The following is a 115343-nucleotide window of genomic DNA, read 5'->3' on the forward strand; positions in this document are numbered from 1 at the left end:
TGGTCAGACCCGGCCACCTGGTTGGAGGGGCGGGTACCAACAGCCGCCGATGCGGTCACGATTACGCATACCGTAACCGTCTCGGCCAATTACACCGGCAACGCCCTACGCCTGATTATTAACCCACCCGGCAAGGTGATCTACATTGCCAATGGCAAGATCAGGTTGGGAGAATAAGGGGAGCCAGGGAATTGGGGAAACGGTGTGGGTTCCAGCGTCCCGCACTCCCCCAATTCCCTATTTGTCTGACTTTATGGCCTTTCGCTGCTGTTCGTAGATCGTTATCCAGCCTTCGGGGGTCAACTTGGCAGCGAGTTCGGCCAGGAGCGTGTACGGAATCTGGTCTGGCTTTTTGAAGCGGATACACCCTTTGCCCATATCGAGTCTGGTTTTGCTGTGTTTCGGATATTCTCCGACAAACCAGTCGAGCAGGGCTTGGTCGAGGAACAGGCCAACGTGATGCAAGACCACGTAATTCTTCTGCGAACCCACATTGATGAACGGTAGCGGTAGTTTCGGGTTAGTGTGGTAACCGGCCGGGTAAAGCGCGTGGGGAACCACGTACCCGATCATTCCGTAGCTCATTTCCTCGGAAAAGCCAGCGGGTAAGTGCTGCCGAAGAACGTCGCAAAGCTGGTTGATAGCTGCCTTCCTGTCGTCGGGTAGCGAGTCGATGTAGTCGTTCACGGTTTTGCTAGTTGATTGCATCGTGATTAGGGTTTCTGAGGTTTATCGACACAAGCATACGAACCGAAGAGCGTAACCTTTTTCCGTTGTACAGACTCCTCAATAAAAATAGGACTTCCGCCACCCACCCGCGCTACGAGTACGTTATTTCAGCACAATCCAGCGGTTAACGGAGTTGGCAGGGCCTTGTAGCCAGATTTTGTAAAACGACGAAGGGCGCTTTTCCAGCGAAAACACGGCCTGCTCCTGCCCTAATGGTACCTTGCCGAGCAATTGGTAGCGATCTGTACCGCCGGTTTCAAACGCATTGGTTGTCGATACCCAGACTTTAACGCGGCCCGTTTGTGAAAACGATTTCCAGCTAAGATGCAGGTTCTTGCCCTGTAGCTTTGCCTGAGGTTGGGCTAGTGAAACGGGGCCGGTGAGCGGCACTCCATCGATTTCGCGCTCCACCTCGGCGGGGATTCGGAGTAACATGTGCCGGGCAATGGTTGGCATCAGGTCCACAATACCCGGCAGATGTTGTTTCCCGTAGGCGTTCAGATCGGGCTTGTTAGCTACGATCCAGGTCTGTCGTTCGCGATCCGACTGCCCACCGTGGTTGTGTCCTGTTTTGGCGTCGCGGCCGTGGTCGGTTGTAATCACCAGCAGCCAATCTTCAGCAAACTGCTGTTGCCGTTGTTGCAGGGCCCGGCTCAATCGGCCAACCTGAGCGTCCATCTTTTCAACAGCGGCATACATCTGCGGGCTATCGCCGTAGCGGTGTCCCATATCGTCGGTGTATTCCAGATATACCCATGAGAGATCCGGGGCCTGTTTGCTCAGGCAAGCCACGGCTTCGTCGACCACCCGGTCGTCAATCCGGCTCATGTACGCTTTCTCCCTATCGTGTGGGAAAGCAACGGTATCCAGCTCATAGCCATCAGCGTGGAAATCGACGCGCACGTTTCCGGTTTGGGGCAGGCCCTCGCCAACGAGCTTGGTGCGGTTGTCGAGCCAGCTCGAAAAAACGGCTGTTTTTCGGTCGGGATACTGGCTTTTCAGCAGTCGGAAGAGGGTTGGATACTGGTAGTTGGGGTCTTTGATGTCGTTGTCCCAAACGTTGTGTTTGTTTACCCAGGTACCAGTCAGGAGGCTATTGTACCCAACCGCCGAGATCGTGGGCGTTTGCGAGTACGTTCCTTTCTGGCCACCCACATACGCTTGTTTGTAAAACCCGACCCGGCTTAGGCTATCCAGATGCGGGGTGTTTGCCTTTTCCAGTACATCGGCCGGGATTCCATCCACAATAACAAACACCGTTTTGGGCGTGCGTGTCTGTGCCACCGCAGGCGCCAGAAAAACGAGGGTCAGCAGCAAGAAAAAGCTCGTACGTTTCACAATGAATACAGGTAGATTTCTAGACAAAAGTAGCCGTAAACGCACGCTGTAGATACCACCCCTACAGCCAGGCATCGAGCGCGCGCAGGCTCTCTACGTTGTGCACCGGTGCAAACCCGTCGAGCAGCGGCAAGGCAGCCTGCATACCCGCTACGTTGGGTTGGAAAGAAGGATTACCCGCCAGCGGATTGAGCCAGACAATTTTCCGGGCTTTCTGCTTGATCCGGGTCAGGCTCTCGGTAAGCACATCGACATCGCCCGTGTCCCAGCCATCGCTCAGGATAATTACGAGTGTATGCCGATCCACCAGATTCAGGTACTCATCGGCAAACTGCTGCAACGAAGCCCCGATCCGGGTGCCGCCCCCCCAGCCCGAAACCGAATCGGAGAGCTCGCTCAGGGCTTCGGCGAAGGGCCGGTTGCGTAAAGCTGGGGTAATCCGGTGGAGGCTCGTGCTGAATACAAACGTTTCAATACGCCGGTACACGGTCTGAAATGCGTATAAAAACTGAATCAGAAACGTACTGTAGAGGTCCATCGACTGACTCACGTCGGCCAGTATTACCACATTGAGGTGGTTTTTACGGGGTCGTCGGTAGGCTACTTCGAGTAACTCGCCCCCGCGCCGGAGATTTTTACGCAACGTTTGGGGCAAGTCGAACTGCCGGGCTGCTGATGTTTTGCGGTATCGTCGGTTGGCCCGTCGGGCCATTGTGAGCGACAGTTCCCGAATGCGCTGCATCACCTCGGCCAAATCGTCGGCAGCAATGACCGAAAAATCTTTCTGGCTTAGGTTTTCCTGCACCGAATAGGTGGTCAGTTCGGTTTCTTCAGAAGGTTTATTGCCGTACAGCCACGACTTTAGCTGGTTGAAATCAGGGCCGGGCTTTGGCTTCTGCCGTTGTTTCTTGGGGTCGTCTTTGATTTTCGAGTCAACGGCCTTTTCGAGTTCTTTCCAGTATTGCCGAAACAACCGGTCAAACGGCTCCAGATCCTGCACGCGCCGGCAAAGCACGGTACGCAAGGCCAGCCAGAAAGCGTCGCGGTCGGCCAGGTCAACCTGCCCCAGCGCCTGTAGGGCTGTGCTCTCTTCGTCGGGGCCAATGGCCATTCCGTTCTCCCGCAGAAACCGGCAAAACGCAACGATATTATGCGAAAGGGTGGTTCGGCGCGTAATCATGGCGGGCTCAGAGGGTATCCCATTTCGAAATAACGCCCGCTTTTTCGTACAGCTCGCTCAACGACAACTGCACGTGCCGAACGTCTTTCCAATCTTTCAGAATCACACCGAGGGTTTGCTCCACCAGGTCTTTGTCGAGGTGATCGAGGTGCAGGGCCGCCAGGGCCGTTGCCCAATCGAGGGTTTCGGCAATACCGGGCGTTTTTTCGAGCCGAAGCTGACGAAGAGCCTGCATAAACGAGCTGATCTGTTTGGCCAGTCGGCTGTCGATCTGCGGCACCTTTTCGAGTACAATAGCCAGCTCTTTGTCGTAATCGGGGTAGTCGATCCAAAGGTACAGGCACCGTCGGCGGAGGGCTTCTGAAAGCTCACGAACGCGGTTGCCCGTGACCACCACATACGGAATATGGGTGGCTTGAATGGTGCCAATTTCAGGAATGGTAATCTGCCAGTCGGATAGTACTTCGAGCAGGAAGCTTTCAAACTCCTCGTCGGCCCGGTCTACCTCATCGATAAGCAAAACCGGCGGGCGGTGATGCGTAATAGCCTGCAATAAAGGGCGTTTGAGTAGAAACTTGTCGGAGAAAAGCGTTTCTTCCTGTGCCTGTATGGCCTCGACCGAGGGGATTTCGGTCGTTTGGCCGCCCGTTACTTCCAGCACTTTCAGGTGCAGTAACTGCCGCTGGTAATTCCACTCGTACAGGGCGTGATTAGCGTCGAGCCCTTCGTAGCACTGCAACCGGATCAGGTCAGTATTCAGGGCGCGGGCCATCACCTTGGCAATCTCGGTTTTACCAACACCAGCCGGCCCTTCAATGAGTAACGGTTTTCTCAGTTGCATGGCCAGAAACACCGACATCACCACCTGTGGATCGGTTTGGTAGCCCTGAGCCTGTAAGAGTGTCTGAATGGATTCGCGGGTATGTTGAGGCATAAAAGCACACAGATTAAGTTGGTATGTTGGGGTATGGAGAGAACCGTTTGGGGTCCGTGCAATTTACCCCATAGGAATTTTCGGTCGGCCATCACGCTCCAAAAAACGAATCAGCGGCTCCAGAAACGGCGAAATCCCCTTGTAGTCGAGCATGGCGGGCGGGGTAGTGTTCAGGACATTCAACAGCCGCCGGGCGGCATCGGGTCGTTCAGACAGTTCATCAGCAAGCCGGTTCTGATAGGTATGAATGCCAAACAGAATACTCCCCGAACGCGGTAGCCGGGTAAGCGTTTGTCGCTCAATACGAATAAACAGCTGGTCACCAACCGTTTCGGGCGTCAACGCGGGTAACAGTTGCTGTAACTGACCATTCAGATCGGGCATCCGCCGACTACTCATATCAAGCTGATTACTCGCTTTGATACTCCAGTTAAGCCGCCAAACCGTGCGACCAGCCGGCAGCCGCTGCATCAACTGCCCGGCCGCCTGCATCATGGGCGTCACAATCGGGTTGATAGGCGCGTGAATTTCCCAGAAAGGCAACCCCAGTTTTTCGTCGAGGCACCAGCCATTGCCAAAGCACAACTGACCCGCCACAAGCCGGACATCTTGGCCCGAAAGCAGCAATAGGTCTTCCTGTACCTGTTGGCCTATCCAATCAATCGGGAACGTTGGTAGCGACCCCTCCTCATGGGACCTGATGGCCGTGGCTTCGCCTAAAATCCGATTACTCCATAACCACTGCCCAGCCTGCTGGCTGAACGAGAATGAATCGGGGTAGTACCGCGCCATCTGTTGCATGATCAGCTCGGCGGCTTCCCACTGCGCCAATTCGGAGCCGGGCAAGGCTTGCGCATAGTAACCGGGAACCGCAACCAGCAACTGCCGTTTCAGGGCAATTTCGGCTCGATACTGGGTATCTACTTCCAGCAGCGGCTCGGTCGGGCCGAGTGGAGCCGTCCCCATTTTATCATTGAACCGGTCGCCAAAAGGGAAGTAAGGAAGCATACAGATAAAACGAAGAACACGGATAAAACCGACCATGCCGGCTTTATCCGTGTTCTTCAACAAGCATTAAGCAACGGCGTTGAGGGCGCGCTTTAGAAATACATTGGCCAAATGCCGCCGGTATTCCTCCGACGCGTAATGGTCCGACATCACCGATACACCCGATGCCACCGAGGTAGCCGATTGGCCGCTGTTCAGTTGTTCTTCAACGGCGGTATCACGGAACGGCGTGTCAGAAACGCCCGAAAACGCAACCCGCACCTTTCCGTCGGCTGATTTCACAACGGCACACCCCACAATTGCGTAGCGCGAGGCCGGTTGCGAAAACTTCTGGTAGGTCATCCGGGCACCGTTCTCAACCGGCACCCGCACCTCGGTAATCAGTTCGTCGGCAGCCAGAGCCGTCTCGAACATACTCGTGAAAAAGTCGGTGGCTTTGATCGAGCGACTCCCCGATGGACCTTCTACCACAATGGTGGCATCAGCGGCCAAAACCATAGCGGGCCAGTCGGCCGAGGGGTCGGCGTGGGCAAGCGACCCGCCAATGGTACCCCGGTTGCGCACGGCCGGGTCGCCAATATGGCCGGCACCTTCGGCAAACATGGGTACATGCTGCTGCACCAGCCCCGACGATGCAATGTCGCCGTGGGTACTGCCTGCCCCAATGACCAGTTCGTTTCCGTCAAGCCGAATACCTTTCAGTTCGGCAATACGGCCCACATCGACAAGCGCATCGGGCGCATTCAAACGCAATTTCATCGACGGAATCAGACTGTGGCCACCCGACAGGGCTTTACCACCTTCGGCCAGCAGGGCAACGGCCTCGGAAATGCTACCGGCTCTTTTATATTGAAAAGGGTATGTTATCATATTGAAAGAGTTTACAGTTTTCGGTTCACAGTTTTCAGTTCGGCTGCTCTGCCAGGCTTTCCAGCAGGCAAACTGTAAACTGAAAACTGTAAACCGAAAACTTCTTTTTAGTTCATAGCTCGCCAAACGCGTTCAGGGGTGAGGGGCATCAGGATATCCTTCACCTGATGGCCTCCGCTCCAGAGGGCGTCGATAACAGCATTGACTACGGCGGGCGTCGACCCGATGGCCCCGGCCTCACCGGCCCCTTTCACACCCAGCGGGTTGTGTGGGCACGGCGTTGTTTGGTTAGCCGTTTCGAACATAGGCAGGTCATCGGCACGGGGCATACAGTAATCCATGTACGAGCCGTTGGTCAGCTGCGCGTTCTCGTCGTAAATGGTGCCTTCGAGCAGCGCCTGCCCGATTCCCTGTGCCAAACCGCCGTGAATTTGCCCCTCTACAATCATGGGGTTGATAATGTTCCCCACATCGTCTACGGCAATCATGCGCTTCAGCGTCACCTTACCGGTTTCCTTGTCTACCTCCACTACAGCGATGTGGCACCCAAACGGATAGGTGAAGTTGGCCGGGTCGTAGAAGCTCGAGAAGTCGAGACCCGGTTCAAGGCCTGCAGGATACACGTGCGGCACATAGGCCGTCAGGGCCACGTCGCCAAAACCAATCGACTTATCGGTGCCTTTCACGGTCCATTTCCCGTTGCCGTATTCGAGGTCGCCCTCAGCGCACTCGAGTTTGTGAGCCGCAATTTTAGCCCCTTTCTCCAGTACTTTGTCGATACTCTTCATGATGGCCGACCCCCCAACTGCCAGCGAACGCGAGCCGTAGGTACCCATACCAAAGGCAACGGTATCGGAGTCACCGTGTACCAGTTCAACATCTTCCATCGGGATGCCCAGTTTGTCGGCAACCACCTGCACAAACGTGGTCTCGTGGCCCTGTCCGTGCGAGTGTGAACCCGTAAACACGCTTACCTTACCCGTGGGCTGTACGCGTACCTGTGCCGACTCGTACAAGCCAGCGCGAGCACCCAGTGCTCCCACTACTGCCGATGGTGCAATACCGCAGGCTTCGATGTAGGTAGAGATACCCACACCCAACAGTTTGTTCGACTGGGCGGCTTCTTTCTGGGCTTGCCGGAAATCGTCGTAGCCGAGCATTTCAAGGCCTTTTTCCAGCACCGGATGGTAGTTACCCGAGTCGTATTGCAGGGCCACCTGCGTCTGATAGCCGGGTTGCGTTACGCCATCGAACGGCGGAATAAAGTTCTGGAACCGGAGCTGAGCGGGGTCTTTACCCATTTCGAGGGCCGCCAAATCAATAAGCCGTTCGAGCAGGTAGGTAGCCTCCGGCCGACCGGCTCCCCGGTACGCATCAACCGCTACGGTGTGGGTAAACACACACGTCATGTCGATGTTGATTTTTGGCGTGGTGTACACACCCTGCAACAGCGTACCGTGCAGGTAGGTAGGCACGGCCGGGGCAAACGTGGACAGATAAGCGCCCATGTTGGCAATGGTCTTTATCCGCAGACCCGTAATGTTCCCATCGGCATCAAAGCCCATTTCGGCTTTGGTCACGTGGTCGCGGCCGTGGGCGTCCATCAGGAAAGCCTCCGAGCGGTCGGATGTCCATTTTACGGGTTGCCCCAGTTGCTTCGACGCCCAGGTTACCAGAGCCTCTTCGGTATAGTGATAGATTTTTGAGCCAAAACCACCTCCTACGTCGGGGCCAACCACGCGCACCTTATGTTCGGGAATACCGAGCACAAACGCGCACATCAGCAACCGGATCAGGTGCGGGTTCTGGGTTGACGTATACAGCGTGTACTTGTCCGATACCGTATCGTAATGCCCAATGTAGGCGCGCGGCTCCATAGCGTTGGGCACCACCCGCTGATTGACAAACTCCAGCGTAGTAACGTGGGCGGCACTTTCAATGGCGGCATCCACCTCTTCAACCGGGTTACCGAATGTCCAGTCGAAGGCCTTATTGTCCGGGTATTGATCGTGCACTTTGGGCGCACCGGGCTTCAGGGCATCGGCCGGGCTGGCAATGGCGGGGAGTTCCTCCCACTCCACCATTACGGCTTCGGCGGCATCGGTCGCAATGCTTTTTGTCTCGGCAATGATTACCGCAACCGGGTCGCCAACGTGCTTGGCGGTGTCGCCCGTAGCAATGAGCATCGGGTGCTTCGGTTCACGCATGGTTTCGCCGTTGCGGAAGTTCACCTGCCAGCCGCAGGGCACCCCGTTCAGCTCCTTCACGTCGTCGCCGGTAAAAACAGCCACTACGCCTTCCATCGCCAGGGCCTCGGTCGTGTCAATGCTCTGTACGCGGGCATGGGCGTAGGGGCTACGCACAAAGTGGGCATGGAGCATGCCCGGCAGATTAATATCGTCGGTATAACGGCCTTTTCCCGTCAGAAAACGCTTGTCCTCAAGTCGCTTGACCGACTGTCCAATGAATTTATTGCTCATGGTTCTGGTGGTTCATAGTTTACGGTTCATAGTTTTAAGTTAGTTGACGAACAGGCAAAACTGACGCATCAGCCAACCAAAAACTCTTAACCAAAAACCATAAACTCATTTTAGTGGGTTTCAACGACTTCACCAGTCGTTACATCATTGGTAAACAGGTGCTCATCGGCCACTACGGGCTCTTCCTGCTGATTTGGCTCAGGCTTGGTTGAGTGCGTAGCTGCCCACTGAATAGCCTTCACAATGTTGTGGTAGCCCGTACAACGACAGATGTTCCCTTCAAGGGCTTCGCGAATCTCGGCCTCCGAGGGGTTGGGGTTGTGCTTGAGCAGGTCGGCAGCCGTCATAATCATCCCCGGTGTGCAAAAACCGCACTGTAGCCCGTGGCATTCTTTGAAGCCCTCCTGAAGCGGGTGGAGTTGTGAGGTAGTTGGGCTATCCTGAATAGCCATACCTTCGATGGTCGTTACCGCGCAGCCATCGGCCTGAGCAGCCAGGAGGGTACACGATTTTACCGCTACACCATCGACATGAACCGTACAGGCTCCGCACGATGATGTATCGCAACCGACGTGGGTACCCGTCAGGTGCAGTTGGTCGCGGAGGTAGTGAACCAGCAAGGTACGGTCTTCAACCTCCGACTTACGGGTTTTCCCATTAACTGTGACTTGAATTTGCATAGGAAAAAGGGGTTATAGTTTGTGTGTCAAGTGCGTAAGGGCGGGGCATGCCCATTGGCAGGGCGGTTTCCCGGCGTTACCGTTGACTATGGATTCTCGTTGATGGCTTGTTCGAGGTTATCAAAAAACTGCCTGGTGAGGGTATTGGCGACCCCCGAAATAACCCGCTGCCCCGTGCGGGCCAACAACCCCGACAGCCGGGCGTTACCGTCGAATGACACCTCGGTTTGGGAATCGGTGATGGGCTTAAGCGAGATAGCCACGCTGGCGTCGGCATTACCAATTTTGCTGTTTTGCTTGACGTGCAGGGTGTAGCCCTCGTTCTCGCGGATGTCGGCCAATGATAAATCGCCGGAGAAAGAACCGCTCACGGGTCCTATTTTCACTTCGGCAATCGCCTTAAATTCGTTGTCGCCGGTTTTTTCGAGCCGCGAAACCGCCGGCACCACCTGCGCGAGGGTATCGGCATCCATCAACATGCCCCAGATTTTCGATACGGGCGCATTCAAAACATGTGAACCAGTTAGCTGCATAATATTGGATAACGGGTAGGAGCGACCTATTGCGTCGCCTATTAAAAGTATAATTATCTTACTATTTAATGCAATTTTCTGGAATGCTTTTTCTTAGAAGCGGAACTTGATAGAATCGTTCATAAATGTGAGAGAAAAAGCCAGCCCGACCGGCTATAGAGCGCGTGTAGCCCGGTAAGTCCGCTTATCGGCGAAGCTGCCCAACCACCTGTTTTACGTGCTCAACCGCCGTTTGAATATCGGCCTCGGTTGAGTGTCGCCCCAGGCTAAAGCGCACCGAACTGTAGGCCAATTCGTCGGGTAGGCCGAGGGCCTTGAGCACATGCGAGGGCTCGGTGGAGGCCGCATTGCAGGCTGATCCGTTGGAAACCGCAATTTCGTTGAGGCTCATCAGCAGCAACTCCCCATCAACGTCGGCAAAGCGGATGTTTGTGGTATTAGGCAGCCGTTGCGTGCGCGAGCCGTTGACGGCGCTACCGGGTACAGCCACCAGAATGTCGGTTTCGAGCCGGTCGCGCAGGGCCGAGAGCCGCGCGGCTTCGTCGTCCATACACGACTGGGCTAGCTGGGCAGCCCGCCCGAGGGCCACAATTCCCGGTACGTTGAGCGTTCCCGACCGGCGGCCCCGCTCATGCCGACCGCCATCCTGCTGGGCAATCAGGGCGGTTTTGTTACGCACCACCAGCGCCCCGATGCCTTTGGGAGCGTACAGCTTATGCCCCGACAAACTGAGCAAATCAATGGGGAGGTGGGCGAGGTCAATGGGTAGTTTACCCACAGCCTGCGTGGCATCGGTGTGGAAAAGTATGCCCCGCTCGCGGGTTAGGCGGGCAATGTCGGCAATGGGCTGGACAACGCCAATCTCGTTGTTAGCCAGCATTACCGAAACCAGCAGGGTGTTGGGTTGCAGGGCCTCGGCTACTTGTTCGGCTGTAATCAGGCCGTCAGTATTGGGGGTGAGGTAGGTGACTTCAGCACCCAGTTTTTCAAGATGGGCGCAGGTATCGAGCACGGCTTTGTGCTCGGTTTCTACGGTGATGAGGTGGTTGCCCCGGTGCCGATTGGCTTCAAACGCTCCTTTCAGAGCCAGATTAATCGACTCGGTGGCTCCGCTTGTGAAGGCAATTTCGTTGGCGGCTGCCCCCAGCAACCGGGCCAGTTGTTTGCGGGCTACATCAACGGCCTCCTCGGCTTTGAGGCCGAACACATGCGTGCGCGAGGCCGCATTACCAAAATGAACGTTGAAATACGGCAACATGGCGTTCAGCACCCGCTCGTCGACAGGGGTGGTAGCGTTGTAGTCCATGTAAACCGGGTAACGCATGATTAGTCTCGCTCGTGAATGGGGGCCTGCCGGAGCCGCAAGAATGAACCACTCCGGCCGGAGAGTACCGCCCTGATTTCGGCCACAATGGAGAGGGCAATTTCTTCGGGTGAGGTAGCCCCAATATCGAGCCCGATAGGCGCATGCATCCGGTCGGTTTCGGCAATGGGCGTACCTTCTTCGGCCAGCTCCGACAGCATTCGTTCGGTACGCACCCGGGGGCCCAGTACACCTACAAACGGCGCATCGGTAGCGAGTGCGCGGGGCAGGTTGGCTTTGTCAGTTTTGAAATCGTGCGCCATGAGCACAAAGGCCGTTTGGCCGTCTACCGAAATCGTGTCAAAATCGGCGGGAGCCACCAGCGCATTGGCAGCTCCAAACAGAGCCTGCGTCACCTTTTGCGGGTTGGCCACTACGGTCGACTGCCAGCCGAGTTCGTTCAGAATCCGGACAAGCGGGTACACGTCGTACTGTTGTCCAAGCAACACCACATGCGGAATGGGGGGCATCACCTCCACAAACAACTCAACCACCCGCCCATCGGCAAAAAGCACTTCAACCGGGGCCGATTTACCTTTCTGGATATACCGCTCAATCTTTTCGGTGGCACTGGCAATCGCAGTCTCGTCGGCCAGTTGGGCAAGGCTATCGGGGCCGTTGTACCGAAACATATCGCCCGTGCTCAGGCCATCTACCTCGTCGGAAGCCTGCGTAACCGTCAGCAACACGTGGGTTTGCCGGTTGGCAGTCAGGCAGCTTCGAAGCAGTTCAACTACTTTGGGCGCGTCGGCATCAATCGGCGAAATGAGCACATCGATAACCCCGTTGCACCCCAATCCAACGCCAATTTGATAGGCATCGTCCTGTGTGGTATCGTAGGTAATCAGGGTTGGTTTGGCCTGTGAAATAGCCAGCCGGGCCCGCTTGAGGGCGTCGCCTTCGAGGCACCCCCCGCTGATACCACCCACCCAGGTGCCGTTGTCCATAATGAGCATACGGGCGCCGGTTCGGCGGTACGACGACCCCTCGACCCGGACTACGGTGGCTAAAGCGGCTTTGGTTTCGGGGCTTTTGGCGTCGTAAGCGTTGATGATGGCTTTGATCTCTTTCATGGGTATGACAAGGCTACGGCCGTTGGTGTTGGCATGATGAACAGCCGCAAAAGAAATACATTTTTCGGGGTTTTTGTTTCCTCCTTCTAAGCCAAACCGGGTGATTTTTGTCAGGAAGCCGGCTGATTACCGGAATAAAATAGCCCCCGACTCTCCGTAGTACCGGTGAATCAGGGGCTTCGGAAAAGACCCGACACAACTAAAAGCCGTTGCAAATCAGCGCACCCGGTTAAACACAAACAGGTCGCTAAAGGCCCAGTTAGCATCTTTTTTCTGGCCCCGCCGGATCACCAGCTGATCGGGCGTGCGTTTTTCGTAGATAATCCGGATAGAGCCATCTTCCTTTTCAAAGAGGGCTTCTTTGGCCGAGGCTTCCAAAAACCGGTACCGGTCCGACTTATCTTTCTCTTCCCAGCCAATAAGTCCCTCTTTAAAGTGCTTCACCATAGCCACAGGGCCGGCCGCCGTTTGCTCAAACGCAAACAGTTCGTACAGGCTGATTTTGTCGTCTTTCATCATGCGGATAAAGCCGATGATATTGTTAGCCTCGGGGGCCGACCAAACGGCTTCGATAGGACCGCCGTTGTGGGTTCCGCGCCAGTGCCCTTCGAGGAAACTAACCGCTGCCAGCGTAGCGGGTTTGGCCGATTGGGCCACGGATAAAAACGGTAAAAGCAACAAAAGGGGCAGGAGCCGAAGTGTTTTCATAGTACGCTTAGGAATCGGTTTTGTATAGGTAGAAACCTCGGCCGGTCTATCTTTACTCATCAAACAAGTCACTTACGCAAACATGAACCGTTTTATCCCCATCGTATTGTGCCTGATTGCCCTGGCATTCACGGCCCCCACCAAAAAGACCCGCCTGTTTAACGGCAAAGACCTGACGGGCTGGAAAGTGTATGGCACCGAAAAGTGGTATGTGGCAGACGGTAACCTCATTTGCGAAAGCGGCCCCGACAAAGGCTACGGGTATCTGGCCACCGAGAAAGCCTACAAAAACTTTGACCTTTCGCTCCAATTCAAGCAGGAGGCCAACGGCAATAGCGGGGTATTTTTCCGGTCGAGCATTGAGGGCACCAAAATCAGCGGATGGCAGGTTGAGGTAGCCCCCAAAGACCACGATACGGGCGGTATTTACGAATCGTACGGTCGCGGGTGGCTGCAGCAGATTCCGGCCGAAAAAGAAAACATCCTTAAGCCTGAGCAATGGAACGACCTCCGCATCCGGGTCGTAGGCGACCATGTGCAGACGTTCCTGAACGGTCAGCTGATGGTGGATATGCACGACGAGAAAATCGGGGCGGCCAACGGCTCTATTGCCCTTCAGATTCACGACGGCGGTGGCATTAAAGTTCGTTGGCGGAAACTGGTTGTGCAGGAACTGTAAACCGGCACGGCTAACCCGCATAGATTAACTAATTTGGGGCGCACAAACCTGACTTTCAGATGGCGCCCCTTTTTCGTGTCTTTTTGTTTCTCCTGTTCATCGCGAGCCATGCCCCAACACAGGCCCAGTGGACCAAACGGCCCCGCGAATACGGCATCCGGTTTGGGGTTATCCCGACGGGGCCACTCAACGCCATTACCGATGTGCCGGGGGTTCGGGTGGGTCAGGTAACGCTCCTGCACGGCCCGAATGTCCGAACAGGCGTAACGGCCGTATTGCCGCACCCGGGCAATCTGTTTCGCCAGAAAAGCCCGGCGGCTATTTACATCGGCAACGGATTCGGCAAACTGACCGGCTACAGTCAGGTCGAAGAGCTGGGCACGCTCGAAACCCCGATTGTGCTGACCAATACGCTCAGCGTACCCACCGCTACCGACGCCCTCATCGACTACACACTCACGCAGCCCGGCAATGAAGAGGTCCGCTCGGTTAACCCCGTGGTGGGCGAAACCAACGACGGTTACCTCAACGACATTCGGGGGCGGCACGTTACCAAAGCGCATGTGTTGCAGGCACTCTGGGAGGCCAACACCGGGCCGGTTCAGGAGGGCAACGTGGGCGCTGGTACGGGTACCGTTTGTTTTGGGTTCAAAGGTGGAATCGGTACGGCTTCGCGAAAGTTGCCCGGCAGTTTGGGCGGCTACACCGTGGGCGTACTGGTGCAAACCAATTTCGGCGGGGTGTTACAAATTGGCGGGATGCCGATCGGTGTCGAGCTGGGCAAGTTCAGCTTTAAAGAAAAGCTGGATGGCTCGTGCATGATGGTGGTACTGACCGATGCTCCGCTCGACGCCCGCAACCTGAAACGATTGGCCAAGCGGGCTTTTATGGGTCTGGCCCAAACGGGCGGAATAGCCTCGAACGGCAGTGGCGATTACGTGATTGCTGTCTCAACGGCCTACCAGATTCCGCACGACTCCGCCGAAGCGTTCGATCAGGTCAAGGTTTTGCGTAACGATTCGGTCTCGCCCCTGTTTATGGCCGCCATCGAAGCCACCGAAGAGGCCATCATCAACTCCCTGTTTGCGGCCCGCACCCTCACCGGCGACGGTGGTCACACGGCCGAGCAGCTCCCCGTGGAGAAAGTGGTGGAAATAATCAGGAAGGCCGGGCAACTGAAATAAGGGCAAAACACCAAAGCCGGGCTTGTGAGCCCGGCTTTGGTCTGTATCAGAACAGTTTTTCGTTCGGGGGTTTGATTCCCTTCATCCGAATGTAAATGGTTGTCTGGCCCCGGTGGTGAGTCTGGTGTTCAAATCCTTTCGTAAAAGCCAACTCGCGCGACATCTCGTTCTTGCCAAATTTGACCGTTTCGGCCATCTGGGCATCCGTTGTGCCTTTCAGGGCGTCGATCACAAAATCGTAGCTGTCCAGAACTGCCTTGCTCAAAGCCGCTTTTGTTTTCAACTCCTCCATTTTCTCCATCTGCTTACCGGCCATCGGGTTGGCTTTACCCGTAGCAATAGAGCCAAACAGATAATTGCCGCTGGCCAGGTGCAGCATCTGCTCGGCAAAGCTCCGAATCTCCGGCGTCGGTTTGAAATTCGTACCATCCTCGGGCATAGCGTCGAGGTATTCTTTCGTGTACTCTTTGGCTCGTTGCCATTCGGTAAGCTGCTGGCTTACACCCGTCATGGGTCGGTAACTACTCAAAACCGTTGTCACGGCGAGCAGCAAAAAGGGAAGTAAAAGGCGTTTCATGCGATAATGAGTCTATTTTCCGTTCAACGTACGAAAAATATCCCAAATCTCTCTGCTATCCCCAGGCCGAGTTCGGGAAGGGTAATGAAGCCCGATACCCACGTCGGTGAAAGCTGCACAAAAACGGGCTGTAATTTGTTCTTTATCAAACGAAACAGCGTTATGAAACAAGCAATCAATATAGTCGCGGTTCTGCTGCTGACGGGGCTTCTGGCAGCCTGTTCGCCCTACCGGGTGATTCGTAATCAGGCCGACAAAGGGGCTACCTGGTCATCGTATCGGACGTTTGCGTTTATCGATACAACCGGTATTGCCCGAGTACCCCGCCCTACCTACGGGGCGGCCCTGGAACAGATAAAACAGGCTGTGCAGGCTCAGCTACAAAGCCGGGGTTACCAACTCAGCACCGACAACCCCGACCTGCTGGTAAACCTTGGGGCCGTGGTGCAGGAGAAAACCCAAACCCGCCAAACTACCATTCGTGAAGCGCCCGTGTATATGGGACAGCGCCGGTACAGTTGGCGTAGCCAGGAGGTGCCAGTGAGTACCTACGAAGAAGGCACCGTGAACCTGCACATTATAGACGCCCAAAGAAACGCCCTTGTGTGGGACGTAGCCGTGTCGAGCGTGCTGACGCGCCGGAGCCTGTCGGCGGAGCAAATTGGGCAGGCAGTAGCTAAAGTCTTTGGAAAATTTCCGGGCAAAGCGGGTTAACAACGTCCCGGCCCACGTATTAAAACAAAACCGGGCGACTCAAAATTGAGTCGCCCGGTTGCTGTAAACGCTATGCATTAGCCAGAATCAGGCTTGTTCAGGTTCGTCGGTAAACATGTACCCAACGCCCTTGAGGGTTCGGATATAGGTCTCGCCAATCTTCTCACGGAGTTTACGGATGTGTACATCGACCGTACGTTCGAGCACGTAAATGTCGGCTCCCCAAATTCGCTGTAGCAGCTCTTCCCGACTAAACACCTTGTTGGGATGCTGGGCCAGAAAAAACAGCAATTCAAATTCTTTCTTGGGTAACACCACTGATTTCTCGCCGAAGTTGGCCGAGTAATTCTGCCGATTGATGGTTAGGCCCGCAATCTCGATCCGGTCGCCGGGGTCGGCTTTCTGAGCCTCGCGCCGAAACAGGGCATTAATCCGGCTCATGAGGGCGCGGGGCTTAATCGGTTTGGTAATGTAGTCGTCGGCTCCAATGTCAAAGGCCGCCACCTCCGAGTACTCTTCCGACCGGGCAGTGAGGTACAGAATGTAGGTTTGCCGAAGTTCGGGAATCGCCCGCATTTGTCGCCCGGTTTCAATACCGTCAAGCTGGGGCATCATGATATCGAGCAATACCAGCTCGGGCATATACGTGCGGGCAACCTCCAGGGCTTTGAGGCCGTCCATGGCGGTGCGCACATCGTAGCCCTCTTTTTCCAGATTGTATTGAAGCAACTCGACCAGATCCGCGTCATCGTCAACAACCAGAACGCGGTGAGCAGAAGTAGATGCTTTGGTAGGATTCATCAGCAAGCCGATTGAACAGATGGTGACCCGAAATTAGGGCGTACTATGCGTATTTTATCACGATTGGGTGAGTCTTAACATAAAGATAACAGGTTTTTGCGCCCTAACTCAACGCTCGAACGGGTAAATATGCTCTGCCAGATGCTAATAATTTCTGGCCTATGTGGCTTATTCGCGGTTAGTATCGCAAGTACATCCTGGTACCGCCATTCGCACGCACATTTATGCAAAATCGCTCTCCTGAAATTCAACTTCCCCCCTACGCACGTCTGACGTGTATCCTGATCTCACTGGTCATTATTGTCTATGGCCTGTCGGTACTTCAGGAAACACTCGTTCCGTTGGTGTTTGCCGTTATGTTTTCGGCTATTCTGTTCCCGCTGTGTCGGCGGCTCGAACAATGGGGTGTGCCCCGGGTAGGTGCTATTCTTATTTGCATTACGCTTGCACTTGCCATTCTGTACGGCCTGTTTTATCTGATCAGCATTCAAATCGGTAATTTTACCCAGGAGGGGCCCCGGCTGCTGAAACGGGCCAATCAGATTCTCGATCAACTTCAGCGATACGCCGATACGCACAACATCGACCGTCGGCGGGTGGTAGCCGAGGTACGTAAATACCTCAACTCGTCGCTCGAAAATGCCGGTACCGTTCTGACCTCTACCCTCTTGGCCACCACCAATACCTTATCGACCATTGCGCTGCTGCCCTTATTCATTTTCTTTTTTCTGCTTTACCGCGATTTTTTCAAGTCGTTTTTCTACAAGATTTTCGGGCATACCCGCAAGACCAAAGTCGATGTAGTATTCAGTCAGATTTACACTGTTGTGAAGGATTATCTGGTCGGGCTGGTGCTGGTTATTATCATCGTCGGGATTCTGAACACGGTGGGTCTGCTCATTCTGGGGGTCGATTACGCTGTGTTTTTCGGCTTCTTTGGCGCCTTTATGATCCTGATTCCCTACGTAGGTATCGCCATCGGGTCGGTACTGCCCGCCCTGTTCACACTGGGTACTCACCCCAACCCGCTCGTAGCGCTTGGCGTGGTGGGCGTGTTTCTGTTTGTGCAGGTGCTCGAAGGCAATTTCATCACGCCCTACATTGTCGGCTCCAAAGTGAGTATCAACCCGCTGGCGGCCATTATTGTCCTCATTTTATGGGGGCAGTTATGGGGTCTACCGGGCCTGATTCTGGCCTTGCCGCTCACGGCCATTTTAAAGGTCCTATTCGATGCCGTCGACGACCTGAAGCCCTACGGGTTTCTGCTGGGTGAGGCCGAAAAGCCCCGCCCGCCCATCAAAAACATTCAGGAGCTTACCGACCAGCTCCCCGAGCGAGTCCGCCGAATTGGTCGTTCGGATGTAAAAAAATAAAAGAGCCGGGGCGGCTCTTTTATTTAACCTGAGTTATGGATAAATTCTCTTTTAAGCAATTGATTTATAAGTAGATGCTGACGCTAAGGGCTTCGACAGGCTGAGCCTGACAGGGTGCCCCCAAGGTTATAGTCAGGCTGAGCCTGTCGAAGCCCCTGGCGTCAGCCATTTTTCATGATTCACATTAGTTAAAACTTCAGCGGGTCCAGATTTTTGAAGTGTCCATTCATACGGATACGCTGCTTGGTACGTTCCATCTCCGACACCACCGGAATCACCTTGGTCAGGTGATCGATCAGGTATTTTTGTCGTTCGGCTTCGGTGGGCAGGGTCAGCAAATCGTACTCCTGCTCAATAGACAACCCCACTTTATGACCGACCCGGTACGAGAGCGCCGGCTCATCGGGCCGTATCTCGTCGGTTTCGATCTGAAGCAAGTCGTACAGACGTTCGAGCAAGCCCAACAACTGCTCCCGATGCACACTGAAGAGGTCGCCCGGCAAGTCGTTGCCCGGCAAGTCGTCGCCCGGCGATCCGTCGCCCGGTCCCACCAGGGTGACGTCACCTCCGGCGTATAGTTTGCCCGGAACCGGATTGGTAAAGTTTAGTAACTGAAATACGCGGAGGCCTTTCGTTTTGATGTCCATCCGGCCGTCTTCGTACCGTTTATGCAGGGTCGTTATATGGACCTCAGTACCGTACCCAGGCAGTTTATTATCGATAAAAACAGGAATACCGAAAGTGGTTTGCCCCTCCAGGCATTCGTTAATTAACTGGCGATAACGAGGCTCGAAAATATGCAGGTTGAGGTCTTCACCCGGAAACACAACCAGATTCAACGGAAACAAGGCAAGTTTTTTCTCCATAGGAAGGTCGTCAAAACTATTTACCGGCTTTTTCCACCGAAATACCCACACTCAACACATCGGGCAGGGGATTTTGGCGCATGTACTGTTTGATGCGGATGGTGTACTGCCCCGGTTTGGGAAACTGATAATTAGGCTTGATAAGCACTTTGTGATCAAAAATATCGCCTAGTCCGTCGCCACGAGGCTCACCCGTTTTGGGGTCCATCAGAATCAGCTCGTCGAGCCGCGACTCAATCACGCGCCCGCTCGAATCGCTCAGATAGCGCGTCAGGTAGAGATTGTAATATGGGTACGACAAGGCATTCCGCAGGTTGTAATACACATTGTACCGCTGGTTGGCATCCTCGATCCGAAACGTAAACGCCGGGGCGTGGTTCACAAACCATTTGCCATCTTCAATGTCTTCGTACTCACTATAAACCGTATTGGTATCACAGGCCGTTAGCCAGACCGAAAGCAGGAGCACAAGCAGGCCCAATCGATGTTTCATTCCCTCTATGAGTTTTCACAAATCTACCATCTGGCACGTCCGCTTGCAAACTATAAGAATAGTTCTAACTTTGCTCTGGCAGCGACGCTGTTGGAACAAATCGGACGACCCCATGGAAAAACTAACGGCAAAAGAAGAAGAAGTAATGCAGGTGCTCTGGAAATTAGAGCGCGCTTACGTCAAAGATATGCTTCCGTACTTCGATAACCCACCGTTGCACTACAACACGGTATCGACCATTATTCGCAATCTGGAAGAGAAAGGCTATGTGGGCCACCGGGCGTACGGCAACACACACGAGTACTACGCCATTATCGAAAAAGAAGACTACCAGAACCGCTTTGTGCTGAAGCGCGTAGTGGCCGATTATTTCGACAATTCGTACAAGAACCTGGTGAGCTACTTTGCGCAGAACGAGAAAATCTCGGCCGATGAGTTACGGGAAATTCTGGCCATGATCGACAAACAGAAATGACATGGCACCGCTCGCCTACCTGCTACAGGCCAATCTGATTCTGCTGATTCTTGTACTGGCCTATGGTGGGCTGGTTGGGCGTACTACCCGATTTCGGCTCAACCGGGTCGTGCTTTGGCTGCTTGTGCTGGCCGCCATAGGCTCACCCGTAACCCGGTGGCCTCAGGTGCAGCCTGAACCTATACGCCGGGCTGTAAGTCGGACGGCCGATGTGCTTCGCGAGCCTCTCAATGCCGTAACCCCCACCCAACCGCCGGTATTTTTCCGATTCCCGGACGGTAAAACGTATCCGGCTTCGTTCAACCCAACACCCCGGCCTAACTGGGGCACTCTGGCCTGGTGGGCGTATGGTCTTTTCACACTCGGGCTGGCTCTTCGGCTAATCCGGCGGTTGATCCGGCTGCGGGTGCTCATCGAAACGGGTACCTGGACCCACTATCCCGACTTTACACTGGTGCAGGCCCCGGTCGACGACCCGTTTTCGTTTGGGCGGTTTGTAGTGCTCGACCAGCATCGGTACAGCGCTTGTCAGCTCGACCAGATACTGCGGCACGAGCGGGCACACATAGATCAGAACCATACGGCCGACGTATTGCTGGCCGAGCTTGTCACGCTGGCCTTTCCGCTCAACCCGGCGGCTTACCGCTACCGGCGGCTGGTACGGCAAAATCTGGAGTATCTGGCCGACGAGACCGTATTGGCCGAAGGTGTGGATGCGCGGGTGTATCAGTACAGTTTATTGCAGGTGAGTCTCGGCACTACAGCAGTGGCCCTACCCAGCCGCTTCAACGAGCCATCGCTGGCCGACCGCATCCGAATGATGCTACGGCCCCGGTCGGGGGCCTGGAGCTGGGCGCGGTACTGGGTGCTCGCGGGCGTATTGGGCGTGGTAGTGCTGGTACTGTCGTTGCGCGAACTGGGCACAACCCCACTGCTGACCCCTCCACGCACCAACTCTCCCGACTGCCCCAACCTGAACTGGGTGAACTTCTCGTTCAACTCAGATAAAGAAGAATGGACCGACAAGCTCATTTTCCGGAATGGCCGTACCCGACCCCAACTACCCAATATGAATGTAATTGGGCTGGTAGGCAATCATCTTACGGTCACGGAAGAGTACCGGTACAATACCGATGTATTCATCGACTGTCAACCTGCTTCGTTAGCCGCCCTGAGCCGAATCGAGAGCGAGTATATTGATGAGCTGTACGTGTATGAGCAAGCGCCTTACTCCGAGCGAAGCGCCGATAAGCCCTGGCGTATTGTGGTACAAACCAGCCCCCGTGCCATATTTCCGAACCCCTCCCGGAATCAGTTTCTCACCTTTTTGCAGGCTGCGGCCATGAGCCCCAATCCGCTGGGCAAACAGGATTCGTTTTCGATGAACGATGTGCTCGAAGCCACCTTTTTTCACCGCAAAAACGTGCTGGTAGAGCGCACCAAAAACGAGCATCTGAAACTCTACGACGATCTGATAGCCAATACCGACGTGCTGATTAACGGCCTGCCCGCGTCGGCCAAAGAAGTGCAGACCATACACGTGCGGGAGGTTGATAAAATTTACACGGCCGAGCGTCATTTTGCGCTTTGGTTCCGGCCCGACAGCCCCGCCAAACGGTTTGTACTGTCTATTGAAACCAGCCCCCGCCGGGCCAAACGCGATAGCAGTTACTATGTATTCAGCCCGTTTTATTCGGGGGATTTTTGAGGCTTTGTAGCGGATTCTCGTCGGGCACCTTAAAAAGCGCGTAGCCGGGCGTCAATTCCGTTACGGGGAGTGTCGCCGAAAATAAAAACCTCTACCTGCCCCTCGTGCTCTTTTTGGGGTTTAAAGGAGGGGGCCTGACGTACTGCTAACACGAGTGAATCGGGCGACAGACCGCGCCAGTAAGCAATTGACTGCTTGAAAATTGTTTTTCCTTCGACCACAATTCGTTGGGTATCTGCCACGGCCATCATCGGGCGTTTGATTTGCCCGGCCAGAACCTGTTTCAAGGAGTCAATTAACCCTTTTCGGTTAGGGTACGTAAATAGGTAGTTGGTTACGCGTCGACCATACAATGCAGATTCGGGCTGTTGCTCACTGTCATAATCGCCTGTCTCGTAGATAAATTCCAATCGCACTGTCACGCCTGAAGGGAGCCGTGTGTAGTAATGACCGGGTGCCTGAAACTGTAATTTTTGCTGGCGGGTGGCTTCACCAATAGTCACTGGAAACGTCCATTCCCGCCCCTCATAGTACAGTTTTTTTGGGGCTGACTTTGTATCAACGCAAGCCATTGAAAGGCTAAGGCCAACCACAAACAGAAGAGGCTTCAGTGAAAAAGGTTGTTGCCTGACCACATTTTTCTGTAAGAAAATAGCTGTAATTAAGTTCATTAACCCGCCAGGACGGGAAGCTCTATTGCCAAACTAATGCATCGCAGGCCCTATGGCCCCTTCTGTACCATGGGAGCAGGAAACTTCTGTTGGCGTTGAATAGCCTTTCGCTTCCAATCCAAACTAAACCAAATTGTAATGGCTGAAACTGTGACAACCAGGAGAATTACAGTAAACCTCATTGACCGTTGGTAAACGTTTTCTTTCTTAGCAAAATAGAAATAGCCAAGTACGCCCAAAACTATTGATGGCAAAAGGACGACAAAATTCTCTTTTGTAATATCCCAGATTTCCTGTACTGCCATTTGTTGAGGTTTAAAGTCCTCGATGTTTAAAATCCTCGCGTCAGTCCATGCGGGCCAGCCCAGAATGAATGAATCTTTTAAAGTGATTCATTACGACTCTACCACATAAAGCTCTATTCATAAGAATCCAAACTGCCATTGCTTACGATACAATACTCCAAAACATCAGTGCGTGCAAACAAGAGAATTTGAGCTTATTGGGAAGTACCGATTTCAAAGAAAAGACGACAAAACCATAGATGCCCGACAGTAATGGAAATTATCCGAATGTGCTGTATTGCCCATATTTCAGGAACCAATTAAACACTGGTACAGATATGTATCTACGTTAATAAAACCAGCCAAAAATTGTTTAGCTGGTTTTATTTTATTTAGCGTTTAATGCTCAGGCCAGAAGTTCTGGACCGATAAGCCATAGGATGATACCTACAGTCGTGTAATGTATGGTCGTGAAGATTAACCAGTAGGCCAAGGCTCTTTTCTTATCTCTTATAAAAAATCTGAAGAGTAAGAGCATAGCTACTGAGGCCAGTATAGATACCAAACCCACAATTAAAAGCCAGTTATTGCTTCCCATCTTTGTAATGTTTCGTTAAAAGGCTAGTTACATTTACTAGAACATGTTTGCATATCAGTATAGAGACCAGCTTTTGCATCCGCCATTTCCTTGACCGTACTAAATGCTCTACTAAGTAGGCAGTTAATATCAACGGCTAAACCAGCAACAACGGCAAGCAATTCGACTGTAGCCGTACCGATTCCCGGAAAGAAATGTGCCCAACTACCAATGACATTTACCGCAGTAAAAGCAGCAGCTCCTTCAAGATGACAAACTACAGCTAAGTCTCTTGCTGTAACGTACCTAATTTCGTTCATTCTGGTATCGTATTTACGTTGCATTATCTCTTTACACTCCTGACACTCGCGCTGTTTTCTCTGCTCAGGCGTTTCACTCGGCTCGTAATAACTTCCACCTCCTCCGCCATCACTGGGGGGCGTATCCTGTTCGATATCCCGCAGATGGGGAGGAATGTTAGGATTATAGCCGTCATCAGCTGGCTTGTCCGGGCGAACCGTCCCCTCTACATCGAGTACCATGCAATCACATTCGGGATTATACACGGTTGGTGTGCTGTAGAGAACAGGAAATAACACAATATCTGGCTCGTCAGCCCATCCATCGGCTGACTCCGAATCCATCGGCTCCGGGTCTACCGGCAAATGCTCCTCAACATAAAACGCCGAACCGTCTAACCTGGGTGCTTCTGGCAAGGCCTTCGCTTTCTTCTTTGCAAGAAGCTTCCACAAGGGGATATTGACAGTGATCCCCAAAAAAGGGCGAGGGGGTGCCCCCCTGCCCCATTACGGTAGTGGCTATCAACCAGCAGGCCAGCCAGTGAGCCAGTAAACCGATTTCGCTTGAATTACACGTCAAATTCAGCAGCTACTACGTATTCAGCCCGTTTTATTCGGGGGACTTTTGAGGTACAGGGGGTTAACTATTGATTCACTCCTCTGTATCTACTCTTGACATTTATTGACCACTTCAAGCGGGTGCATTTCAAACTTGTGTAGCACTGTCCTTTGGGCGGTGGCGGTCCGCCGATGCGGCCGAAGGCCAAAATACGCAGAATTAGTCGGACAGCTACAGCTTACCGGCCGACCCGTCGGACCGCAAAGGCCAGTACTACACGAAAGTGCAATACACCCCTTTAAGCTTTGGCAAAATACCTCTAAAGATCTTTTAATCGATTGGCAGAGGTTTGTTTGTTAGAATACAAAAAACCATACTGTACTGATTATAAAAATACTCAGACAGAGCAAAACAGCAATCGGCTTTCGTACTCCCTTAGATATGAGTTTTTGGTAGCTGCCCGTTAAGATTATTACTTGTGCTATTGCACAAACAGCAAAAATTAGCCAGTCGTAAGATTTCATAACTAGTCTTTGGTTTAGGGACAATCACCACATCCTATTAATCCTGCTGCCAGATCAGCTTCTATTGCTGTTTTGGCCACATAATATGTCCAAGCAGCACCTGATAAGCAGCCAATTTCAACGCTTAAGGCTCCTCCTACCGCTAATATCTCTAATACTTCCACTCCACCAGGAATGAATGTAGTCCACCACCCACCTTCGTTAATTGTAACAAACGTACCAACACTTGCTTTTGTACATCCATATAAGGCACTGGCTAAGAGAACTCCGCGTGCTGTTAAAAGCAATGCATTCGCTTTATCACGCTGTTTTTGCCGACACTCCCGGCACTCGCGCTGTTTTCTCTGCTCAGGCGTTTCACTCGGCTCGTAATAACTTCCACCTCCTCCGCCATCACTGGGGGGCGTATCCTGTTCGATATCCCGCAGATGGGGAGGAATGTTAGGATTATAGCCGTCATCAGCTGGCTTGTCCGGGCGAACCGTCCCCTCTACATCGAGTACCATGCAATCACATTCGGGATTATACACGGTTGGTGTGCTGTAGAGAACAGGAAATAACACAATATCTGGCTCGTCAGCCCATCCATCGGCTGACTCCGAATCCATCGGCTCCGGGTCTACCGGCAAATGCTCCTCAACATAAAACGCCGAACCGTCTAACCTGGGTGCTTCTGGCAAGGCCTTCGCTTTCTTCTTTGCAAGAAGCTTCCACAAGGGGATATTGACAGTGATCCCCAAAAAAGGGCGAGGGGGTGCCCCCCTGCCCCATTACGGTAGTGGCTATCAACCAGCAGCCTGCTACCAGCGCAAAGTACTTATTTTTCATGAGCATGGAAAAATTTAGTTTTATCAAATGCTTTCTTAATCAGAACAAACATAGCTTTCCACGACCTTTTGTCACCGTTTCTTCACTTTACAAATCGTAAGCATTTAACCTACATTTTGTCAGACGTATGCACACCGGAGAAAAAATCAGAAAACTGCGCGAACTCAAAGACATGAAGCAGGACATCATGGCCGACCGGCTCGGTATCTCCCGCCCAGCCTACAGCGATATTGAACGCGGAAAAACCCAGGTGAGCAATGCCCGCCTGAAACAAATAGCCGATATTCTGGAAGTTAAGCCCGAAGACATTCTGAGCTTTGGCGAAAAGGTGGCTAATTTTTTTGAGCAGTGTAACGGAGCTGTCGACATCAATACTGGTCAGCAAATCAACCACTTTGATCAGCGCGAGTTACAATACCAGTTAGAGAAAGCTCAATTGGAAATGGATAAGCTTCGGCTTGAGGCAGAGAAGTACAAAGCCGAGCGGGATAAAGCCGAGTTAGAAGCCCAACTATTACGCAACAGAGCTGCTTAACGCCCTCATCTTCTTCCCCCTGCCACACGACTATCTGGGCAATAGCGGCAAATTGGAGTGACGACCGCTCATGATTAGTGAGAGAAGTGGGGCCTGATTTTGGCAAGACAATGCCTATTTTTTGCCCTCAATCGCTCAAACATTGCTCAAACAAAAAGCGGGGCTACCCGGCTTTACACCGAGCAGCCCCGCTTAGGCGACGTTTCCCGCTTACTTTTTCACGGGTGGTTTCTTCTTCTTTTTCTTTTTGCCGCCTGTCTTAATCGCGTATTTCTTGTCCAGCTGGTCAAGGTCGCTGTTGAGCTCATTGACGGGGATGGCCTCTTTCTCGCCCACGGGCGTCAGCACATCAAACGATTCGGGGATAACCCCTTTCTTGTTCAGCTCAACAATTTCCAGTACGCGCTTGATAGCCAATGGGTGCCAGGTGCTCTCGGAACTGTAGCCAAACCACATGATCTTGCGGAAAATGTCGGTTTTCTGTAGAAAGGCGCGGCCTTTCTGGGTTTCGAGTGGCTTGTCGATAGTCGGGATGTCGCGCAGGGCATCCACGTAGGTATCGAGCTCGTAGTTGAGGCAGCACTTGAGCCGCCCACACTGCCCCGACAACTTGGCCGGGTTGAGCGACAGGTTCTGATACCGGGCGGCCGAGGTCGTGATGTTCTTGAAATCGGTAAGCCAGGTAGAGCAGCACAGTTCACGCCCGCACGAGCCGATTCCGCCCAGCCGTCCGGCTTCCTGCCGCAGGCTGATTTGGCGCATCTCGACCCGAATCTTAAACTCACCCGCCAGGGCCTTGATCAATTCGCGAAAATCGACCCGCTCTTCGGATGAATAGTAGAACGTAGCCTTTGTGTTGTCGGACTGATATTCCACGTCCGACAGCTTCATATTCAGTTTCAACTCGCGGATAATTTCGCGGGCCCGATACATGGTAGGCAGGTCACGATTGATGGCCTGCTCATGCTTTTCGAGGTCACGCTGATTGGCAATTCGCTGAATCACCTTCATATCGTCGTTGACCTTCACGTTTTTGCGCTTCAGCTGAAGCCGCACCAACTCACCCTGCATCGACACAGCGCCCATGTGGTACCCCGAAGGCATTTCGACCACCACATAATCGCCCGTAGTGAGGTCCAACTGATGAACGTTCCGGTAATACTCTTTCCGGCCACCCTTGAACTTCACCTCCACTACATCCGACTTGGCATCCGGTTGAGCCATATCGCTCAGCCAGTCAAACGAGTTTAATTTATTGCATCCACCGGTTGAGCAGCCTCCGCTACCACAGCCCTTCACCGCCGAACCATCGGCAGCAACGGCCGTGCGCGAACCGCATCCACCGGTTGTACATGATTTGCATGACATATTTCTTACGAAGTTTACAGTTTTCAGTCTACAGTTTTCAGTTGGAGTGCTAACAGACTGCTTTGCGCAACCGTAAACTGAAAACCGTAAACCGCAAACTCAGTCTGCGTACCGAATCAGGTCGAGCCCGATGTCCTTGCGGTACTGCTTTCCGTCAAACTGCACCGTTCGAGCCGCTTCCTGCGACCGCCGAACGGCATTTTCGAGCGAGTTAGCCACGGCCGTCATAGCCAGCACCCGCCCACCATTGGTAACCACCCGGCCGTCGGACTCGGCGGTACCGGCATGAAACGCCGTCACTTCCTCCAACTGATCCAGGGCCGTAATTTCTTTTCCTTTCTCGTACGCTTCGGGGTAGCCACCCGATACCAACACGGTAGTAACAGCCGTTTGGGGCGACACCTGCAGGTTGATCTTGTCCAGCTCGCCATCGGCTGCCGCCACGAGCAACTCCACCAGGTCCGTCTGGATTCGCGGCAGCACCACCTCCGTTTCGGGATCACCCATGCGGGCGTTGTACTCAATAACGTACGGTTCGCTCTTCGTATTCATCAACCCGACAAAAATGAAGCCAACGTACCGGATACCGTCCTGCTGCAAACCGGCCATAGTAGGTTTCACCACTTTGTCTTCAACCTTGCGCATAAACGGCTCCGTAGCAAACACCACCGGCGATACGGCACCCATACCACCCGTGTTAGGGCCTGTATCACCCTCGCCAATACGCTTGTAATCTTTGGCTTCGGGCAGAATTTTGTAGTTCACTCCGTCGGTCAGGACAAACACCGACAGCTCAATACCGCGCAAAAACTGCTCGATCACCACTTTGTGGCCAGCCTCACCAAAACGACCCTCGGCCAGCATATCGCGCAGGGTAGCCTGTGCTTCTTCAACCGTTTCGGCGATGATAACGCCTTTGCCAGCCGCCAACCCATCGGCCTTTAGCACAATCGGTAACGTATGCGATTCGAGGTAGGTTAATCCCTCGTTCAGCGTATCAACGGTAAACGTTTGTGAAGCGGCCGTTGGGATGCCGTGCCGCTGCATAAACGCCTTCGAAAAGTCTTTACTCCCTTCGAGCTGGGCTCCCTGCGCATTGGGACCGACAATACGCAGATGCCCCAAATCGGGCTGCTGACGCAGGTAGTCAACCACGCCTTTTACCAGCGGCTCCTCGGGGCCTACCAGCAACAAATCAATCTGGTACTGACGGAGAGCCTCGGTCAATGCCTTAAAATCAGTTACCGAAAAGGGCAAGTTTGTTGCCACACCCGCCGTACCGGCATTTCCGGGGGCAACATAAAGCGAATCGCACAATGGGCTCTGACTCATTTTCCACGCAAACGCATGTTCACGCCCACCCGATCCAAGTATAAGTATGTTCATTGTTGGGAGGAGATAGGAGATAGGAGTGAGGAGGTAGGAGCTATCCGGTTGTTTTATCATCACGGCAGCCCTTCGCACTCCTCACTCCTACCTTCTCATTCCTTTTTTAATTAGCTACTTCCGAAAGGAACTTGATCCGCATCAGGCGCAACTCCTGTTCGGTGAAATCTTCACCGGCAAACTGGCGCATGGCTACGGCAATATTGTCGGTTTCGGCCGACATGAAGTAATCAAAAATCTCGTCCTGCCGCTCTTCGTCGATAATCTGGTCGATGTAGTAGTCGAGGTTCAGGCGCGTACCGGAGTAACAGATATGCTCAATCTCCTCAACCAGGTCTTCCATCGTCAGATCTTTCGACTCCGCAATCTCGTCGAGGTCAACTTTCCGGTCGATTTGCTGGATAATAAAAATCTTGATCTTCGACTTGTTGACCGTCGATTTAACAACAACATCTTTGGCTGTTTCGATCTCCCGATCCTCCACATATTTGGCGATCAGATCAATAAACTGCTTGCCAAATTTTTGCACTTTCCCCATCCCGACACCGTTGATCTGGGCCATCTCATCCCGCGTAACGGGATAGGTGGTGGCCATTTCTTCGAGCGAGGGATCTTGAAAAATAACGTACGGAGGCAGCCCTTTTTCTTTAGCTACTTTCTTGCGCAGAGCTTTCAGCAAACCGAGCAGCTCTTCGTCGTACGCATTACCACCTGCGGTGGGTTGTACGTCTTTATCGTCGTCGGCCTTCCCGTCGGCAATCTGCTGATCATAGTTATGATCGCTGGCGAGGGTGAGTGGATACGGGTCTTCGATGTAGTTCATCCCTTTCTGCGACACGCGCAGCACCCCGTAGTTGTCGACGTCTTTGTCGAGCAAACCGAAAATAGTAATCTGGCGAATCAGTGAGCACCAATACTCCGGCGACTCATTGAACTCACGCCCTTTTCCGTACACCTCGAGCCGGTTGTGCTCATAACTGGTCACGTACTGGTTTTCGGTGGCCGTGAGTACGTGCGAGAGGTGGTTTACATCGAACCGCTGATCGGTTTGGAGTACCGCTTGCAGAGCCAGTACCACTTCTTCCTGCGCCTTGATCCGGGGCGTTGGCTTGCGGCAGTTGTCGCAAAAACCGCAGTCTTTTTCGGTGTACTCCCCGAAATAGCTCAGCAGTTGCCGACGACGGCAGGCACCCAGATTGGCGTACGACACCATTTCGCCCAGGAGGTGCTTGGCATTGTCGCGCTCGGTAACGGGTTTGTCTTTATTAAACTTCTCCAGCTTCACAATATCGTCGTAGCTGTAGAACATCACGCAGTTTCCCTCCAAGCCATCGCGGCCGGCGCGGCCCGTTTCCTGGTAATACCCTTCGAGCGATTTGGGCGCATCGTAGTGAATCACAAACCGAACATCAGGCTTGTCGATACCCATCCCGAAGGCAATGGTCGCGCAAACCACATCGACGTCTTCGTTCAAAAAGGCGTCCTGGTTGTTCATCCGGGTCTGCGGGTCGAGGCCGGCATGGTACGGCAGCGCCTTGATGTCGTTTACGTTGAGCAGTTCGGCAATATCCTCCACCGTTTTACGGCTCAGACAGTACACAATGCCCGACTTGCCTTTGTTGTTTTTGATGTACTTAATCAGCGCCTTTTTGGCATCAACCTTCGGCTTGATCTCGTAGTACAGGTTTTTCCGGTTGAACGACGTTTTGAAGATGTGGGCATCTTCCATTTGCAGGTTCTTCTGGATGTCGAGCTGCACTTTGGGCGTTGCCGTAGCCGTCAGGGCAATAACGGGCAGGCTACCACTGCCGATGTTATCGACAATACCCCGAATTTTGCGGTATTCGGGCCGGAAATCGTGTCCCCATTCCGAAATACAGTGGGCTTCATCGATGGCCACAAACGAGATATTGGCCCGCTTCAGAAAGTCGAGGTTTTCTTCTTTCGTCAGCGATTCGGGCGCAATGTAAAGCAGTTTGAGGGTGCCATTGAGGGTTTCCTTCTTGACCTTGGTCATCTCGGCCTTTGAGAGCGTCGAGTTCAGAAACTGGGCGTTGATGCCAAAGGCATTGAGTTGATCAACCTGATTCTTCATCAGGGCAATCAGGGGCGAAATAACAATGGCCGTACCGTCGCTGACGATAGCTGGCAATTGATAACAGAGTGATTTGCCTGCCCCGGTGGGCATTATAACAAACGTGTTCCGACCGGCCAGAATATTATAAATAATGGCCTCCTGTTCGCCCCGGAACTGACTAAAGCCAAAGATTTCTTTTAATCGTTCCTTAAGGGTTACCTGTACGGACTGGTCAACCTGCATCATGCTTTCGCGACGTACAAAAAGTTACTGGTTCTTTTAACTACGCTACCCTCAGTGCCTCCAAAATATATCACTGGTAATCAACAACATAATGGATAGCAGACAATCGGATAGTTTGAACAGACAGTTGTCTGACTATATCTTTGTTAGGCCGGAAACGGTGTTTACCCAATAGCCTGAGTGGCTTTGACAGGATCCTGATGGACTTAATGTATCGGTTAAGTCTAAATACAAACGCCAATAATCCTATATCAAAGTATCACTTTCTAAAGTTAGCGAATTTATATCCAAATCTGTTTCGACAACAGAATCAGAACTTGAAAGTAGTAAAAAATCCGCAAACGATTGCCCGCGAGGTTTTACGGGCCGAAGCCGACGCCATTCAGCAAGCAAGCACCTTTCTGGATGAGCGTTTTGACCAATGCGTGGAGGCTATATTAGCCAGTCGGGGCCGGGTTGTGGTGACCGGAATCGGCAAAAGTGGCCTGATTGGTCAGAAGATTGTGGCTACGCTGAACTCTACCGGAACCCCGGCTCTGTTTATGCACGCAGCCGACGCTATTCACGGCGATTTGGGCATGGTGCAACCCACCGACGTGGTCGTGGCTATCTCGAAAAGTGGCAATACACCCGAAATTAAAGTGCTGGTGCCGCTTATTCACCGGACTGGAGCCAAACTGATTGCCCTCGTCAGCGAAGCCGATTCGTACCTGGCCCGCCATGCCGATTGTGTGCTGCTGGCCTATGCCGAACGCGAGGCCGACCCCCTCAACCTCGCGCCTACTACCAGCACAACCGTGACCCTCGCTCTTGGCGACGCGCTCGCCATTGCCCTGCTCACTGCCCGCGATTTTACCCGGCAGGATTTTGCCCGCTATCATCCGGGCGGCTCATTGGGCAAAAAGTTGTACCTGAAAGTAAGCGATTTGTACCCCCATAATCAGCGGCCCACGGTGCCGGCCGATGCGCCTATTCACCAAACGATGCTCACTATGTCGGCGGGGCGGTTGGGGGCTACCGCCGTTGTCGACGCAACCGAACAGGTATTGGGGATTATTACGGACGGTGATGTACGTCGGATGGTGAGCCACCACGATGACTACCGGCAACTAACTGCCCGCGACATTATGACCCGTAATCCGGTATGCATCGGCCCCGACGCCTACGCTGTGCAGGCGCTGGAAATTATGCAGGGGCGCAACATCACCCAACTACTGGTACTGGACGAAGGGCGGCTGGCCGGTTTTGTACACTTGCACGATTTACTCCGCGAGGGGTTGGTTTGAAAAGTGGAGTTGCAGTCGCTGGCACAGAACTTAACCCTGAGCCAAACATTCGTTGTTGGGCGTTACCCACTTCGAACATTCGAAGGCTACGTGTGGGGTGGAATGCTTCGTTGAGTACGCAAAGAGATGACATCTTTCTGAACAAGATGTCATCTCTTTGCGTACTCAACACTACTTCCGCTTGAAGAACACGAACCCATTTTCTTCTTTCACCACTTCTAAATTCGGGTTCTGCCGATACCGGTCGGCGTTGGTGATTTTGGCAATCAGGAACGTCGGCTTATCTACCGGCCCATTGAGCAGGAACTCCTCGTCGGCAGTGCGCGGGTTAATGGGCGGCTTTTTCTCGAAATAAAAAAACTGGGCGTAGCTTTTATAGCCAATCGGCTCCACGTACACGTCCTGTCCTTGTTTCGACTGGTAAAACTCGATGACGGTCCCCTGCACAATCTGCTCCACGTTGGGCACTACATTCGACGCGAAGAAAAACAGCATCAGGGCCGTGCTGCCGAAGAGCCCCACGGCTGCGGGGTAGGTATGTCGCCGGAGCTGAAGCACACACCCAACCAGAGCGACCATCCAGCCCCCCCCAATAAGCCACTCCCAGCCGCCCCAACTTACCTGAGCCTGTAAGTTAGCTACGGCAAAGGGGTCTTTGATGTACGGAATCAGGACGTCTTTATGCATACCCACGATGGGGGCCGCTGTCAGGATAATCCCCAACAGAATGCCGAGCACCAGCAAGCCCGCCGATAGTCCACGGGGCCACCGCACCCGGCCCGTTGCGAGCGCATACAGGTGGTAAGCCGCCAGATACGATACCGGAAACCAGGCCATCGACGAGTAATGCACAATCTTGGTCCTGACAATTGAAAACACAATCATGACCACCCAGAACAGGGCCACCATCCACGGCATAAAGGGGGCGTCGGCCCCAGTATTGCGGAGTCGGGTAAGATACCGGATAGCCAGCACCGACATCGGAAATGCCCCCAGCAACACCACCAGAAAATGGTAGTAAAACGGTTGCTCGTGACCCGCGTCGGGCGTGGTGAACAGCACAATCTGATACTTGATAAACTCGACCAGGAACCAGGGGCCGTTTTGCGCCACTTCGAGCCCAAACCAGGCCGTTGTCACGAGTAAGCCAACGGCCAGCATCAGGCCCAGAGCCTTCCAGGACAGCAGCGGTTTGAAGCCGCCCACGGCCCACAGCACGCCCAGCATCAGGCCCGGCAGCAACGCCCCAACCGGCCCTTTGGTCAGCACGGCCAAGCCGAGAAATAAGCCAGCCAGAGCGGTATACCCCACCCCAACCCCTCCCCGATAGGGAGAGGCTTTCACTTGAGCAACTTTTAGCCCCTCTCTATCGGGGAGGGGTGGGGTATTATTCTGTCTTTTCTCAGCACTTGCCTTATACAAAAACCACACCCCAACGAAGATGAAAAAGTTGAAAGTAGGATCGATAATGGCTGTTTTGAAATAAAAATGCGGGGTGATAGAACCCAGATAGCCCAGTGCCCACAGCAAGCCAAACCGGGCATCATGCAACCGCCGACCTACACCATACAGTACCAGCAACGTAAGTACGCCCATCACCGCATTCGGAAACCGGGCCGCGTACTCGTCTACCCCGAAAACGTGCATGGCCAGGGCCTGCAACCAGAAAAACAAAGGTGGTTTTTGCCAGAACGGCTGAAAATTGATCTGTACTCGCGCATAGTTGCCCGATACCAGCATTTCCCGCGCCGACTCTGCAAAGTTGATTTCGTCCCAATCGAACAAGTGTACCCGCCCCAGAAACGGAAAAAAGAAAAAAGCCCCGAGGGCTATAAGCAGTATCGGGTAATAACGGGGGTTGATGCGCGGCATAACAATCGGTTAATGATTAGCCAGATCCATGTCGATGCCGATAGAACGCATCAGCTGACTGGCGTTGAAACTCTGGCAAATGCCGTCGCGCAATTGGTAGTCGAACAGCAGTTTGCCGTCGCGAATATCGGACTGGAAATGGTAGTTCCGTACAAAATGGAGCGGAGTTCCGTCAGGATGAGTAAGCTGCCCCAGTTCGAGGTCGTGTGTTGATACAAAGCCCGACGCCGATGTTTGGTGCAACTGCCGGATAAGAGCTTCGGCTCCCCGATGCCGGTCGGCGGAGTTGGTGCCTTTCAGGATTTCGTCCAGAAAATACAGTACCGGTATGCCGTCGGGCTGCCCCGCCAACCGAATCAGCGTTTGCAGCCGTTTGAGTTCGGCGTAAAACGATGAGGTACTTTCTTCAAGCGAATCCTGCGTGCGCATACTGGTAAAGATGCGCACGGGCGAGATCACAAACCGTTCGGCACTGACTACGGCACCAGTCAGGGCAAGCACCCCGTTGGCCCCGAGCGTTCGGAGAAACGTACTCTTGCCCGACATATTGGAACCCGTGATAAGCACGGTTTCGCCGTTACCGTCGAGTGTCAATGAGTTGGCCACGCCTTTGCCGGGCGCCAGCAACGGATGAGCCGCCTGTTGAGCCTGTAGAGTCAGGCGGTTATCTTCGACAATGTCGGGGCGGACGTAGGTCGGGTGCGCGTAGGCAAAGCCAGCCAGACTGTTGAGGGCCTCGAGTTCGGCCAGTGCCTTAAACCAGCCGTCGAGCCGGGGGCCGTACTGCTGCCGCCAGCGTTCGAGCCGGATGAGGTAGTGCACATCCCACAACACGGGCAACCCAACGAAAAGATAGAAATAGGGATTCCGGCGGAAGTTGAAATTTTGCACCAGCGCCGACAGTTGACCTACCCGCACCGAAGCCAGTTGACTCTCGGCGGTCAGGGCATCGCGTACGAGCCGGAGCCTCTCGGCTTTACCCGGCACCTGTTCGGCATGGGCCAGCAACTCCCGGAACGTACCCAGAGCGGCCGTAATGTCGGCGGTTTGTTCGCTTACCTGTTTGGCCCGTTCGCTCACTCGGTTGAGCAATGCCCCCGATACAGCTATGGCACCCAGCACTGCCCAGCCCGACACCCAGCCGCCCAGCCAGGCACCCAGCAGGGCGACCGTCAGCAGCGGCATCAGAAACCGGGCTACGTTCAGATAAGCCGGTAAGGCCGGAGCCTCCGCAACAGCCCAGTGCCGCAACGGGTCCACCGGCCGTGCTACGGCTTCGTTCAGGTAGGCCAGGCCCTCGAACGTCTGCCGCCAGTCGAGCTGAGGCACCAGTTCGTGAGCCGCCTGTTGCCGGAAATGAATGGTTTCGGGGCTGGCGGGCGACAGCAGCCACTCGGCCAGCCGACGCGTACCCTCGTGCGTGTGCGTGCGGTTGAGCAACCGAAACAACGACAGTTTGCCGAACACGTCGAGGTCGCCCACGTACGGATGGGTGGGGCTCCCAAACGATTCGCCGGTTTCGGGCCGCAGAAATCGGCGTTCGAGCCGGGCCAGTTCGTCTTCGTTTACATAGGCCAAATGCCGGTTCAGGTCGCGGGTGCGCCGGATGGCCATATGCCGTTTCAGCATTGCCATAAACCCAAGCAGACCCACACCAGCCACGGCCCAGGCCCCGGTGGTTTGGTCGGCCGAGCGCAGGGCCCACACGGCCACCACAGCCCCCAGAAACCAGACAAGCCGCCAGAGCGCCAGTTGGTTATATTGACGCTGAGCGGCTTGTTCGGCTTGTAAAAACTGTTGTCGACGGGTGTTGAATGCTTCCAAACCAGCAGGCTTTATTTGTTGCATTCCGAGCAAACGCCCTGAATGAGTAGATTAACTTCTTTGCGACTATACCCAGCCGGCAACGCTACCGCAGGTACATGGATATGATCGAGGCAGGTGGTTTGCCCACAGTCTTCGCATTTGAAGTGGACATGGTCGTGGTGATGGTGCCCCTGCGCGCAGGTTTCGCGGCACAAGGCATACTTCGGGTTCCCGCCATCGTCGAGCACCTTATGCAGAATCCCTTTTTCGAGAAACGTGCGCAGGGTGCGGTAGATGGTCACACGGTCGTGCGAGGGGCCAAGGCCTGCTTCGATATCACCGTGCGAAAGCGCATGATCGGCCCCCAGAAACAGGTTGAGTACCTCTTCGCGGCCCTGTGTGTGCCGCAAATCAAAGTCTTTGAGGGTTTGTGCAGCGTTCATTTTTTTAAATGGATAATGGAAGAATGAGTTTAAACTTTGTTTTGTCATCCCGACGACAGGAGGGATCTTTCTAATTAGCTGACTGTAAGATCCCTCCTGTCGTCGGGATGACAAAAACGCCTATTCTACAATCCTGCTCCATCGTTCATTATTCATTATACATTACCCCCGTTTCAAACTGCAATTTAACCAAATTCGCGTAGAGGCCGTCTTCCCGATGAGCCAGTTCATCGTGTGTGCCCTGCTCCGCTACCTGCCCTTCGCGCAGCACATAAATCGTGTCGACCTTGCGAATAGTAGCCAGCCGGTGAGCAATAATCAAAGTTGTCCGGTTTTGCATCAGCTCGTCCAGAGCCTCCTGCACCAGTTTTTCCGACTCGGCATCGAGCGAGCTGGTGGCTTCGTCGAGAATCAGAATAGCCGGGTCTTTCAGAATAGCGCGGGCAATAGCAATTCGTTGCCGTTGACCACCCGACAGTTTAACCCCACGCTCGCCCACCACCGTCTGAAAACCTTCCGGGAACGATTGAATAAACCCGTACGCGTTGGCTTTGCGGGCGGCTTCGTGAATTTCGGCTTCGGTGGCACCGGGCCGACCGTACTGAATATTTTCGGCGATGGTGCCACCAAAAAGCATCACCTCCTGCGGCACCACGGCGATGTTCTGCCGCAGGTGCGTAATATCGAAATCGCTCAACCGGCGACCGTCCACCGTAATCTCTCCACCAGCAATGTGGTAATACCGCATGAGCAACTGCACAATGGTCGATTTACCTGCGCCACTTTGCCCTACCAGGGCAATTTTCCGGCCCGAATCGACCCGCAGTGAGACACCCTTGAGCACCTCCACGTCAGGGCGCGATGGATACGAGAACCGGACATTTTCGAAAACTACATTGCCCTTCACCGGCACCAGCACGGTCGCCTGCTCACTATCTGCATCTACCTCCGACTGCTCTCCGAGAATTTCCAGAATACGTTCTGAGGCTCCGATGGTTTTCTGAAGCTGTGCGTACAAGTCGCCCATGCCCGCTACCGACCCACCGATAAACGTCGTATAAACAATGAACGTTAGCAGATCAGCAAAAGGCATCTCACCGGCCTGAACCAGCGTACCACCGTACCAAACCACGCCAACAATGCCCCCGAACAGGGCAAAAATCACAAACGACACAAATGCCCCCCGGAACCGGGCCGCCCGCAGGGCCGTACCCACCACCCGCGCCAGAGCCGAGCCGTACCGCCCGATTTCGTACCGCTCGTTGGTGAAGGCTTTCACAACGTTGATGGATTGCAGCGTTTCTTCGACCACCACGTTGGCTTCGGCCAGTTGGTCCTGCGCTTTCTTCGACAGCGTTCGGATAAACCGCCCGAACACCATAGCCGCGATAATAATCACCGGAAACGTAGCCAGCATAAACAGGGTCAGTTTCCAGGATACGTACAGGATAATGCCGGTACCGATCAGCAACGTGGCTATTTGCCGGAACAACTCGGCCAGGGTCAGCGTCAGTACATCCTGCAACTGCGACACGTCGGCCGAGATACGGCTGGTGAGTTCGCCCACCCGACGCTGCTCAAAAAACGGAATCGGCAAGGTCACGATTTTGCTGTACGTCGACCGGCGCACATCGGCCATAGCGCGCTCGCTCACCTGCGAGAAAAAGTAGATGCGGAAAAATGAAAAAATAGCCTGTGCAACCAGTACGCCCACAAAAAACAGCGTAACCTGATTAAGCGTAAACTCCGATTTGCCCTGAATCACGCTCGTAATCTGCCCAATGAGCAGACCAAAACTGAGGGTGGTGGTGGTGGAGAGAATCAGAAACAGAAACCCCAGCGCATAGAGCCACCGGTAGGGCTTCACGAACCGGAAAATACTGATTGCCCGCCGAATGCTCTCGCGACTCAGCGGTTTTTTGTCCTCGGGACTGGCTTCTTCGCCAAAATTTCGTCGTCCTTTTGCCATGTATTTGGTCACGGGTTAGGGGCATCGGTGCATATGTTTGCCGTGCCCGGTGGCCCGTGTTAATTTTCGTCTTTTTGCCCTTTGTACCCCGATTCCTGAAAAAGTTTCCGGGCGTCGTCGGTCGCCATCAGGTCGGTAATCGACGGGTTGGTTTGCTTATCGAAGTAGCGACCCACAATGCGCCAGCCCACCCAACGCCCAATAGCACCGGGGCAACGCGGGCCAATCTCGGCCGTAAAGGGCCGATCGTTCATGTAGCGGTTCTTTATGTCGGGACGTGTTTCGTAAATCAGCTGCTTATCAATGAAATGAGCCCACACCATATCCTGCGCGTTGTAGGTTTCGGTGAGCTGCACATCGGAATAGCCAATCACGAGGCTGTCGGCTACGGCGGGCATCATGGTTTTGGTAAACACATAGCCTTTGCCAAAGTAAACCATATCGGCCAGCATGGTTTGGTCGGCCGGGTTATTCTTGTTAAACGCGTCAGAGAGGGTAAATACCACGGTCGGGGCAATGTATTCTTTGGCGTACCGGCGCAAAATGTACTGCGGAAACTCAGGACCACGGGGCCGGTATTTGGCCTTCGGACCCAGAAAATAATCGAGCCCCACAATCACGAGGCTATCGCTCACGACTAGGTCGGGGCCCATGAAGCCCGTCACCATAGTCACTACGCGCGGAGGCTTAAAGTCGGGGTATGCTTTCTTAATATTGGCGAAGGCTTCACCCAATTGGGCTGCCAGCTCGTTTTCTTCCGGAAACTCGTCCTGAACCTGCTTGTACAATAGGTTGAGTTCGGGGTCGTTTACCCGATGGTGCAGGTCGGCAACCAACGAACTATCGGGGCCGTTGTCCGCGCCAAAGTACAATTGTGCAATTGACTTGTTTCGGGTCAGAAACTCCCGAATTTGACCGGGCTCTTTTGCTGCAAACAGGACCTGATCGAGCCGGTCGAGCGGAACCTGTTCCTTTTTGGCACAGGAGTTGAGCAGTAAAACAGCAAGAAGCGCCCCAAGAGCGGCTGGAAAACGCATTTATTTCGAAAAAGAGTGATCTGAACAAGGCGTTCACTAATCCATCGGGCGGTTTACTTGTCGAAGCTATAGCACAAAAAAAACACCACCACTGCGGTTGTCTCTGATTGTTCTGACACCTTCTGAACACACCCGGTACGTGAACTCCCTTTCTTGAAAACAGACAAATTTATGGAAAAAGTTGCAGTCCTGACCCTGATTTTGACGCTGACAGCCGCAGTCGGGGAATCGTGGGGTCAACAGTGGCAAGCGTCAACCGACGAATTCGCGACGGCCCGGGTTACGGAGCGCCGTTTCCGCAAAATTCTTGGCGACGATTACAAGGCGACCGTGACCGACGAAAAACCGCTTCGGAAACGGAAGAAAAAAACAAGCACCGACCGGGCTATCGACCGCGCCTACCAACAATCGCGCGATGACGCCTACCCTGATTACGAGCGCCCGAGTCACCTGATTGAAATGAGCGTGCGGTTTGCCCCACATGCTACCATCAACCGGATCGAGGGTTCGGGTAACTACCTGGGTTTTATGCAAAACGGCACGGCCCTACGCCCTAGTGTGGGGGTATCGCTCGATTATTTCTTTTTTAAAGACCGGTACGCATTTAGCTCGGGGCTTTGGTACACCATTAAGCGGGTGGGCTACCGGATTCCGGGCTCTTATGGCGAAACCCGCTGGAACCCCGGCGCACCGGCCAAGTACGCGGTGTATAACCTTCAGTATGTGCAGATTCCGATGACGGTGAAACTGTTTGCCAACAACCTGCTTCCATCGTCGCGGCTTTATATTCAGACGGGCGGTCTGCTCGACGTCAAACTGGCCGAAAAAGCCCTCGACCCCACGCGCAACGTGTACCATCAGGTAGCCCAGAAAGAAGGCACCCGGCGGCAGTTTGGCTTTGCCGATGTGGCCTGGGTGCTGGGGGGCGGCCTTCAGTATCGGTTGAGCCAGACCAATGCTATCAACATCAGCCTCAGTTATCAGCGGGGGCTGCTCGACGTGGCCCGCCCCCGCGACCTGCACGTGCGCAACCGGGTGGTGGCGCTGGAATTGGGGCTGAAGTTTTAGGCTGCATAAAAAAAGGCAATCGGTACGAAAACCGGTTGCCTTTTTGGTGTGTCCAATGGCGTGGTACAGATCACCGTAGTACGGCGCATAGTCAGCATAATGCACCCGAACCAGACTGAAATGGTGTGGATATAGCAGTCAGATAATCTGTCTGGCAAAACAATCATATCGGAGCCAGACCAGCAACCTGAAAACTACCCGTTCTGATACGGGGAAAATACGTGTCTTGTTTTTGCAAAAAAGATACATAAGCTATTTCAGGTAACGCCTTCAAGTAAGTACCTAACCAAGGGGGTCACTTAAAATATCTTTCCACCAACTCATAGTAGTACCGCACACTGTCGGCTTCGCTACCCACTTTAGCTACGTAACCCGTTGCCTGTACCTGATCGGCCGGCTCGTTTATCCAGTACTTTCGGAACAGGGGAATGTTATCGTAACTCACCACAAAGCTACGATTCTGGCAATCTGGATCTACTCCCAACCACTCATTGGTAGCAGTAGTCGTGGTATCTCTAATAAGTTTCTCGCTTGTATTAGGACCGGGCAATCGACCACTAACTGGGTATATTTTCAAGGTCTGTGGTTGGGCAAAGGTCGTTTGCATTCTGGTTGGATAAACAATTTTGACAAGTCGCCACGTACCCAGAGATTGTACAAAGAAGGAACTTGCTGTTGGTGAAGAACATTTTTTTTCACAACTGCTGTTAACAGTCAACAGGACAACTGCAAACAAGACTAGGAATTTTATCCGTTTCATGATCTGTATCTGATTACAATTTTGCTCTGTCAGCGAATGCCCGAAATCATCTTCACGTTCTGATTGTAATGGATGTCTGCTAACTCTGTTGGTTGCATCGGCCGGTCAAATAGACGGATAAGCGACGCCTGAACAGAGTTTGTACGATCTGTAGTAACCATATACTTGAATTTTGTCGTCGTCCACACTAACGTAAATTCGTTAACTCCTATTCGCTTAGTCGTTCGCAGCAGTTTGCTTAAGGCATCTATCTAATAAACCATCTTGTCTCGCTGGAATTGGGACTGAAGTTTTGAAAAAAGCGTGTCAACTATGACACGCTTCATTATTTGTCGAAGTAATTTCTTTCTACCAACTCATAGTAGTACCGCACACTGTCGGCTTCGCTACCCACTTTAGCTACGTATCCCGTTGCCTGTAGCTGATCGGCTGGCCCATTTATCCAGTATTTTCGGAACAGGGGAATGTTATCGTAACTCACCACAAAGCTACGATTCTGGCAATCTGGATCTACTCCCAACCACTCATTGGTAGCAGTAGTCGTAGTGTCTTTAAAGAGTTTTTCACTAACATTAGGACCGGGCAATCGACCGCTACTTGAATAGATTTTCAAGGTTTGTGGTTGGGCAAAGGTCGTTTGCGTTCTGGTTGGATAAACAATTTTGACAAGTCGCCACGTACCACGAGTGTCTAAATAAAAAGTACTTACTGCTGGTGAAGAACATTTTTTTTCACAACTGCTGTTAACAGTCAACAGGACAACTGCGAATAGGACGAGGAATTTTATACGTTTCATGATCTGTATATGTTTGCCGGAACGGTGAGCGTATTACACGTCTCCCCGAACCCATAAAGCTTCGCAATGCTCATCAGGTCAGCAAGATGCAGATGTGTTGCTGCCGTGTAGTTACAGCTGGGGCTACTTTCGCTGTTCTATCAAATAACGACGCCCAACTCATGAAAACAAATAAATTTATCAATCGGCTACATACGGGCTTCTTTAGGAGCTTTTTGCCCGTTGTTCCTGTTTAGCTTGGTACACAGGCCTCTTACCCATCGCATGACCGAATACCTCAAAGACGCCCTCCGTAAAGCCGCTTCGTTTTGTGCCTATCAGGAACGAACTCAACAGGAAGTCCGCGACCGCCTGAACGACTGGGACATCTACGGCGACGATGCCGAGGAGATTATTGCCGAGCTCATCAGTCAGAATTACCTCAACGAAGGGCGGTTTGCCCGGTCGTTTGCGGGTGGCAAATTCCGGGTAAAGCACTGGGGCAAACGCAAAATTCGGCAACACCTGCAACAGCGGGGCATTACGGGCTACAACCTCGATCAGGCCATGAACGAAATAGCCCCCGACGATTACCGCGCTGCCCTCGCCGATCTGCTGGCCAAAAAACGCCGGACCATCCGCGACGATAACCCGCTCGTGGTGAAGCAAAAACTGGTTCGGTTTGCCCTGAGCAAAGGCTATGAGTCGGATCTGATCTGGCAGGTTCTGGGCGCCGAAGACGAATAGTTTCCCTAAACCGGACCGCCGGTGCAACCCTCATCCCCGTTTGGCCATCTTTCGGGCAGCAACCAACGGTTTGGGCACAAGGGCACGGGCTTAAGCCGGGCTCTTACCGGCAGTCCGGCAGGCGTCACGACGAATTCTTAAATTATCCTAACAGCGTCGAAGGCACTTTTGCAGCACTCTACCTTTGTTGCAGACAATAGGGTACAACCTTCAGCCTTTATGAACGCTTTTCTTTACGTCCTCACCTTTATCACGTTTGGCGCGTTTGCCCAGACGCCATCTACCGGCAAACTAACGGGCACCGTAGCCGACTCCACAACCCACCAACCCATTTCGTATGTGACGATTGCCGTATCCACGTCGGCCGTCTCCACGTCGGCAACGGGTGCGCGTAAAATTTTGCTGGGCGGCACGGCTGATGACAAAGGCGCTTTTGTGCTCGACAACATTCCGGCGGGGGTCTACCAGATTACCCTTTCGTTTGTGGGGTACCGTACCCGAATCATTCCGAATGTGGCTATCGTGCCCGCCAATGGCCCGGTCGACCTGGGTACGGTATTCCTCGCACCCGACACCAAAAGCCTCAATGAAGTGGTGGTAACGGCCCGAAAAGCACTGGTCGAAGACAAGGGCGACAAGCTGGTGTACAATGCCGATGTGGACGCCACCAACACGGGCGGAACCGCCGTGGATGTACTGCGGAAGGTTCCTATGCTCACCGTTGACCTCGAAGGCAACGTAAAAATGCGGGGCAGTAGTAACATACGGGTACTCGTAAACGGGAAGCCATCGAGTATTATGGCCCGTAACCTGGCCGATGCCCTTAAACAGATGCCCGCCAACATGATCAAGTCGGTGGAGGTGATTACGAGTCCCGGTGCCAAATACGATGCCGAAGGGTCGGCGGGGGTAATCAACATCATCACCAAAAAGCAGCTTCAGGGCACCAACGGCACGGTAAACGCTACGGCTGGTAATTTCAACAACTCAATCGGCGGCAACGTGTCGGTTAAACAGGGCAAAATAGGCCTCAGCGCATCGGGCAACCTGTACACGTACCGTAATATTATGGAAATGGGGCAGAGCCGAACCACCCTTGTGGATGGGCGGCCGGTGAGCGAGCTCTCACAACGGAGCACGGCCGACAACACCGGGATGGGCGGTCATAGCGAACTGAGCCTTGATTATGACCCCGATTCCCTTAACCGACTCAATTTCTCGGTGAATGCCTGGGGCGGCAACTTCCCCAACAATAGCCAACTGAGTAGCCGACTGGTATCGACGTCGGGGCAGGTAATTCAGGATTTCCGACGCGACATTGCGTTTCGGAACCCCTACGGCAATGCCGAGTTTAACCTCGGCTGGACCCGCTCGTTTACGAAGCCCGGCAAGGAGTTTTCGGTGCTGTCGCAGTACAGCTACATGCCCGACAATTATTACTACACCATCAATCAGTTCGACCGGGCGTCGGAGCGGCCCACGTTTCTGGAGCAGACTACCAACCTGAGCCGCAACAACGAGTTTACGCTTCAGAGCGACTTTGCAAACCCTTATAAACTGCGCGACTCGGCCAACCTGAAAGTGGAGTTCGGGGCCAAAACCATTCAACGGTTTATCGGCAGCGAATCGACCACCAACCTCTCGCTTACCGGGCTGGAGCAGGATTACGCCTTCGACACGGCGCGGTCCAACGAGTTCAAGTACATTCAACGGGTGTTTGCAGGCTACAGCTCGCTCAAGCTCGACACTAAAAACAAATGGGCGCTATCGGCCGGTCTCCGGCTCGAACACACCCGCATCGGTGGCGACTTTATCACCCAGCAATTCCAGTTCAACAGTCAGTACACCAATCTGGTCCCCAGCTTTACGGTTGCCAAAACGGTTGCCAAAAAGCATACGTTCAAGCTGGCCTACACCCAACGCATTTCGCGCCCGCTTATCTGGTATCTCAACCCGTTCCGCAACGTCAGCGACCCACGGAATATTCAGACCGGTAACCCCTTTCTGCGCCCTGAGCTTACGCACGCCACCGAGGTATCGTACAGCACCTTTGGCGAAAACGGCTTTTCGCTCAACACGTCGGTGTTCTGGCGGCAAACCAACAACGCTATCGAGTGGCTCTCGACCGTCGATGCGGCTGGTGTGGCCGTTACCTCGCCCCAAAACATTGGTCGTAACGCCAGCTACGGGGCCAACCTGAGCCTGAGTAAACAACCTACCAAACGCATCGACCTAAGCCTCAACACCGACCTGACATACGTGCTGCTGTCGAGTGTGGCCCTGGGCCAACGCAATTCGGGCTGGGTGATGGGCATAGGGCCAAACCTGACCTACAAACTGCCCAAAGACGTATCGGTACAGGTGATGGGGCAGTACAACACGGGCTGGATAAGCCTGCAAGGCACCAATACGGCCTGGTACTTCTACGGGCTGTCGGGCAAGAAAGAGTTCTGGGACAAAAAAGCGAGCCTGACACTGAACGTAACCAACCCCTTCAACCGGTCGGTCCTGATCCGGGGCGAGTCGTCGGCTCCGAGTTTTGATGCTTCGAATCAGTTCCGGCTCGTCAACCGGTCGGCCCGCCTGACGTTCAGCTACCGGTTTGGTCAGATGAGTAGCGGGGGCAAGCAAAGCCGAAAAATCAGCAACGACGACGGCAAAGGGGGTGGGCGTTAGACAAACGCTCCTACCACTCAGTAGAAAGAAAACAGAAACTTAACGACCGATTTCTTTTTCATAAAAAGCCCATTACTTTAGGCAATACGAAGCCCCTGTCTAAAAAACGCTACTGTTCCCCCATTACTTCTACACCATTAGCCCAGGCATAACCATGAAATACGCCCTACTTTTCCTCTACATTTTGCTCGGATTGTTGTTGGCAATTGGTATTCAATCTACCTTCTTGTTTATGCAAACGAGATACCCAGTTCTGGTAACGTCTGGGCTGATGCTTGGCGTAGGGTATCTGTTAACCGCCTATAATCCGCTCAAAATAAAGCCAGTAGCGCTGTACCTGCTGGTTTCTGGATGCTTTACACTTATTCATCTATATGGGCTTTACATCAATTTTGATGGGCTGAAATACCTCTCGCCCACGTTGGTTGTATTCTTTGCACTGGCTTTCTTTACCGGTGTTAGCCTCAAAGAAAATCGATCGGCCACTACGTATGTGGCTCTGGCATTCCTGATTCTGAGTACGCTGTACACGGCTTTTTCGATAATGCCCAGATTGCAATTCAACGAACGTATTGCCAGCGGGCAACGTCCGTTCCCGAAGCAGTTTACGTTGGTACAAACAGACGGAAAGCCGTTTAAACTGGCCCCCGACCAAGTTGCCGTGATTAACTTTTGGGATTCCGGGTGTGCATACTGCTTTAAGAAAATCCCCTATGTGATTGAGCTACGAGAGCAGATTTCAAATCCAAGGGTGGTTTTTGTGGAAGTGAACACGGGCAGAGCCGATTCCTTCGAAAGGTTTAAACAGCTTGTTGCCAAGCAGCGTTTTGTACCCGCTATCAATCCCGTTTACGATCAGGGGGCAGCTCTGTCGAACCAGCTGAATATAAAGGGCATTCCCCGACAAATCATTGTAAAGAACAACGTCGTTCTGCACGACCTCACAGGCTTCAACACCGAGGAGGCAGGCATTTACATGGATTATACCCGGCAACTTATCGAAGGCCTCCTATGAGCAGGGCGTCTGAGTAGCCGGTTTTCTCTGGCACTCAGACGCCCTTTTCGTCACCATTAGCTGTCTGTCTGCAGGGGTAACCTTATTGCGACCGGGTTCATTCCCCGGTCGCTTTTTTTTCTGGTAACAAGGCCATCAAGCTTAGCCACTGGCTCAGGACCACACTCGCTAAATCTTGTACGCTCCATCCCGAAACCTATACAGCCGCAACCGGAGCAAAACCGACCTTTGTATTGTTCTTTACCAAGCAGGCCGGGGTCACTCAAAACCCGGCTTGCTCAATCTGTTACACATAAACCAATCTATCAGATGGCACTCGAATTTAAAACCAATATGAAATGTGGCGGCTGCGAAGCACAGGCAACGCCTTACCTGAACGAAGCCTTTGGCGCGGGCAACTGGCAACTGAACACAGCTACGCCCGAAAAACGCTTGACTATAACCGCCCCCGATGCTACCGCCGAGCAGGTAAAGCAGGTGGTTGAGAAAGCCGGTTTCAAAGCCGAAACGCTGTAAACGCCCATAAGCCCAAAGCCTAACCTTGTCGGAATTTTCGGGTTCCTCAAGGTGCTATCTACGTGCGTGAGGTAGTCACTGCTTTGGGCCTGGGCCACCCAGCCCTAATCAAAAACCAACACGAATAATGACTCAGCTAATTGGCACCGAGGTCCGAAAGACGTACCCGGTACTCGAAATGAGTTGCGCGGCCTGCGCCGTCAGCGTGGAGTCGATACTCAAGCATACGCCCGGCGTCAGCAACGCTACGGTCAACTACGCCAACCAATCAGCCTCGGTGCAGTTTAACCCCCGTACCGTGTCGCAGGAAGCCCTCCAGCAGGCCGTTCGGTCGATGGGGTACGATCTCGTCATCGACGACGAAGACCCACTCCAGATTCAACAGGAGGCCCAGCAACGCCAGTATGAGCAGCTCAAAGCCCGCACCATTGGAGCCATTGCGCTCTCGGTGCCGGTGGTTATTCTGGGCATGTTTTTCATGGATTGGGCCTACACACCCTGGATCAGCCTGTTACTGTCGGCACCGGTGGTATTCTGGCTGGGTCGGTCGTATTTTATCAATGCCTGGAAACAGGGGCGGCACGGGCGGGCCAACATGGACACCTTGGTGGCGCTTTCTACCGGTATTGCCTTTTTGTTTAGTGCCTTCAACACAGTTTACCCCCAGTTCTGGCACCATCGGGGGCAAATGCCGCACGTTTACTACGAAGCGGCCGCTGTGGTCGTTGCGTTTATTTCACTCGGTAAACTGCTCGAAGAACGGGCCAAGTCGAACACCTCGTCGGCCATTCGGCAACTGATGAACCGGCAACCCAAAACGGTCCACCGGCTCGAATCCGACGGCACCGAGCGCGAAGTGCCCGTAACCGACGTACAAGTGGGCGACTGGCTGAGTGTACGGCCGGGTGAGCAGATTCCGGTAGATGGACTGGTCGAAACGGGTGAGTCGTACGTAGACGAAAGCATGATTTCGGGCGAACCCGTCCCGGTGGCCAAAACCGCCGGAGCCGCCCTGTTTGCGGGTACCATCAATCAGAAAGGTAGCTTTCGGATGCGGGCCACCAAAGTCGGTAACGACACCATGCTGGCGCACATTGTCCGGATGGTGCAGGAAGCGCAGGGTAGCAAAGCCCCTGTGCAGCAATTGGTCGATAAAATTGCGGGCGTTTTTGTTCCCGTCGTCATGGGTATTGCTCTGCTCACCTTTGCCGTGTGGTTACTTGCCGGCGATGCCCACGCACCGGGCGGCAACGCCTTTGCACAAGCACTCCTTACCTCGGTTACGGTACTGGTTATTGCCTGCCCCTGTGCGCTGGGTCTGGCAACTCCCACGGCCATTATGGTCGGTATTGGCAAGGGCGCCGAACACAACATTCTGATTAAAGACGCCGAAAGCCTCGAACTGGGGCAGCGGGTCGATGCCGTGGTACTCGACAAAACGGGCACCATCACGCAGGGCAAACCTGTGGTGACAGATTTTGTGTGGCTGGGGCATCGCCCCGATGTCGACCACCTCAACGCTGTGCTGGCATCGCTCGAAGCACAGTCAGAACACCCGCTGGCTGAGGCCGTGGTTGAGCATGTAAAAGAGGCCGGTGTGCGACCGGGTGCGGTGGTACTCACGCAATTCGAGAGCCTGACCGGACGGGGCGCGAAAGGCACCGTTGAAGGAGAAACCTACTGGATTGGAAACGACCGGCTCATGCGCGAGCAGGGCCTGAATACGAGCACGGCCGAGGGGCAGGCAGCCCAACTCCGGCAACAGGCCAAAACGGTGGTGTACTTCGCCGACCAAACCCAGTTGCTGGCCCTAATCGCCATTGCTGACCCGATCAAACCCACGTCGGCGGCTGCTATCCGAACATTACAACAACGGGGCATCTCGGTGCATTTGCTCACAGGCGACAACCCCGAAACGGCTGCCGCCGTAGCTCAGGCCGTTGGGATAAACGAGTTTACGGCCGAGGCCATGCCTAACGATAAGGGGCAGTTCATTAAAGCCTTACAGGCACAGGGCAAGGTGGTGGCGATGGTTGGTGATGGTATCAACGACGCACAGGCACTGGCGCAGGCCGACGTTAGTCTGGCGATGGGTAAGGGGTCGGACATTGCGATGGACGTAGCTAAAATGACCTTGCTCACCTCCGATCTCAACAGCGTTCCGAAAGCCTTATTGCTCTCGAAACGCACGGTACAAACCATCCGGCAAAACCTATTCTGGGCCTTTGTGTACAACCTGATCGGGATTCCAATTGCCGCCGGGGTTCTTTACCCAGCTTTCGGGTTTCTGTTAAACCCCATGATGGCCGGGGCTGCTATGGCACTCAGTTCGGTATCGGTAGTCACCAACAGCCTGCGTCTGCGGAGTCTCCGGTTATGAGCTGATGGCGTTTAACACAAGATGACATCTCGTTTGGAGAGATGTCATCTTTGAACGTTTTCAGACTATGCGTTGGCTAGAAATGTCATCTTTCTAAACAAGATAACATCTCAGTTAGAGGGTAATCGTAAACGTGGCTTCAAACACCTCGCCAACGCCCACCTGCTGAATAGCTTCTTTCTGCGAAAACGGCACCGGCTCACCCACCGAATCGGCATAACCGAGCCAGGGCTCAATACACACAAACGGCGCACCGGGCTTGGCCCAGATACCCAGATACGGAAAATCGTTGAACCGGACGGTTACGGCCCGGTCGTGGTTTTTGCTCCGAATCCGCACCTCTCGCGAGCGCAGATTTTTAAGCACCAGCGCATCCTTATCAAACAAATGCTTCGTCAGCGGAATTCGATTATCGACCTGCTCAATCGACTCGGTTTGACCGGTAAAATAGCCCTCGGGTGAAAGCAGATGAGTTTCCAACGGCTCGGTATACTCAAATTCGAGCCAGTAATCTGTCAAATCCTCATTCGCCCCAAACGGCACGTTGAACGCCGGGTGTGCCCCCACCGAAAAGAAAACCGGACGGTCGTCGGTGTTGCGAACCCGGTACGTGATCGCCAACGTAGCCCCCTCCAGCGTGTATATAATCTCAAACACAAACCGGTATGGGTACGACGCCCTCGTTTCGTCGGAGTCGGTCAGCACAAACCGGGCCGTTGTATCGGTGTGTTCGGCAAGGGTAAACACCGACTGCCGGGTAAAGCCGTGCCGACCCATCGGGTATGCCTGCCCATCTACCCAAATCTGATTGTTCAGGCACCCACCCACCACCGGAAACAGATTGGGCGCGTGCCAGCCCCACACGGCCGGATCGCCCTGCCAGAGATGCTCGGTGCCCGAGGGCTTATGAAAAACAGACGTAAGCTCAGCCCCCTGAGGCCGGATACTGACAGAGAGAATATCGTTTGATAGCATTTATTGGAGAAAGAAAGAGCGAGGAAACAGAAGCAAGGAAGGCGTACGCGTCGGCCCTACTCACTCCTATCTCCTCGCTCCTGAATGCTTCGATTAAAACTTCCAGCGTACAAACGCTTCCATAGCCTCGTACTCGGCCAGACCTAAGCGGTTGTAAATGGCTGCCGTACCCCGGTTGCGTTCTTCGGCACGTTGCCAGAACTCACGCGAGTCGGTACCCTGATACACCACACCGTCTTTCTGCGACTGATGCTTGAAAATACCCAGGCGCTTCTTCATCACCTGATCGGGCGACATTGGCACGGCCATTTCGATTTCGCTCACATCCCACTCGGCCCAGGCACCCCGGTACAACCATACCCAGCAATCCTTCATGAAGTTTTTGTGCTTCAACCGACGCACGGCCTCCATAATAGCGTCGAGGCAGACCTTGTGCGTACCATGCGGATCGGCGAGGTCGCCGGCGGCATAGATTTGGTGCGGCTTGATTTTCTCGATCAAATCCATCACCACTTTCACGTCATCTTCGCCAAGCGGCTTCTTCTCTACCTTACCGGTTTCGTAGAACGGCATATTCAGGAAGTGCGCATTTTCGACGGGGATACCCACAAACCGACAAGTCGCTTTGGCTTCACCCATCCGAATCAGGCCTTTCACGTGCCGCACTTCCGGCGTATCCATTTCGCTGTCTTTCTTCAAACGCAGCGACGTAGCCGCGTCTTGGAAAATACGTGTAGCTTCGGGGCTATTGATCCCAAATTTCGAGTTGAAGTCGACCACGTAGTCGGCAAAACGCAGGGCCTCATCATCGGCAACGGCAATATTACCCGACGTTTGGTAACCCACGTGTACCTCATGCCCCTGATCGTGCAGACGCTGGAACGTACCACCCATCGAAATAATGTCGTCGTCGGGGTGCGGGCTGAAGATGATACAACGCTTCTGAGCGGGTAAGGCCCGCTCGGGGCGGTTAGTATCATCGGCGTTGGGCTTACCGCCGGGCCAGCCGGTGATGGTATGCTGCAACTGATTGAACACATCGATATTGATGTCGTATGCCTGTCCGTACTGAGCCAGCAGGTCGCTCATCCCGTTATCGTTGTAATCGCGGTCGGTGAGTTTCAGAATCGGCTTGCCCAATGTCAGCGACAGGTGCGTAACCGCCTTCTTAATCATCTTGTTGTCCCATACCACTGTATCGACCAACCAGGGTGATTTCATCCGGGTCAATTCAGAGGAAGCCGCTTCATCGATCACAAACAGCACATTGGGATGCGTTTGCAGATACGAAGCCGGGTTGGTTTCGGTCACGGTACCTTCAACCGCACCACGAATCACCGGCGCTTTGCGCTCACCCCAGGCCAGCAGCACTACGCGCTTAGCAGCCAGAATACTGGCAACCCCCATTGTAATGGCTTTGCGGGGTGTACGGGGCAAACCACCAAAATCACCCGAAGCAGCCGCCCGCGTTGAGTGGTCGAGCATCATCAGGCGGGTATGCGAGTTAATGAGCGAACCCGGTTCGTTGAAACCGATGTGGCCATTACCCCCAATACCGAGCAACTGAAAATCGAGCCCACCCGCTTCAGCAATCATTTCCTCATACCGCTTCACAAACTCAGCTACTTTGTCGTAGCGGATGGTTCCGTCGGGTACGTGGTAGTTTTCGGCCGGAATATCAACGTGGTCGAACAGCTGCTCCCGCATGAATCGCCAATAGCTTTGCAGCGAATCGGGCTCCATGGGGTAGTACTCATCCAGGTTGAACGAAACGACATTGCGGAAGCTGAGTCCCTCTTCGCGGTGCATCCGAACCAATTCGGCGTAGACCGTCTTGGGCGACGATCCGGTGGCTAACCCCAGAATGCAAGGTTTTCCTTCCCCTTGCTTTTGCCGGATCAGATCCGCGATTTCGTGGGCTACTGCCCGCGATGCGGCCTTGGCGTCGGCATAAATGTGGGTGGGAATTTTTTCGTACGTAATGGCCGAATGAACCGGTCCATTATTGACAGACTGATTGTTAGGTGCATCCGCAACGGGCGAATCAGTGATCATGAGGGAATGTAGATTGGTGATTTACGGGGCAAAGTTCCACAAAATGACCAAACTACTGAAATACTATTCACAAAATTTAGGTAAACAAAAAGGTCTGCCCCTGTAATTGGGGCAGACCTCTGTACGTCAAGTTACTTATTTTCAGCCGTTAAACTGGTACAGCGTAGTAATACATCCGTGAGCTTCCCGGATACATCCCGATCAGCATCAGACCTTCGCCTTCTTTCACGTTCGCCATGATCGTTTGCAGGTCTTTCACGGTTTTTACGTTCTTACCGTTCGCCTTCACAATGATGAAACCTTCTTCAATATCGGTTTCTGCCAGTTTACCATCCACAATTTTCTTCACACGCACCCCACCGCTAAGGCCAGCCTGTTGCAGCTCGCGGGCGCTGATGTCTTCGAACTCGGCTCCCAACGTACCAAGCGATGCCGTTGTGGCTTCGGCTTTTTTGACCACATCGCGGCCGCCATTCCGGTTACGGAGCTCTACTTTGAAGTCGCGCTCGGTACCACCCCGGTTTACCGTGACGTTGATCACATCACCCGGACGACGACGACCGATGATTTCGCGCATCTGCGCATCCGAATCAATCGGTTGGCCTTCCATTTTCACGATTACGTCGCCTTTCTGCAAGCCAGCAGTTTTAGCGGCTCCGTTGTCGACAACGCTCTCGATATAAATACCCCGACCCACTTTGGCGTTCAGTTCGGTAGCACGTTTGCTATCCAGCTCAATCGGCAGAATACCGAGATAGCCACGCTGTACGTTGCCGTACTTCAGCAGGTCGGCCGTTACTTTTTTCACCAGCGATACCGGTACGGCAAAGCCATAGCCACTGTAATAACCCGTTGCCGATGCAATGGCCGAGTTGATACCTACCAGTTCACCACGCAGGTTGACGAGTGCCCCACCCGAGTTACCGGGGTTAATGGCAGCGTCGGTCTGAATAAACGACTCAATGGGCGTATCGGCGTTGCGGTCGTTACGATCTACGTTCTGGTTCAGAATACCGATACCACGGCCTTTAGCACTCACAATACCAGCCGTTACTGTCGACTCCAGGTCGAGCGGATAACCAACGGCCAACACCCATTCACCCAATTTCAGGTTGTCCGAATCGCCCAGCGTAATGGCGGGCAGGCTACCACCGGCTTCTACCTTAATCACGGCGAGGTCGGTGAGGGGGTCGGTACCAATTACTTTGGCCTTGAAGCTGCGCTTGTCGGTCATCACTACTTCTACCTGATCGGCATCCTGCACCACGTGGTTATTGGTCACAATGTAGCCGTCTTTCGAGATGATTACGCCCGAACCCGAGGCCTGTCCTTGCTGACGGCGGGGCTGCCGGGGCTGTGCGCCACCAAATTCATCACCGAAGAATTCGCGGAAGATATCCGGAACCTGCTGCTGACGAACCGTGCGCGTAACCGTCGTACGGATGTGTACCACCGTTGGCGTGGCCGATTCGGCGGCATAGGCAAAATCGCCCGGTGCGCTCGTACCGTTGCCCGTGAGGGCGGCTAACCGACCCGTAATGGTCGGGGTCGACGACTCATTGAACACAACATCCCGCTTGTTGAAGCCAAGGAAGCTGTAGGCCGCCAGGGTGATTGCACTCGATAAGATGGCAATCAGCGTCAATACTTTCCAGTTGCTTTTCATTAGTTTTTGAGGGTAATGCATTGTCGGTGATCCGACAGGTTGTCTTCATAGCTTGCCCATGTCTGTGAGTCACGAGCTACTCAGCAAAATAACGGAATCCTGGGGTCAAAAAATTCGTGAACAAGTGGGTACTTAACAATTATTAACAAGCGATTGTTGAGCCAAATTTACCATCGGCCACCCGACCCTTGTCACGTTCTCACCCACTCCACCCGCTGTATGCGTACCCGGTCGCAGGGGGCAAAACCGCGTGGCTTGGCCCCCTGCGACCGGGTAGAGTTACTTTTCGGTTCAGATTAACCGCCAATTTCAATTTGCCGGGGCGGCTTGGGTTTGGCCTCTTCCCGCTTCGGAATCTCGATGGTCAGAATTCCATCGGTGTAAGTAGCGCGAATCTGATCGACATCGACCGAATTGGGCAACATAAACGTCCGTTGGAACGACGAGTAGCTGAACTCCCGACGTGTGTATTTCTCGTTCGGCTTCGCTTCTGTCTTATTCTCCTGATACGCCGAAATCGTCAGGTTCGTATGATTCAGGCTTAGTTTAAAATCCTCTTTTTTGAGGCCGGGTGCGGCCACCTCAATCCGAAAGCCATCGGTATGCTCGGCTACATTTACAGCAGGCACACTTGCTGGCACCTGTGTACTCTGATTGAAAAGATCATTGATCTCGCGGCCAAAGGGGCTATTCATCCGAAACGTTTCGATCAACGAAGGAAATTGGTTAGAGCGGGTTAAAGCGTTCATGGTACGGTTTTGATTAACGGTTGTCGTATTTGTTATCTACCACCTGTTTTTCAAGTTTTGTACCAATCCCATTACACAGCCAAATTGACACTATAAATAGGCCTTTAACGTATGTATTAGGCCATTTTGACAGTACACCGGCCGTATTCCACAAAAAAATGCCATGTGCTCAGGCACATGGCATTTACTATATCCTATAAACAGAGTGAAGGCTACTTAGCGTCGAGAAGCTCAAGCGCTTTTTCGGCGGCCGACTGCTCGGCTTTCTTTTTGGAGTAGCCACTGCCCGTGGCAAATGGTTCTTCGTTAATCACGATCTGTGCGATAAACTCCCGGTAATGGCTGTTGCCCTTCTCGGCAATAATATCGAACCGTACTTCTTTACCTTCGCGTTGCGCCCACTCAATCAGGCGGCTCTTGAAGTTAGCATTGTTCTGCACCAGCGAGTCGATATCGTAGTGCGACAATAGGTTCTTCAAAATAAACCGACGGGTGAACCGGAACCCCTTATCGAGGTAAATGGCACCCACCAAAGCTTCAAGCGCATCGCCGTACATGGAGGTACGGGCGGGCAGGCTTTTGGTACGGGCTCCGTCGTATTCGATAAGCCGGTCGAGGCCGATTTTGCGGGAAATTCCGTTAAGCATCTCCCGATTCACAATCCGCGACCGGATTTCGGTCAGAAAGCCTTCGTCTTTGTACGGGTATTTTTTGAACAAAAACTCAGCAATGACCATACCCAGTACGGCATCGCCAAGGTATTCAAGTCGTTCGTTCGACTCGCGAAAGCCTACAATGACCGTCTCCCGGGAGGCCGACGAGTGCCGCAGTGCCAGCTGGTACAGGCGCAGGTTCGACGGATTCTCTCCAATAATATGGGCGACAGCATTCTTTAACTTTTTCCGCTTATCGGCATCCTGCGAGCGGAAAAGGTTCAGAAACGTGGCAAAGTAGCTACGAGGCAAAGCGAGTTGCACTTAGTCGGAAAGTTTACGGAAAATAACCGATGCGTTATGCCCGCCAAAACCGAATCCATTACTCATGACCGTGGTCAGCTTGCGGGGCTGGGCCTGATTGTAGGTCAGGTTGAACCGTGGGTCAATCTCAGGATCGTCGGTAAAGTGGTTAATCGTTGGAGGCACAATCTGGCGTTCCAAAGCAAACAGACAGGCGATGGACTCCACAGCCCCGGCCGCTCCCAGAAGGTGGCCAATCTGCGACTTAGTCGAACTAATGTTGATGGCAAAGGCATGGTCACCAAAGAGTTGGTGAATGGCCTTCAGCTCCTGCGGGTCGCCTACGGGCGTCGAGGTGCCGTGTGTGTTGATGTAGTCAATTTCTTCGGGCTTGATACCAGCGTCATCGAGCGCATCGTGCATTCCCAGGCGGGCACCCAACCCATCGGGGTGCGGGGCCGTAATGTGAAACGCATCAGACGACATGCCCCCGCCGATCAGTTCGGCGTAGATTTTGGCACCCCGTGCTTTAGCATGCTCGTACTCTTCCAGAATCAGAGCACCAGCGCCTTCGCCCAATACAAACCCATCGCGGTCCTTGTCGTACGGACGAGAGGCCGTCATGGGGTCATCATTACGCTCCGAGAGGGCCCGGTTCGCGTTGAAACCACCAATACCGGCTTTGGTGACGGCGGCTTCAGAGCCCCCGGTCACGCAGATATTCATGCGGCCCAGACGGATGTAGTTGAACGCATCGATCATGGCGTTCAGGCTCGACGCACAGGCCGATACCGTCACGTAATTGGGTCCGCGGAAACCATAGCGCATCGAGATTTGACCCGGTGCACTGTCGGCAATCATGCGAACAATAAAGAACGGATTGATCCGAGGAGTACCGTCGCCTTTGGCGTAGTCGATCACCTCGTCTTCAAACGACTTCAGACCTCCAATACCCGACCCCCAGATAACGCCGACCTTGTTTTTGTCAATTTTTTCCAGGTCCAGCTTCGAGTCCTGCACTGCCTGTTCGGCCACAATCAGTGCATAGTGGGTGAAGGGGTCCATTTTGCGCGCATCCTGACGAGGGATGTACTGAGTAACGTCGAGCCCTTTCAGTTCGCAGGCAAACTGGGTCTTGAACTTGCTCGCATCGAATTTGGTGATTGGGCCGGCACCACTGGCACCAGCGGCCAAGCCATCCCAAAACGTGGGTACATCGTTACCGATGGGGGTGAGGGCACCAAGGCCCGTAACTACTACTCGTCGGAAGGTCATACAGGAAAACTGCAGATGGAATAATAAGAAGAAAACAGGCGCTACGTGTTTGAGTAGTTAAGCTTTCAGAGAGAAAACCTAAAGACTCAAACAGGTAGAAGGCCCTGTGCAGGCTTACTTGCCAGCGTTTTCTTCGAGATAGGTGATCGCCTGACCAACGGTACCGATGTTTTCGGCCTGATCGTCAGGGATAGAAATGTTGAATTCTTTCTCAAATTCCATGATCAATTCAACAGTGTCAAGCGAGTCGGCCCCCAGGTCGTTGGTGAAGCTTGCCTCAGGCGTAACCTCAGACTCTTCGACACCTAATTTCTCAACAATAATGTTCTTAACTTTTTGTGCAATTTCTGACATTTTAGTAGTCAATTGGGGTTGAAAAACGGCACAAAGAAAACCATTTCCCCTATCATTGTCAAACAATTTTTTTGTAGCCTGGGCGTTATTACCTATGCCGTAACAATACACAAAACTTTGATTATCAAAAGATTATATATTAACTATAGAGTTTAATCCTACACCGTCTACTAAAGCTGCTTTCCTACCAAACCGCACTATTAGGAGTTAAAAGTCGCTAATCGGGTGGTTATATGAGGGCTTCGATACCGAACTACTGAGTTCCTAAAATCCGTTGCACCTTTGTATGCCTCAATAGGCTACAGACACGTATGATCCAACTTTCGAAGCTCCGCCATACCGATTCTCCCAACTTTTTTTTGATGGCTGGCCCCTGCGCCATTGAAGGCCGCGACATGGCCCTGCAAATTGCCGAGCGCATTGTTACCATCACCGACAAGCTGCGTATTCCGTACATTTTTAAAGGGTCGTACCGTAAAGCAAACCGGACAAAAGCCAACTCGTTTACGGGCATCGGCGATGAATTGGCTCTGTCAATCCTGAACGAGGTAGGCACTACCTTCAACATCCCGACCGTGACCGACATCCACGAGTCCGACGAGGCCGCTATGGCTGCCGAGGCTGTTGATGTATTACAGATTCCGGCTTTTTTGTGCCGTCAAACCGAGCTTCTTGAAGCTGCCGCCCGTACGGGTAAGGCCGTGAACATCAAGAAAGGCCAGTTTCTGTCGGGCGAGAGCATGCATTTTGCCGCCGAAAAAGTCCACGCCATCAACCCAGAGGCTACCGTTATTCTGACCGACCGGGGTAACTCGTTTGGTTACGGCGATCTGGTGGTCGACTACCGGAATATTCCGGCCATGCAGTCGTTTGGCGTGCCGGTTGTGATGGATTGCACCCACTCGTTACAGCAGCCGAACCAATCATCGGGGGTTACGGGCGGCAAACCGGCCTTGATTGCAACCATCGCCAAAGCCGCTATTGCTGTTGGGGCCGACGGCCTTTTTATCGAAACGCACCCCGACCCTTCCTGTGCTAAATCGGACGGCGCCAACATGCTCCCTCTCGACCAGCTGGAGGGCTTACTGGAACGGCTTGTGCGGGTGCGGGAGGCTATTCTCTAATTATCGACCCCGGACACTCAGCCAGGCAGTATCGTCTTCGCCATTTTCGGTCCCATTCCCCGGCGTTGAATCCGAATCAGCGGGGGTAGCGGCTGTAATCTGTGCTTTGGTTAGCTGTTCACCGGTCGCAGTCAGGCGGGCCACAAACACAAGTGTGGTACTACTCCCAACATTAAGGCTACTGATGGTTCCGGTCACGGTTTGCCCCGTGGCCGACAACCCACTCACGTAGCTGAGGCCCGCAGGAAGCACAGCCGCTACACTAACGGCAGTAGCGGAGGCCCCACCCCGATTCGATACAACGAGGCTATACGACACCAGCTCGTTGAGGGCCGGGGCGCGGGTGTTGGTCACCAGTTGCAGACTCAAATCAGCGCGGTCAGGGTCAGGCGTAGGCTCATTAGGTTGCACAGCCGGTAGCTGAATCTGATTAGGATTTGCCGACTCAAAAACAGCCCCTCCTGCGCCGGGTGTGCGCCACTCTACACTTGCTTCGTCGTCCTGACCGGTGCTGGTACCCGTACCCGGCTGACTGTCGCTGTCAGTCGGGCTGCTTTGTGTAATCTCGGCCGCGTTGCGGTAGGTTCCTTCGGCCAGCACCCGCACCCCAAAACTCAGGGTTGTCGATGCCCCGGCCCCCAGTTGGGCCACACTGCCCACTAGGGCGGTGCCGGTGTTGGTTAGGCCGCCCGTTGTTACCACCGACAAATTTGCCGGTAGCCGGTTTTGCACCTGTACATTGGTGGCCGAATCGGGCCCGCTGTTCTGGAGGATTAATTGCACTGTCAGAGTTTCGCCAACACGTACTACCCGGCTACTCGTTACCATGGCAAGGCTCAAATCAGTACGTGGAGCCGGAGGTGGTGGAGGTGGTGTACCCAGTTGAAACTTATTAGTTGGAACAGCGGGCAGCACTGGGTTTGTTGCTACCAACCGCAACCGAAACCAACCCGTCGTGAGATCAGACGGTAGCTTCGTTCGGACGGGGTTAGTTCCAACTCCGGGTAGTGCTTCGATGGACCGTCCGCTGGAATCGAGTAGTTGAACCTGCCAGCCATTATCCCCCCCAAACGTCCCAATGGTGTAAACCGCCAGGCTAACACTATCGGCAGGGGCAATGATGCCTGCAACGGAGCCGGTTACCGCAAACTGCTGCGGCAGTACGGGCGTGGCAGTTTGAAAAAAAGCGTTGTTCAGGCTGTTGTTCCAGTTTCGGGCAAACCGCGATAAACCCATCGAAGCCGGAATTGAATTGGGATTATTGAAGTATTGCGGATGCGTCGGGGGGCGCAACTCGTTACCGAAGTGCACATCGCTCACACCAGCCCGCCGGTTGATGATCGTATCGTTTAACGGTCCCTGAAACGCCAGCAAATTGGGGGTATCAATCACCTCCTGCTGTTTGGCAACCACTTCGGGGCGAGTCACCTGCCCATCGAACGAAGCCCGCGCAATGACCCAGGGCAGTGGCCGCCCGTTGAAGTCGGCCCGTGATTTCGCAATCAACTCACGCAACCGCGTCGCATACTGCGGAATACTGCCGCTGCTGTTATCGCCGTATTCGGCTTCGCCCTGATGCCACAACACGGCACGCGCGCCCCCCGTTGAACCGTAGTAATGCAGAATATTTTTCAGATTGGTGTAGGGTTGTAGGTTGAGCCAATAGCCCGAACACCAATACCGGTTACAGGCCGGTATACCATTGGCGGTGTTGATCCAGTTCTCAATCGTCGAGGAGTCCCAACCCGCATTGTAGAAAACAACCGGTACATTGTAGCGGCTCACGATATAATCGCCCAACTCGCCCCACCCCCAGGAGCTTTCGCCCATGGGAAACATACGCCGGGCTGCAGTAAGTGCTTTATACCGGGGAAACGGCATTGGATCGCCCGATGAGAACAGCGGTTGATTGGCCGGGTAATAGTGATTGATGGTGTCGATAGTACTGACCCGGTCGGTAGCCGTGCCCAGGTCATTATCCCCATTACCCAGCCCACGCGAGTTCGACTGGCCTGCTGTAATAAACACCTCACCGATTCCAACCGGCCGCACGGACGTTTCGTTAATGACTATGTTGTTACGAATGGCGCGCAGGTTAAGCACGTACCAACCGCCCGTGCCGGTCAGTTGCCCATAAAAAACACCGTTTTGCGGGTTGGTCTGAATAACCTGCCAGGCGGTGCCATTCCCCTGCCCGGCCGCAACGGGCGTCAGCTGCCCTTCAATCCGGTCGGCGGTAAAATCAAGGCGGCCCGATACGTACAATTGCCCTTGATTATCGGCTCCTCGCTGCACCACCAGCCGGGACACCGGATATGATACCTCAAACTGTTGGGCGTACCCAACAACCGGTATGAACCAGATTAGATAAAGTAATAGCTTTTGAAAATACCTGCTCACGTTGTAGACTATGGATCAAACTTCGATACTGTTACTGCTTCGGTAGCTATTCAAAATAGCCGCTACCGGTATCCCTTCAACCACAGCTTCAGCATGTCAGTATCAGATAATACCTCCAATTCAGATTTGGATGCTTTGAGCATCTTTTTTACCTGATTGAGGTAGGTGTTGAAGTTAAAGTCGAGACTGACCGGCGAATGAATAAAGCCAAACGCCGAACCAAGCATTCGCCCTAGCTGCGACTGTAAAGCAAAAAGTTTAGCATCCAGCTCGGCCACCTGCCCCTTCAGAATTTTATTGTAATACCCCAATTGCTCATCAGCCAGGGTTTCCAGATGTTCCTGATCAATCCGGTTAAACTCCATCTGCAACCGGAGCAAACCGAGTAAATCGTTGGCGTCGTAGGCCTGCGTAACCCGCTGCATGATCTCGGTTTTACGGATTTTCTCGACCTCGTCGGGCTCCCGGTCTGGGTGAAATGTTTTTACCAGATCCATGTACAGTGCCCGTACCGACCGGGTAATGTTGCGGGCTTCCTCAGCTCGCTTGGCCTCGCGTACCCGTTGCTTCTCCGATTTTGGGCGGGCGGCCCGTTCTTCATCGGCTTGCTTCCGACGCCATTCTTCGGCTTCTGCCTCGGCTTTCTCCCAACTGTCCTCTTCCTCAATAGGCACACCGTCGGAATGGGCTTCTTCGTCGGCACGCTTATGCTCACGTAAAGCATCCGACTGGTGCTGATGACGTACCCGTTCGTCAAACGTCACGTCACTATACTTATCATGAATAGGTTTGAGGGCGTCGATGCCGTGTTGGCCAATCAGGTCATAGGTGATTTCAGTAATCAGCTGGGCCAGTTTTCGTTGATCCCCACGCGACAAATCCTGTTGCATAGCAGCCCGATCGTACAGCTTAACCAATTTAACCTGTACGTCGGTTAGCTTTTTCAGCAGCGGGCGTAACTCGCCCTCAACCCGTTGCTGAATCCGGTCGGCAGCTTCGCGCAGATTGACTAAGTCTCTCTCCGTTTTCTCAATTTGCCGGGTTAGCTCATTAAACTCTTTCTGGGCCTTACTCAGTGAGGCTTTTTCTTTAACAATACTGACCCGAACGACTTGCTGTTTTGCCATACGCTTTGTGCAACCGGCTCAAAGGTAACAGCTTGGTAAAAAAACACGGCTATGCTTGTTGGCAAGCGGCACTAATCTTATCTACCGATTCCTCCAGATTATGGACTATTCTACTCGACTTTAAACCGCCTTAAACAGTTAGTATAGAAACTGTTCAGGCAAAAGAGAGAATGAAAAAGCGGGTAACTGGTCATCTTTCGACTCCAATTACCCGCCCAACTGAGCTATCTTATGCTTTAATGGCTACTGTTGAATACCCAACAGATTCAGCATAAACGCGTATTCCAGCGCAACCTCTTTTAATGCCTCAAACCGGCCTGATGCTCCACCGTGCCCGGCTTCCATATTGGTATGCAGCAGGAGCTGATTCTGGTCCGTTTTCATGGTACGCAGCTTAGCCACCCACTTGGCAGGCTCCCAGTATTGTACCTGCGAATCGTGCAGACCGGTAGTCACCAGCATATTCGGATACGCCTTTTTCTCGACGTTATCGTAGGGCGAGTACGACTTCATGTAGTCGTAATACTTCTTGGTTTTCGGGTTGCCCCACTCTTCCCACTCACCGGTCGTGAGCGGAATGGTTTCATCGAGCATGGTGGTGACCACATCGACAAACGGCACAGCCGCTACTACGCCCCGGTACAGTTCGGGGGCCTGGTTGACCACCGCACCCATCAGAAGCCCCCCGGCCGAGCCACCCAGCGCAAACAGCTTGGTAGGATTCGTGTATTTCTGTTCAATCAGGAACTTTGAGCAATCGACAAAGTCGTTGAAGGTATTTTTCTTCTTCAACATCTTGCCATCTTCGTACCAGTGGCGCCCCATCTCCTGACCACCCCGAATGTGGGCAATAGCGTAGATAAAACCCCGATCAAGCAGACTCAAGCGGGCTGAACCGAAGCCGGGTTCGGTATTGCTGCCGTACGAGCCATAGGCGTATTGCAACAACGGCGCAGAACCGTCTTTTTTGGTACCCTTTCGGTACACAAGCGAAATAGGCACTTTTACACCATCACGCGCCGTAGCATACACTCGCTCCGACACGTAGTTGTCTTTATTAAAGCCACCTAACACCTCCTGCTGCTTCAGCAGGGTTTTCTCCTTCGTATCCATATTGTAATCGAAGGTAGAACCGGGCGTCGTCAGAGATGCATAGCTGTACCGAAGCACATTGGTATCGAATTCAGGGTTATACGACATACCAGCAACATAGGCTGGCTCCCCAAATTCCAGGTAGTGGTCACTTTTGTTTTTCTGGTTGATTACCCGTAGTCTGGTCAGGCCCTCTTTGCGTTCGCCCAGCACGAGGTGATTAGCGAACACATCCATATTTTGCAAAAACACATCGGCCCGGTGCGGAATCACCTCTTTCCAGGCTGCCCGGTTTGCTTGCTGCCCTTCGGGCACCTCCATTAACCGATAGTTTTGGGCTTTGTAGTTCGTGCGAACATAAAACTTGTTGCCGAAGTGCTGAATATCGTACTCATGCCCGCGCTCACGGGGGTAAAACACCGTAAAGCTCTCTGTCGGCTTAGCGGCTTCCAACAGGCGGTACTCAGTCGTAACGCCGTTATGATCGCTCACCACGGCGATATACTTCTTCGACTTCATCCGGTACAGGCCCATGTAGAACTGGTTGTCTTTTTCTTCATACACCAGTACATCCTGCTTGGGGTCTGTGCCCAGTACGTGCCGATACACCTGATAGCCGAGCAGCGTTTGCACATCCTTTTTGATATAGAACAGCGTTTTATTGTCGGCGGCCCAGGCAAAGTCACCGGCCTCTACATTCGGAATAGCTTCGGGGTAAATCTGCCCTGTTTTCAGGTTCTTAATCCGTAGGGTGTACAACCGGCGGCTCACGGTATCCTCACAGAAAATAGCGAGTTCGTCGTTGTCCGATACCTCATAGCCGCCCAGATTGTAGTACGCGTGCCCTTTGGCCAGCTGATTGCAGTCGAACATAACCTCTTCGGGGGCCGACAGAGCGCCTTTCTTGCGTACGTAAATTGGGTACTCCCCCCCTTCCACAAAGTTGGTCTGGTAATAGTAGTCACCTTCTTTATAAGGCACCGACTGATCCTGTTGCTTGATCCGACCTTTCATTTCCTCAAACAGGCGTCCCCGCAATTCTTTCACGGGTGCCAGGTTCTGCTCGAGGTAAGCATTTTCGGCTTTGAGGTAGTCGATCACTTCGGGGTTTTCCCGTTCGTTGAGATAGTAGTAATTATCGACCCGCGTATCGCCGTGAATCGTTAGTTGTTTGGGCTTCACGGCGGCTTTGGGTGCCGCTAAAGGGGTTGGCGTTTGTGCGTTGGCCATGCCAAATAAAGTTGTCAGACAAAAAATGGACAGGTAGTTTGTTTTCATCGCGAAGTGGGTAAGCCAGAGCAACATCTGCGCGATGCTGCAATAAGGACAAAGGTAGGGGAAAATACAGCGGTTTTAGTGAGCCCTCGACACGGTTCGGGCATAAAACGCAGGCTCCAGACGGCTTTTATCTTCCTCAAATATCCGGGCTAAAATTAGCCTACATCTGACTGGACAGTAATCACGCATTTCAGACCCGACACCCGTTAGCTCTTGTCATAAATCAGAAACGCCCCGATCATTGCTGACCGGGGCGTTTCTGTATAAACTTACCTATTCGACTTAAGCCGTAATCCGCTTTTTGCTGCGGGAAAACTGCTCGCGCGATTCGGTAATGGTTTCGTACTCTTCCTTCGAGCCGACAATCACGCCCTGGTAACGACGGACACCGGTACCGGCTGGGATCAGGTGACCCACGATAACGTTTTCCTTCAGCCCTTCGAGCGTATCGTTCTTACCACGGATCGAAGCTTCGCTCAATACCTTGGTTGTCTCCTGGAACGAAGCGGCCGAGATAAAGCTTTCCGTACCCAACGATGCCTGGGTGATACCCATCAGCGTCGGTTGTGAAACGGCAGGCATGGCATCCCGAACCACCACGATGGGCAGGTCACGGCGCTTCAGGCTTGAGTTCTCATCACGCAAACGACGTGACGAGATAATCTGACCCGGCTTCAGGGTTTCGGAGCCACCGGCATCCATCACCACTTTAGCGTCCATTACCTTATCGTTCTCTTCACGGAACGACCACTTGTCAACCACCTGACCTTCGAGGAAGTTGGTATCGCCTGAGTCGATGATCTCCACTTTCTGCATCATCTGCCGAACAATGGCTTCGATGTGCTTATCGTTGATCTTCACACCTTGCAAGCGGTAAACCTCCTGGATTTCGTTCACCAGGTACTCCTGAACGGCCGTTGGTCCTTTAATCGCCAGAATATCGCTCGGCGTAATGGCACCATCCGACAGCGGAGCACCAGCCCGTACGAAGTCATTATCCTGTACAAGGATAAACTTCGACAGCGGAACGAGGTATTTCTTCTTCGTACCGTCTTTCGATTCGATGAAGATTTCCCGGTTACCACGCTTGATGGTTCCGTAGGTTACAACACCGTCGATTTCCGAAACGACCGCCGGGTTCGACGGGTTACGAGCTTCGAAGAGTTCAGTTACCCGTGGCAGACCACCCGTAATATCGCGGGTTTTACCCACGTTACGCGGAATCTTGGCCAGCGGCTGACCGGCTTTGATCGTTTGTCCGGTTTTTACAACCAGACGCGCGCCAACCGGCAAGTTGTACCCTTTCTCGGTGATGTCTTCCAGCAACGTGCTTACACCACTGACCACGATAGCCGGGTTCTTGGTCTTGTCACGGCTTTCGATGATTACCATCTCCTGGAAGCCAGTCTGCTCGTCAAATTCTTCGCGGTAGGTGATACCCTCCTCGATTGCGTCGAACGAAACGGTACCGGTCAGTTCAGAAAGGATAACGGCGTTGTAAGGATCCCAGGCGCTCAGTTCGTCGCCTTTTTTCACCATATCACCATCCTTCACCCGCAGGAACGCACCGTACGGAACGTTGTTGCTGATGTAGACCTGATTGCGGTCGTCGGGGTTAACAATCCGAACTTCACCCGAACGGCCCATCACGACCGTCTGTGGGTTCCCTTCGCTGTCTTCCGACTCTACCGTACGCATTTCTTCAAACTCGATCAGACCGTCGAATTTAGCCCGAATTGAGGCATCAACGGCGATGTTTGAAGCCGTACCACCCACGTGGAAGGTACGCAGCGTCAGCTGTGTACCCGGCTCACCGATCGACTGCGAGGCAATAACCCCTACAGCTTCACCAATGTCGACCATGCGGCCCGTAGCGAGGTTGCGGCCGTAGCACTTACTACAAACGCCCTTCTTCGATTCGCAAGTCAGTACCGAACGGATTTCAACCGTTTCGATGCTCGTCTCGTCGATGGCTGCGGCAATTTCTTCCGTAATCAGATCACCCGAAGCTACCAGCAACAACGGATTGCCATCGGCATCTTTCTTGAGCGGATCGTATACATCGTGTACCGTAGTCCGGCCCAGAATACGCTCTGACAGCGGCTCTACAATATCTTCGTTATCTTTCAACGCCGACACTTGCAGGCCCCGCAACGTACCACAGTCGTTTTCGCTAATGATTACGTCCTGAGCTACGTCGTGCAGACGGCGAGTCAGGTAACCGGCATCGGCTGTTTTCAAAGCCGTATCGGCCAGACCTTTCCGGGCACCGTGCGTCGAGATGAAGTACTCCAATACGTCGAGACCCTCTTTGAAGTTCGACAGAATCGGGTTTTCAATGATTTCACCGACTGAGCCTTGCAGGTTTTTCTGAGGCTTCGCCATCAGACCCCGCATACCACCCAGCTGACGAATCTGCTCGCGTGAACCACGGGCACCTGAGTGCATCATCATGTAGATCGAGTTGAAACCACCCTGATCAGCTTCCAGCTGCTTCATAAGTGTTTCGGTTACCCGCGAGTTTACCCGCGTCCAGATATCAATCACCTGGTTGTAACGCTCGTTCTCCGTGATCAGACCCATCAGGTAGTTATCCCAAACACCCTGTACGCTCTGCTTAGCCTCTTCAATGAGTCCCTGCTTCGCTTCAGGAATCATCACGTCGCTCAAACCGATTGACAGACCACCCCGGAAGGCCATCTGGAAACCGAGTTCCTTAATATCGTCGAGGAAAGCTGCCGTTTTGGCAACGCCCGAGATTTTGAAGATCAGCGCAATGATTTGCTGGAGTTTTTTCTTCGTCAACAGTTCGTTGATGAAGCCTACCTCTTTTGGTACAAACTGATTGAACAGCAACCGGCCGGCTACCGTCTCAACGATCTTTGTTTCGAGCTCGCCCTGCTCATTCCGTACCTCAACCCGGCACTTAATGTTGGCATGCTTCGATACTTTTCCTTCGTTGATGGCGATGATTACCTCTTCGGCACCGTAGAAGGTCATACCTTCACCAACAATCGGATACTCGGGGGTTGTTTTACGGCCTTTGGTCACGTAGTACAGACCCAACACCATGTCCTGCGACGGTACCGTGATCGGCGCGCCGTTGGCTGGGTTGAGAATGTTGTGTGAAGCCAGCATCAACAATGACGCTTCCAGGATTGCCTCCTGGCCCAGCGGCACGTGAACGGCCATCTGGTCACCGTCAAAGTCGGCGTTGAAGGCCGTTGTCACGAGTGGGTGCAGCTGAATAGCTTTACCCTCGATCAGTTTAGGCTGGAATGCCTGAATACCCAAACGGTGCAGCGTTGGAGCCCGGTTGAGCAATACAGGGTGACCTTTCAGTACGTTTTCCAGAATGTCCCAGATAACCGGATCTTTGCGATCAACGATTTTCTTGGCCGATTTCACCGTTTTCACGATGCCCCGCTCGATCAACTTGCGGATGATAAACGGCTTGAACAACTCGGCGGCCATGTCTTTTGGCAGACCGCACTCGTGCATTTTCAGCTCAGGACCTACCACAATTACCGAACGGCCTGAGTAGTCAACACGCTTACCGAGCAGGTTTTGCCGGAAACGCCCCTGCTTACCTTTCAGCATGTCAGACAGCGACTTCAGCGCGCGGTTACCTTCTGAGCGAACAGCGTTGACCTTACGTGAGTTGTCGAACAATGAGTCGACGGCCTCCTGCAACATCCGCTTTTCGTTCCGAAGAATTACCTCAGGTGCTTTGATCTCGATCAGACGCTTCAAACGGTTGTTCCGAATGATAACCCGACGATACAGGTCATTCAAATCAGACGTAGCGAAACGGCCACCATCCAGAGGGACGAGCGGGCGCAGTTCGGGTGGGATTACGGGCACCATCTTGATCACCATCCACTCAGGGCGGTTCTCAATCCGGCCGTTAGCCTCCCGGAACGCTTCTACTACTTTCAACCGCTTCAGAGCCTCGGCCTTGCGCTGCTGCGACGTATCGGTAGCGGCTGCGTGGCGAAGCTGGTATGACAGTGAGTCAAGCTCGAGCCGTGACAACAGCATCTCCAACGCTTCGGCCCCCATCTTAGCGATGAATTTGTTCGGGTCTTTGTCGTCGAGGTGCTGATTGGTGCTCGGTAGCTTGTCGATAATATCGAGGTATTCGTCTTCAGTCAGGAAGTCGAGTTGGTTAATACCATCTTCGGCTTTCACACCCGGCTGAATAACGATGTACCGCTCGTAATAAATGATCTGATCGAGTTTCTTGGTAGAAAGTCCGAGCAGATAACCGATTTTGTTTGGAAGGCTCCGGAAATACCAGATATGCGCTACAGGCACCACCAGTTCGATGTGGCCCATGCGCTCCCGGCGAACTTTTTTCTCCGTTACCTCAACACCACAACGGTCGCAGATAATGCCTTTGTAGCGAATCCGCTTGTACTTGCCGCAGTGGCACTCCCAATCTTTCACCGGGCCAAAGATGCGCTCGCAGAAAAGACCACCCATTTCCGGCTTGTACGTCCGGTAGTTGATCGTTTCAGGCTGCGTCACCTCGCCGTATGAACTCTCCAGAATCGACTCAGGCGACGCCAGGCTGATCGTCACGCTGGAGAAGTCGCTGTTGAGTTTCTTGTTCTTTTTGAACGACATGAAGTTGGAGATTTAATTAGTGGAGTTTACTGTTTTCAGTCTACAGTTTTCAGTTGGCTGACACAGTTACAAGTTTGTGTCAACCAACTGAAAACCGAGAACAGTAAACTGAAAACTTTACTCAAGTGTAATTTCAAGTGCCAGACCACGTAACTCGTGTACAAGTACGTTGAACGACTCAGGGATATTTGGCTTCGGCAGGTTTTCACCCTTCACAATAGCTTCGTACGCCTTTGCACGGCCAACCACGTCGTCCGACTTCACCGTCAGGATTTCCTGTAGGATGTTCGATGCCCCGAAGGCCTCCAACGCCCACACTTCCATCTCCCCGAAACGCTGACCACCAAACTGTGCCTTACCACCCAGCGGTTGCTGCGTAATGAGCGAGTAGGGTCCAATCGAGCGGGCGTGCATCTTATCATCGACCAAGTGACCGAGCTTAAGCATGTAGATGATCCCTACCGTTACTTTCTGGTCAAAGCGATCGCCGGTCAAACCATTGTACAGATAGGTACGGCCAAATGATGGCAAACCTGCAGCATCAAGCTCGTCAACAACCTGCTGCTCGGTAGCACCGTCGAAAATCGGCGTTGCATACTTGCGGCCCAGTTTCTGACCCGCCCAGCCTAATACGGTTTCGTAAATCTGACCGAGGTTCATCCGGGAAGGTACACCCAATGGGTTCAGTACGATATCCACGGGGGTTCCGTCTTCGAGGAACGGCATATCTTCGTCACGAACGATCCGGGCAACAACCCCTTTGTTACCGTGACGACCGGCCATCTTATCCCCTACTTTCAGCTTACGCTTCTTGGCAATGTACACCTTCGCCAGTTTCACGATACCAGCCGGCAGTTCGTCACCTACTTCGAGGGTAAACCGCTCGCGCTTGAAGCGACCCGTTACCTCGTTTCGGCGCGTGTTGTAGTTTTTCACTACCTGCACTGCCAATTGGTTCGTGTGGTGATCGTCTGTCCAGCCTTCAAGCACCAGATCGCTCAAGAGGTTAACTTCCTCGGGAACCGAGTAGCCACTCTCATCACGATACGGGTTCTTATCAGGGAACAGGTTATCGGTGATATTCTTCCGATTGAACTTAACCCCTTTGCTGACGATTTCGTCGCCAAACTTATGCTTCACACCCGCACTAGTTTTGCCATCAAGCAGATCAACCAGTTTGTCAATCATCCGACTACGCAGCACAGTCAGGTCACGACTAAACTTCTTCATCAGAACCTTAATCTCTTCCTTATGCTTACCGCGGTCTTCCTTCGACGGACGCGAGAATAGTTTTGTATCAATTACAACCCCTTTCAACGACGGTGGTGCTTTCTTCGAGGCATCTTTTACGTCGCCCGCTTTATCACCAAAGATCGCACGGAGCAGTTTTTCTTCCGGTGTCGGATCGCTTTCTCCTTTTGGTGTAATCTTACCAATCAGGATATCGCCTTCTTTTACCTCAGTACCTACCCGCACAATACCGTTCTCATCAAGGTTACGAACGGTTTCTTCGCTCACGTTTGGAATTTCAGAAGTCAGTTCTTCTTCACCCCGCTTCGTATCGCGAACTTCCAGTTCAAACTCTTCGATGTGGATAGACGTGAAGATATCTTCGCGTACTACACGCTCCGAAATCACGATAGCATCCTCAAAGTTGTATCCCTGCCAAGGCATGAACGCAACTTTCATGTTCCGGCCAAGCGCCAGTTCACCTTGTTGGGTTGCATACCCTTCGCAAAGCACATCACCCTTTGTTACTTTCTGTCCTTTCAGTACAGTCGGCTTCAGGTTGATGCAGGTATCCTGGTTCGTCCGGCGGAACTTAATCAGGCTGTAAGTTTTCACCTCATCTTCGAACGTCACCAGACGCGAATCGGCATCCAGTTCGTAACGAACCATGATCTTGGTCGAATCCACAAACTCAACTACACCGTTAGCTTCCGCAATGTAAAGAGCCCGCGAGTCGACAGCGACACGCCCTTCAAGACCAGTACCCACGATTGGGGCCTCGGGCCGGAGCAGCGGAACCGCCTGACGTTGCATGTTAGAGCCCATCAAGGCCCGGTTAGCATCGTCGTGCTCCAAGAACGGAATCATCGACGCAGCCACCGATACAATCTGGTTGGGCGCAATATCCATGAAGGTTACGCTCGTTGGCTCGGCCATTGGGAAGTCACCTTCAAAACGAGCCTTCAACCGATCAACCTGGAAGTTGCCACTGTTGTCGATACCCGCGTTTGCCTGAGCAATGTAGTGCGTATCTTCTTCTTCAGCCGTCAGGTACATTACTGGTTTCTCCATCGACACCTTACCGTTTTCAATAACCCGGTATGGAGTTTCGATAAAGCCCATGCTGTTAATCTTCGCGTATACACACAAAGACGAAATCAGACCAATGTTTGGACCTTCTGGTGTTTCAATCGTACACAAACGACCATAGTGCGTGTAGTGAACGTCACGCACTTCGAAGCCAGCTCGCTCACGCGACAGACCACCAGGCCCCAATGCCGACATACGACGCTTGTGCGTCACCTCGGCCAATGGGTTGGTTTGGTCCATAAACTGCGATAGCTGGTTGGTACCGAAGAATGAGTTGATAACCGACGATAAGGTCCGGGCGTTGATCAGATCAACCGGCTTAAAGTCTTCGTTATCCCGTACGTTCATCCGCTCCTTAATAGTCCGGGCCATACGGGCCAGACCAACACCAAACTGAGCGTACAGCTGCTCCCCAACGGTCCGCACCCGGCGGTTGCTGAGGTGGTCAATATCATCGACTACAGCTTTCGAGTTGATAAGCCCGATGAGGTACTTCACAATAGATACGATGTCTTCCGTAGTCAACACCTTTGTATCAGAAGCTACCTCAAGACCCAGCTTCTTGTTGATCCGGTACCGGCCAACATCACCAAGGTCATACCGCTTATCCGAGAAGAACAGGCTCTGGATAATTTCCCGAGCTGTTTGCTCATCCGGAGCATCGGCATTACGCAACTGCCGGTAGATTTGCTCAACGGCTTCTTTCTCCGAGTTTGAGCTATCCTTCTGCAGTGTGTTGTAAATAATATTGTAGTCAGCCACGTTCATGTCTTCCTTGTGCAGGATGACCGATTTCTGGCCTGAGTCCGTAATCACGTCAATGTCATCAACCGAGATAACCGAGTCACGCTCCAGAAGCACCTCATTCCGGCTGATTGAAACTACTTCACCTGTATCTTCATCAACAAAGTCTTCCGTCCAGGTACGCAGTACCCGAGCAGCCAAACGACGCCCGATCGCCTTCTTCAGGTTGGCAGGAGTAGCCGGGATTTCTTCAGACAAGCCAAAGAGATCAAGAATGTCTTTATCAGATCCAAAACCAATTGCACGCAACAGCGTTGTTACCGGAAATTTCTTCTTCCGGTCGATGTACGCGTACATTACGTTATTCACGTCCGTTGAGAACTCAATCCATGATCCTTTGAACGGGATGATCCGGGCCGAGTACAGCTTAGTCCCGTTCGTGTGCTTGCTCATTGAGAAGAACACACCAGGCGAACGATGGAGTTGTGAAACAATAACTCGTTCCGCTCCGTTAATGACGAACGAGCCCTTTTCGGTCATGTACGGGATATTCCCAAGGAATACCTCCTGCTCGATTGTCTCGAAATCTTCGTTGTCTGGATCGTTATTCGACAACCGCAACTTTGCTTTCAGCGGTACTGAGTACGTCAGACCCCGATCGATACACTCATCAACGGAATACTTCGGAGGATCAACCGAATAGTCGATAAAGTCCAGCACGAAGTTTTCGCGTGAATCCGAAATCGGGAAATTTTCCTGAAACACCTTAAACAGACCTTCCTGCGACCGGTGGTCTGACGGTGTATCAAGTTGGAAAAAATCTTTGAATGATTTAATTTGGATATCGAGGAAGTCAGGATATCCGATTACTGGCTGAATCGTCGCAAAGTTTTTGCGCATGCTGGTGTTGTTTGCGTTTGTAGCCAATGTTAGAGCCATTACATTTGTGTGGCCGATTGCGCTCTGCCCCTGTTTTAAGAAGGAAAAAAAACGGCCCTAAATGCCCTAAGCGTCACCCGCTCGAGGGGGCAATAGTGAGGTAACGTTTAGACCAAAAAATTAGTTTAAACAATATCCTCTATATATAGACAAAAGTCTCCAAACAGGAAAAGACCTGACGGATAGTCAGGCCTCCCCTATTTGGAGTTGTATTGAAAAAGCAGTTGCTTACTTTACTTCTACTTCAGCACCAGCTTCTTCCAATTGCTTCCGGAGAGCCTCAGCTTCATCCTTTGCTACACCTTCTTTAACTGGTTTCGGAGCACCGTCAACGAGTTCTTTCGCTTCTTTCAGGCCCAGACCGGTCAAGTCTTTAACCAGCTTCACAACAGCCAGTTTACCAGCACCTGGGCTCTTCAGGATTACGTCGAAAGACGTTTTCTCGGGCGCAGCCGCAGCAGCTTCGCCACCACCTGCACCGCCAGCTACCATTACGGGAGCAGCAGCTGCTGGTTCGATACCATACTCGTCCTTCAGGATAGCAGCGAGTTCGTTAACTTCTTTTACCGTCAGGTTTACGAGCTGCTCAGCGAACGCTTTCAAATCTGCCATTTCAGTATTGTAATTTGATTGTGATACGATTGTTTGGGAAATTACAGGCACCCGCCCGTAATAGATAAATTAAGCCTCTTCGCGCTCTGACAGCGTTTTGAGGATGCCGGCCAGTTTGCCACCACCGCTTTGAAGGGCAGATACCACATTCTTCGCAGGTGATTGCAAGAGACCAATAATATCGCCGACCAGCTCTTCTTTGCTCTTCAGCGAAATCAACGTATCCAGCTGATCTGCACCGATGAATAAGCTATAGTCGATCGAAGCGCCTTTCAACTTCAGCTTGTCGTTCGTTTTACGGAACTCCTTAATGAGTTGTGCCGGTGCCTTCTGGTTTTGGGCGTGAAACATCACACCTGACTGACCAGCTAATACCGTATCGTTAAACGGCGTATAATCCGTTTCAAGCGTTTCGAGTGCTTTTTTGATAAAAGTGTTTTTTACCACTTTGTACTCGATACCCCGCTCGAAGCATTTCCGACGAAGATCATTGACTTCAGCAACGCTCATGCCACTGGCCTCCGTGATGTAGAAGAAAGGAATGCTCTGAAACTTCTGAGCTAACTCTTCTATAATCGCTCCTTTTTCTTCCCGTGTCATGATTAGATTCCTGCTACAGTGCCTTTGTCAATGGTTACGCCTGGGCTCATCGTGCTCGATATATTGATCGACTTCACGTATGTACCTTTCGCTGATGACGGCTTCAGACGCAACAGCGTAGAGATAATCTCCTGTGCGTTTTCGGCCAACTTCTCGGGGGCAAACGATACCTTACCGATGCTCGTGTGAATAGCACCCTGCTTATCAACTTTGAAGTCGATTTTACCAGCTTTCACCTCCTGAACGGCTTTCCCTACTTCCAGCGTTACGGTACCTGACTTTGGGTTCGGCATGAGACCACGAGGACCTAATACCCGGCCCAAACGGCCCACCTTTGCCATGACGTTCGGCATTGTGATAATCACATCTACGTCCGTCCAGCCTTGCTCAATCTTCTGAATGTAGTCGTCGAGGCCAACATAGTCAGCTCCGGCATCTTTTGCTTCCTGTTCTTTGTCGGGGGTGCAAAGCACCAGCACACGAACCGTTTTGCCCGTACCATGTGGGAGCGTAGCAACGCCACGAACCATCTGGTCGGCTTTACGCGGATCAACGCCCAACCGAACGTCAATATCCACAGAAGCGTCGAACTTCGTGTACGAAATCTCCTTCAGAATACTCGCTGCCTGTTCGAGCGAGTATGCCTTAGAAGCATCGTACTTCGACATCGCTTCCTTTTGTTTCTTGGTTAACTTTGCCATGTCTCGTAAATTGCTTTTGGCAATGATTGCTTACTGGTCCTCCCAGGGTGCTTTACCCTGCACCGTAATTCCCATGCTGCGTGCAGTACCGGCAATCATCTTCATCGCCGACTCAATTTTGAATGCGTTCAGATCGGGCATCTTCGTTTCCGCGATAGTCCGTACCTGATCCCATGTTACTGAGCCAACTTTGTTACGATTCGGTTGTGCCGAGCCACCTTTCAGCTTGGCAGCCTCCATCAACATGATCGGTGCAGGTGGGGTTTTGATTACAAAGTCAAATGACTTGTCTTTGTAATAGGTAATCACCACCGGCAATACCATCCCCATCTTATCCTGCGTCCGGCCGTTAAACTGCTTGCAGAATTCCATGATGTTCAAACCCTTGGAACCCAGCGCCGGACCGATCGGTGGAGAAGGGTTAGCCTGGCCGCCCTTAACCTGCAACTTTACGTAGCCACCTACTTCTTTTGCCATTGTCTTGGTGAATTTATGGCCGCAGTGCAGCCCATCGTGATTGCAAACAACTCAGCCGTACGTCACATTACATTTGAGCAATCTGTCAATCGGTACTCTAAGTTTGGCAACGGACTCCGAGTGGGAAGCACGAGTCCTGAATGCCGAGACTTAACCTTAGTTAAGCCTCTTTATCAACTTGCGCGTAACTCAATTCAACAGGTGTGTTCCGACCGAAGATCTTAACGACTACGTTTAGCTTCTTCCGATCATCAAACACCTCTTCTACGGTACCAATAAAGCCGCTAAATGGTCCGTCGATTACCTTAACCGACTCCCCTTTCAGGTACCCTACCGTAGGTGCGGCTGCTTCCTGTGTTTCTTCCTCAACCCGTCCTAAGATCCGGTTTACCTCTGCCTGACGCAGGGGTACAGGTATCTTTGAGTTTGTACCGGTTTGTGAATTACCCAAAAAGCCTAAAACGCCGGGCATGTTCAGGATCATGTCGAGAGCCCGGTTGTTAGTCAGATCAGCCGAGATCAGGATGTAGCCAGGAAAAAAAGATTTTTCCCGAACACGCTTCTTACCGTTGCGCATTTCATACACCTTTTCCGACGGAATCAGCACCTGAGGAATAACCTCGTCTAACTTTTGCCGGATGATCTCATTGTCCAGATAAGACTTAATTTTCTTTTCCTGTCCAGACACTGCCCGAATAACATACCACTGAATCTCAGCCATGATCGTTGTCATTTATTGCCACCATACAGTCATTAGCGTACCGCTTAAGCCTACACTTGAAGCGGAGGTAACGACTAATGACGAATAACGACGTTCTGTTAGAATGATTGATAGAAGGCGTTAAGGCCGTTCTCAAAGATGAAATCAATCAGACCAACCAATAGCGCAAAAATCAGCGACGCAACAAGTACCAGCGTTGAGCTGGCTTGTAGGTCGCTGAACTTTGGCCAAGTGACGTTGTGCTGAACCTCCTCCCAGGAAGCTTTCAGAAACGATATAAACTTGTCCATCTATGTAGAAGATTGGCACGGGTGGAGAGATTCGAACTCCCATCAACGGTTTTGGAGACCGCTATTCTACCCTTGAACTACACCCGTGTATGTTACCCCGTTGAAACGGAGTGCAAAACTACAAAAACTTAGTAAAAAAACAAGTGCATTCCTGCGAAGAAATGCACTTGTTTTCACTTTTGTATTAGTCGAGGATCTCCGTTACCTGACCAGCACCTACGGTGCGGCCACCTTCGCGGATAGCGAAACGAAGACCTTTCTCCATAGCGATCTTGTTGATCAGCGTTACCTCGATAGTGATGTTGTCACCAGGCATAACCATCTCAACACCAGCTGGCAGTACGATCTCACCCGTTACGTCCGTGGTACGGAAGTAGAACTGGGGCCGATACTTGTTGAAGAATGGCGTGTGACGGCCACCTTCTTCTTTCGACAGAACGTAAACTTCAGCTTTGAACTTCTGGTGTGGGGTTACTGAACCTGGCTTGCAAATAACCATACCACGACGGATATCGGTCTTTTCAATACCACGGAGCAGCAGACCTACGTTGTCACCGGCTTCGCCACGGTCCAGAATCTTCCGGAACATTTCAACACCCGTTACAACTGACTTGAGGCCTTCAGCACCCATACCCAGGATTTCAACTGGCTCACCTGAGTTGATTACACCACGCTCAATACGGCCCGTAGCTACAGTACCACGACCAGTGATTGAGAACACGTCTTCTACCGGCATCAGGAACGGCAGATCCGTCTGACGAGGAGGAAGCGGAATGAATGAATCAACGGCATCCATCAGTTGCTCAATTGTAGCAACCCACTTCGGCTCGCCGTTCAAACCACCCAGGGCCGAACCTTGAATAACAGGGATGTTGTCGCCGTCGAAGTTATAGAAGCTCAGCAGTTCGCGGATTTCCATTTCAACGAGTTCGAGCAACTCAGGATCGTCTACCATGTCAACTTTGTTCATGAAGACAACCAGCTGAGGTACACCTACCTGACGTGCAAGCAGGATGTGCTCACGCGTTTGGGGCATCGGACCATCCGTAGCAGCCACTACCAGGATAGCACCGTCCATCTGGGCAGCACCCGTTACCATGTTCTTCACATAGTCAGCGTGACCAGGGCAATCGACGTGTGCATAGTGACGATTTGCAGTCTGGTACTCTACGTGTGAGGTGTTGATGGTAATACCACGCTCTTTCTCTTCAGGAGCGTTATCGATAGACGAGAAATCCCGAACAGCAGCCAGGCCTTTCTCGGCGAGTACTTTCGTAATGGCTGCCGTCAGCGTCGTCTTACCGTGGTCAACGTGACCAATCGTACCGATGTTGACGTGCGGTTTCGAGCGGTCAAAATTCTCTTTTGCCATGCTTAAAAAAACGCTTTAATGAACTGTTATTGGTTTTCTTGGATGATTTGCTATTTACGAAGAAAGTGCCCTTGTGGGGACACTTGCTATCACAGCCTTGCCAAACTGAACATCCAATATCAGCACTGACGGGCTTGAGCCTTCTATCGGATTTGAACCGACGACCTCTTCCTTACCAAGGAAGTGCTCTACCACTGAGCTAAGAAGGCAGGTACTAAATGAATAAAGTATAATGATTAATGAATGAAGGCAGTCGAAACATTATTCATTTGGCATTATTCATTATACGCGTACTGTATTACAGAGCGGGAGACGAGGTTCGAACTCGCGACCTATAGCTTGGAAGGCTATCGCTCTACCAACTGAGCTACTCCCGCTTACTGGTACTATTGGGTGGGGAGTGGAGGATTCGAACCTCCGAAGGCGTACGCCAGCAGATTTACAGTCTGATCCATTTGGCCACTCTGGAAACTCCCCAAGGTATTATTAAAGAACTTTTTCCGCCCCAGCGTTCCGGTTTGGAGTTGCAAAATTAGTGCTTTTATCCCTTTTGTCAATACGTAGCCTAAAAATTATTTAATCAATAATAAAAAGGCCACCCTCGCTTTTGACATATGGGTGGCCTTTTAGGAATGATTATCTGCTACTTACAAAGAAATACCGAAACTTAACGCTCTTGCTTGTGGCCCTTTTTCAGCTTGAAAAAGTGGAGTGAGGTCATACTTGACAAAGAAATTCGTTTTCAAAATCCCTAAATGAGCCATCAGGCCATAGCGTAAATCATTCAGAAAGTACCGATCATGATCTCTGTCTTTGTCTCGACGGCCGTATTTGATCATACTGTAGCTATCCACTCTATACCCTGCATAGGCTCCAGCACCAAAGTGAAATACTTTTCGACCATCCTGATTATAAAAAGATAAACGGGGTACTACCGGTAATTGCAGATTGCAAACTGTGAGCTTAGTTTTATCAATAGGCTCCTGAATAGTGGCAAATTCCACTCGATTAGGCCCTCTGACAGGAGTAACTGGGTTGTCAAACATGAAATTGTTCCAGTTAATCTCCAATGCATAATGAATACTGAGCCGAGCCTTTTTCCCTTTAATTAAAGTCGGACGCTGCCCGAAGCTGATACCAACAAAACGTGAACCGATCGGCCGCAACTCATATAGTGCTGGATCATAAACCCCTGACTCCGTTGGGACAATCAGTGTATTAAGGCCAACTAGAATATCGGTTTTGACCCGCCAGTCAGTGTTGTTACTCCGTTTCTTCCGCAACCGGTCTATGTTATACTCTTTATCTACCCGATTGGAGTCGGAGGCCGTCTTTCCATCCCGCCGGACAATAATTCGGATACCTCCCTCCTCTCCTTGCTTACCGTCTTTACCACGTGTAATCACGATCACCGTATCCCGAAGGTACCGATCGCCATCTTTGCCTTCAATCCGAATGGATGTTTGTCCGTCAGGAACAGAATCAAGTTTCATTCCCATCTCCCGGACAATCTTGTTCAAATCATAACTGGACAAGTTTTTTATCGCTTCCCGATTTGGGCCATAAATAACCATCCTGGTTTGGTTCGCGAACTGCACGATTAACGAGTCGGTAGTGCCTCGGGCAATCGTCTGGATGGCAGTCAGACTTATCAGCAGCCCAGTTAGGATAAGTCCATTAAATCGTTTCATTGCTTTTCAGATTTACTGTGGTTGTCTTTAAATCGTGCTGTGCGAACAAGTCGGTCCAAAAGTCCGCTCTCCTCGTCATACTCTATATCGGGATTGGCTCTGGCTATTCCCTCTCCATTTTTCAGTCGTCGGATTTGCTGAAACATGCGATTGATCTTTCTACTGCCCATCCCCTGACTTGAACTCGTCTCTACAATAGGCTCATCAATAAGTGTAGCTCTGGAAGCCGGCTCGGCTACGCTCACAATAAGCGTCCGTTCAGTTTCTGATGTTTTGGCACCCACAGGCAGGGGACTTTCGTTTTGATTACTGTAAGCCAGGTGGTCATTTTTTTCACCTATCTGGCGCACACGCCCTTCCTCAACCGTTGGCACTGGCTTTTCGACAACGGCTACTACCTCTGATTGATGTTGATCGGATGAAACCACTGGCTCTTTAGGTATCGCTACCTTCTTGGACTCAGATACAGGAGCTATACTCTGCTGCACCGTTCGCTCATTTTGAATACCAGCCACCGCATCTGACTTATCTACGGCAAGGGAGCGATCAAGTGCTGGCTTGGGCGTATTTATAGGCACCTCCTGAGCCGGCTTGCGTCCACTTGCTATACTAAAATCTGGCTGTTTACTGTCTATTGGTGGCCTGAGCCAGAACATAATAAGTACGCAGGCGGCAGCCGCTGACCAATACCAGAGCGGCCTTACACGGGAAGTAGTTGTCTCTGACGTAAGCGGGCGACTAACCTGCATCTTGCTTTCAAGACGACTCCAACCATCAGCACTTGGTTTTACAGTAGCATTCTCAAGCTTACGCCTGAAAAAGTCATCCAATGGTTGATTTGCTCTTGATTTGTCCATAGTTTTCTTTCTCAAGTTTTGCCAGACTGGCCTGCAACCAAGCACGCGCCCGGCTCAACTGTGACTTTGATGTCCCTTCACTGATGCTCAATTCTTGTGCAATCTCCTGGTGCGAATAGCCTTCGATGGCATATAGGTTGAAAATAGTCCTGTAACCTTCGGGTAGTTGACCAACCAGGCGGAGTAAATCGTCTGTTTCCAGTGCCTGATCCGCCCACTCATAATCGGGTTCCTCTGACACTTCGTCGAGTGAAATTGCCTGACGCCAAACCTTGGTTCGCCTTAGGTACATAAGCGATTCGGTTACCATAATACGGCGCAGCCACCCTTCAAAACTCCCCTCCTCTCGAAACTGCCCAATTCGCTCGTAAGCCCGCATAAACCCGTCGATCATGACTTCCTCGGCATCGCTTCTATTTGCAATATACCGTGTACAGACCGCCATCATTTTTCCAGCATACCGCTCATAAACGGCTTTCTGCGCACGACTTTCGTTCTGCTGCAGTGCCTTTACTAATTGAGTTTCTGACTGAAAAAAAGGTATAATGCGGAGCATAAAAACTGCTTTATACAGGTAAGATGCACGATTCGAACTTCTGGTTGCACGAACTACAAAAAAGTTTGAAGCAAAAAAAAGGGCTTACAGCCCCTTCTTATACTTGATGCCGGCTACAAAATGTAACCACACTACCCTCGACATTCTAAAGTTGACGGGTGCTATAAGTAGCATAGCTGGCGCTATCACACCCACGTATACCCATCCATCGGGATCACCGAAAAAGTAAAATAGGATAAATCCCAGTACAAGAGCTAAACCGCCCGAGAAAGCATAGCTCACATACATGGAGCCAATAAAATAGCCCGGTTCGATTTCGTACCGTAATCCGCAATGTGGACAGTGTTCGTACATATCGTCGAAGCCTGTCAGCGAATAGAACGGTTTGCGAAAAATTTTGCCCTTTCTACATTGAGGACATAGCCCGTTTAACACGGCTTGTGATTTCGAGACGTCGGACATATTCTTTCTTACTGTTCCGGTACCAAAAATAGGCTACCCCTGCGACAATTAGATAAGGCGCGGCCAGCAAGTAAACGATTCCGAAGTTTAGCTCGGATGCTACAACACTACGACCGTTGCTCACTGTGCTTTCAACAGTGCTCCGGCACATAGCACATTGGGCGGCTACATCTGGCACAGCAATCAGACACAGCAAGGCGATCACTAATGCCGCTTTAAACCAAACGTTCATGCTCAGACTTAGTTTGAATTAATGATTGTAGTAAGGTGCAATCATAAAGTAAACGATGACACCCGTAATACTAACATACAACCAGATTGGATAAGCCCATTTAACCACCGCCTTATGTTGTGCAATCTGACCCGAGATGGCATAGTAAACGGCTCTTAACACAAACCACACCACCACAATCGAAAGAACAATATGAGACACCAGTAGGAAATAATACACCGGACGAATCCAACCCTGACCACCAAACGTTGTTGACTCATTGGTAAGGTGATACAGTACATAACTTACCAGGAATACTGAGCCCAGTGTGAATGCACTTAGCATACTCACCCGATGCCCAGCAATATTTTTCTGCTTGATATAATACAGACCAATAAGGAGCAGTACCGAGGTAAGTGAATTGATGACGGCATTCAGATGTGGCAAAAACGTAGTCCAGTCACCCAGATCAACCTTCTGCCGTATGCCTAGTAAAACAGCAACCGCAACTGGAATTGCAATCGAAAGAATATTGATAATTCGATTTGCCTTCCTTTCTTCTACAATTTGGACAGTTTGCATAGTGGGTAGTTATTGTTTACTGTAGATATCCAGTAACACACGGATTTCGAGAATAAGCCGATCAACATCCTTCTTATCCGTTCCATCGTAGAACCCCCGGATGTTACCTGCTTTATCTACTAAAACTAACTTTTCACTATGGATAAAAGTTTCGTCGGGGCTGCCGTAGCTAACCCCATGATCAACAACAGGAAGGAAGTAGCCGTGCTGAGCCAGATTATAAATCTGAGCCTTGTCACCCGTCAAAAAAAACCACTTTCCTGGAATAGCATCATATCGCTTGGCATACGCTTTCAACTGCTCAGGCTTATCGTGTTCAGGGTCTACTGAAAACGATACGAAGGTAACTTCACCCTTTTCCCGAAAGACATCCTGAACCCGGGTTAACTCGCTCGAAATTCTAGGACAAACAGTACCACAGCGTGTAAAAAAGAACGATGCTACATGAATCTTTCCTTTAACAACCGAGCTATCTGTGATACTGCCATCCTGGTTCACAAGTCGGAATCCTGGAACAACTCTGAACACAGTATCCTCTACCTCCTGGCCAAAATCATTAACCTGCTTCTGAATTAGAGGTTCGCCCGTTGTGGAGTCAATCACCGGAATGTAGCGCCGTAAACCGTAGTGGTTTTGGCCGAATCCTTTGAGCAGTATATATGCCAAGGCCGGGACCAGCAGAACAATCAGCAGGATCCCGGCCTTTCTATTTCGTTTCATGTTATCGAAGCTGGAAAATAGAATCCCCTTCCATCAACAAAGCAATCAACAGCCAAACAACAAACATACAAGGCAGCAAGATGGCCCAAATAAGGCTCTTCACCTCATGTTTTAGGTGCATAAACTCGCCTACAATGTAAAATGCTTTAACGACTGTCAGCCCGACAAAGATAGCCGTCTTCAACGTGCCGGCACCAATCGCGAACGCAATAATAAACTCAAGTGTGGTTACAGCTGCCAGAATGTAGAAAACCTTCCAAATCGTTTTGGTTTGTGCCGGTTCTACTTCTGTACCGCTATGATCTGCATGGTAGTTATGATCGGACATTGTAGTAAAATCTTAAATTATACGAGGTAGAAGAAGGTGAATACAAAGACCCACACCAGATCAACAAAGTGCCAGTAAAGGCCTACTTTCTCAACCATTTCATAATGGCCACGACGTTGATACAGACCTGTTGCTGCCCGATAGAAAATCAGAATGTTCAGAATAACACCACTGAATACGTGTGTACCGTGGAAACCTGTAATAAAGAAAAACAGATCAGCAAAGGCAGCAGGACCGTACTGATTCTCGGTCAAGTTGGCACCGAAAACAGTGCGGGTAACCCACTCGCCACCGACCAACTCTTTAATCTGCATTCCCTGCTCAGTACCGTGAATAAAGTGTGACCACTCCCATGCCTGGCAGCCGAGGAAGGCAAAGCCACCCAAGATGGTCCAGAGCATGTACTTCTCCACATCAGCGCGATCCATGCGGTGACCAGCTTCAACAGCAAGTACCATTGTCACACTACTAAAAATCAAAACAAAAGTCATCAAACCAACGAATACCAGCGGTGCATCTATACCGTGCAGAAACGGCACAGCGTTGTACACTTTCTCTGGGATTGGCCAGTAGAGATTTGAGAATTGGAAAGCTCCGTGAATAGCCGGGTCGTAGGCTGGGAAGCTGAATCGGATCAAGCCGTACGTTACGAGAAGAGCCGAAAACGTGAAGGTATCCGAGATGAGGAAAAACCACATCATCAGCTTACCATAGCTCGCGTTCATTGGTTCGACACCACCCATCCAGGTTTTCTTGTCGAATGTCGTCGTTGACCCCGTTGTCACAGTCGTCGCCATGCGTGAGATAAAGTTTGGCGCTGAAACGCCACAGATTAATGGAAATAGATTAAAAACGCGAACAAATATAACCAGAGAACATCCAAGAAGTGCCAGTATGTAGCAGCAATCTCAATCTGGTCCAAACTTTTGGCATGAATGTGTAAGCGAAAAGCAGCTCTCAGCGCAAACAGCAGGACAATCAGTCCCGATATTATGTGAAATGCGTGCAAACCTGTAAACACATACATAAACGAGCCCGCTGGATTCCCCACAAAGAACACCTTCTGGTCAACCAACTGCACCCATCCCTGGAACTGCATGTATAGGAAAGCAATTCCGGCCACAAAAGTAATGCTTATCGCCAAACGCATTAGACTGAACTGGTCTTTTTTTGCAGCCCAGTACGCAAGATGCATGGTGATACTACTAAAAATCAGTACTGCAGTGCTGTACGAAAACACAGCCGGTATGGTGTATTCAAGCCAGTTGCCTTCTGCCCGACGTACCAGATAGGCACTCGTCATGGCTGCGAACAGCATTATAATACTTACGATGAAAAGCCACATGATGAACTTTTTAGGGTTCATCGAAAGCGTCTCTTCAGGCTCTTCGATTGTATAGTCGATACTTTCCAACTCCTCTTTCATGTCACACTTTGTCTAAGACATAAGCAATTTGAACTACTGGCAAATACAGAAAAGAACCAAACATCAGCTGTAGCGCACTCCGGTCAGTCCCTAATTTAACCAGGCGGAAGTTTAGGTAGAGAAAAGCTAAACCAGCCACTATGCTCACCCAGGCTGAAACTACTCCTGTGAAGCCCAATAGCGTTGGCAAAACACTCGTAGGTAATAAGACCAGCGTAAATACAAGTACAATAAGTGCTGTATTGTACGATTTGGCGTTTGCCAATGGCAACAATCGAAACCCAGCTTTGCGATAATCATCATCCAACACCCACGCAATAGCCCAAAAATGTGGAAACTGCCAGATGAACTGAACACCGAATAGTACGATTGCTTCCAGATCAATTGTTCCTTTCGCAGCTACACAACCAATAAGTGGTGGAAGCCCTCCGGGAATAGCCCCAACAAACACAGCAATTGGACCAACTCGCTTGAGCGGGGTGTAGGCGAAGCTGTACAAAAGGTACGAAACGAATGATATCGCAGCTGTCAGCGGATTAAACCACAGTGCTTGAGTTAATAGACCAACAAACAGCAATACACCAACGAAATACAACGCGCTTCGCTTACTTAACCGACCAGAAGGTAAGGGACGAGTGCCTGTCCGATTCATCAGTCGATCTAGCTCAATTTCCAGTATCTGATTTGTTGCGTTGGCAGCACCTGTAATCATCAGACCACTGATGCTAAACAACAGAATCATGCCTGCGTTATAGCTTTCTTTGGTAGCCAGCATGTATCCAAGCGCGCCCGACAGACCGACAATCACGGCCAAACGGAGTTTGAGTAACTCCACATAGGCTTTGATCTTGGTTCGCCAACGTACCCTCGTCGAATCTTTTCTTTCCTCTACCGTCATCATGCTGTATGCACTTCTTTCCCTTCCGATGGTACTCTTTGCTCTGAAAACACAACTTCTTTATTCAACAACAAAATGAGGATGAATTGTATTCCCAAAGCTATGATCGCTATGGTTAAATGAATAGGCTGAGCGAAAGCGGGCATTCCAAAGTGAGATAGCGTAATACCAGTCGCAATTTGTGCCAAAGTCAAGCCCATTACCCATTTGCCCATAGCAGACAACACACCTCCCTCTTGCTCTCTGTAGAACCGCCAATACCAGAGTAACTGCGTCAAAACCACAATCCACGAAAATGATCTGTGAATAATGAACTTGATACCGAAGTAGTTAACCCATTGATCGCGGTTGGCATTACCCAAACGCTCGGCAACGTAATCAACTTCTTCACGAACTTGTGTCCCCAACAGAATCTGTATAAGCAACACAAGCGAACTCAGGATAAGAAAACGGTTTACAAAGGCTCTGCTGCGAATCGTATCCTTTGGAATAACCCCCGAATAGGATCGAGCCGTAACATAAAGCAGTACCCCTACAATCACTATAGCTACCAGCATGTGTAGGGTAATCATCCAGGGTGCTAACAGGCTCGACACTACTTTTGAGCCCAGCCATCCCTGAAAGCCGACCAAAATGAATGCCGCGAAGCTAAGCACCGTAATGGTCCGATCTGTTTTAAAAAAGCGTAGGGAGGAAAGAAAGGTCAGGAAAATAAAGAACCCGGTCAGTACGCCTAAGAGTCGATTTACGTACTCAATCCACGTCTTGACCGGGTTAAAGACTGTATCGGCGTAACCCCGATGACTGTAGATTTCCTGATAGTTTGACGGAAGTTGAGACACATCCGTCGGAGGGACCCATTGCCCGAAGCATTTAGGCCAATCAGGACAGCCCATCCCGGAGCCGGTTCCCCTGACAATACCACCCGCCAAGATAACCAGGTAGATGGTAGCAACTGTCAGAAGAGCCAGTCTCCGGAATTGCCGTTCATTTTTTAACTTAATGGGGTTGCTTAAACTGATCATTTAAGTTCTGAGCCTCGATTTCCTTCTCCAAACCAATCAACTCATTCTCATGCGGAAGGTTTGACTCGGGAGTTTGTGAATAAGGCACGTTTTGCGGGATAAAGTCATCCTTCGCACCAGGCTTGCTGTAGTCGTATGGCCAACGGTATACAGCAGGAATTTCTCCTGGCCAGTTACCATGACCCGGCTCGATCGGCGCAGTCCACTCCAGCGTGTTTGATTTCCATGGGTTCTGAGTAGCTTTCTTACCCCAGAACATGCTATACACAAAGTTGTACAGGAACAGGAATTGTGAACCGAACGCAAAGATGGCAGCAATACTGATGAACGAGTTCATGTCAGCAAAGATGTTCTTCGTGTAGTCATAGCTTGTGAACGCGTAGTAACGACGCGGGAAGCCAGCAATACCTGTGTAGTGCATTGGGAAGAACACACAGTAGATACCAATGAAGGTCATCCAGAAGTGAACATACCCCAGCTTATCGTTCATCATCCGACCGAACATCTTTGGGAACCAGTGGTAAACACCAGCCAAAAGACCGAAGGCAGACGATGCTCCCATCACAAGGTGGAAGTGAGCAACTACGAAGTACGTATCGTGCAACTGAATATCCAGAGCTGAGTTACCCAGAATCAAACCGGTAACACCACCCGAGATAAAGAATGATACCAGACCAATCGAGAACAACATCGCAGGCGTAAACCGGATGTTACCACGCCAGAGCGTTGTAATGTAGTTGAACGCCTTTACAGCTGAGGGTACAGCAATAATGAGCGTCAAGAACATAAAGATTGAGCCAAGGAACGGGTTCATACCTGTTACAAACATATGGTGTGCCCATACGATAAATGCCAGGAATGCGATACCCATCATTGACGCAATCATGGCACGATAGCCGAAGATTGGCTTACGAGCATTGGTCGCGATAATTTCTGATGTGATGCCCAAGGCAGGCAACATCACAATGTAAACTTCAGGGTGACCCAGGAACCAAAACAAGTGCTGGAACAGAATTGGGCTACCACCTACGTTTGGCAGTGCCTCACCATTGATATAAATCTCCGAGAGGTAGAAGCTCGTACCAAATGACCGGTCGAAAATCAACAACAGAGCAGCCGAAAGAAGTACCGGGAATGAAATCAGACCAAGTACAGCCGTCAGGAAGAATGCCCAGATTGTCAGCGGCAACTTGCTGAACGACATACCCCGCGTACGCAGGTTGATAACCGTTGTGATGTAGTTAATACCACCCAGCAGCTGCGACACAATAAACAAGGCCATGCTGCTCAACCAAAGTGTCATACCCAGTTCTGAACCGATATGCGCTTGTGGCAAAGCACTAAGGGGCGGATAAATAACCCAACCACCTGCAGCTGGTCCTGTCTCAATAAAGAGCGACACAAACATGAGCAAACCGGCCAAGAAGAAAAACCAGTATGACAACATGTTCAAGAAGCCCGATGCCATGTCACGCGCTCCAACCTGAAGTGGAATCAGGAAGTTAGAGAACGTGCCGCTCAAACCAGCTGTCAATACAAAGAACACCATGATGGTTCCGTGCATTGTTACAAGGGCCAGGTAAAAGTTCGGATCGAGCTTGTTTGATTCGTTAATCCAGGTTCCGAGAATCGGCTTAAGGAAGCTAAGATTCATGTCGGGAAACCCTAACTGAAGACGGAAGATAACTGACATACTAATGCCAATGATCGCCCAAACGATACCCGTAATAAGGTATTGCTTCGCAATAGTCTTGTGATCTTCAGAAAAGACGTAAGTGCGTATAAAACTCTGCGGCTCGTGGTGCTCGTGCTCAGCAATGTGAGCCGTTGTCGCGAGGTTGGTTTCTACAGTCGCCATCTTTTATGTTCGTAATTGTCGTTTTTTAACGTAATGAAACACTGGCTGATACACCACCCTGTTCGGTTGAAGCTGTAGTACTATCCGACGGTGCTGCAGCATCAGCGGGCAAATACTTAGCAGCCTTAGCTTTGAGGTTGGCTGGAATACGCGACGCATACTCTGGGAACGAAGTCAAAAGTGGCTTTTGTTCAGCACACCACTTCTTCCATGACTCCTCGTCTTCTACAATCAGACGGATACGCATTGAGAAGTGACCACGTCCACAAATTTCAGTACAGGCAATCTCGTACGTGAAGTCTTGATTATTCAACTCATTCTTCATCTGCTCCGTAGTCTTATCAGCTACAAACCAGAAACGAGTTGGCATACCTGGCACGGCGTCCATCTTCACGCGCAAGTGAGGGATGAACACACTATGCAATACATCACGAGCACGGATTTTCAACGCGATCGGCTTACCCACCGGAATGTGCAACTCCGTTGTCGATGTAAAGTCGTCAAAAGCTTTCTCATCCGAAAAGTCGATACCCGTATCATTGTTGTTGTCGATAAGCTTGTAGTTGAAGTTTCCAAGCTTATTATCGTCAACACCCGGGTAGCGTACAATCCAGTTAAATTGCTTTCCAACAATCTCAACCTCTTGGGCATTGGCAGGTGCCTCCGACATAATGTCGCGCCATGCACGCCAGCCGGTAAATACCATGATTGCCATAACGATCGCCGGAATCACCGTCCAGATCAACTCCAACTTGTGGTTCTCAGGATAATAAGCGGCTTTATAGCCCTTCTTAGCCTGATACATGTACGAGAAGATAAAGAGAACAGCGTTGGTAATCAGGAATGCCGCCGTAACAATAGCCATGCAGATCCAGAACAAAGAGTCTGTACGACGACCATGTGGGGATGCTGCTTCAGGCAAAAAGTACTGCGTAGAATGTAAGAACGACCAGGTTGCAGCGATAGTACCCAAAACCAGGAACACCAGAAACATGGCTCCGTTGATCTTGTTACTATAGCCTGTGTAAGAATTCTCTTCTTCTGGGCCATTTACGCCACGCACGACGGCTGCCATACGAGACACCACCAATGCTGCAAGGGCCAGAAAGATTACAGCTAATAAGCCAACTATGTAGACCATACTAGTACGGGGATGTTAAATGTCGTGATGAATTGCTTCTTCAATCATCGGGTGATTCTTCGGATACAAGTTCGCTTTGGCAAGCTGCGTCGATACAGACCACATGAAGCCACAAGCGAAAATCAGAATCATACCAAACTCAATAGGGCCAAAACCACCATGCTCGCCGACAGTACCAGGCATAATGTTGGTGTAGAAATCAAAGTAGTGACCAACAATAATACCCCAGCACGCAATCTTCATAAAGATGTTCGTCCGCTTTGCATCTCTTGTCATTAAAACCAAGAATGGAAAGACAAAGTTTAAGAACAAGTTGATAAAGAACGGAGCCTGATAGATACCACCGTAACCGCTGAAACGCTCCCGATAATAGATGGTTTCTTCCGGCAAGTTGGCATAGTAAATCAGCATGAACTGAGCAAACCAAACGTACGTCCAGAAGATACTGAACGCGAACATGAACTTACCTAAGTCGTGCAGGTGATTCTCATTCACTGCCTGCAGGTACCCACGCTCTTTAAGCGTAATAACTGTCAACGTGATTACCGCCAGGCCAGTCACGTGCCAGCTTGCGAGGGTGTACCAACCAAACATGGTTGAGAACCAGTGCGTGTCGATCGACATCACAAAGTCCCAGGCAGAAGTAGATGAGGTTACCGCAAACACTACCAGAAATGCAGTGGCGAACTTGATACTTTTCTCATAATACTCTGTGCCTCCATTCAGGTCTTCCTGAAGTGAGAAATTACGGAGTATACGCCACAAACCGTACCAGGCAACGAAGTATACTACAATCCGAATCACATAGAATGGCGTATTCAAAAAGCCACTCTTGCCAGCGATGATTGGATCATAATGTTCGCTGTTAGGATCGTAGAGATCGTGGTGAGTCCAGTGGAACAAATCATGACCTGCAACAAAAAAGGTAACGAGCATTACAATACCTGTTACAGGCAAAAAAGCAGGCATGGCTTCAGGAATACGCTTGAAAACCGATGACCAGCCCGCCTGAGCCAAGTAATTGTAGGAGATAAAGAACATACCGATAACTGATACGCCAGTAAAATAAACTGCATTCAGCCAAAGGTTGGCCCACAAACGAGTGGTCCACTTAAACCCATGTTCTCCTTCATGACCAGCACTATGTCCCTGGCCTTGGACTACTTCGTGTGAGTGATCGCCAACACCCGATGCAAGCAGAAACGCTCCAATCGCGACGAGTACCACACCTGCGCCAATACCAATCATTAATCGGCGCTTCGACTCGCTCGTGAATTCGTACTCTTGCTCCAGCGATGGAATTGCGTGAACAGATGCCATTTTTAACCGTTTGAGAGTTTCAGGTTTCAGGTTTCAATCGTAGTGATAGAACATTCAGATTATCAAGACTCCGAAACCTGAAACACTATTGAAACTTGAAACAAAAATTTATCCTTGCTGTAGTTTATGAACGTACTGAACAATCTTCCAGCGTTCTTCAGGAGTCATCTGAGAGCCATGTGGCCACATACGACCTTTTCCGTGTGTAATCACGTGGAAAATATGACCGTCGTTCATGGTCTTGTAAGCATCCGCTGAATAACTCGGTACACCTTTGTATTGCTTACCAACCAGACCGTCACCTTTGCCGCCTTCACCATGACAATGCTGGCAATAGCGACCGTACAGCAACTTGCCTTCCTCCAAAGTTTTCTCTGTCTCTGGAATGGGGTTAGTCAGGGTACGTTCAGCAATGGCAATGCTATCCTTAGGAATGTTGTAGATCATCAGATCTGCCGATGCACTATCACCTTCACCGAAACGGGTATGGTAATTCGGACGAGCAACTGTTCCCTGAGCTGGCATTCGCATGTTCAAGCCCATCGGGTTAACCGTATTCGAGTCAATTTGCCTGTACGGCTCATACCCAACCGGGTAATACATATTAGGAGCGAATTCCGACCCAGTGTCGTTATGACCCTTCGAGCATGAAGTGCTAAGAATCGCAACGCCCAGGAAGGTAAGAGACGCTAGTGTTAACTTCTTCAGTATCATTGTCGATCTTACCATTAAAACTGCTTAACGTTTACTTCGGCCGCTCCGGCGTCTTTCAGAATTTGCTCGATCCGTCCCTCCACAAGCTGATTTTTGCTCAGGTCGATGGCCATAGCAAACTTGTTATCCGTAGTCCGAAGATCGAACATAAGCGGCTTAACGCTGGGTCCGAGGCCATTCGATACGAGAAACGTACCCACCATACCCAGTGCACAGAAAAGTACCGTTAACTCGAAGATAACCGGTATATAAACTGGGAAGGAATAAGAATCCTTACCCCCTACGACCATAGGCCAGTCGAACTTCTCCGTGTATGCCGTCAGCGAAAGTGCTGTGAGCGTACCCGTCAAACCGAACAGGAAAGCCGCGATACCCAGGCGTGTGCGGGGATGTCCCAACGCCACATCAAGGCCGTGAATTGGAAATGGGGAATAAACTTCGTGAATACGAACCCCTGCTTGTTTTACTTCTTTGACAGCTTTCAGTACTACATCATCGTCGTCGAAGATGCCTACCAGAAACTTGCCGCCATTGCCGTGTATATCTGCCATTGTTTCGTGAGTCTCTGAGTTTTATTCTACGTCTTTGTTAAACGTAGGGTTAGCAACACGCTCGCCTTTAGCCACACCTGATACAGATTTAGGCAGTTTCTCTGATGAAGACTTGATAATCGTCTTTACCTCGGCCATGTTCACAACCGGCAGGAACTTAGAGAACAACAGGAACAACGTGAAGAACAAACCAAACGAGAAGATGTAATCGCTGATGTCGAACAGGGTTGGGTGGAACATGGCCCAGCTCGATGGCAGGTAGTCGCGGTGCAGAGAGGTCACGATAATCACGAAACGCTCAAACCACATACCAATATTCACAACAACTGACAACACGAACGTCCAGATCACCGAGCGACGAATGGTGCGCGACCAGAACAGCTGCGGAGAAATTACGTTACAGGTCATCATGGCCCAGTAAGCCCACCAGTAAGGTCCCGTTGCCCGGTTAATGAAGGCGTACGTTTCAAACTCAACGCCCGAATACCAGGCAATGAAGAACTCCGTCAAGTAAGCAATACCCACAATTGAACCTGTCAGGGTGATTACTTTATTCATGGATTCGATGTGCTCAACCGTGATGTAGTCTTCCAGGCGGAATACCACGCGGATGATCAACATCAGGTTCTGCACCATAGCGAATCCAGAGAAGATAGCACCGGCAACGAAGTAGGGTGGGAAAATAGTGGTGTGCCAACCCGGAATCACCGACGTTGCAAAGTCGAATGATACGATGGTGTGTACCGACAATACGAGAGGTGTTGACAGACCGGCCAGAATCAAGCTCATGTACTCATAACGAGCCCATGTCTTAGCTGAACCATTCCAACCCATTGACAGAGCGCCGTAGATGTAGCGAGATACTTTGCTACGAGCCCGGTCGCGGATGGTAGCCAGGTCGGGAATCAGACCCATATACCAGAACACCAACGATACCGTAAAGTACGTACTGATGGCAAACACGTCCCATACGAGAGGTGACTTGAAGTTTACCCACAACGAACCGAAGGTATTTGGCAGCGGCAATGCCCAGTAAGCCAGCCAGGGGCGGCCCATGTGCATTACGATAAAGCTTGCTGCACAGATAACGGCAAAAATCGTCATGGCTTCTGCTGCCCGGTTAACGGCAGTCCGCCACTTTTGGCGGAACAGCAGGAGAATGGCGGAAATCAGAGTACCGGCGTGACCGATACCTACCCACCACACGAAGTTGGTGATATCCCAGGCCCAACCGATAGTCTTGTTTAGGCCCCAAACGCCCAAACCTTCCCACCAAGTCCAGAATACACAAGCGGTTCCGTAGATCAATACTACAACCGAAATGGCAAAAGCAATCGTCCACTCTCGGGTGGGACGGCCTTCTACCTGTCTGCTCACGTCCTCCGTTACATCGGCATAGGTTTTCCCACCGGTAACAAGCGGAGTTCTTACGGACGAAGTGACATGCATGGTTTTATCTCAATTAATTACGTTGGCTCACTTAAAAACTACGCTTGCGACTCCTGAACAGACTTCTGTTTCGGCTCTTCGTCTTTGTTACGAATCTTGGTCAGATACGAGATCTGTGGCCGAACGTTGATTTCTTCCAGTACGTGGAAAGCCCGCGACTCCAGTTCTGAAGCCAGTACTTTCGAAATTGTGCTTTCAGGATTGTTCATATCCCCAAACACAATTGCATTCGTTGGACAGGCCTGCGCACAGGCTGTCTGTACTTCGTCGGGCAACAACCGACGACGCTCTTTCTTCGCGTTCAGCTTACCCTCCTGGATACGCTGCACACAGAATGAGCACTTCTCAATCACACCCCGTGAACGTACGGTTACGTCTGGGTTGATGACCATCTTACCGAGGTCATTGTTGAAGTGATAATCGAAGTTGTCGTTGTCGAAATATTTGAACCAGTTGAACCGGCGAACTTTATACGGACAGTTGTTGGCACAGTAGCGCGTACCGATACAACGGTTGTACGTCATCTGGTTCAGACCTTCAGTGCTGTGCGTAGTAGCCAATACCGGACATACCGTCTCGCAGGGGGCGTTTGAGCAATGCTGGCAAAGCATCGGCATAAAAGTCACTTCCGGATTAGCTGAGGCTACCTCCAGTGCTTTATAATCGCCTTCTTCACCGTCGCTGCTGTAATAGCGGTCAATACGCATCCAGTGCATTTCACGACGCATGATAACCTCATCGCGGCCTACAACCTGAATGTTATTCTCCGAATTACAACCTACTACGCAAGCACCACAACCGATACATGAGTTCAGGTCGATTACCATACCCCATGAGTGGTTTGGCTTACCATAACCATGCCATAAGGTAATATCGGTAGCATCTACAGGTCCTTCAGATGTCTCAACCTTTGGGATGTAGCGACCAGCGAGTTTGTCTTTCTTATAGGCTGCAAGCGTGGCCTCCTGCAACACCGCCCGGCGACCCATTACGGTCTCGTGCGTTTGCGTTTGTGCAATTTCACGCTTACCACTGGCTCCTTCTACTTTCGCATTGACGGCTACCATTGAGAGGTTACCGTTAACGATGGAAGCAAGCGGATACGCGTTTTTACCAACACCGGCAGCAGCGCGGCCGGCTTTTTCACGACCGTAACCAATAGCCACACCAACCGTATTGTCGGCCTGACCCGGCTGAACCAGAACAGGCACTTCAATAGCGGCTTTGCCGTCTACCGATATGCTAATCAGATCATCTTGCTCCCAACCTTTCTCAGAAGCTGTTTTCTGAGAAACCATGGCGTAGTTATCCCAGCAGGCCTTCGTTACCGGATCAGGCAGTTCCTGAAGCCACGGGTTGTTGGCCATAGCGCCTGTTCCAACACCAACTGACTCATAAAGAGCTAATTCAATGTTGCTGGTAGGCCGGTAGCGCTGTGCGATGGCTGAACCAGCAGGAGCAAGAGCAGCGGCATTGAACGAAGCGCCCGAAGCAGCGGCAGCACCTTTGTTTGGCTCGAATACACCATCATTCAATGTCTGAATCCAGAAAGCATCGAATGAAGCGAAACCGCTTGCTTGTGGGTAATAGTTAGCCCGCCAGAAATTCTTCAAATAGGCCTGGAAGTCGTTTGGACGACCTGCCCACGTCAGTAAGCTCGACTGGAACTGCCGAGTTTTGAAGATGTGCGTAATGGCAGGTTGAGAGATGCTAAAGAAACCACGCTTAGGCTCTGCGTCGCCCCAGCACTCCAGATAATGAGGTGCGGGGGTGATATACTTACACAGCGATGCAGTTTCTTCGGCCCGATCAGCAAACGATACTGACAGAGCAATCTTTGGCAGAGCCTCGGCCAGTTCGGCACCCCGTGGGTGATCATAAACCGGGTTAGCACCAAAGAACAGAACTGCCTGAGCAGCACCTGATTTAGCCTCATTAATAAAGGCATTCATCTGCTGATCGTTACCCTGACGGTAATTGAGCGGAGTACCCAGATCAATGGTTGTGCCGTAGCTGCCCAGAAGACTGTTCAGAGCATTTACAACTACCTGAACGTTCGGGTCATTTGAACCACAAACAACGAGTGAACGACCGCGCGATGCTGCCAGATCAGCAGCAGCCTTATCAAGATATTGAACTTCAACCGCTGATACGCCACCGATCGAAGAACCACCCAGCTTAGCAGCTACTTTGTTGTAAAGTGCAGCTACAACCAAGCCTTCCTGCGATGGCTTGTAAGTACCCCGGTAGTCAGCGTTTGAACCTGTCATGCTCATTACCGTTTCGAACTGGTAATGACGCGACATGTCTTTCTTGTTAGCGCCTACTTTACGGGTTTCAGCATACGGACGAGCAAACTCCAAAGGAGCTACCCACGTACCGAGGAAATCAGCACCGATGCTTACGATCGTCTGAGCCTGATCAAAACGGTACGAAGGAATTACTGCCTGCCCGAAAGATGTCTGATTAGCCTGTACAATACCGAAAGATGAGTTGGCATCGTACATGATATGGCGAGCGGTTGGAAACTTCGCCACGAAATCAGCCACTACAGCTTTGGTAGACGGGCTAAGAATCGTACCCGTAACAATACGGATAGCGCCACCACGACCAGCAACTGTATTCAGCTGATTAATAATTTCACGGTCAGCCGTTGCCCAATCGATATCAGCTTCTCCCCGCTTTGGACCTTTCAGTTTGTCAACATCGTACAGTGACAGTACTGATGCCTGAACACGGGCAGTAGTACCCCCACGCGAGATGCTGGAAGCAGGGTTACCTTCAATCTTGATAGGCCGTCCTTCCCGGGTTTCAACCAACACTGCCGCGTAGTCACCACCTTCAGTGAAGGTAGACGCGTAATAGTCAGAGATCGATGGGAATGTAAATTCAGGCTTGTTAAGGTACGGTATTGCTTTCCGAACGGGTGCTTCGCAGGCCGCCAGTGAGACAGCGGCCATACCAAAGCCCATTGCTTTTAAGAAATCACGGCGTTGGGGGTTATCACCAAGCAGGTCTTCCTGAGTAGTCGCATTATTGAACTCAGTATTTGCATTTTTTACAAACTGAGGATCATTCCGCAACTCTTCAACACCTTTCCAATACCGTTTAGTCGTATTCTCCATGTGTAATTGAATGAAAATCGAGTTAGTAGTGGCACTTTGAACACTCAAGGCCACCGATATTGGCTACTTTAAGTGGCTCCTTTGTCTCTTTGGCATGCAGCGCAACGAGCTTATCGTAGTAAGCATTGTCTTTGGTGTTAACCTCCGTCTTGCGGTGGCAATCGATACACCAGCCCATTGTCAAAGATGACCGTTGCTCAACCACTTCCATCTTCTCAATTTCACCGTGGCAAGTCTGGCACTGAATGTTGCCAACGTTCACGTGCTGAGCGTGGTTAAAGTAAGCCAGATCAGGCAGGTTGTGAACCCGGATCCATTCGATAGGGCGATTTTCTTCGATAGCCGTGTAAATCTTCTGGATTTCAGGCGACTCCTTCTTAATCACACCATGGCAGTTCATACAGATGTTGGCCGCCGGAATAGTAGCCGACTTGCCTTTGTTCACACCGGTATGGCAGTAGTTACAGTCAATCTGATACTGACCAGCATGTAGCTTGTGCGAGTACTGAATTGGCTGCTTCGGTGCATACCCTTGCTGAATACCAACGCTGAAGGCACCATCAACTACCTCTTTGGCTACAACCAGAACAAACAGCCAAACCACAATAGAGCGGATTGTCGGATTGTTGATCGTGTTTGACAGGCCCTTGCGCAGACGCTCGCCTAGTGAAGCTGTAGCAACCCCACCTTCTCCTGTGGTACCAGTCGTCTGAACCGCTTTAGAGAGAATGGTTACGATCACCAGCAATACACCTAACACGAGCAGCATCACAACCAGGAGAGCTACCAGTACGAGCGTAAACAGGTTTGACGGCGAACCGCCACCGTTCTCGGCTGAGGCACCAGCACCACCCCGATCTTGTGCCTGTCCTTCGCCACCAACAGCAGCTGCTGCGGGGGCACCGGCTGAGTCAATATAATCGAGGATGCTCTTGATGTCGTCGTCCGTCAGGTTCGGAAAATTCGACATCTGGATCTTGTTGTATTTGTTGAATACCTGAACGCCGTACGCATCGCCAGCAGCGATTAATGACGACGAATTGCGAATCCACTTATACAACCAATCCTCACCGGGAGTCCGTTGCCGAACGCCTTTCAGGCCCGGTCCAACGACAACTTCATCTGTAACAGCGTGACATTGAGCGCAGTTATTATTAAACAGCCCCTTGCCTTTTTCGACGTCACCACCGCCACTTGCTGGGGCGGGTGTTGCTGCCGCCGGACCACCACCGGCTGCCGCTGCCGAGTCCTGTGCGTTCACTTGACCACCGTTCAATAACAATGTCAGTGATAGAGTTAACACCCCACAAAACCTCGACAAACGACTCGTTTTCAATGATTTATTTAGTGAATTGTTATACATATTGCTCACCAATTTTTATTGGCACACAAAAGTAATGCACGATTACTGTTTACCCAAACGTTCACTTTTGATATTTTAACCCCTGTTTCAATTTATACGGGGTCTAAGCTCAACGCTGGAATAACCGTATGTTCAATAATTTTTGTTTAGGAAAATCAAACAAATTGTACACATCAGCTGCAACAAAAAAGCCCCGCCTTGAGAGCGGGGCTTTATGAGGTTCCGAGCGGATTCGAACCGCTGTACGAGCTTTTGCAGAGCTCTGCCTAGCCACTCGGCCACGGAACCATTTTGGGTCTCAAATAAGCTTTTTGGCCTGTTTGGACTGCAAACATAGGAAAAAATCAGACACTACGAAACCCAACTTTTTAAATTTCCTTGTGTGCTAAAGATAACTCCCTTACTAAGAGACAAAAAAGGCCAACAAGAATATCTTGTTGGCCTTCTTATATCAACAGCTACAACTTAGTTGCGGCCTTCCATTTGCTCTTTCAACGCAGCTAGGGCGTCGAGGTCACCGAGGGTAGCACCCCGCTCTGGCTGTGAAGACGATGATGAAGCTGGCTTCGAAGCCTTAGGCTTGCTTTCCCGCTTCGGCTCATCTTTCTCCTGCCAGGTGCGCGTGTGCGACAGCATGATCCGCTTCTCGTCTTTCGAGAACTCCGTAACTTTGAAGTCGAGCGACTCGCCTACTTCAGCTACAGTACCATCTTCTTTCGCCAGGTTACGCAGGGTCGAGAACCCTTCGATACCGTACGGCAGTTCCATGGTAGCGAGTTTGTCGTTTTTGCTCAGAACCGTGCAACGGTGTACCGAACCTACTGAGAACAGATCTTCGAACGTATCCCATGGGTTCTCTTCCAGTTGCTTGTGGCCCAGTGCCAGACGACGGTTTTCGATGTCCAGTTCCAGTACAACTACTTCCAGGTCTTCACCTACCTTGATGAAATCAGAGGGGTGCTTCACTTTCTTAGTCCACGACAGATCGGATACGTGTACCAGACCATCGATACCTTCTTCGAGTTCGAGGAAGAGACCGAAGTTAGTCAGGTTACGCACGATACCCTTATGACGGCTACCTACAGCGTACTTCTCGCGGATATCCGGACGAGTCCAGGGATCTTCGGTCAGTTGCTTGATGCCAAGTGACATCTTGCGCTCCTGACGGTCCAGGGTCAGGACAACAGCTTCTACTTCGTCACCCACTTTCAGGAACTCCTGTGGGTTACGCAGGTGCTGCGACCATGACATTTCTGATACGTGGATCAGCCCTTCTACGCCCGGCATAATTTCGAGGAACGCACCGTAGTCGGCTACATTCACAATTTTGCCTTTCACGCGTGAGCCAACCTGAATTTCGGCGGCCAAAGCATCCCAGGGGTGAGCCTGAAGCTGCTTCATACCAAGCGAAATCCGCTTCTTGTCTTCGTCGAAGTCGAGTACCACCACGTTGACACGCTGGTCGAGGTGCAGCACCTCTGACGGATGGTTGATACGGCCCCACGAGATATCCGTGATGTGCAACAGACCGTCGACACCGCCGAGGTCGATAAACACACCGAAGTTGGTCATGTTCTTGATCACACCTTCCAGTACCTGACCTTTCTCAAGGTTGTTCAGGATTTGGGCGCGCTGTGCTTCGAGGTCTTTCTCGATCAGTACTTTGTGCGATACAACCACGTTGTCGTTCGCATAGTTGATCTTAACAACTTTAACCTCCATTTTCTTGCCAACGAATACGTCGAAGTCACGGATCGGCTTCACGTCGATCTGCGAACCTGGCAAGAACGCTTCAATGCTGTAAATATCAACGATCAGACCACCCTTAGTCCGGCGCTTCACGAAGCCATCGATAACGAGGTCTTCGTCCAGAGCCCGCTGGATTTTCTGCCATGCCGTAATGACTTTCGCCTTCTTGCGCGACAGAACCAGCTGACCATTGGGGTCTTCCTGATTCTCAACGTACACTTCTATTTCATCACCCATCTTCAGATCTGGCATATCCCGGAATTCTGAAGCAGGTACCAACCCATCCGACTTAAATCCGATGTTCAGGATAATCTCGCGGTCGGTAATACCAACCACGGTACCCGTCACAACCTCTTTCTCGTTCACCTGCGACAGTGTGTTGCCGTAGAGTTCTTCCATCCGGCTGCGTTCTTCAGCCGTGTACCCGCTACCGAATCCTCTGTTGTCTGCAAGATCCCAATCAAATGCAGGCAGTTCGCGTTGCTGCGTTTTGCTCATAAAAATTTAGTTGCTTGACCCGCTCAATACATCTACCCGTGGGCCAAATGGCGGATAGATTTTTAGTTTGACTTAGTTTTTAAAAAGGACTGCAAAGGTAATCAAAATATATCGGACAAAAGTTTCGGCCACGCAAAAACTGTTTGATTTTGTGTGTTTTGAGTCACGAACCAGCCCGACAACAAACCGCCCGGACAGGGTTGGCTGACCGGGCGGCTGGGTTGGCTCCGTCAGGAACCTGTTAACCAGTTGGTATCAATCATAAATCCGTTCCCGTTTGCTGACCAGAAAGGGCATCCAGCTGGCATCAACGGTTCCCGAAAAGTCGCGGAGAAACATCAGGAAAGAAGGCTTAAAGGGACGTTGCCGTAGCTTCATGTTGGCCTCTTCGGGGGTGTAGTCGCCTTTGCGCGAATTACACCGTTTACAAGCTGTTGCCAGATTGTCCCAGTTGGTTTTACCCCCGCGCGACTTGGGCTGCACGTGGTCAAGGGTCAGGTCTTCGTGCGTGCCACAGTACTGACACCGGTGCCCGTCGCGCTTGAAGATATTCTGACGGGTTAGCATGACCCCTTTGTAGGGCAGATTAATGTACCGGTGGAGTCGGATAACCGTTGGCATCGGGAATTCGTCTCGTACGGTGTGAAGCTTGTACAAGTCCGATTCGGCAACCAGTTCGGCTTTGTTAAGGTAGACGAGCAAAAATGCCTTTGGAACGGAACAGATGCTCAGTGCGCTGTAATCTTGGTTTAAGATTAATACTTTCCTGCCCATATCTCGTTTATATCTCCTCTGTTTTGTAGCAATTTAGCGAGTTATCCACATTTCCACAAGCGCCATATGGGTTAATTTATTTACGGTATTAAATAAAAAAGCCACCTCATCAGAGAGGTGGCTTCGGTTTACTTAAGTTGTTGTGCCAGAGTAGTCTCGACGCCTTCTGCCAGCATTTGATGCAGTAGGCTGCTTACCGCTTCGGCAAAGCCCGGCCATTGGGTCAGATCAACCTCCCAGAGGGCTTTATCGCTTAGGACAGTATCGACGAATTGCCGCACCGAAACCGCTGAGTCGGCCTCCACATTGCGCCAGTGTTCGTCAAAATACGCAGCCTTGTCATCGCGCAGCGGGTAAGTTAGTATGCCACCGTTTACGGTAGCTTCGGCCACGTAACCCTCATCGGTTTTCTGAGTGGGTTTCATGAAGAGCAGATAGCCGGCAAAGCCCGTTGCCATCAGCTTAGGCACCGTATTGAACTTCTCGTAGTAACGCCCGATAGTAGCCACATTACGCGCCTGCATTTTGGCCGTTTGGTGCAGAGTAATATTCAGGAGTAAATGTTCGATATAGGGGTTACTGAACCGGTCAATCACGTCTTTGCCGAATTGCAGTACGGCATCAGGGCCCATATTCTCTCCCATGCCCTGTGGCACGGTCGGTACGATTTCGTCGAGCATCAGGCGCTCAATAAACTGCCCCGTGAGTGCATTCTGCATGTTTTCGCTTACCGTCTCATTACCCATCAGGTAACAGATGGGCGTTGTAAACGAGTGGGTACCGTTGAGCAGGCGGAGTTTACGCTCGCGGTAGAACGTAATGTCTTCGTCGATAATAACGCCGGGGTTAACCTGAGCGAACGATAGGATTTCGCGTACCCGCTCGTCGCCTTCAATGGCCCACAGGTTGTATGGCTCGGCTACGGTTAGCAGATCGTCTTCGTAGCCGGTCTGCTCCGACAAGTACTGCCGGGTTTCGGCGTCAGGTTTGCCGGGCACAATCCGGTCGACCAGCGAGTTGCAGAATCGAACGTGAAACTTGAGCCATTTTGAGAACAGTTTGCCTAACTCATTGTACCGGGCCAGTTTCTCCACCATTTCGCGGAGCTTAAGTCCGTTATCAGTGACCAGCTCTGTCGGAATCACCACCAGCCCCCGGTTACGTGAACCACCCACGTCTTTAAAACGCTCGTACAGAAATGCCGTCAGCTTAGCTGGGAATGACTTCGGCGGGTTCTGAAAAATGCTCTCTTCTACGTAGGTCAGCCCTACTTCCGTTGTGTTCGAGATAATTACCTGAAGCGTGGGACTTTTGGCAATCTGCAGAATGTCTTTCCACTCCGACTGCGCCGACAATACCCGGCTTACCGCCGTAACCGTGGTAATTTCTTCGACAGACTGCCCCTGCTGAATACCCCGAACCGCTACCGTGTACAGGTTATCCTGCGCGGCAAAGCCATCCGTTTTTCCGTCGGTCGACTTTACAATGGCAATTGAGCCTTCAAAAATGCCTTGTTTATTGGCTTTATCGATGTAAAAATCAGGCAACGCACGTAACAAAACACCGGTCCCAAACTGCAGTACACGTTCGGGGTACGTGTTTGCGTTGTACGTGCTGCGATTCAATGCTGGCATAATACGGGTAAAAGTTATCGGTAATCAGTAAACAACACTTGATGGGTACAGGTTGGGGGTACCCAGCCCTCTCTCACAAAATTTATCGGTTTGCCTACACCAGTACTTCTTCAATCTCCTCGGCCCGAACAGGTTCAAGCCGGGGCAGAATCAGATGAATAATCACCAGAGCTACCAAGTAGGCACAACTGGCAATAATGAACATGGGCAGGTAGCCAAAATTGGTAATGATACGCCCCGCCAAAAACGCCAGCAGAATACCACCAATTGCACCAAACATGCCGCCGATACCGGTTACAGAAGCAACCACCGAACGCGGAAACAAGTCGGACGCAAACGTGTACATAATGGCTGCCCAGCCCTGATGCGCGGCCGTTGCGAGGGCAATCAAGCCGATAGCAACGGTCAGGCTGTTGGTTTGGGCGGCCGCAAAAATGGGTACGACGCACAGAGCGCAAATAAGCATCGTGGTTTTGCGAGCGTGGTTAGCCGACCAACCCCGGTTCATCAACTGCGTAGCGAGCCAGCCAAAAAACACACTACCGGCATCTGACACGACGTAGATAATCAGAAACGGTATCCCGAATGATTTCAGATCCAGTTTGTGGTCTAAGGCCGCATTGGAATTGAAAAAATCGGGGAGCCAGCTCATGTAAAACCACCAGATTGGGTCGGCCATGAACTTACCTACCGCAAACGCCCAGGTCTGTTTGAAGGTCAGCAGTTTCCCCCACGATACTTTCAGCGTGGCCTCTTCGGTGGCATCGCTTTGAATGTAGGCCAGCTCTTCGCGGCTGAGTTTGGGGTTTCGTTCGGGTTTAGAATAGGTAAACCACCAGAATCCAAATAGAAAAAAACCCAGAATACCCGTCACGAAAAACGAGCTACGCCAACCGTAGTTCGTAATCAGGTACGGGACCAACAAGGCCGTCAGAATAATGCCTACGTTGGAGCCAGCATTGAAAAGACCGTTAGCAAACGACCGCTCCCGACGCGGAAACCATTCGGACACCGTTTTGACCGAGGAGGGGAAATTAGCTGCTTCGCCCAGACCCAGCAACGCACGCACACTAATGAGGCCCCGCACCGAACTTACAAAGCCAGTCATAACCCCGGCAATGCTCCAGATGATGATACCCAGCGAAAACCCACGCTTTGTACCAATCTTGTCGATAAGCCAGCCGATCACGATAAACCCAATGGCGTAGGCGAACTTAAAAGCGGCATCTACATCGCCATAACTGATTTTGAACCGGTCGATGGCGCCGGGTGTCAACATTTCATCGGGGCCCAGACCGAGCATTTCCTTGCGAAAAAGCTCGTCGGTCATCGTGAACGAAAGCACTTGCCGGTCGATGTAATTAATCGTTGTTGCAATAAATAAGAGCGTAACGATGCGCCAACGAAAATTGCCCGGTGAAGCTGGTTGCATGAAGCGGTCTAAAAGTAAGTATTAGGCAGAAAAGAGTATCGAAGGCCCAATATACCGTTGCAGAGCCGTTTCATCGACATCGGGCATTCATTTGGAACGCACGCAAAAAGCCGCTCCACTGGAGCGGCTTTTGCAATAATGCCCATTTTGGCCTTTTACAAGGCTACACCCTGCGGCTTATGAGCCGCTTCGAACAAGCCCCCATTGAGTGTGTGCAAAAGGCCGTCAAGCGAAATATCCTCCTGCTTAATGAAGCCCTGCTGCGGCAACGTACCGTCGGCCACCATCTCAACCACGGCTGCTACCGAAGCGGCCGTTGTCCACGAGATAGCCCGCCAACGCTGCCCTTCCACCGTGATGGGGTAATACGCATGGCTGAATTCCTCGCGCTTCAGGTGGCCATCTTTCCAGCCTTCTACTACGGCGTATACGTACACCACATCGTCCTGCACGGGCGGCTTGGCTTCGGTCAGAATCTGCTCAACCAACTCACGTTTGTCTTTCAGAATCAGTTCATACAACAAAAAGCGCATCAGGCGGCAGTGGCCGGGATAGCGCATGGTTTTGTAGTTGAGCGTGTCAACCTGTCCGGCATAGGTTTCGCACATGGTGCCCAGGCCGCCAGAAGTCGAGAAGGCTTCCATTTCCATACCGTTGAAGTTGATTACTTCGAGACCTTCCAGTGCCGGTACCCACTTACGAACCCCGTTGTGAATTACCTCGCAGTCGTTAATATACTCGTTGATAACCCCGGCCGGCGACCAGGTAAATGAGTACCCAAGCAACCCATTGGGGTTTTGCGGCAGAGCACCCACCCGCAATTCAATGTCGCGGAGCCGGTCGAACCGGCGGCTCAAATCGGCCCCGATAATGCCAATGTAGCCCGGTGCCAAACCACACTGTGGGGCCATAACAGCCGTACTTGTTTCGGCCATTTGCCGAATCGCGGTAGTAGTGGGTACGTCCTCGGTCAGGTCGAAATAATGAACGCCCAGCCGGTGAGCTGCCTGCGCAATCGGCAAATTGAGCGAGTAAGGCAGGCACGACACAACGGCGTCGAAGCCCTGAAGAATGTTTCCGAACGCATCGACATCGGTAATGTCGGCTTCGAGTGTGGGGAAGGGAAGGTTAGCGTAGGCGGGTTTTTGTTTGTCTAAGCCCGTAACGCTGAATCGGCGGCCCAAGAGCACGCCAACCAGCGATCCGACTTTGCCCATGCCTACCACCAGTACGTTTTGAATCATGTTACTGAGATGAAGGTGCGGAGCAAAATACAAAAATTTTACGGGTTGGTCATACATCAGGCCGCTTCGGCCAGTTCGGTGCGCTCCTGCTGATGCCGCCACATTTCGCTAAAGATGGGGCTATGCTGGCGCAGATACATAAACGTACCCTCATCAACCACGTGCCCATTGCGCATAACGTAGATGTAATCGAACATCGGGAGCAGATGCAGCCGGTGCAGGGTCGAGACCACGGCTTTATCCGAAAATTCTTCCAGCAGTTTGTGGTAAATATCGAACTCGGTTTTGGGGTCTACACTGCTCGTTGGCTCGTCGAGCAGCACAATGTCGCTACTCCGGGCGGCTAATACCCCGCGCGCCAGGGCCAGCCGTTGTTTTTGCCCGCCCGACAGGTTCACGCCCTTTTCCTGAATAAACGTTTGCAGGCCCTGTGGCAACATGCCTACAATTTCGGCAAACCGCGCCGACTCGCAGGCGGCCAACACGTCGGCCTCACTAAAAGGCAACCCAAGCGTGATATTGTAAGCCACCGTATTCTCAAAAATTTCGGGCTCCTGCGGAAACAAGGTCACGGTATTGGCAATCAGATCCAGACCCGCCTGCTGCTCACCATCAACCAGCACGCGCACCGTCGGGTCGGGAGCATACAGCCCACGCAACAGGGTTAGCAGGGTACTTTTGCCGCTACCACTTTCGCCAATCAGCGCCACCCGACGGCCACGCTCGATATGAATGGCCACATCCTGCAAACCAGCCCGCCGGCGCACCAGCCCCGGCACGAAGCTGTGCGAAAAATTGAGGCCGCTGATGTCAATCGTTTGCCAGTTATCCGGGAGTTCGGCAACGGGCTCGGGCCGCTCGTTCCGCCCAAAGGCTTCGCTTATCCCTTTGGCTGTTTCTACATCGGTGTTGTACTGTACAATCTGGGTGTATTGCCAGGCCACATCGACAAACACGCTCGTGAAATTGTTGACGTAGCCAATCAGGGCCACCAATCCGCCCACGTAGAACACCGTGCCAGGGGTATAATTTTGCCAAACGTACCCCATCGTAATGACAGCGTAAATAGTGGCCACCAGCATACTGGCCACAAACCACTTCCATTCGTTAATGCGGATATTCTGCCGAAAAGGCCCGAACGTATCCAGCACTTTACCCATCAGGCTACCCTGCATTTGCTTTTCAAGCCGCAGCGTAATCACTGTAATAATGTTCGACAGGCTATCGAAGAGAGTCGATGCCACGATGTGCTCGCGCTCGTTGGTTTCTTCCAGCGTTCGGATAAACGGCTTATCGAACGTCATGATTACCCAAACAGTGAGTACCCCCAGGGCCACCCCTACCAACCCAAAAGCGGGCGAGAAATAAAGCATGGCACTAAACGAAAACACACATTTGAGCAGGGTATGCAAATACGTAAACCCACTCTGAAAAAAGAGTTTTAGGGCATCGTAAGCTTTCCGAATTCGGTTGATGGTAGCCCCACTGTGGTGCTCTTTGTGCCAGCGAACGGGCAAATGCAAGGTCTGATGATACAGCTCTTCGAGGAAATTCTGGCTTACATGAAACGCTACCTCGCGCTCCAGAATACGGGCCGGACCGTGAAACGCCCACTCGGCCAGTTTGAGGGTCATAAAACCACCCAGATACCAGCCGCAGACCGTCAGAACCGATGCATTGTGCGCCTGAATCTGATTGATAAACCAGCCAAACAGTAACGGATGAAGCGCCCCAATCACGTTGGCGCACAAAAACAAAGCGTACACCAGTACATACCGGCGTTTTTGTTGCCGGGCATACTGCCACGCCGTACGCAACAACGAAACATAGGGATTTTTCATAACAAGCTACAGCGCCTACTCCATAGGGGTAGTTCCATGCAAAGTTGGTAATAAACAAGGGAAGCCAACTACACTCTATTCCGCTAATAGGCTTGTTTAAGCAAAGTTTAACCCGTTTTAGGCCAAAATGAAAATATGGCCCATCGAACGCGTACCGGAAGCCCTGATTATCAGTCTTTCCTCACGCCATCAATGGGCCACAAAATAACGCAACAGATACCCTTATTGCTCAAATGGTATCTGTACCCGCGCTTTAATATATCGGCACATTTCGTCCCAGGTTTTGTTCCATGAGCTTTCGGCCAGTAAATCGTCAATACCAGACCAATCGGTCGGATGATGACCGTTGAGAGCCCGCTCAATTGCCTTCTCGAAAGCCTCGGCCGTGTCGGCAATCTGCGCAAAGCCGGGGGCTCCATAGGTTCGAATCACGTCGCGAATTGGGGTCGATACCACCGGCAAACCCGCCGATAAATATTCCGGCGTTTTGGTAGGGCTAATAAACCGGGTCGACTCATTCAGAGCAAAAGGCAAGATGGCCACATCCCAGTTGCTGAAGTAGTTCGGCAGCTGTTTGTAATCTTTCATGCCGAGATAATGGATATTGGCGCCTTGCGGCAAACTGGCCGGGTCTATTTTAACGACTGGCCCCAACATCACAAACTGCCACTGCGGCCGACGGCGGGCCACTTCGGCAATCAACTCCCGGTCGAACCGCTCGTCGATAACGCCACTAAACCCGATGCGCGGGTGCCCGATTGACCGCTGATCGTCGGGGTCGGGTTGTTTGGCGCGGGCCGCTGAGAAGTGCGTATGATCAATACTACTCGGAAACGCATACACGGCCTCGTGTCGGTCACGCTTGGCTTCGTACAGGCTATGGCCACCCGTAAACACAAGCCCCGCCTGCGTAAGCAATTCCTTTTCTTTATCGAGCAACTCGCGGGGGGCGCCCAAAAACGCCGACAGCTCGTCCATGCAGTCGTACACGGTTAGGCTGGGGCGCAGATGATCGGTAAAATTCAAGGCCATGGGTGTGTAGTACCAGGCCACATAGTCGGTCAGTTTTTCGCGTTCAATCAGTTCATCAACCAACTGCCGCTGGTACCGGATCACCTCATCGTGCGTGAGGCCATGCGGCAAATGCGGTACCACAATCTGTAAATCGTCGGCTTGCTTGCACACCGAGATACGTAGCTCGTCACCCCAGATTGGCTCTTCAATAAAGTAAACGTTGAAATCTTTACTCGCCCGACTCATGATATGCTGCGGCCGCTGATACACGAAATTCCAACGCAAATGGGAGAAACAGATTAAAGCCTGCTTCTGAACTTTGGGGGGGATAGCAGCAGGTACAACGGGATTAACCAGTTTAGACTCGCCACGTTCGACGAGTTCGCTGGCAGAATTAGAGCCTAAGTATTCCGGGATCTTCATGAGCGGTAATCGATTAAGAGGACATTCAGCAGGAGGCCGCTAAACAAGCCAGGGTAACAGAAGATTAGTTAACGTATAGGTATAACCTACTACTGTTTCCTTTGTTAATCGCGCTCTGTTTTACCGATTAAGCGGTCCTACCTGCCGGTAAGTCTACCTGACCGTTACCCTCCAGCACCGACCGAACGATGTAATCGGCCCCCACGTCGTTCTGGGTGAATAGCTTCACAGCCCATTGTTCGCGCAGGCCCGCTACCTTCACGAGTGCCTGTCCGCGCACGCCCCGGTCATATGCCTGCCGCACCCGCCCTACTATGTCTTCGAGGTATTGAAGTTTTTGCCGAACTGCCGTTTTACCGTGTTTCAGAACCGGGTTATGTCCGCAAAACACCGTATCGAAATCGTACTGCAACACCCGCCGGGTCGATTCGATCATTTGGTGAATGTTTTCGCCCCGCCGGAAGATTTTAAGCTTGCCCACGTAAAAATCGCCGGCAAACAACCAGCCTTCGTTAGGTTCGAGCAACACATGGTGATCGTCGGAATGCCCGGGTGTCAGGATTGGCTGCAGTTGGTAAGGTCCAACCGAAATAACCTCTGGGAAGGGTTGTACCGTAACCCCTACTTCGGCCGAACAGGGGTCAATAGCGCCAAACCAGAACGTTTCGTAAGCCAGCAACGGAAACGATGCCCGAATGCGGTCGGCAGTGAGGGTGCCGGTAACAACCGGGGCTTGATGGGCACGCGCCAAAGCGGCCACATTACCCGAATGATCTTCGTGAAAATGGGTTAGAATAATCTGCCGGATAGGCTTTGGCCGGAAGGTAGCCAGTACATTGGCCTGGCAGTGCCGTTGTCCGGTATCAATCAGGGTATCGTGCAGAAAATAACACCATACCGGAAACGGCTTAACAAATCGGACCGGAGAATAGCCAAACTGATACCCCTCGACAGGGCCGTGATGAAGCGTTGAGCGAATGCGCATAGAGCAAAATTCGGCGAACGGTTCGTAATTTCCGTCATGAAACACGCACTACTTGTACTGACTACCCTGGTGGCTTTGTCGGTGCGGGCCCAGGCCCCAACCACAAGCCAGTTGCAGGCTATTACCCAAAAGCACATTCGTCAGTCGTACGCTGATTTGCAGGCACTGTTGCGTATCCCGAACAATGCGCACATGGATGGGCAGATGCAGCCCAACATCGACTGGTTACGGCAGGCTTTCGAGCAACGGGGCTTTCGGGTATCGTTGCTAAACACCCCATCAAACCCGTTGATTCTAGCCGAAAAGCCTCTTGCCACGCCGGTAAAGGCGCAAACCGGGCAACCCAAAACCCTGCTGCTGTACATGCACTTCGACGGACAACCGGTTGTGCCCGCCCAATGGCAGCAACCCGACCCTTACGAGCCGGTGCTGAAACAACGTAACCCCGACGGTAGCTGGACCCCGCTCGACTGGGCACGCCTTCAGACCGAGAACACTTCACCAGACTGGCGCATTTTTGGCCGGTCTTCGTCCGACGATAAAGGCCCCATTGCCATGTTGCTGGCAGCTTTGACCGCGCTGGAAAAAGAAAAAATACCTCAACGGTACAACCTGAAGGTGATTCTGGACAGTGAGGAAGAGATTGGCTCTCCACACCTGGCCCAAACGGTTCAGGCTAATAAAGACAAGCTCGCGGCCGACTTGCTGCTGGTGATGGACGGCGGACGTCACCTCTCGAACCTGCCTACCCTGATTTACGGTTGCCGGGGCATCGCCACCGTTACACTCACTACCTACGGGCCACGCGGGCCTCAGCATAGCGGGCATTACGGAAATTACGCCCCTAACCCAGCCCTGCGCATGGCCCAACTGCTGGCGGGCATGAAAGATGAAGACGGTCGGGTGACTATTCCGGGGTATTACGATGGCATCACCATCGACGAGTCGGCGGCTAAATTGCTGGCGGCCGTACCCGACGACCCCGCTCAGATTGATAAAACCATTGGCATTGCCGCCCCCGACCGGGTGGGCCGTAACTATCAGGAAGCCATTCAGTACCCATCGCTCAATATTCGGGGTTTACAGAGTGCCTATGTGGGGAAGCAGGCCGGTACGGTGATTCCCGACCGGGCGGTTGCCGAGCTGGACCTACGATTGGTGCCCGAGTCGGACCCGGCGCGACTGATTGGCCTGGTGCGCCAGTACATCCAAAGCAAAGGGTACACGATTCTGGACCGTGAACCCACCGAAGCCGAACGGATGCAGTACCCCAAACTGATTCAGCTACAGAGCAGCGGTGAGATGTTGCCGTTTCGGACCGAAATTGGGATTCCAGAGGATGTTTGGCTCACGCGGGCGATGGTACGGGCCTTCGGGCGCGAGCCGGTCAAAATTCGAATGACAGGTGGTTCGGTGCCTATTGTTCCGTTTCTTCGGACGCTCGGCATCCCGGCCATTCACGTCCCGATGGTCAATCTGGACAATAACCAACATGCCGCCAACGAAAACCTACGGCTGGGCAATTATGTTGAAGGCGTAACAACCTGGCTGGCTATTCTAACAAATTAAAGGGAGAGAAAGGATAGTGGAGGTTTGCGACCTACAACCCCAAAACCTCCTTTATATTACCTGCATAACTGTCTATCCTTTTATCAAAGATACAAAAAAGGAGTGAGGAGATAAGAGTGAGAATGCTTGCGCCAGCCTACACTTGTGGAGCGTTCTCACTCCAATCTCCTCACTCCTCCCTTTATAACTTCTCCAGAATAAAATCGGTCAGCATCTGGTAGAGATGTTGGCGGGTATTGCCGCCGTAAATGCCGTGGTTGCGGTTGGGGTAATAAAACGACCGGAATGGCTTACCAGCCGCTACCAGCGCGTTGACAAACTCAACGGAGTTCTGGAAATGAACGTTATCGTCGCCAGTGCCGTGAATAAGCAGGAAATTCCCTTTTAGCTTATCGGCGTGGGTCACGGGCGAGTTTTCGTCGTACCCCTGCGGGTTATCCTGCGGCCGTTTGAGGTAGCGTTCGGTATAAATGGTATCGTAAAAACGCCAGTTGGTCACGGGGGCCACAGCAATACCCGTTTTGAACACATCGGCCCCGAGCGTCATACAGAGCGACGTCATGTAACCGCCGTAGCTCCAGCCCCAGATTCCTACCCGCGCCGGGTCCACGTAAGGTAAGGCTTTGAGGTATTTGGCCGCGCTGATCTGGTCCTGCGTTTCTATTTTACCCAACTGCCCATACGTGACTGTCCGAAACGCGTTGCCCCGCGCCCCGGTGCCCCGGTTATCAACCGACACAATGATGTAGCCCTTCTGGGCGAGCATTTGATACCAGAAGTAATCGCGGCTGTCCCACTCGTTTTTAACCGTTTGCGAACCCGGTCCGCCATACACAAACATGAGCACCGGGTGCCGCTTTGTGCTGTCGAAGTTGGTCGGCCGAATCATCCACGCATTGAGCCGCTCACCCGTCGGGATAGGCACCGTGAAAAACCGCTTGGCCGACAGGGGGTACAGGTTGAGCCGACGGCGCAGATTCTCATTGGTTTCGAGCACACGAAGGGGTTTAGCGTCGGGAGCTCCGGCCCGAAACAAGCTCACGGTCAGGGGCGTATTGGCCGTTGTGTGTGAGAGCAGGTAATACGCAAAATCGGGGCTAAAATTGGCCGAGTGGCTCCCCCGGCTCATAGTCAGGCGTTGCTTATTCTTGCCATCGAGCCCGATTTTGTACAGGTGTTTTTCCAACGGCGACACCTCCGCCGAGAGGTAATAAGCCACCTGTTTTTTCTCATCGACACCCAGCAGGGCCAGCACTTCGTAGTTACCGGCCGTAACAGGGCCGAGTAACCGCCCGGTCATATCGTAGCGGTACACATGCTTAAAACCACTACGCTCACTCGTCCAGATAAACGTTTGCCCGTCGGCCAGATACGTGAGGTCGTCGGTAAATTCAAGATCCACGTACGACGGCTGCCCACCGAGCGTATTAACCGGCGTTTCGGTCAGAATCACTACCGACTTACCCGTTGTAGCATCCGCGTGCAACAGGTCGAGCTGCGTCTGAAGCCGGTTGAGCCGCCGGATCGACAACAGATTCGGGTTGCGGGTCCACTGAATCCGGGGCAGGTATACATCGGTTTCGGCAGGAGAGCCGGTTTCCATTCGGAGTTTCTGCCCGGTCGCTGCGTCGGCCACCCACACGCTCACCTGCGAGTTGTTGTCGCCGGCTTTGGGGTATTTAAACTTATAATCAGCCGGGTACAACTCACCCCAAACCTGCATATTGTACTCAGGCACCTCGCGCTCATCGAACCGGATAAACGCCAGCCGACGGCTATCCGGCGACCACTCAAATGCCCGGGCCATGCTAAATTCTTCTTCGTACACCCAATCGGCCCCGCCGTTGATAATTTCGTTGCGCTTACCGTCGGTGGTCAGCTGCTTTTCGGCCATCATTGCCAGCTCGACCGTAAACAGATTATTATCGCGCACAAAAGCCACTTTACGGCCGTCGGGCGAGAACGTGGCATATTGTTGCTTATCGCCCTGACTTAACAGCCGCAACTGCCGTGTGCTGAGGTCATACACATAGAAAGTGGCCCGGCTCGACCGCCGGTAGATCGGCTCCTCGGCTGTAGTCAGCAGCAGCTTTTGCTCATCGGCGCTGAGTTGGTAGTCATCCAGCGACAGTACCTGCCCGCCTGCCCGCGTCGTACGAGCATCGAACAGGGTATCTACGGCTTTACCGTCAGTGATGGAGTACTTCACAATCCGGTCGTTGGCGAGGGTGGTATAAAAGCCCCCGGCTTTCATCCAGTTTACACCCTGCACGGTGCGGGGCGTAAACGTACCAGCATTTTGCCCCCAAATGTCGTCTAAGGTAATTTGTTTGGGCGGGGCTACCTGCGCCTGTGTGGTCAGTGCGCCTACCAGACAAAGAGCCGTAAACCAACCGCGAAGTGAGAAGTGCATACAGAAATGGAGAGACGGGTTTACCCCCGATTAGAGAGAGGTTATCGGTAAAAATAGCAAAAAGCCCAGCTTTTTCAAGCTGGGCTTTCGGCCATAAATAGGGAGGTTTAGTTGCCCGGTTCGAGCAACAGCGACTTGCGCTTCAGAATCGTTTCCAGAAACCGCACATCATGGTCGCTGGTGAAAATGTTGAACGGCAGGTACAGGAACTGCGCTTTCGACAGGCCACGCGTAACAAACTTGGCAAACCAGTTAGCTTTTACGTTGCGGAGGGCGTCTTCGCTGTTCAGGTAAAAAATGTACGCATTCTTATTTTTCTCCACGGCCTTAATCTGCTCCCACTTGAGCAAGCCCCCTTCTTTGGCGTTGATACGCATCAGAATCTGGCGGCTGTCGATTTCGTAAACGTACTTTTCGAACAGCGGCTTGCTTTGTTCCATCTGCGAAATACCGGTGATCTGCACCGCCCAGAACAGAACGTACAGAATGGTCAGCAGGAAGATCGTCACGTAGATCCAGATGTTCGGATAGATACCCGTGATGCCCAGAACGGCATTCAGAAAAATAAAGGCGATGGGAATAAAAATGTACTTCCAGTTGTCGCGAAGCCATTGTTTCAGAGCCACGTTGATGTACGTTTTCTGATCAATGGCGTATCGTTTCGTTTTAATCGTCATGTTGCCTAAAAATGAAGGCACAAAGATAAGCGATGATAAAATAGGAACACTGCACTGACCCACCTAAAGGACAGAGGCAGACCGTTAAAAAAGTAGCGACCCAGTTTTAATGCCGCGCGACTTGTTAGCGCCGGGCCCGCTCGTACTGCACCGGCCACGTAATCTCATCGCCCAGTTGGCGGGCAGCGTGCAATGGAAAATACGGATCGCGCAGAAACTCGCGGGCAAGTAAAATCAGATCGGCCTGACCGTCGGCCAAAATAGCTTCGGCTTGTTCGGGGCTTGTAATCAGGCCCACAGCACCGGTTGGCAAACTGGTTTCTGCCTTAATGCGGGCAGCAAAAGGCACCTGATAGCCCGGTTGCAGCGGAATAGAAGCCCGGGGTACATTGCCACCCGATGAGCAGTCGATCAGGTCGGCACCGTCTTCCTTGAGCCAGTGGGCCAGCTGCACCGAATCGTCGGGCGTCCAGCCGCCTTCGGTCCAGTCGGTTGCCGAAATCCGTACAAACAGGGGCAGATCCTCGGGCCATCTGGCCCGCACATCCTGCACAATCTCGCGCACCAGCCGGGCCCGGTTTTCGAGCGAGCCCCCGTAGGTATCGGTACGTTGGTTGCTCAGGGGCGACAGAAACTCGTGGAGCAGGTAGCCATGCGCGGCATGAACCTCTACCACCTTGAAACCCGCTTGCAATGCCCGGTCGGCAGCCGCCGTAAAATCGGCCCGGATTTTGGCAATACCGGCCGCATCGAGCGTGGTGGGCACGGGGCCCTCTTCGACAAACGGAATCGGGCTGGGAGCCACGGTTTGCCAACCTTCGGGGTCATCGGGGAATATACCCTGACTACCCTCCCAGGGGCGGGTATGGCTCGCCTTCCGACCCGCATGGG

The 115343-nt window shown here is 52.0% G+C and carries 96 protein-coding genes and 5 tRNA genes (2 of these 101 cut by a window edge); 17 read left to right on the forward strand and 84 right to left on the reverse strand.

Annotated features, from left to right (window positions below):
* A protein-coding gene (locus F5984_RS05020) for a LamG-like jellyroll fold domain-containing protein (RefSeq protein WP_152123210.1) crosses the window boundary here: on the forward strand, positions 1–177 show its final stretch. It extends 4497 nt beyond the left edge of the window; the window shows 177 of its 4674 coding nt (coding positions 4498–4674); its start codon lies beyond the left edge, outside the window; the stop codon is at positions 175–177.
* Between the two features lie 60 nt (positions 178–237).
* Here F5984_RS05020 and F5984_RS05025 read toward each other — a convergent pair whose 3' ends face one another.
* The 12 genes from F5984_RS05025 to F5984_RS05080 all read right to left on the reverse strand — a co-directional run bounded on the left by F5984_RS05025 (position 238) and on the right by F5984_RS05080 (position 12896).
* Positions 238–708: a DUF1801 domain-containing protein gene (locus F5984_RS05025; protein ID WP_152123211.1), complete on the reverse strand. Its 471-nt coding sequence runs from the start codon at positions 706–708 to the stop codon at positions 238–240.
* Between the two features lie 123 nt (positions 709–831).
* A complete protein-coding gene (locus F5984_RS05030) occupies positions 832–2070 on the reverse strand; it encodes an alkaline phosphatase family protein (protein ID WP_394367394.1) in 1239 nt (412 codons plus the stop codon).
* A gap of 58 nt (positions 2071–2128) precedes the next feature.
* The gene (locus tag F5984_RS05035) at positions 2129–3247 is read right to left on the reverse strand and encodes a vWA domain-containing protein (RefSeq protein WP_152123212.1); all 1119 of its coding nucleotides are present in this window, start codon (positions 3245–3247) and stop codon (positions 2129–2131) included.
* A gap of 7 nt (positions 3248–3254) precedes the next feature.
* Entirely contained in the window at positions 3255–4181 is a 927-nt protein-coding gene (locus F5984_RS05040) for an AAA family ATPase (RefSeq protein ID WP_152123213.1), read from the reverse strand.
* Between the two features lie 63 nt (positions 4182–4244).
* A complete protein-coding gene (locus tag F5984_RS05045; RefSeq protein WP_185155425.1) occupies positions 4245–5189 on the reverse strand; it encodes a heme-dependent oxidative N-demethylase family protein in 945 nt (314 codons plus the stop codon).
* A gap of 66 nt (positions 5190–5255) precedes the next feature.
* On the reverse strand, positions 5256–6059 hold the full coding sequence (locus F5984_RS05050; protein WP_152123214.1) for an FAD binding domain-containing protein: 804 nt from the start codon (positions 6057–6059) through the stop codon (positions 5256–5258).
* 107 nt (positions 6060–6166) lie between these two features.
* The gene (locus F5984_RS05055) at positions 6167–8539 is read right to left on the reverse strand and encodes a xanthine dehydrogenase family protein molybdopterin-binding subunit (protein WP_152123215.1); all 2373 of its coding nucleotides are present in this window, start codon (positions 8537–8539) and stop codon (positions 6167–6169) included.
* Positions 8540–8649: 110 nt separating this feature from the next.
* Positions 8650–9219, reverse strand: coding sequence for a (2Fe-2S)-binding protein (locus F5984_RS05060; protein WP_152123216.1), 570 nt, complete (start codon positions 9217–9219; stop codon positions 8650–8652).
* Positions 9220–9305: 86 nt separating this feature from the next.
* Positions 9306–9728 carry a CoxG family protein gene (locus F5984_RS05065; RefSeq protein ID WP_246168837.1) on the reverse strand — a complete coding sequence of 141 codons (423 nt, stop codon included), beginning with the start codon at positions 9726–9728 and terminating at the stop codon, positions 9306–9308.
* Between the two features lie 208 nt (positions 9729–9936).
* On the reverse strand, positions 9937–11076 hold the full coding sequence (locus F5984_RS05070) for a cysteine desulfurase family protein (RefSeq protein ID WP_185155426.1): 1140 nt from the start codon (positions 11074–11076) through the stop codon (positions 9937–9939).
* A 2-nt stretch (positions 11077–11078) separates the two neighbouring features.
* Positions 11079–12188, reverse strand: a complete 1110-nt coding sequence (locus tag F5984_RS05075) for an XdhC family protein (protein WP_152123218.1) — start codon at positions 12186–12188, stop codon at positions 11079–11081.
* Between the two features lie 216 nt (positions 12189–12404).
* The gene (locus F5984_RS05080; protein WP_152123219.1) at positions 12405–12896 is read right to left on the reverse strand and encodes a DUF6265 family protein; all 492 of its coding nucleotides are present in this window, start codon (positions 12894–12896) and stop codon (positions 12405–12407) included.
* A gap of 82 nt (positions 12897–12978) precedes the next feature.
* On the opposite strand from F5984_RS05080, the gene F5984_RS05085 reads away from it, so the two are divergent.
* Together F5984_RS05085 and F5984_RS05090 are read left to right on the forward strand one after the other, a co-directional pair.
* Positions 12979–13575: a 3-keto-disaccharide hydrolase gene (locus F5984_RS05085; protein WP_152123220.1), complete on the forward strand. Its 597-nt coding sequence runs from the start codon at positions 12979–12981 to the stop codon at positions 13573–13575.
* A gap of 59 nt (positions 13576–13634) precedes the next feature.
* Positions 13635–14759, forward strand: a complete 1125-nt coding sequence (locus F5984_RS05090) for a DmpA family aminopeptidase (RefSeq protein ID WP_185155427.1) — start codon at positions 13635–13637, stop codon at positions 14757–14759.
* 46 nt (positions 14760–14805) lie between these two features.
* Here F5984_RS05090 and F5984_RS05095 read toward each other — a convergent pair whose 3' ends face one another.
* A complete protein-coding gene (locus F5984_RS05095) occupies positions 14806–15336 on the reverse strand; it encodes a DinB family protein (protein WP_152123221.1) in 531 nt (176 codons plus the stop codon).
* Positions 15337–15498: 162 nt separating this feature from the next.
* On the opposite strand from F5984_RS05095, the gene F5984_RS05100 reads away from it, so the two are divergent.
* Positions 15499–16050, forward strand: a complete 552-nt coding sequence (locus tag F5984_RS05100) for a DUF4136 domain-containing protein (RefSeq protein ID WP_152123222.1) — start codon at positions 15499–15501, stop codon at positions 16048–16050.
* Between the two features lie 87 nt (positions 16051–16137).
* On the opposite strand, the gene F5984_RS05105 is transcribed toward F5984_RS05100, so the two are convergent.
* On the reverse strand, positions 16138–16851 hold the full coding sequence (locus F5984_RS05105) for a response regulator transcription factor (protein ID WP_152123223.1): 714 nt from the start codon (positions 16849–16851) through the stop codon (positions 16138–16140).
* Between the two features lie 224 nt (positions 16852–17075).
* Here F5984_RS05105 and F5984_RS05110 point away from each other — a divergent pair, with 224 nt between their 5' ends.
* The gene (locus tag F5984_RS05110; RefSeq protein WP_152123224.1) at positions 17076–18224 is read left to right on the forward strand and encodes an AI-2E family transporter; all 1149 of its coding nucleotides are present in this window, start codon (positions 17076–17078) and stop codon (positions 18222–18224) included.
* Between the two features lie 188 nt (positions 18225–18412).
* On the opposite strand, the gene F5984_RS05115 is transcribed toward F5984_RS05110, so the two are convergent.
* Positions 18413–19090: an LON peptidase substrate-binding domain-containing protein gene (locus F5984_RS05115; protein WP_152123225.1), complete on the reverse strand. Its 678-nt coding sequence runs from the start codon at positions 19088–19090 to the stop codon at positions 18413–18415.
* Positions 19091–19106: 16 nt separating this feature from the next.
* Positions 19107–19583 (reverse strand): gliding motility lipoprotein GldH, encoded by a 477-nt coding sequence (locus F5984_RS05120; RefSeq protein ID WP_152123226.1) that lies wholly within the window; start codon positions 19581–19583, stop codon positions 19107–19109.
* A 112-nt stretch (positions 19584–19695) separates the two neighbouring features.
* On the opposite strand from F5984_RS05120, the gene F5984_RS05125 reads away from it, so the two are divergent.
* Positions 19696–20058, forward strand: coding sequence for a BlaI/MecI/CopY family transcriptional regulator (locus F5984_RS05125; protein WP_152123227.1), 363 nt, complete (start codon positions 19696–19698; stop codon positions 20056–20058).
* A 1-nt stretch (position 20059) separates the two neighbouring features.
* Positions 20060–21766 carry a M56 family metallopeptidase gene (locus F5984_RS05130; protein WP_152123228.1) on the forward strand — a complete coding sequence of 569 codons (1707 nt, stop codon included), beginning with the start codon at positions 20060–20062 and terminating at the stop codon, positions 21764–21766.
* Positions 21767–21795: 29 nt separating this feature from the next.
* Here F5984_RS05130 and F5984_RS05135 read toward each other — a convergent pair whose 3' ends face one another.
* From F5984_RS05135 to F5984_RS05150, 4 genes are all read right to left on the reverse strand, one after another.
* The gene (locus tag F5984_RS05135; RefSeq protein ID WP_152123229.1) at positions 21796–22269 is read right to left on the reverse strand and encodes a hypothetical protein; all 474 of its coding nucleotides are present in this window, start codon (positions 22267–22269) and stop codon (positions 21796–21798) included.
* Between the two features lie 218 nt (positions 22270–22487).
* Positions 22488–22742 (reverse strand): hypothetical protein, encoded by a 255-nt coding sequence (locus F5984_RS05140; RefSeq protein ID WP_152123230.1) that lies wholly within the window; start codon positions 22740–22742, stop codon positions 22488–22490.
* A 600-nt stretch (positions 22743–23342) separates the two neighbouring features.
* Positions 23343–24050 (reverse strand): hypothetical protein, encoded by a 708-nt coding sequence (locus tag F5984_RS05145; protein WP_152123231.1) that lies wholly within the window; start codon positions 24048–24050, stop codon positions 23343–23345.
* 644 nt (positions 24051–24694) lie between these two features.
* Positions 24695–25396, reverse strand: coding sequence for a hypothetical protein (locus F5984_RS05150; protein WP_152123232.1), 702 nt, complete (start codon positions 25394–25396; stop codon positions 24695–24697).
* Between the two features lie 239 nt (positions 25397–25635).
* Between F5984_RS05150 and F5984_RS05155 the strand changes: the two genes are divergently transcribed.
* Positions 25636–26043: a helix-turn-helix domain-containing protein gene (locus F5984_RS05155; protein ID WP_152123233.1), complete on the forward strand. Its 408-nt coding sequence runs from the start codon at positions 25636–25638 to the stop codon at positions 26041–26043.
* Between the two features lie 210 nt (positions 26044–26253).
* Here F5984_RS05155 and F5984_RS05160 read toward each other — a convergent pair whose 3' ends face one another.
* The 3 genes from F5984_RS05160 to recQ all read right to left on the reverse strand — a co-directional run bounded on the left by F5984_RS05160 (position 26254) and on the right by recQ (position 31120).
* Complete coding sequence (locus F5984_RS05160; protein WP_246168839.1) at positions 26254–27411, reverse strand: PSP1 domain-containing protein; 1158 nt, start codon at positions 27409–27411, stop codon at positions 26254–26256.
* A 99-nt stretch (positions 27412–27510) separates the two neighbouring features.
* Positions 27511–28797: a phosphoribosylamine--glycine ligase gene (gene purD, locus F5984_RS05165; protein WP_152123234.1), complete on the reverse strand. Its 1287-nt coding sequence runs from the start codon at positions 28795–28797 to the stop codon at positions 27511–27513.
* Positions 28798–28903: 106 nt separating this feature from the next.
* The gene (gene recQ, locus F5984_RS05170) at positions 28904–31120 is read right to left on the reverse strand and encodes a DNA helicase RecQ (RefSeq protein WP_152123235.1); all 2217 of its coding nucleotides are present in this window, start codon (positions 31118–31120) and stop codon (positions 28904–28906) included.
* 314 nt (positions 31121–31434) lie between these two features.
* Here recQ and F5984_RS05175 point away from each other — a divergent pair, with 314 nt between their 5' ends.
* A complete protein-coding gene (locus F5984_RS05175) occupies positions 31435–32403 on the forward strand; it encodes a KpsF/GutQ family sugar-phosphate isomerase (RefSeq protein ID WP_152123236.1) in 969 nt (322 codons plus the stop codon).
* 171 nt (positions 32404–32574) lie between these two features.
* Here the strand turns inward: F5984_RS05175 and F5984_RS05180 are convergent, their stop codons facing one another.
* The 5 genes from F5984_RS05180 to F5984_RS05200 all read right to left on the reverse strand — a co-directional run bounded on the left by F5984_RS05180 (position 32575) and on the right by F5984_RS05200 (position 39530).
* Positions 32575–34275, reverse strand: coding sequence for an ArnT family glycosyltransferase (locus F5984_RS05180; RefSeq protein WP_152123237.1), 1701 nt, complete (start codon positions 34273–34275; stop codon positions 32575–32577).
* A gap of 9 nt (positions 34276–34284) precedes the next feature.
* Positions 34285–36099, reverse strand: coding sequence for a MutS-related protein (locus F5984_RS05185; protein ID WP_246168840.1), 1815 nt, complete (start codon positions 36097–36099; stop codon positions 34285–34287).
* Positions 36100–36110: 11 nt separating this feature from the next.
* Positions 36111–36524: a Fur family transcriptional regulator gene (locus F5984_RS05190; protein ID WP_152123239.1), complete on the reverse strand. Its 414-nt coding sequence runs from the start codon at positions 36522–36524 to the stop codon at positions 36111–36113.
* Positions 36525–36672: 148 nt separating this feature from the next.
* Positions 36673–38493 carry an ABC transporter ATP-binding protein gene (locus F5984_RS05195; protein ID WP_152123240.1) on the reverse strand — a complete coding sequence of 607 codons (1821 nt, stop codon included), beginning with the start codon at positions 38491–38493 and terminating at the stop codon, positions 36673–36675.
* 59 nt (positions 38494–38552) lie between these two features.
* Positions 38553–39530: a gliding motility protein GldB-related protein gene (locus F5984_RS05200; RefSeq protein WP_152123241.1), complete on the reverse strand. Its 978-nt coding sequence runs from the start codon at positions 39528–39530 to the stop codon at positions 38553–38555.
* A gap of 171 nt (positions 39531–39701) precedes the next feature.
* Between F5984_RS05200 and F5984_RS05205 the strand changes: the two genes are divergently transcribed.
* Positions 39702–40598, forward strand: coding sequence for a porin family protein (locus F5984_RS05205; protein ID WP_152123242.1), 897 nt, complete (start codon positions 39702–39704; stop codon positions 40596–40598).
* A 295-nt stretch (positions 40599–40893) separates the two neighbouring features.
* On the opposite strand, the gene F5984_RS05210 is transcribed toward F5984_RS05205, so the two are convergent.
* Both F5984_RS05210 and F5984_RS05215 read right to left on the reverse strand, forming a co-directional pair.
* Complete coding sequence (locus F5984_RS05210; RefSeq protein WP_152123243.1) at positions 40894–41205, reverse strand: hypothetical protein; 312 nt, start codon at positions 41203–41205, stop codon at positions 40894–40896.
* A gap of 478 nt (positions 41206–41683) precedes the next feature.
* A complete protein-coding gene (locus F5984_RS05215; RefSeq protein WP_152123244.1) occupies positions 41684–41971 on the reverse strand; it encodes a hypothetical protein in 288 nt (95 codons plus the stop codon).
* A 447-nt stretch (positions 41972–42418) separates the two neighbouring features.
* Here F5984_RS05215 and F5984_RS05220 point away from each other — a divergent pair, with 447 nt between their 5' ends.
* The 5 genes from F5984_RS05220 (at position 42419) to F5984_RS05240 (ending at position 49467) form a co-directional block, all read left to right on the forward strand.
* Positions 42419–42880, forward strand: a complete 462-nt coding sequence (locus F5984_RS05220) for a regulatory protein RecX (RefSeq protein WP_152123245.1) — start codon at positions 42419–42421, stop codon at positions 42878–42880.
* 219 nt (positions 42881–43099) lie between these two features.
* Entirely contained in the window at positions 43100–45556 is a 2457-nt protein-coding gene (locus F5984_RS05225; protein WP_152123246.1) for a TonB-dependent receptor domain-containing protein, read from the forward strand.
* 232 nt (positions 45557–45788) lie between these two features.
* Positions 45789–46571 (forward strand): TlpA family protein disulfide reductase, encoded by a 783-nt coding sequence (locus F5984_RS05230; protein ID WP_185155428.1) that lies wholly within the window; start codon positions 45789–45791, stop codon positions 46569–46571.
* Positions 46572–46880: 309 nt separating this feature from the next.
* Complete coding sequence (locus tag F5984_RS05235; RefSeq protein ID WP_019989597.1) at positions 46881–47087, forward strand: heavy-metal-associated domain-containing protein; 207 nt, start codon at positions 46881–46883, stop codon at positions 47085–47087.
* A 127-nt stretch (positions 47088–47214) separates the two neighbouring features.
* The gene (locus F5984_RS05240) at positions 47215–49467 is read left to right on the forward strand and encodes a heavy metal translocating P-type ATPase (RefSeq protein WP_152123248.1); all 2253 of its coding nucleotides are present in this window, start codon (positions 47215–47217) and stop codon (positions 49465–49467) included.
* Positions 49468–49581: 114 nt separating this feature from the next.
* On the opposite strand, the gene F5984_RS05245 is transcribed toward F5984_RS05240, so the two are convergent.
* The 7 genes from F5984_RS05245 to F5984_RS05275 all read right to left on the reverse strand — a co-directional run bounded on the left by F5984_RS05245 (position 49582) and on the right by F5984_RS05275 (position 57497).
* Positions 49582–50442, reverse strand: coding sequence for an aldose 1-epimerase family protein (locus F5984_RS05245; protein ID WP_152123249.1), 861 nt, complete (start codon positions 50440–50442; stop codon positions 49582–49584).
* A 93-nt stretch (positions 50443–50535) separates the two neighbouring features.
* On the reverse strand, positions 50536–52497 hold the full coding sequence (gene nagB / locus F5984_RS05250) for a glucosamine-6-phosphate deaminase (RefSeq protein ID WP_152123250.1): 1962 nt from the start codon (positions 52495–52497) through the stop codon (positions 50536–50538).
* Positions 52498–52645: 148 nt separating this feature from the next.
* On the reverse strand, positions 52646–54163 hold the full coding sequence (locus tag F5984_RS05255) for a Do family serine endopeptidase (RefSeq protein ID WP_152123251.1): 1518 nt from the start codon (positions 54161–54163) through the stop codon (positions 52646–52648).
* A gap of 296 nt (positions 54164–54459) precedes the next feature.
* Complete coding sequence (locus F5984_RS05260; RefSeq protein WP_152123252.1) at positions 54460–54912, reverse strand: Hsp20/alpha crystallin family protein; 453 nt, start codon at positions 54910–54912, stop codon at positions 54460–54462.
* Positions 54913–55124: 212 nt separating this feature from the next.
* Positions 55125–55889 carry a ribonuclease III gene (gene rnc, locus F5984_RS05265; protein ID WP_019989591.1) on the reverse strand — a complete coding sequence of 255 codons (765 nt, stop codon included), beginning with the start codon at positions 55887–55889 and terminating at the stop codon, positions 55125–55127.
* Entirely contained in the window at positions 55890–57143 is a 1254-nt protein-coding gene (gene fabF / locus F5984_RS05270; RefSeq protein WP_019989590.1) for a beta-ketoacyl-ACP synthase II, read from the reverse strand.
* A gap of 114 nt (positions 57144–57257) precedes the next feature.
* On the reverse strand, positions 57258–57497 hold the full coding sequence (locus F5984_RS05275; protein WP_009284998.1) for an acyl carrier protein: 240 nt from the start codon (positions 57495–57497) through the stop codon (positions 57258–57260).
* A 311-nt stretch (positions 57498–57808) separates the two neighbouring features.
* Between F5984_RS05275 and kdsA the strand changes: the two genes are divergently transcribed.
* Entirely contained in the window at positions 57809–58621 is an 813-nt protein-coding gene (gene kdsA, locus F5984_RS05280; protein WP_152123253.1) for a 3-deoxy-8-phosphooctulonate synthase, read from the forward strand.
* On the opposite strand, the gene F5984_RS05285 is transcribed toward kdsA, so the two are convergent.
* From F5984_RS05285 to F5984_RS05505, 44 genes are all read right to left on the reverse strand, one after another.
* A complete protein-coding gene (locus F5984_RS05285; protein WP_152123254.1) occupies positions 58622–61021 on the reverse strand; it encodes a sialate O-acetylesterase in 2400 nt (799 codons plus the stop codon).
* A gap of 62 nt (positions 61022–61083) precedes the next feature.
* Positions 61084–62148: a hypothetical protein gene (locus F5984_RS05290; protein WP_152123255.1), complete on the reverse strand. Its 1065-nt coding sequence runs from the start codon at positions 62146–62148 to the stop codon at positions 61084–61086.
* A 243-nt stretch (positions 62149–62391) separates the two neighbouring features.
* Positions 62392–64518, reverse strand: a complete 2127-nt coding sequence (locus F5984_RS05295; protein ID WP_152123256.1) for a S9 family peptidase — start codon at positions 64516–64518, stop codon at positions 62392–62394.
* A 282-nt stretch (positions 64519–64800) separates the two neighbouring features.
* Positions 64801–69147, reverse strand: a complete 4347-nt coding sequence (gene rpoC, locus F5984_RS05300; RefSeq protein ID WP_152123257.1) for a DNA-directed RNA polymerase subunit beta' — start codon at positions 69145–69147, stop codon at positions 64801–64803.
* 117 nt (positions 69148–69264) lie between these two features.
* The gene (gene rpoB / locus F5984_RS05305) at positions 69265–73110 is read right to left on the reverse strand and encodes a DNA-directed RNA polymerase subunit beta (protein WP_246168841.1); all 3846 of its coding nucleotides are present in this window, start codon (positions 73108–73110) and stop codon (positions 69265–69267) included.
* 267 nt (positions 73111–73377) lie between these two features.
* Positions 73378–73761, reverse strand: coding sequence for a 50S ribosomal protein L7/L12 (gene rplL, locus F5984_RS05310; RefSeq protein ID WP_152123258.1), 384 nt, complete (start codon positions 73759–73761; stop codon positions 73378–73380).
* A 69-nt stretch (positions 73762–73830) separates the two neighbouring features.
* Positions 73831–74361 carry a 50S ribosomal protein L10 gene (gene rplJ, locus F5984_RS05315; protein ID WP_019989579.1) on the reverse strand — a complete coding sequence of 177 codons (531 nt, stop codon included), beginning with the start codon at positions 74359–74361 and terminating at the stop codon, positions 73831–73833.
* Positions 74362–74363: 2 nt separating this feature from the next.
* A complete protein-coding gene (gene rplA, locus F5984_RS05320; protein ID WP_027303147.1) occupies positions 74364–75062 on the reverse strand; it encodes a 50S ribosomal protein L1 in 699 nt (232 codons plus the stop codon).
* A 30-nt stretch (positions 75063–75092) separates the two neighbouring features.
* Positions 75093–75539: a 50S ribosomal protein L11 gene (gene rplK, locus F5984_RS05325; RefSeq protein WP_019989577.1), complete on the reverse strand. Its 447-nt coding sequence runs from the start codon at positions 75537–75539 to the stop codon at positions 75093–75095.
* Between the two features lie 160 nt (positions 75540–75699).
* On the reverse strand, positions 75700–76260 hold the full coding sequence (gene nusG, locus F5984_RS05330; protein WP_027303146.1) for a transcription termination/antitermination protein NusG: 561 nt from the start codon (positions 76258–76260) through the stop codon (positions 75700–75702).
* A gap of 98 nt (positions 76261–76358) precedes the next feature.
* Entirely contained in the window at positions 76359–76550 is a 192-nt protein-coding gene (gene secE / locus F5984_RS05335) for a preprotein translocase subunit SecE (protein ID WP_019989575.1), read from the reverse strand.
* 13 nt (positions 76551–76563) lie between these two features.
* A tRNA-Trp gene (locus tag F5984_RS05340) sits at positions 76564–76637 on the reverse strand.
* Between the two features lie 97 nt (positions 76638–76734).
* Entirely contained in the window at positions 76735–77922 is a 1188-nt protein-coding gene (tuf, locus tag F5984_RS05345; protein WP_152123259.1) for an elongation factor Tu, read from the reverse strand.
* 137 nt (positions 77923–78059) lie between these two features.
* Positions 78060–78131, reverse strand: a tRNA-Thr gene (locus tag F5984_RS05350).
* Between the two features lie 95 nt (positions 78132–78226).
* A tRNA-Gly gene (locus F5984_RS05355) sits at positions 78227–78299 on the reverse strand.
* A 17-nt stretch (positions 78300–78316) separates the two neighbouring features.
* Positions 78317–78399 (reverse strand) — tRNA-Tyr (locus F5984_RS05360).
* A gap of 170 nt (positions 78400–78569) precedes the next feature.
* Positions 78570–79613 carry an outer membrane beta-barrel protein gene (locus tag F5984_RS05365; RefSeq protein WP_152123260.1) on the reverse strand — a complete coding sequence of 348 codons (1044 nt, stop codon included), beginning with the start codon at positions 79611–79613 and terminating at the stop codon, positions 78570–78572.
* The gene (locus F5984_RS05370) at positions 79610–80485 is read right to left on the reverse strand and encodes a hypothetical protein (protein WP_185155429.1); all 876 of its coding nucleotides are present in this window, start codon (positions 80483–80485) and stop codon (positions 79610–79612) included. Before F5984_RS05370 ends, F5984_RS05365 begins: the two co-directional genes overlap by 4 nt.
* Positions 80436–81026: an RNA polymerase sigma factor gene (locus F5984_RS05375; protein WP_152123262.1), complete on the reverse strand. Its 591-nt coding sequence runs from the start codon at positions 81024–81026 to the stop codon at positions 80436–80438. The genes F5984_RS05370 and F5984_RS05375 overlap by 50 nt, the downstream gene beginning before the upstream one ends.
* Before the next feature lie 84 nt (positions 81027–81110).
* On the reverse strand, positions 81111–81488 hold the full coding sequence (locus F5984_RS05380; RefSeq protein ID WP_152123263.1) for a DUF983 domain-containing protein: 378 nt from the start codon (positions 81486–81488) through the stop codon (positions 81111–81113).
* Positions 81489–81738: 250 nt separating this feature from the next.
* Positions 81739–82281, reverse strand: a complete 543-nt coding sequence (locus F5984_RS05390) for a DUF420 domain-containing protein (protein WP_152123265.1) — start codon at positions 82279–82281, stop codon at positions 81739–81741.
* 9 nt (positions 82282–82290) lie between these two features.
* Positions 82291–83001 carry an SCO family protein gene (locus F5984_RS05395; protein ID WP_152123266.1) on the reverse strand — a complete coding sequence of 237 codons (711 nt, stop codon included), beginning with the start codon at positions 82999–83001 and terminating at the stop codon, positions 82291–82293.
* Between the two features lies 1 nt (position 83002).
* The gene (locus tag F5984_RS05400) at positions 83003–83329 is read right to left on the reverse strand and encodes a cytochrome C oxidase subunit IV family protein (protein ID WP_152123267.1); all 327 of its coding nucleotides are present in this window, start codon (positions 83327–83329) and stop codon (positions 83003–83005) included.
* Positions 83330–83346: 17 nt separating this feature from the next.
* The gene (locus F5984_RS05405; RefSeq protein ID WP_152123268.1) at positions 83347–84126 is read right to left on the reverse strand and encodes a cytochrome c oxidase subunit 3; all 780 of its coding nucleotides are present in this window, start codon (positions 84124–84126) and stop codon (positions 83347–83349) included.
* 35 nt (positions 84127–84161) lie between these two features.
* Positions 84162–84755: a cytochrome c oxidase subunit 3 gene (locus F5984_RS05410; RefSeq protein ID WP_019989565.1), complete on the reverse strand. Its 594-nt coding sequence runs from the start codon at positions 84753–84755 to the stop codon at positions 84162–84164.
* Position 84756: 1 nt separating this feature from the next.
* A complete protein-coding gene (gene cyoE, locus F5984_RS05415) occupies positions 84757–85656 on the reverse strand; it encodes a heme o synthase (RefSeq protein ID WP_152123269.1) in 900 nt (299 codons plus the stop codon).
* Positions 85653–86678, reverse strand: coding sequence for a COX15/CtaA family protein (locus F5984_RS05420; protein WP_152123270.1), 1026 nt, complete (start codon positions 86676–86678; stop codon positions 85653–85655). Before F5984_RS05420 ends, cyoE begins: the two co-directional genes overlap by 4 nt.
* Complete coding sequence (locus F5984_RS05425) at positions 86653–88536, reverse strand: cytochrome c oxidase subunit I (RefSeq protein ID WP_152123271.1); 1884 nt, start codon at positions 88534–88536, stop codon at positions 86653–86655. The genes F5984_RS05420 and F5984_RS05425 overlap by 26 nt, the downstream gene beginning before the upstream one ends.
* 25 nt (positions 88537–88561) lie before the next feature.
* Entirely contained in the window at positions 88562–89677 is a 1116-nt protein-coding gene (locus F5984_RS05430) for a cytochrome c oxidase subunit II (RefSeq protein WP_152123272.1), read from the reverse strand.
* Positions 89678–89692: 15 nt separating this feature from the next.
* On the reverse strand, positions 89693–90997 hold the full coding sequence (locus F5984_RS05435; protein ID WP_152123273.1) for a quinol:cytochrome C oxidoreductase: 1305 nt from the start codon (positions 90995–90997) through the stop codon (positions 89693–89695).
* A gap of 108 nt (positions 90998–91105) precedes the next feature.
* On the reverse strand, positions 91106–91711 hold the full coding sequence (locus tag F5984_RS05440; RefSeq protein ID WP_152123274.1) for a c-type cytochrome: 606 nt from the start codon (positions 91709–91711) through the stop codon (positions 91106–91108).
* A gap of 14 nt (positions 91712–91725) precedes the next feature.
* Complete coding sequence (locus F5984_RS05445; RefSeq protein ID WP_019989558.1) at positions 91726–92262, reverse strand: DUF3341 domain-containing protein; 537 nt, start codon at positions 92260–92262, stop codon at positions 91726–91728.
* A gap of 21 nt (positions 92263–92283) precedes the next feature.
* A complete protein-coding gene (gene nrfD / locus F5984_RS05450) occupies positions 92284–93711 on the reverse strand; it encodes an NrfD/PsrC family molybdoenzyme membrane anchor subunit (protein WP_019989557.1) in 1428 nt (475 codons plus the stop codon).
* Between the two features lie 38 nt (positions 93712–93749).
* Positions 93750–96836 (reverse strand): TAT-variant-translocated molybdopterin oxidoreductase, encoded by a 3087-nt coding sequence (locus F5984_RS05455; RefSeq protein ID WP_152123275.1) that lies wholly within the window; start codon positions 96834–96836, stop codon positions 93750–93752.
* A gap of 22 nt (positions 96837–96858) precedes the next feature.
* Complete coding sequence (locus tag F5984_RS05460; RefSeq protein ID WP_152123276.1) at positions 96859–98199, reverse strand: c-type cytochrome; 1341 nt, start codon at positions 98197–98199, stop codon at positions 96859–96861.
* Positions 98200–98416: 217 nt separating this feature from the next.
* Positions 98417–98487, reverse strand: a tRNA-Cys gene (locus F5984_RS05465).
* A gap of 177 nt (positions 98488–98664) precedes the next feature.
* Positions 98665–100446 carry a 30S ribosomal protein S1 gene (rpsA, locus tag F5984_RS05470; protein WP_152123277.1) on the reverse strand — a complete coding sequence of 594 codons (1782 nt, stop codon included), beginning with the start codon at positions 100444–100446 and terminating at the stop codon, positions 98665–98667.
* A gap of 255 nt (positions 100447–100701) precedes the next feature.
* The gene (locus F5984_RS05475) at positions 100702–101220 is read right to left on the reverse strand and encodes an HNH endonuclease (protein WP_027303143.1); all 519 of its coding nucleotides are present in this window, start codon (positions 101218–101220) and stop codon (positions 100702–100704) included.
* A 128-nt stretch (positions 101221–101348) separates the two neighbouring features.
* Positions 101349–102854 (reverse strand): tagaturonate reductase, encoded by a 1506-nt coding sequence (locus tag F5984_RS05480; protein ID WP_185155430.1) that lies wholly within the window; start codon positions 102852–102854, stop codon positions 101349–101351.
* Between the two features lie 94 nt (positions 102855–102948).
* Positions 102949–104286, reverse strand: a complete 1338-nt coding sequence (locus F5984_RS05485; RefSeq protein ID WP_152123278.1) for an MFS transporter — start codon at positions 104284–104286, stop codon at positions 102949–102951.
* A 155-nt stretch (positions 104287–104441) separates the two neighbouring features.
* Positions 104442–105527: a saccharopine dehydrogenase C-terminal domain-containing protein gene (locus F5984_RS05490; protein ID WP_185155452.1), complete on the reverse strand. Its 1086-nt coding sequence runs from the start codon at positions 105525–105527 to the stop codon at positions 104442–104444.
* A gap of 59 nt (positions 105528–105586) precedes the next feature.
* Positions 105587–107371, reverse strand: coding sequence for an ABC transporter ATP-binding protein (locus F5984_RS05495; protein ID WP_152123280.1), 1785 nt, complete (start codon positions 107369–107371; stop codon positions 105587–105589).
* Between the two features lie 222 nt (positions 107372–107593).
* Positions 107594–108808, reverse strand: a complete 1215-nt coding sequence (locus F5984_RS05500; protein ID WP_152123281.1) for a glycosyltransferase family 1 protein — start codon at positions 108806–108808, stop codon at positions 107594–107596.
* 127 nt (positions 108809–108935) lie between these two features.
* A complete protein-coding gene (locus F5984_RS05505) occupies positions 108936–109793 on the reverse strand; it encodes an MBL fold metallo-hydrolase (RefSeq protein ID WP_152123282.1) in 858 nt (285 codons plus the stop codon).
* Positions 109794–109829: 36 nt separating this feature from the next.
* Between F5984_RS05505 and F5984_RS05510 the strand changes: the two genes are divergently transcribed.
* The gene (locus tag F5984_RS05510) at positions 109830–111362 is read left to right on the forward strand and encodes a M20/M25/M40 family metallo-hydrolase (RefSeq protein ID WP_152123283.1); all 1533 of its coding nucleotides are present in this window, start codon (positions 109830–109832) and stop codon (positions 111360–111362) included.
* A gap of 181 nt (positions 111363–111543) precedes the next feature.
* Here F5984_RS05510 and F5984_RS05515 read toward each other — a convergent pair whose 3' ends face one another.
* From F5984_RS05515 to F5984_RS05525, 3 genes are all read right to left on the reverse strand, one after another.
* Positions 111544–113775, reverse strand: a complete 2232-nt coding sequence (locus F5984_RS05515; RefSeq protein WP_152123284.1) for a S9 family peptidase — start codon at positions 113773–113775, stop codon at positions 111544–111546.
* A gap of 107 nt (positions 113776–113882) precedes the next feature.
* A complete protein-coding gene (locus F5984_RS05520; RefSeq protein WP_152123857.1) occupies positions 113883–114452 on the reverse strand; it encodes a YcxB family protein in 570 nt (189 codons plus the stop codon).
* A 124-nt stretch (positions 114453–114576) separates the two neighbouring features.
* On the reverse strand, positions 114577–115343 hold the 3' portion of the coding sequence (locus F5984_RS05525) for an NADH:flavin oxidoreductase/NADH oxidase (protein ID WP_152123285.1). It continues 301 nt past the right edge of the window; only the last 767 of its 1068 coding nucleotides appear in the window; its start codon lies off the right edge, out of view — the gene reads right to left on this strand; it ends in the stop codon at positions 114577–114579.

This window comes from Rudanella paleaurantiibacter (assembly GCF_009184635.1).
GTDB classification, from domain to species: Bacteria; Bacteroidota; Bacteroidia; order Cytophagales; family Spirosomataceae; genus Rudanella; species Rudanella paleaurantiibacter.

What these genes read in the sequence shown, in the direction of transcription:
- F5984_RS05025 (WP_152123211.1), bottom strand. Translation starts at nt 708, where the DNA reads ATGCAATCAACTAGCAAAACCGTGAACGACTACATCGACTCGCTACCC.
- F5984_RS05035 (WP_152123212.1), bottom strand. Translation starts at nt 3,247, where the DNA reads ATGATTACGCGCCGAACCACCCTTTCGCATAATATCGTTGCGTTTTGC.
- F5984_RS05040 (WP_152123213.1), bottom strand. Translation starts at nt 4,181, where the DNA reads ATGCCTCAACATACCCGCGAATCCATTCAGACACTCTTACAGGCTCAG.
- F5984_RS05045 (WP_185155425.1), bottom strand. Translation starts at nt 5,189, where the DNA reads ATGCTTCCTTACTTCCCTTTTGGCGACCGGTTCAATGATAAAATGGGG.
- F5984_RS05050 (WP_152123214.1), bottom strand. Translation starts at nt 6,059, where the DNA reads ATGATAACATACCCTTTTCAATATAAAAGAGCCGGTAGCATTTCCGAG.
- F5984_RS05055 (WP_152123215.1), bottom strand. Translation starts at nt 8,539, where the DNA reads ATGAGCAATAAATTCATTGGACAGTCGGTCAAGCGACTTGAGGACAAG.
- F5984_RS05060 (WP_152123216.1), bottom strand. Translation starts at nt 9,219, where the DNA reads ATGCAAATTCAAGTCACAGTTAATGGGAAAACCCGTAAGTCGGAGGTT.
- F5984_RS05070 (WP_185155426.1), bottom strand. Translation starts at nt 11,076, where the DNA reads ATGCGTTACCCGGTTTACATGGACTACAACGCTACCACCCCTGTCGAC.
- F5984_RS05075 (WP_152123218.1), bottom strand. Translation starts at nt 12,188, where the DNA reads ATGAAAGAGATCAAAGCCATCATCAACGCTTACGACGCCAAAAGCCCC.
- F5984_RS05080 (WP_152123219.1), bottom strand. Translation starts at nt 12,896, where the DNA reads ATGAAAACACTTCGGCTCCTGCCCCTTTTGTTGCTTTTACCGTTTTTA.
- F5984_RS05085 (WP_152123220.1), top strand. Translation starts at nt 12,979, where the DNA reads ATGAACCGTTTTATCCCCATCGTATTGTGCCTGATTGCCCTGGCATTC.
- F5984_RS05090 (WP_185155427.1), top strand. Translation starts at nt 13,635, where the DNA reads ATGGCGCCCCTTTTTCGTGTCTTTTTGTTTCTCCTGTTCATCGCGAGC.
- F5984_RS05095 (WP_152123221.1), bottom strand. Translation starts at nt 15,336, where the DNA reads ATGAAACGCCTTTTACTTCCCTTTTTGCTGCTCGCCGTGACAACGGTT.
- F5984_RS05100 (WP_152123222.1), top strand. Translation starts at nt 15,499, where the DNA reads ATGAAACAAGCAATCAATATAGTCGCGGTTCTGCTGCTGACGGGGCTT.
- F5984_RS05105 (WP_152123223.1), bottom strand. Translation starts at nt 16,851, where the DNA reads ATGAATCCTACCAAAGCATCTACTTCTGCTCACCGCGTTCTGGTTGTT.
- F5984_RS05110 (WP_152123224.1), top strand. Translation starts at nt 17,076, where the DNA reads ATGCAAAATCGCTCTCCTGAAATTCAACTTCCCCCCTACGCACGTCTG.
- F5984_RS05115 (WP_152123225.1), bottom strand. Translation starts at nt 19,090, where the DNA reads ATGGAGAAAAAACTTGCCTTGTTTCCGTTGAATCTGGTTGTGTTTCCG.
- F5984_RS05120 (WP_152123226.1), bottom strand. Translation starts at nt 19,583, where the DNA reads ATGAAACATCGATTGGGCCTGCTTGTGCTCCTGCTTTCGGTCTGGCTA.
- F5984_RS05125 (WP_152123227.1), top strand. Translation starts at nt 19,696, where the DNA reads ATGGAAAAACTAACGGCAAAAGAAGAAGAAGTAATGCAGGTGCTCTGG.
- F5984_RS05130 (WP_152123228.1), top strand. Translation starts at nt 20,060, where the DNA reads ATGGCACCGCTCGCCTACCTGCTACAGGCCAATCTGATTCTGCTGATT.
- F5984_RS05140 (WP_152123230.1), bottom strand. Translation starts at nt 22,742, where the DNA reads ATGGCAGTACAGGAAATCTGGGATATTACAAAAGAGAATTTTGTCGTC.
- F5984_RS05155 (WP_152123233.1), top strand. Translation starts at nt 25,636, where the DNA reads ATGCACACCGGAGAAAAAATCAGAAAACTGCGCGAACTCAAAGACATG.
- F5984_RS05160 (WP_246168839.1), bottom strand. Translation starts at nt 27,411, where the DNA reads ATGTCATGCAAATCATGTACAACCGGTGGATGCGGTTCGCGCACGGCC.
- purD (WP_152123234.1), bottom strand. Translation starts at nt 28,797, where the DNA reads ATGAACATACTTATACTTGGATCGGGTGGGCGTGAACATGCGTTTGCG.
- recQ (WP_152123235.1), bottom strand. Translation starts at nt 31,120, where the DNA reads ATGATGCAGGTTGACCAGTCCGTACAGGTAACCCTTAAGGAACGATTA.
- F5984_RS05180 (WP_152123237.1), bottom strand. Translation starts at nt 34,275, where the DNA reads ATGCCGCGCATCAACCCCCGTTATTACCCGATACTGCTTATAGCCCTC.
- F5984_RS05190 (WP_152123239.1), bottom strand. Translation starts at nt 36,524, where the DNA reads ATGAACGCTGCACAAACCCTCAAAGACTTTGATTTGCGGCACACACAG.
- F5984_RS05195 (WP_152123240.1), bottom strand. Translation starts at nt 38,493, where the DNA reads ATGGCAAAAGGACGACGAAATTTTGGCGAAGAAGCCAGTCCCGAGGAC.
- F5984_RS05200 (WP_152123241.1), bottom strand. Translation starts at nt 39,530, where the DNA reads ATGCGTTTTCCAGCCGCTCTTGGGGCGCTTCTTGCTGTTTTACTGCTC.
- F5984_RS05205 (WP_152123242.1), top strand. Translation starts at nt 39,702, where the DNA reads ATGGAAAAAGTTGCAGTCCTGACCCTGATTTTGACGCTGACAGCCGCA.
- F5984_RS05210 (WP_152123243.1), bottom strand. Translation starts at nt 41,205, where the DNA reads ATGCAAACGACCTTTGCCCAACCACAGACCTTGAAAATATACCCAGTT.
- F5984_RS05220 (WP_152123245.1), top strand. Translation starts at nt 42,419, where the DNA reads ATGACCGAATACCTCAAAGACGCCCTCCGTAAAGCCGCTTCGTTTTGT.
- F5984_RS05225 (WP_152123246.1), top strand. Translation starts at nt 43,100, where the DNA reads ATGAACGCTTTTCTTTACGTCCTCACCTTTATCACGTTTGGCGCGTTT.
- F5984_RS05230 (WP_185155428.1), top strand. Translation starts at nt 45,789, where the DNA reads ATGCAAACGAGATACCCAGTTCTGGTAACGTCTGGGCTGATGCTTGGC.
- F5984_RS05235 (WP_019989597.1), top strand. Translation starts at nt 46,881, where the DNA reads ATGGCACTCGAATTTAAAACCAATATGAAATGTGGCGGCTGCGAAGCA.
- F5984_RS05240 (WP_152123248.1), top strand. Translation starts at nt 47,215, where the DNA reads ATGACTCAGCTAATTGGCACCGAGGTCCGAAAGACGTACCCGGTACTC.
- F5984_RS05245 (WP_152123249.1), bottom strand. Translation starts at nt 50,442, where the DNA reads ATGCTATCAAACGATATTCTCTCTGTCAGTATCCGGCCTCAGGGGGCT.
- nagB (WP_152123250.1), bottom strand. Translation starts at nt 52,497, where the DNA reads ATGATCACTGATTCGCCCGTTGCGGATGCACCTAACAATCAGTCTGTC.
- F5984_RS05255 (WP_152123251.1), bottom strand. Translation starts at nt 54,163, where the DNA reads ATGAAAAGCAACTGGAAAGTATTGACGCTGATTGCCATCTTATCGAGT.
- F5984_RS05260 (WP_152123252.1), bottom strand. Translation starts at nt 54,912, where the DNA reads ATGAACGCTTTAACCCGCTCTAACCAATTTCCTTCGTTGATCGAAACG.
- fabF (WP_019989590.1), bottom strand. Translation starts at nt 57,143, where the DNA reads ATGACCTTCCGACGAGTAGTAGTTACGGGCCTTGGTGCCCTCACCCCC.
- F5984_RS05275 (WP_009284998.1), bottom strand. Translation starts at nt 57,497, where the DNA reads ATGTCAGAAATTGCACAAAAAGTTAAGAACATTATTGTTGAGAAATTA.
- kdsA (WP_152123253.1), top strand. Translation starts at nt 57,809, where the DNA reads ATGATCCAACTTTCGAAGCTCCGCCATACCGATTCTCCCAACTTTTTT.
- F5984_RS05290 (WP_152123255.1), bottom strand. Translation starts at nt 62,148, where the DNA reads ATGGCAAAACAGCAAGTCGTTCGGGTCAGTATTGTTAAAGAAAAAGCC.
- F5984_RS05295 (WP_152123256.1), bottom strand. Translation starts at nt 64,518, where the DNA reads ATGAAAACAAACTACCTGTCCATTTTTTGTCTGACAACTTTATTTGGC.
- rpoC (WP_152123257.1), bottom strand. Translation starts at nt 69,147, where the DNA reads ATGTCGTTCAAAAAGAACAAGAAACTCAACAGCGACTTCTCCAGCGTG.
- rpoB (WP_246168841.1), bottom strand. Translation starts at nt 73,110, where the DNA reads ATGCGCAAAAACTTTGCGACGATTCAGCCAGTAATCGGATATCCTGAC.
- rplL (WP_152123258.1), bottom strand. Translation starts at nt 73,761, where the DNA reads ATGGCAGATTTGAAAGCGTTCGCTGAGCAGCTCGTAAACCTGACGGTA.
- rplJ (WP_019989579.1), bottom strand. Translation starts at nt 74,361, where the DNA reads ATGACACGGGAAGAAAAAGGAGCGATTATAGAAGAGTTAGCTCAGAAG.
- rplA (WP_027303147.1), bottom strand. Translation starts at nt 75,062, where the DNA reads ATGGCAAAGTTAACCAAGAAACAAAAGGAAGCGATGTCGAAGTACGAT.
- rplK (WP_019989577.1), bottom strand. Translation starts at nt 75,539, where the DNA reads ATGGCAAAAGAAGTAGGTGGCTACGTAAAGTTGCAGGTTAAGGGCGGC.
- nusG (WP_027303146.1), bottom strand. Translation starts at nt 76,260, where the DNA reads ATGGCTGAGATTCAGTGGTATGTTATTCGGGCAGTGTCTGGACAGGAA.
- secE (WP_019989575.1), bottom strand. Translation starts at nt 76,550, where the DNA reads ATGGACAAGTTTATATCGTTTCTGAAAGCTTCCTGGGAGGAGGTTCAG.
- tuf (WP_152123259.1), bottom strand. Translation starts at nt 77,922, where the DNA reads ATGGCAAAAGAGAATTTTGACCGCTCGAAACCGCACGTCAACATCGGT.
- F5984_RS05365 (WP_152123260.1), bottom strand. Translation starts at nt 79,613, where the DNA reads ATGAAACGATTTAATGGACTTATCCTAACTGGGCTGCTGATAAGTCTG.
- F5984_RS05375 (WP_152123262.1), bottom strand. Translation starts at nt 81,026, where the DNA reads ATGCTCCGCATTATACCTTTTTTTCAGTCAGAAACTCAATTAGTAAAG.
- F5984_RS05380 (WP_152123263.1), bottom strand. Translation starts at nt 81,488, where the DNA reads ATGTCCGACGTCTCGAAATCACAAGCCGTGTTAAACGGGCTATGTCCT.
- F5984_RS05390 (WP_152123265.1), bottom strand. Translation starts at nt 82,281, where the DNA reads ATGCAAACTGTCCAAATTGTAGAAGAAAGGAAGGCAAATCGAATTATC.
- F5984_RS05395 (WP_152123266.1), bottom strand. Translation starts at nt 83,001, where the DNA reads ATGAAACGAAATAGAAAGGCCGGGATCCTGCTGATTGTTCTGCTGGTC.
- F5984_RS05400 (WP_152123267.1), bottom strand. Translation starts at nt 83,329, where the DNA reads ATGTCCGATCATAACTACCATGCAGATCATAGCGGTACAGAAGTAGAA.
- F5984_RS05405 (WP_152123268.1), bottom strand. Translation starts at nt 84,126, where the DNA reads ATGGCGACGACTGTGACAACGGGGTCAACGACGACATTCGACAAGAAA.
- F5984_RS05410 (WP_019989565.1), bottom strand. Translation starts at nt 84,755, where the DNA reads ATGAAAGAGGAGTTGGAAAGTATCGACTATACAATCGAAGAGCCTGAA.
- cyoE (WP_152123269.1), bottom strand. Translation starts at nt 85,656, where the DNA reads ATGATGACGGTAGAGGAAAGAAAAGATTCGACGAGGGTACGTTGGCGA.
- F5984_RS05420 (WP_152123270.1), bottom strand. Translation starts at nt 86,678, where the DNA reads ATGATCAGTTTAAGCAACCCCATTAAGTTAAAAAATGAACGGCAATTC.
- F5984_RS05425 (WP_152123271.1), bottom strand. Translation starts at nt 88,536, where the DNA reads ATGGCGACTGTAGAAACCAACCTCGCGACAACGGCTCACATTGCTGAG.
- F5984_RS05430 (WP_152123272.1), bottom strand. Translation starts at nt 89,677, where the DNA reads ATGGTCTACATAGTTGGCTTATTAGCTGTAATCTTTCTGGCCCTTGCA.
- F5984_RS05435 (WP_152123273.1), bottom strand. Translation starts at nt 90,997, where the DNA reads ATGGCATCTGTTCACGCAATTCCATCGCTGGAGCAAGAGTACGAATTC.
- F5984_RS05440 (WP_152123274.1), bottom strand. Translation starts at nt 91,711, where the DNA reads ATGATACTGAAGAAGTTAACACTAGCGTCTCTTACCTTCCTGGGCGTT.
- F5984_RS05445 (WP_019989558.1), bottom strand. Translation starts at nt 92,262, where the DNA reads ATGGCAGATATACACGGCAATGGCGGCAAGTTTCTGGTAGGCATCTTC.
- nrfD (WP_019989557.1), bottom strand. Translation starts at nt 93,711, where the DNA reads ATGCATGTCACTTCGTCCGTAAGAACTCCGCTTGTTACCGGTGGGAAA.
- F5984_RS05455 (WP_152123275.1), bottom strand. Translation starts at nt 96,836, where the DNA reads ATGGAGAATACGACTAAACGGTATTGGAAAGGTGTTGAAGAGTTGCGG.
- F5984_RS05460 (WP_152123276.1), bottom strand. Translation starts at nt 98,199, where the DNA reads ATGTATAACAATTCACTAAATAAATCATTGAAAACGAGTCGTTTGTCG.
- rpsA (WP_152123277.1), bottom strand. Translation starts at nt 100,446, where the DNA reads ATGAGCAAAACGCAGCAACGCGAACTGCCTGCATTTGATTGGGATCTT.
- F5984_RS05475 (WP_027303143.1), bottom strand. Translation starts at nt 101,220, where the DNA reads ATGGGCAGGAAAGTATTAATCTTAAACCAAGATTACAGCGCACTGAGC.
- F5984_RS05480 (WP_185155430.1), bottom strand. Translation starts at nt 102,854, where the DNA reads ATGCCAGCATTGAATCGCAGCACGTACAACGCAAACACGTACCCCGAA.
- F5984_RS05485 (WP_152123278.1), bottom strand. Translation starts at nt 104,286, where the DNA reads ATGCAACCAGCTTCACCGGGCAATTTTCGTTGGCGCATCGTTACGCTC.
- F5984_RS05495 (WP_152123280.1), bottom strand. Translation starts at nt 107,371, where the DNA reads ATGAAAAATCCCTATGTTTCGTTGTTGCGTACGGCGTGGCAGTATGCC.
- F5984_RS05500 (WP_152123281.1), bottom strand. Translation starts at nt 108,808, where the DNA reads ATGAAGATCCCGGAATACTTAGGCTCTAATTCTGCCAGCGAACTCGTC.
- F5984_RS05505 (WP_152123282.1), bottom strand. Translation starts at nt 109,793, where the DNA reads ATGCGCATTCGCTCAACGCTTCATCACGGCCCTGTCGAGGGGTATCAG.
- F5984_RS05510 (WP_152123283.1), top strand. Translation starts at nt 109,830, where the DNA reads ATGAAACACGCACTACTTGTACTGACTACCCTGGTGGCTTTGTCGGTG.
- F5984_RS05515 (WP_152123284.1), bottom strand. Translation starts at nt 113,775, where the DNA reads ATGCACTTCTCACTTCGCGGTTGGTTTACGGCTCTTTGTCTGGTAGGC.
- F5984_RS05520 (WP_152123857.1), bottom strand. Translation starts at nt 114,452, where the DNA reads ATGACGATTAAAACGAAACGATACGCCATTGATCAGAAAACGTACATC.